At 63.1% G+C, this 110,568-nt stretch carries 112 protein-coding genes, 1 tRNA gene and 3 pseudogenes (2 of these 116 running past the window's edge); 33 read left to right on the forward strand and 83 right to left on the reverse strand.

What is annotated here, in order from left to right; all coding sequences use genetic code 11:
* The 26 genes and pseudogenes from L0F51_RS03965 to L0F51_RS04090 form a co-directional block, all read right to left on the reverse strand.
* Positions 1-374, reverse strand: partial view of a hypothetical protein gene (locus tag L0F51_RS03965; protein WP_234628040.1) — the 5' portion only. 610 nt of this gene lie to the left of the window's left edge; the window shows 374 of its 984 coding nt (coding positions 1-374); it begins with the start codon at positions 372-374; the stop codon falls past the left edge of the window.
* Positions 371-1,228 (reverse strand): hypothetical protein, encoded by an 858-nt coding sequence (locus tag L0F51_RS03970; protein WP_234628041.1) that lies wholly within the window; start codon positions 1,226-1,228, stop codon positions 371-373. The genes L0F51_RS03965 and L0F51_RS03970 overlap by 4 nt, the downstream gene beginning before the upstream one ends.
* A complete protein-coding gene (locus L0F51_RS03975; protein ID WP_234628042.1) occupies positions 1,225-2,568 on the reverse strand; it encodes a helix-turn-helix domain-containing protein in 1,344 nt (447 codons plus the stop codon). Before L0F51_RS03975 ends, L0F51_RS03970 begins: the two co-directional genes overlap by 4 nt.
* Positions 2,565-4,745 carry a DNA cytosine methyltransferase gene (locus L0F51_RS19900; RefSeq protein WP_370642368.1) on the reverse strand — a complete coding sequence of 727 codons (2,181 nt, stop codon included), beginning with the start codon at positions 4,743-4,745 and terminating at the stop codon, positions 2,565-2,567. The genes L0F51_RS03975 and L0F51_RS19900 overlap by 4 nt, the downstream gene beginning before the upstream one ends.
* 141 nt (positions 4,746-4,886) lie before the next feature.
* Positions 4,887-5,285, reverse strand: a pseudogene (locus tag L0F51_RS20105) (Hint domain-containing protein); the annotation flags it as partial.
* Positions 5,282-6,049: a hypothetical protein gene (locus L0F51_RS03990; protein WP_234628043.1), complete on the reverse strand. Its 768-nt coding sequence runs from the start codon at positions 6,047-6,049 to the stop codon at positions 5,282-5,284. The pseudogene L0F51_RS20105 and the gene L0F51_RS03990, both read right to left, overlap by 4 nt.
* A complete protein-coding gene (locus L0F51_RS03995; protein ID WP_234628044.1) occupies positions 6,046-7,404 on the reverse strand; it encodes a DNA methyltransferase in 1,359 nt (452 codons plus the stop codon). Before L0F51_RS03995 ends, L0F51_RS03990 begins: the two co-directional genes overlap by 4 nt.
* Entirely contained in the window at positions 7,401-7,547 is a 147-nt protein-coding gene (locus L0F51_RS04000) for a hypothetical protein (RefSeq protein ID WP_234628045.1), read from the reverse strand. The genes L0F51_RS03995 and L0F51_RS04000 overlap by 4 nt, the downstream gene beginning before the upstream one ends.
* A complete protein-coding gene (locus L0F51_RS04005; protein ID WP_234628046.1) occupies positions 7,544-7,969 on the reverse strand; it encodes a hypothetical protein in 426 nt (141 codons plus the stop codon). The genes L0F51_RS04000 and L0F51_RS04005 overlap by 4 nt, the downstream gene beginning before the upstream one ends.
* The gene (locus L0F51_RS04010; RefSeq protein ID WP_234628047.1) at positions 7,962-8,243 is read right to left on the reverse strand and encodes a hypothetical protein; all 282 of its coding nucleotides are present in this window, start codon (positions 8,241-8,243) and stop codon (positions 7,962-7,964) included. Before L0F51_RS04010 ends, L0F51_RS04005 begins: the two co-directional genes overlap by 8 nt.
* On the reverse strand, positions 8,233-8,625 hold the full coding sequence (locus tag L0F51_RS04015; protein WP_234628048.1) for a hypothetical protein: 393 nt from the start codon (positions 8,623-8,625) through the stop codon (positions 8,233-8,235). Before L0F51_RS04015 ends, L0F51_RS04010 begins: the two co-directional genes overlap by 11 nt.
* A 109-nt stretch (positions 8,626-8,734) precedes the next feature.
* Positions 8,735-9,037: pseudogene (locus tag L0F51_RS04020) on the reverse strand (DUF2312 domain-containing protein); the annotation flags it as partial.
* A complete protein-coding gene (locus L0F51_RS04025) occupies positions 9,034-9,612 on the reverse strand; it encodes a DUF4326 domain-containing protein (RefSeq protein WP_234628049.1) in 579 nt (192 codons plus the stop codon). The gene L0F51_RS04025 and the pseudogene L0F51_RS04020, both read right to left, overlap by 4 nt.
* Positions 9,609-10,001: an HNH endonuclease gene (locus tag L0F51_RS04030; RefSeq protein WP_234628050.1), complete on the reverse strand. Its 393-nt coding sequence runs from the start codon at positions 9,999-10,001 to the stop codon at positions 9,609-9,611. The genes L0F51_RS04025 and L0F51_RS04030 overlap by 4 nt, the downstream gene beginning before the upstream one ends.
* Complete coding sequence (locus L0F51_RS04035; protein ID WP_234628051.1) at positions 9,998-10,981, reverse strand: phage Gp37/Gp68 family protein; 984 nt, start codon at positions 10,979-10,981, stop codon at positions 9,998-10,000. Before L0F51_RS04035 ends, L0F51_RS04030 begins: the two co-directional genes overlap by 4 nt.
* The gene (locus L0F51_RS04040) at positions 10,981-11,382 is read right to left on the reverse strand and encodes a hypothetical protein (protein ID WP_234628052.1); all 402 of its coding nucleotides are present in this window, start codon (positions 11,380-11,382) and stop codon (positions 10,981-10,983) included. Before L0F51_RS04040 ends, L0F51_RS04035 begins: the two co-directional genes overlap by 1 nt.
* On the reverse strand, positions 11,379-11,693 hold the full coding sequence (locus L0F51_RS04045) for a hypothetical protein (RefSeq protein WP_234628053.1): 315 nt from the start codon (positions 11,691-11,693) through the stop codon (positions 11,379-11,381). Before L0F51_RS04045 ends, L0F51_RS04040 begins: the two co-directional genes overlap by 4 nt.
* Positions 11,694-11,728: 35 nt before the next feature.
* Positions 11,729-11,986: a hypothetical protein gene (locus L0F51_RS04050; RefSeq protein ID WP_234628054.1), complete on the reverse strand. Its 258-nt coding sequence runs from the start codon at positions 11,984-11,986 to the stop codon at positions 11,729-11,731.
* A complete protein-coding gene (locus L0F51_RS04055; protein ID WP_234628055.1) occupies positions 11,983-12,297 on the reverse strand; it encodes a hypothetical protein in 315 nt (104 codons plus the stop codon). Before L0F51_RS04055 ends, L0F51_RS04050 begins: the two co-directional genes overlap by 4 nt.
* Entirely contained in the window at positions 12,297-12,857 is a 561-nt protein-coding gene (locus L0F51_RS04060) for a hypothetical protein (protein ID WP_234628056.1), read from the reverse strand. The genes L0F51_RS04055 and L0F51_RS04060 overlap by 1 nt, the downstream gene beginning before the upstream one ends.
* Entirely contained in the window at positions 12,857-13,087 is a 231-nt protein-coding gene (locus L0F51_RS04065) for a hypothetical protein (protein WP_234628057.1), read from the reverse strand. Before L0F51_RS04065 ends, L0F51_RS04060 begins: the two co-directional genes overlap by 1 nt.
* 736 nt (positions 13,088-13,823) lie before the next feature.
* On the reverse strand, positions 13,824-14,300 hold the full coding sequence (locus L0F51_RS04070; RefSeq protein ID WP_234628058.1) for a hypothetical protein: 477 nt from the start codon (positions 14,298-14,300) through the stop codon (positions 13,824-13,826).
* A complete protein-coding gene (locus L0F51_RS04075; RefSeq protein WP_234628059.1) occupies positions 14,297-14,623 on the reverse strand; it encodes a hypothetical protein in 327 nt (108 codons plus the stop codon). The genes L0F51_RS04070 and L0F51_RS04075 overlap by 4 nt, the downstream gene beginning before the upstream one ends.
* 155 nt (positions 14,624-14,778) lie before the next feature.
* The gene (locus L0F51_RS04080) at positions 14,779-15,138 is read right to left on the reverse strand and encodes a hypothetical protein (RefSeq protein ID WP_234628060.1); all 360 of its coding nucleotides are present in this window, start codon (positions 15,136-15,138) and stop codon (positions 14,779-14,781) included.
* Complete coding sequence (locus L0F51_RS04085) at positions 15,135-15,311, reverse strand: hypothetical protein (protein WP_234628061.1); 177 nt, start codon at positions 15,309-15,311, stop codon at positions 15,135-15,137. Before L0F51_RS04085 ends, L0F51_RS04080 begins: the two co-directional genes overlap by 4 nt.
* Positions 15,308-15,565, reverse strand: a complete 258-nt coding sequence (locus tag L0F51_RS04090; RefSeq protein WP_234628062.1) for a DNA-binding transcriptional regulator — start codon at positions 15,563-15,565, stop codon at positions 15,308-15,310. Before L0F51_RS04090 ends, L0F51_RS04085 begins: the two co-directional genes overlap by 4 nt.
* Positions 15,566-15,614: 49 nt before the next feature.
* On the opposite strand from L0F51_RS04090, the gene L0F51_RS04095 reads away from it, so the two are divergent.
* Positions 15,615-16,223, forward strand: coding sequence for a LexA family transcriptional regulator (locus L0F51_RS04095; protein ID WP_234628063.1), 609 nt, complete (start codon positions 15,615-15,617; stop codon positions 16,221-16,223).
* A gap of 137 nt (positions 16,224-16,360) precedes the next feature.
* On the opposite strand, the gene L0F51_RS04100 is transcribed toward L0F51_RS04095, so the two are convergent.
* Complete coding sequence (locus L0F51_RS04100; RefSeq protein ID WP_234628064.1) at positions 16,361-16,873, reverse strand: hypothetical protein; 513 nt, start codon at positions 16,871-16,873, stop codon at positions 16,361-16,363.
* Positions 16,874-17,049: 176 nt separating this feature from the next.
* Here L0F51_RS04100 and L0F51_RS04105 point away from each other — a divergent pair, with 176 nt between their 5' ends.
* On the forward strand, positions 17,050-17,244 hold the full coding sequence (locus tag L0F51_RS04105; RefSeq protein WP_234628065.1) for a hypothetical protein: 195 nt from the start codon (positions 17,050-17,052) through the stop codon (positions 17,242-17,244).
* A gap of 288 nt (positions 17,245-17,532) precedes the next feature.
* Here the strand turns inward: L0F51_RS04105 and L0F51_RS04110 are convergent, their stop codons facing one another.
* Entirely contained in the window at positions 17,533-17,910 is a 378-nt protein-coding gene (locus L0F51_RS04110; protein ID WP_234628066.1) for a hypothetical protein, read from the reverse strand.
* An 80-nt stretch (positions 17,911-17,990) separates the two neighbouring features.
* Between L0F51_RS04110 and L0F51_RS04115 the strand changes: the two genes are divergently transcribed.
* The 8 genes and pseudogenes from L0F51_RS04115 (at position 17,991) to L0F51_RS04140 (ending at position 21,935) form a co-directional block, all read left to right on the forward strand.
* A complete protein-coding gene (locus L0F51_RS04115; protein WP_234628067.1) occupies positions 17,991-18,401 on the forward strand; it encodes a hypothetical protein in 411 nt (136 codons plus the stop codon).
* Positions 18,402-18,412: 11 nt separating this feature from the next.
* Positions 18,413-19,048 carry a hypothetical protein gene (locus tag L0F51_RS04120; RefSeq protein ID WP_234628068.1) on the forward strand — a complete coding sequence of 212 codons (636 nt, stop codon included), beginning with the start codon at positions 18,413-18,415 and terminating at the stop codon, positions 19,046-19,048.
* Entirely contained in the window at positions 19,045-19,173 is a 129-nt protein-coding gene (locus tag L0F51_RS19910; RefSeq protein WP_255701277.1) for a hypothetical protein, read from the forward strand. The genes L0F51_RS04120 and L0F51_RS19910 overlap by 4 nt, the downstream gene beginning before the upstream one ends.
* Positions 19,174-19,261: 88 nt before the next feature.
* Positions 19,262-19,420, forward strand: coding sequence for a hypothetical protein (locus L0F51_RS04125; protein ID WP_234628069.1), 159 nt, complete (start codon positions 19,262-19,264; stop codon positions 19,418-19,420).
* Entirely contained in the window at positions 19,413-19,748 is a 336-nt protein-coding gene (locus tag L0F51_RS04130) for a hypothetical protein (protein ID WP_234628070.1), read from the forward strand. Before L0F51_RS04125 ends, L0F51_RS04130 begins: the two co-directional genes overlap by 8 nt.
* Positions 19,741-20,340 carry a Lar family restriction alleviation protein gene (locus L0F51_RS04135; RefSeq protein ID WP_234628071.1) on the forward strand — a complete coding sequence of 200 codons (600 nt, stop codon included), beginning with the start codon at positions 19,741-19,743 and terminating at the stop codon, positions 20,338-20,340. Before L0F51_RS04130 ends, L0F51_RS04135 begins: the two co-directional genes overlap by 8 nt.
* Before the next feature lie 99 nt (positions 20,341-20,439).
* Positions 20,440-20,613: pseudogene (locus tag L0F51_RS20110) on the forward strand (helix-turn-helix domain-containing protein); the annotation flags it as partial.
* 29 nt (positions 20,614-20,642) lie between these two features.
* Positions 20,643-21,935: a tyrosine-type recombinase/integrase gene (locus tag L0F51_RS04140; protein ID WP_234628072.1), complete on the forward strand. Its 1,293-nt coding sequence runs from the start codon at positions 20,643-20,645 to the stop codon at positions 21,933-21,935.
* Positions 21,936-22,242: 307 nt separating this feature from the next.
* Here L0F51_RS04140 and L0F51_RS04145 read toward each other — a convergent pair whose 3' ends face one another.
* Positions 22,243-22,992 carry an SDR family oxidoreductase gene (locus tag L0F51_RS04145; RefSeq protein ID WP_234628073.1) on the reverse strand — a complete coding sequence of 250 codons (750 nt, stop codon included), beginning with the start codon at positions 22,990-22,992 and terminating at the stop codon, positions 22,243-22,245.
* A gap of 279 nt (positions 22,993-23,271) precedes the next feature.
* Between L0F51_RS04145 and ada the strand changes: the two genes are divergently transcribed.
* Positions 23,272-24,357, forward strand: a complete 1,086-nt coding sequence (gene ada, locus L0F51_RS04150; protein ID WP_234628074.1) for a bifunctional DNA-binding transcriptional regulator/O6-methylguanine-DNA methyltransferase Ada — start codon at positions 23,272-23,274, stop codon at positions 24,355-24,357.
* 380 nt (positions 24,358-24,737) lie between these two features.
* Here the strand turns inward: ada and L0F51_RS04155 are convergent, their stop codons facing one another.
* Entirely contained in the window at positions 24,738-25,298 is a 561-nt protein-coding gene (locus L0F51_RS04155; protein ID WP_234628075.1) for a DUF2269 family protein, read from the reverse strand.
* A 146-nt stretch (positions 25,299-25,444) separates the two neighbouring features.
* Positions 25,445-26,761, reverse strand: a complete 1,317-nt coding sequence (locus L0F51_RS04160) for an alanine/glycine:cation symporter family protein (RefSeq protein WP_370642304.1) — start codon at positions 26,759-26,761, stop codon at positions 25,445-25,447.
* 423 nt (positions 26,762-27,184) lie between these two features.
* Here L0F51_RS04160 and L0F51_RS04165 point away from each other — a divergent pair, with 423 nt between their 5' ends.
* The gene (locus L0F51_RS04165; protein ID WP_234628077.1) at positions 27,185-28,363 is read left to right on the forward strand and encodes an ATP-binding protein; all 1,179 of its coding nucleotides are present in this window, start codon (positions 27,185-27,187) and stop codon (positions 28,361-28,363) included.
* Here L0F51_RS04165 and L0F51_RS04170 read toward each other — a convergent pair.
* On the reverse strand, positions 28,338-29,309 hold the full coding sequence (locus L0F51_RS04170) for an NAD-dependent epimerase/dehydratase family protein (RefSeq protein ID WP_234628078.1): 972 nt from the start codon (positions 29,307-29,309) through the stop codon (positions 28,338-28,340). The genes L0F51_RS04165 and L0F51_RS04170 overlap by 26 nt on opposite strands.
* A gap of 277 nt (positions 29,310-29,586) precedes the next feature.
* Between L0F51_RS04170 and L0F51_RS04175 the strand changes: the two genes are divergently transcribed.
* The gene (locus L0F51_RS04175; protein WP_234628079.1) at positions 29,587-31,278 is read left to right on the forward strand and encodes an HAD-IIB family hydrolase; all 1,692 of its coding nucleotides are present in this window, start codon (positions 29,587-29,589) and stop codon (positions 31,276-31,278) included.
* Between the two features lie 67 nt (positions 31,279-31,345).
* Here L0F51_RS04175 and L0F51_RS04180 read toward each other — a convergent pair whose 3' ends face one another.
* The 7 genes from L0F51_RS04180 to L0F51_RS04215 all read right to left on the reverse strand — a co-directional run bounded on the left by L0F51_RS04180 (position 31,346) and on the right by L0F51_RS04215 (position 41,439).
* A complete protein-coding gene (locus L0F51_RS04180) occupies positions 31,346-32,293 on the reverse strand; it encodes a glycine betaine ABC transporter substrate-binding protein (RefSeq protein WP_234628080.1) in 948 nt (315 codons plus the stop codon).
* A gap of 53 nt (positions 32,294-32,346) precedes the next feature.
* Positions 32,347-34,956 (reverse strand): betaine/proline/choline family ABC transporter ATP-binding protein, encoded by a 2,610-nt coding sequence (locus tag L0F51_RS20115; protein WP_370642305.1) that lies wholly within the window; start codon positions 34,954-34,956, stop codon positions 32,347-32,349.
* Positions 34,957-35,060: 104 nt separating this feature from the next.
* Complete coding sequence (locus tag L0F51_RS04195) at positions 35,061-36,236, reverse strand: alpha/beta hydrolase (protein ID WP_234628081.1); 1,176 nt, start codon at positions 36,234-36,236, stop codon at positions 35,061-35,063.
* A gap of 126 nt (positions 36,237-36,362) precedes the next feature.
* Entirely contained in the window at positions 36,363-37,094 is a 732-nt protein-coding gene (locus L0F51_RS04200; RefSeq protein WP_234628082.1) for a TetR/AcrR family transcriptional regulator, read from the reverse strand.
* Positions 37,095-37,114: 20 nt separating this feature from the next.
* Positions 37,115-38,641 carry an efflux transporter outer membrane subunit gene (locus tag L0F51_RS04205; protein ID WP_234628083.1) on the reverse strand — a complete coding sequence of 509 codons (1,527 nt, stop codon included), beginning with the start codon at positions 38,639-38,641 and terminating at the stop codon, positions 37,115-37,117.
* A gap of 9 nt (positions 38,642-38,650) precedes the next feature.
* A complete protein-coding gene (locus L0F51_RS04210; protein ID WP_234628084.1) occupies positions 38,651-40,222 on the reverse strand; it encodes a DHA2 family efflux MFS transporter permease subunit in 1,572 nt (523 codons plus the stop codon).
* Positions 40,219-41,439, reverse strand: a complete 1,221-nt coding sequence (locus L0F51_RS04215; RefSeq protein WP_234628085.1) for an HlyD family secretion protein — start codon at positions 41,437-41,439, stop codon at positions 40,219-40,221. The genes L0F51_RS04210 and L0F51_RS04215 overlap by 4 nt, the downstream gene beginning before the upstream one ends.
* A gap of 285 nt (positions 41,440-41,724) precedes the next feature.
* On the opposite strand from L0F51_RS04215, the gene L0F51_RS04220 reads away from it, so the two are divergent.
* Complete coding sequence (locus L0F51_RS04220) at positions 41,725-42,222, forward strand: Hsp20/alpha crystallin family protein (protein WP_234628086.1); 498 nt, start codon at positions 41,725-41,727, stop codon at positions 42,220-42,222.
* A gap of 96 nt (positions 42,223-42,318) precedes the next feature.
* Here the strand turns inward: L0F51_RS04220 and L0F51_RS04225 are convergent, their stop codons facing one another.
* From L0F51_RS04225 to L0F51_RS04250, 6 genes are all read right to left on the reverse strand, one after another.
* Positions 42,319-43,170 (reverse strand): ABC transporter permease, encoded by an 852-nt coding sequence (locus L0F51_RS04225; protein WP_092812220.1) that lies wholly within the window; start codon positions 43,168-43,170, stop codon positions 42,319-42,321.
* 8 nt (positions 43,171-43,178) lie between these two features.
* Positions 43,179-44,465, reverse strand: a complete 1,287-nt coding sequence (locus tag L0F51_RS04230; protein WP_234628087.1) for an ABC transporter permease — start codon at positions 44,463-44,465, stop codon at positions 43,179-43,181.
* Positions 44,466-44,531: 66 nt separating this feature from the next.
* Entirely contained in the window at positions 44,532-45,626 is a 1,095-nt protein-coding gene (locus L0F51_RS04235) for an extracellular solute-binding protein (protein WP_234628088.1), read from the reverse strand.
* A 102-nt stretch (positions 45,627-45,728) separates the two neighbouring features.
* Positions 45,729-46,844, reverse strand: coding sequence for an ABC transporter ATP-binding protein (locus L0F51_RS04240; protein WP_234628089.1), 1,116 nt, complete (start codon positions 46,842-46,844; stop codon positions 45,729-45,731).
* A gap of 259 nt (positions 46,845-47,103) precedes the next feature.
* Entirely contained in the window at positions 47,104-48,300 is a 1,197-nt protein-coding gene (locus L0F51_RS04245) for a M24 family metallopeptidase (RefSeq protein ID WP_234628090.1), read from the reverse strand.
* Positions 48,301-48,433: 133 nt separating this feature from the next.
* Positions 48,434-49,819: an aminotransferase gene (locus L0F51_RS04250; RefSeq protein WP_234628091.1), complete on the reverse strand. Its 1,386-nt coding sequence runs from the start codon at positions 49,817-49,819 to the stop codon at positions 48,434-48,436.
* A 373-nt stretch (positions 49,820-50,192) separates the two neighbouring features.
* Between L0F51_RS04250 and doeB the strand changes: the two genes are divergently transcribed.
* Entirely contained in the window at positions 50,193-51,203 is a 1,011-nt protein-coding gene (gene doeB / locus L0F51_RS04255) for a N(2)-acetyl-L-2,4-diaminobutanoate deacetylase DoeB (RefSeq protein WP_234628092.1), read from the forward strand.
* 210 nt (positions 51,204-51,413) lie between these two features.
* Here the strand turns inward: doeB and L0F51_RS04260 are convergent, their stop codons facing one another.
* The 3 genes from L0F51_RS04260 to L0F51_RS04270 are packed head-to-tail and all read right to left on the reverse strand — an operon-like array spanning position 51,414 to position 53,872.
* Positions 51,414-52,391, reverse strand: coding sequence for a quinone oxidoreductase (locus L0F51_RS04260; RefSeq protein WP_234628093.1), 978 nt, complete (start codon positions 52,389-52,391; stop codon positions 51,414-51,416).
* The gene (locus L0F51_RS04265) at positions 52,388-53,116 is read right to left on the reverse strand and encodes a TerC family protein (protein WP_234628094.1); all 729 of its coding nucleotides are present in this window, start codon (positions 53,114-53,116) and stop codon (positions 52,388-52,390) included. The genes L0F51_RS04260 and L0F51_RS04265 overlap by 4 nt, the downstream gene beginning before the upstream one ends.
* Positions 53,117-53,134: 18 nt before the next feature.
* Positions 53,135-53,872: a phosphatidylcholine/phosphatidylserine synthase gene (locus L0F51_RS04270; protein WP_111328846.1), complete on the reverse strand. Its 738-nt coding sequence runs from the start codon at positions 53,870-53,872 to the stop codon at positions 53,135-53,137.
* A gap of 260 nt (positions 53,873-54,132) precedes the next feature.
* On the opposite strand from L0F51_RS04270, the gene L0F51_RS04275 reads away from it, so the two are divergent.
* Positions 54,133-55,305 carry an FAD-dependent monooxygenase gene (locus tag L0F51_RS04275; RefSeq protein WP_234628095.1) on the forward strand — a complete coding sequence of 391 codons (1,173 nt, stop codon included), beginning with the start codon at positions 54,133-54,135 and terminating at the stop codon, positions 55,303-55,305.
* 3 nt (positions 55,306-55,308) lie between these two features.
* On the opposite strand, the gene L0F51_RS04280 is transcribed toward L0F51_RS04275, so the two are convergent.
* A complete protein-coding gene (locus L0F51_RS04280; protein ID WP_234628096.1) occupies positions 55,309-56,274 on the reverse strand; it encodes an AEC family transporter in 966 nt (321 codons plus the stop codon).
* 152 nt (positions 56,275-56,426) lie between these two features.
* On the opposite strand from L0F51_RS04280, the gene L0F51_RS04285 reads away from it, so the two are divergent.
* Complete coding sequence (locus L0F51_RS04285; RefSeq protein ID WP_255701278.1) at positions 56,427-57,332, forward strand: lauroyl acyltransferase; 906 nt, start codon at positions 56,427-56,429, stop codon at positions 57,330-57,332.
* Positions 57,333-57,407: 75 nt separating this feature from the next.
* Entirely contained in the window at positions 57,408-57,728 is a 321-nt protein-coding gene (gene hspQ / locus L0F51_RS04290; protein ID WP_092812752.1) for a heat shock protein HspQ, read from the forward strand.
* A gap of 24 nt (positions 57,729-57,752) precedes the next feature.
* Here the strand turns inward: hspQ and L0F51_RS04295 are convergent, their stop codons facing one another.
* Both L0F51_RS04295 and L0F51_RS04300 read right to left on the reverse strand, forming a co-directional pair.
* The gene (locus tag L0F51_RS04295) at positions 57,753-59,063 is read right to left on the reverse strand and encodes an Nramp family divalent metal transporter (protein WP_234628097.1); all 1,311 of its coding nucleotides are present in this window, start codon (positions 59,061-59,063) and stop codon (positions 57,753-57,755) included.
* Positions 59,064-59,250: 187 nt separating this feature from the next.
* Positions 59,251-59,889: an invasion associated locus B family protein gene (locus L0F51_RS04300; RefSeq protein WP_234628098.1), complete on the reverse strand. Its 639-nt coding sequence runs from the start codon at positions 59,887-59,889 to the stop codon at positions 59,251-59,253.
* A gap of 194 nt (positions 59,890-60,083) precedes the next feature.
* On the opposite strand from L0F51_RS04300, the gene L0F51_RS04305 reads away from it, so the two are divergent.
* The gene (locus L0F51_RS04305; protein ID WP_370642306.1) at positions 60,084-61,913 is read left to right on the forward strand and encodes an extracellular solute-binding protein; all 1,830 of its coding nucleotides are present in this window, start codon (positions 60,084-60,086) and stop codon (positions 61,911-61,913) included.
* A gap of 37 nt (positions 61,914-61,950) precedes the next feature.
* Positions 61,951-62,634: a DsbA family protein gene (locus L0F51_RS04310; protein WP_234628100.1), complete on the forward strand. Its 684-nt coding sequence runs from the start codon at positions 61,951-61,953 to the stop codon at positions 62,632-62,634.
* A 35-nt stretch (positions 62,635-62,669) separates the two neighbouring features.
* Here L0F51_RS04310 and L0F51_RS04315 read toward each other — a convergent pair whose 3' ends face one another.
* Positions 62,670-63,311: a cation transporter gene (locus L0F51_RS04315; protein ID WP_234628101.1), complete on the reverse strand. Its 642-nt coding sequence runs from the start codon at positions 63,309-63,311 to the stop codon at positions 62,670-62,672.
* 84 nt (positions 63,312-63,395) lie between these two features.
* Here L0F51_RS04315 and L0F51_RS04320 point away from each other — a divergent pair, with 84 nt between their 5' ends.
* Positions 63,396-63,797, forward strand: coding sequence for a helix-turn-helix domain-containing protein (locus L0F51_RS04320; protein WP_234629330.1), 402 nt, complete (start codon positions 63,396-63,398; stop codon positions 63,795-63,797).
* Here the strand turns inward: L0F51_RS04320 and mfd are convergent.
* Complete coding sequence (gene mfd / locus L0F51_RS04325; RefSeq protein WP_234628102.1) at positions 63,794-67,303, reverse strand: transcription-repair coupling factor; 3,510 nt, start codon at positions 67,301-67,303, stop codon at positions 63,794-63,796. The two genes, L0F51_RS04320 and mfd, sit on opposite strands and share 4 nt — an antisense overlap.
* Positions 67,281-67,577: a succinate dehydrogenase assembly factor 2 gene (locus L0F51_RS04330; RefSeq protein WP_234628103.1), complete on the reverse strand. Its 297-nt coding sequence runs from the start codon at positions 67,575-67,577 to the stop codon at positions 67,281-67,283. The genes mfd and L0F51_RS04330 overlap by 23 nt, the downstream gene beginning before the upstream one ends.
* A 117-nt stretch (positions 67,578-67,694) precedes the next feature.
* Between L0F51_RS04330 and recG the strand changes: the two genes are divergently transcribed.
* Positions 67,695-69,788 carry an ATP-dependent DNA helicase RecG gene (gene recG / locus L0F51_RS04335; RefSeq protein ID WP_234628104.1) on the forward strand — a complete coding sequence of 698 codons (2,094 nt, stop codon included), beginning with the start codon at positions 67,695-67,697 and terminating at the stop codon, positions 69,786-69,788.
* Positions 69,789-69,827: 39 nt separating this feature from the next.
* Here the strand turns inward: recG and L0F51_RS04340 are convergent, their stop codons facing one another.
* The 3 genes from L0F51_RS04340 to glmU all read right to left on the reverse strand — a co-directional run bounded on the left by L0F51_RS04340 (position 69,828) and on the right by glmU (position 73,921).
* Positions 69,828-70,565 (reverse strand): DUF502 domain-containing protein, encoded by a 738-nt coding sequence (locus tag L0F51_RS04340; protein WP_234628105.1) that lies wholly within the window; start codon positions 70,563-70,565, stop codon positions 69,828-69,830.
* Positions 70,566-70,646: 81 nt separating this feature from the next.
* Positions 70,647-72,473: a glutamine--fructose-6-phosphate transaminase (isomerizing) gene (gene glmS / locus L0F51_RS04345; RefSeq protein ID WP_234628106.1), complete on the reverse strand. Its 1,827-nt coding sequence runs from the start codon at positions 72,471-72,473 to the stop codon at positions 70,647-70,649.
* Between the two features lie 113 nt (positions 72,474-72,586).
* Positions 72,587-73,921 carry a bifunctional UDP-N-acetylglucosamine diphosphorylase/glucosamine-1-phosphate N-acetyltransferase GlmU gene (gene glmU, locus L0F51_RS04350; protein ID WP_234628107.1) on the reverse strand — a complete coding sequence of 445 codons (1,335 nt, stop codon included), beginning with the start codon at positions 73,919-73,921 and terminating at the stop codon, positions 72,587-72,589.
* 103 nt (positions 73,922-74,024) lie between these two features.
* Between glmU and L0F51_RS04355 the strand changes: the two genes are divergently transcribed.
* The 4 genes from L0F51_RS04355 to L0F51_RS04370 all read left to right on the forward strand — a co-directional run bounded on the left by L0F51_RS04355 (position 74,025) and on the right by L0F51_RS04370 (position 79,779).
* Positions 74,025-74,984, forward strand: a complete 960-nt coding sequence (locus L0F51_RS04355) for a DMT family transporter (protein WP_234628108.1) — start codon at positions 74,025-74,027, stop codon at positions 74,982-74,984.
* A 53-nt stretch (positions 74,985-75,037) separates the two neighbouring features.
* Positions 75,038-75,113, forward strand: a tRNA-Lys gene (locus L0F51_RS04360).
* Positions 75,114-75,409: 296 nt separating this feature from the next.
* Complete coding sequence (locus L0F51_RS04365) at positions 75,410-76,588, forward strand: efflux RND transporter periplasmic adaptor subunit (RefSeq protein ID WP_234628109.1); 1,179 nt, start codon at positions 75,410-75,412, stop codon at positions 76,586-76,588.
* A 35-nt stretch (positions 76,589-76,623) separates the two neighbouring features.
* Positions 76,624-79,779: an efflux RND transporter permease subunit gene (locus L0F51_RS04370; RefSeq protein ID WP_234628110.1), complete on the forward strand. Its 3,156-nt coding sequence runs from the start codon at positions 76,624-76,626 to the stop codon at positions 79,777-79,779.
* 88 nt (positions 79,780-79,867) lie between these two features.
* Here the strand turns inward: L0F51_RS04370 and L0F51_RS04375 are convergent, their stop codons facing one another.
* Complete coding sequence (locus L0F51_RS04375; protein WP_234628111.1) at positions 79,868-80,089, reverse strand: hypothetical protein; 222 nt, start codon at positions 80,087-80,089, stop codon at positions 79,868-79,870.
* A gap of 347 nt (positions 80,090-80,436) precedes the next feature.
* Here L0F51_RS04375 and L0F51_RS04380 point away from each other — a divergent pair, with 347 nt between their 5' ends.
* Complete coding sequence (locus L0F51_RS04380; RefSeq protein WP_234628112.1) at positions 80,437-80,979, forward strand: hypothetical protein; 543 nt, start codon at positions 80,437-80,439, stop codon at positions 80,977-80,979.
* Complete coding sequence (locus tag L0F51_RS19915; protein WP_255701279.1) at positions 80,979-81,107, forward strand: hypothetical protein; 129 nt, start codon at positions 80,979-80,981, stop codon at positions 81,105-81,107. The genes L0F51_RS04380 and L0F51_RS19915 overlap by 1 nt, the downstream gene beginning before the upstream one ends.
* Positions 81,108-81,201: 94 nt before the next feature.
* Here the strand turns inward: L0F51_RS19915 and tgt are convergent, their stop codons facing one another.
* The 7 genes from tgt to gyrA form a co-directional block, all read right to left on the reverse strand.
* Entirely contained in the window at positions 81,202-82,320 is a 1,119-nt protein-coding gene (tgt, locus tag L0F51_RS04385; protein ID WP_234628113.1) for a tRNA guanosine(34) transglycosylase Tgt, read from the reverse strand.
* A complete protein-coding gene (gene queA / locus L0F51_RS04390; protein WP_234628114.1) occupies positions 82,317-83,417 on the reverse strand; it encodes a tRNA preQ1(34) S-adenosylmethionine ribosyltransferase-isomerase QueA in 1,101 nt (366 codons plus the stop codon). The genes tgt and queA overlap by 4 nt, the downstream gene beginning before the upstream one ends.
* A gap of 37 nt (positions 83,418-83,454) precedes the next feature.
* Complete coding sequence (locus L0F51_RS04395; protein ID WP_092812160.1) at positions 83,455-83,919, reverse strand: peptidylprolyl isomerase; 465 nt, start codon at positions 83,917-83,919, stop codon at positions 83,455-83,457.
* Positions 83,920-83,956: 37 nt separating this feature from the next.
* Entirely contained in the window at positions 83,957-84,505 is a 549-nt protein-coding gene (locus L0F51_RS04400; RefSeq protein WP_234628115.1) for a peptidylprolyl isomerase, read from the reverse strand.
* Positions 84,506-84,550: 45 nt separating this feature from the next.
* The gene (coaD, locus tag L0F51_RS04405) at positions 84,551-85,051 is read right to left on the reverse strand and encodes a pantetheine-phosphate adenylyltransferase (RefSeq protein WP_128294131.1); all 501 of its coding nucleotides are present in this window, start codon (positions 85,049-85,051) and stop codon (positions 84,551-84,553) included.
* A gap of 61 nt (positions 85,052-85,112) precedes the next feature.
* Positions 85,113-85,724 carry a LysE family translocator gene (locus L0F51_RS04410; RefSeq protein ID WP_128294132.1) on the reverse strand — a complete coding sequence of 204 codons (612 nt, stop codon included), beginning with the start codon at positions 85,722-85,724 and terminating at the stop codon, positions 85,113-85,115.
* A 16-nt stretch (positions 85,725-85,740) separates the two neighbouring features.
* Positions 85,741-88,554, reverse strand: a complete 2,814-nt coding sequence (gene gyrA / locus L0F51_RS04415; RefSeq protein ID WP_255701280.1) for a DNA gyrase subunit A — start codon at positions 88,552-88,554, stop codon at positions 85,741-85,743.
* Positions 88,555-88,819: 265 nt separating this feature from the next.
* On the opposite strand from gyrA, the gene L0F51_RS04420 reads away from it, so the two are divergent.
* Complete coding sequence (locus L0F51_RS04420) at positions 88,820-89,455, forward strand: MarC family protein (RefSeq protein WP_128294133.1); 636 nt, start codon at positions 88,820-88,822, stop codon at positions 89,453-89,455.
* Between the two features lie 75 nt (positions 89,456-89,530).
* On the opposite strand, the gene L0F51_RS04425 is transcribed toward L0F51_RS04420, so the two are convergent.
* Positions 89,531-90,094, reverse strand: coding sequence for a type 1 glutamine amidotransferase domain-containing protein (locus L0F51_RS04425; RefSeq protein ID WP_234628116.1), 564 nt, complete (start codon positions 90,092-90,094; stop codon positions 89,531-89,533).
* Between L0F51_RS04425 and L0F51_RS04430 the strand changes: the two genes are divergently transcribed.
* On the forward strand, positions 90,093-90,818 hold the full coding sequence (locus tag L0F51_RS04430; protein ID WP_234628117.1) for a hypothetical protein: 726 nt from the start codon (positions 90,093-90,095) through the stop codon (positions 90,816-90,818). The two genes, L0F51_RS04425 and L0F51_RS04430, sit on opposite strands and share 2 nt — an antisense overlap.
* A 103-nt stretch (positions 90,819-90,921) precedes the next feature.
* Here L0F51_RS04430 and L0F51_RS04435 read toward each other — a convergent pair whose 3' ends face one another.
* The 5 genes from L0F51_RS04435 to L0F51_RS04455 all read right to left on the reverse strand — a co-directional run bounded on the left by L0F51_RS04435 (position 90,922) and on the right by L0F51_RS04455 (position 96,185).
* A complete protein-coding gene (locus L0F51_RS04435; RefSeq protein ID WP_092816670.1) occupies positions 90,922-91,080 on the reverse strand; it encodes a DUF1127 domain-containing protein in 159 nt (52 codons plus the stop codon).
* Positions 91,081-91,256: 176 nt separating this feature from the next.
* Positions 91,257-92,018 (reverse strand): potassium channel family protein, encoded by a 762-nt coding sequence (locus L0F51_RS04440; protein WP_234628118.1) that lies wholly within the window; start codon positions 92,016-92,018, stop codon positions 91,257-91,259.
* A gap of 265 nt (positions 92,019-92,283) precedes the next feature.
* Positions 92,284-92,736 carry an NUDIX domain-containing protein gene (locus tag L0F51_RS04445; protein WP_370642369.1) on the reverse strand — a complete coding sequence of 151 codons (453 nt, stop codon included), beginning with the start codon at positions 92,734-92,736 and terminating at the stop codon, positions 92,284-92,286.
* Between the two features lie 23 nt (positions 92,737-92,759).
* Positions 92,760-95,642, reverse strand: coding sequence for an excinuclease ABC subunit UvrA (gene uvrA, locus L0F51_RS04450; protein WP_234628120.1), 2,883 nt, complete (start codon positions 95,640-95,642; stop codon positions 92,760-92,762).
* Between the two features lie 117 nt (positions 95,643-95,759).
* On the reverse strand, positions 95,760-96,185 hold the full coding sequence (locus L0F51_RS04455) for a VOC family protein (RefSeq protein ID WP_234628121.1): 426 nt from the start codon (positions 96,183-96,185) through the stop codon (positions 95,760-95,762).
* Positions 96,186-96,355: 170 nt separating this feature from the next.
* On the opposite strand from L0F51_RS04455, the gene L0F51_RS04460 reads away from it, so the two are divergent.
* Positions 96,356-96,841 carry a single-stranded DNA-binding protein gene (locus tag L0F51_RS04460; protein ID WP_234628122.1) on the forward strand — a complete coding sequence of 162 codons (486 nt, stop codon included), beginning with the start codon at positions 96,356-96,358 and terminating at the stop codon, positions 96,839-96,841.
* A 97-nt stretch (positions 96,842-96,938) separates the two neighbouring features.
* Here the strand turns inward: L0F51_RS04460 and L0F51_RS04465 are convergent, their stop codons facing one another.
* Both L0F51_RS04465 and L0F51_RS04470 read right to left on the reverse strand, forming a co-directional pair.
* Positions 96,939-98,003 (reverse strand): cytochrome-c peroxidase, encoded by a 1,065-nt coding sequence (locus tag L0F51_RS04465; protein WP_370642307.1) that lies wholly within the window; start codon positions 98,001-98,003, stop codon positions 96,939-96,941.
* 224 nt (positions 98,004-98,227) lie between these two features.
* Positions 98,228-99,187, reverse strand: coding sequence for a cation diffusion facilitator family transporter (locus L0F51_RS04470; protein WP_234628124.1), 960 nt, complete (start codon positions 99,185-99,187; stop codon positions 98,228-98,230).
* A 193-nt stretch (positions 99,188-99,380) separates the two neighbouring features.
* Between L0F51_RS04470 and trmFO the strand changes: the two genes are divergently transcribed.
* On the forward strand, positions 99,381-100,781 hold the full coding sequence (trmFO, locus tag L0F51_RS04475; RefSeq protein WP_234628125.1) for a methylenetetrahydrofolate--tRNA-(uracil(54)-C(5))-methyltransferase (FADH(2)-oxidizing) TrmFO: 1,401 nt from the start codon (positions 99,381-99,383) through the stop codon (positions 100,779-100,781).
* Between the two features lie 33 nt (positions 100,782-100,814).
* On the opposite strand, the gene L0F51_RS04480 is transcribed toward trmFO, so the two are convergent.
* From L0F51_RS04480 to yajC, 5 genes are read right to left on the reverse strand one after another with little or no spacing between them, the layout of a single operon-like run.
* Positions 100,815-101,654 (reverse strand): squalene/phytoene synthase family protein, encoded by an 840-nt coding sequence (locus tag L0F51_RS04480; protein WP_234628126.1) that lies wholly within the window; start codon positions 101,652-101,654, stop codon positions 100,815-100,817.
* A 17-nt stretch (positions 101,655-101,671) separates the two neighbouring features.
* On the reverse strand, positions 101,672-102,085 hold the full coding sequence (locus L0F51_RS04485) for an Mth938-like domain-containing protein (RefSeq protein ID WP_234628127.1): 414 nt from the start codon (positions 102,083-102,085) through the stop codon (positions 101,672-101,674).
* Positions 102,085-103,023, reverse strand: coding sequence for a protein translocase subunit SecF (gene secF / locus L0F51_RS04490; RefSeq protein ID WP_234628128.1), 939 nt, complete (start codon positions 103,021-103,023; stop codon positions 102,085-102,087). The genes L0F51_RS04485 and secF overlap by 1 nt, the downstream gene beginning before the upstream one ends.
* Positions 103,024-103,031: 8 nt before the next feature.
* Positions 103,032-104,636, reverse strand: a complete 1,605-nt coding sequence (gene secD, locus L0F51_RS04495) for a protein translocase subunit SecD (RefSeq protein WP_234628129.1) — start codon at positions 104,634-104,636, stop codon at positions 103,032-103,034.
* A gap of 19 nt (positions 104,637-104,655) precedes the next feature.
* Entirely contained in the window at positions 104,656-104,994 is a 339-nt protein-coding gene (yajC, locus tag L0F51_RS04500) for a preprotein translocase subunit YajC (protein WP_092816151.1), read from the reverse strand.
* Between the two features lie 155 nt (positions 104,995-105,149).
* Here yajC and L0F51_RS04505 point away from each other — a divergent pair, with 155 nt between their 5' ends.
* The gene (locus L0F51_RS04505) at positions 105,150-106,016 is read left to right on the forward strand and encodes an ATP-binding protein (RefSeq protein ID WP_234628130.1); all 867 of its coding nucleotides are present in this window, start codon (positions 105,150-105,152) and stop codon (positions 106,014-106,016) included.
* Between the two features lie 34 nt (positions 106,017-106,050).
* Here L0F51_RS04505 and L0F51_RS04510 read toward each other — a convergent pair whose 3' ends face one another.
* The 5 genes from L0F51_RS04510 to tatC all read right to left on the reverse strand — a co-directional run.
* The gene (locus L0F51_RS04510; RefSeq protein WP_234628131.1) at positions 106,051-107,253 is read right to left on the reverse strand and encodes a M23 family metallopeptidase; all 1,203 of its coding nucleotides are present in this window, start codon (positions 107,251-107,253) and stop codon (positions 106,051-106,053) included.
* 95 nt (positions 107,254-107,348) lie between these two features.
* Positions 107,349-108,020 carry a protein-L-isoaspartate(D-aspartate) O-methyltransferase gene (locus L0F51_RS04515; protein WP_234628132.1) on the reverse strand — a complete coding sequence of 224 codons (672 nt, stop codon included), beginning with the start codon at positions 108,018-108,020 and terminating at the stop codon, positions 107,349-107,351.
* Positions 108,017-108,805 carry a 5'/3'-nucleotidase SurE gene (gene surE / locus L0F51_RS04520; protein ID WP_234628133.1) on the reverse strand — a complete coding sequence of 263 codons (789 nt, stop codon included), beginning with the start codon at positions 108,803-108,805 and terminating at the stop codon, positions 108,017-108,019. The genes L0F51_RS04515 and surE overlap by 4 nt, the downstream gene beginning before the upstream one ends.
* Positions 108,802-110,103, reverse strand: coding sequence for a serine--tRNA ligase (gene serS, locus L0F51_RS04525; RefSeq protein WP_234628134.1), 1,302 nt, complete (start codon positions 110,101-110,103; stop codon positions 108,802-108,804). Before serS ends, surE begins: the two co-directional genes overlap by 4 nt.
* A 153-nt stretch (positions 110,104-110,256) precedes the next feature.
* Positions 110,257-110,568, reverse strand: partial view of a twin-arginine translocase subunit TatC gene (tatC, locus tag L0F51_RS04530; RefSeq protein WP_234628135.1) — the 3' portion only. Its footprint extends 474 nt past the window's final position; the window shows 312 of its 786 coding nt (coding positions 475-786); the start codon falls outside the window, past its right edge; the stop codon is at positions 110,257-110,259.

Here is a 110,568-nt window from a genome sequence, read left to right on the forward strand (position 1 = left end):
TTTTCGCCGGAGGCCGCCTTGCCATTGCCTTCGCCTGGCCGATCCGCCAGCGCGTCCGCTGCGTCGCGAACCTCCGCCGCCATGTCGGCGAGCAGCAGCGACGGCGCCTCGTGCAGCACCGGCTTCAGCCCGGACAGCCGCATCACCGCCGCCTCGACGAGAAGCGCATCCGGATCCGGCGTCTCGCCGAGATGGGCGGCATAGGCCTGCGGCCGCCCGTCCGACACCATCTCGCACCCGGTCTCGCCGTAGCGCGCGACGAGATCGAAAGAGCTCGCGAGCGCCACGTCGATCCCCGGCGCATTCCAGTCGCGCTTCGGCAATTCGTCCTGAAAGGCCCAGGCGAGCAACGCCTCGATCGAGATCGTCTTCATGGGCGATCGCCTTTCGCCTTAATCAGCTCCCGCGTCATGGCGTCGATCAGCCCGCGCACGCATTCCGGGCAATCTTCCGGCCTGCCCGATCCGCCCACTTCGACAAATGTGTGGCTGCACCCTTCCTCGAATTTGCTGATCTGCCAGAGCAGCCGCTTAGCCAGCCTGCGCACTCGCTTTCCACGGCGTTTCTTCGGTCCAGGCTCAGCCGGCTCAGACGGCTTGCGCACCCCGATTTCACCGAGCGAGAAAAACAAGCCATCGGCGGGCACCGGCTGCCATTCATCGCTCGCCGTCGACGAGTTAAATTTCCAGATCTCTTCCATCAGCTCGGGCGTGATCGGCTGCCCCAGCGGGATGGTGATCGACGCCTGGCTCGTATCTTCCGGCAGGATCGTGAGCTTCTCCGCGTTCGATGAGAGCTTGGCGATGACCGTAGGATCGTAACCGGCCGCCGGCTGGCGCGCCTTCACCCGCTCCGCCGCCATCTCCTCCGCAGTCAGCGGCCCGCAAGACGGGACCGCATCAGCGCGCGGCACACTGCGTTCATTGGCACTTGGCTCCTGCTTTCTGCCCCGCACACGATCAGCCACCAACGTCGCATAACCGGCGATGTCATCCCAATGATCAGCCTCAGACGGATCGCCTGCGAGAATGCGGCCGATCTTGTGCTGGATCATATCGATCGCCTCCTCCATCACCGGCGTAATCCCGCCCTGGCATCGCACAGACCGCAGCGTCAGCTCTCCTGCGACGATGCGCTTGAGATCCCGCGTGATCCGAGCGTGATCGCTGAAATCACCGTGCTTGGCCTTACGCTCGTCGAGCAACTTTCGAAGTTCCATCTCGCTCACCCTTTCCCGGCTCCCGCCGCGCTTTTCGCCCCACCCCCCGTCTCACCGCCCTTCGGCTGGCACCCCGGCGGCCATTCCGCCGGCACCCACAGAAATTTGCCGATCACCTCGCTGCCGGCCGAACTCAGCCGGCGGATGCCGACGCCCTGTTGCGCGCCGACCCACTCGCTCCAGGCCCGAAACTCCGCCGACCCCGCCTCGATTTTCGTCAGCCGGTCGCGTGCCGCCTGATCCGGCATTTCCGTGAGCCTCACCCAGGCCTTCTCGCCGGAAACGGACGCCGCCTGCAGCATCATCCCGGCGAGATCGCGGCCCGAGCGCCTGGCGACGGGATCGATCTCCGCCCCCGCCATCAGCCGGCGCCAGAACACGGCCCACCAATCCTGCGATCGCGGATGGAGCGCGATGCGCGGCGCCACCGTCTCCTCGTCGATGTCCGGCACCCGTTCAAAAACCCGCTTGGCGAGATAGCTCGACAGGCCGCAGATCGCGGTGCGCCCCTTGGCGGCGTGCTGCGTGGCGAGATAGGCCCTGCCGCGCCGTGCCGCCCGCTCCCGCTCGGCCTCCGACAGCGACAGCCAGGCCCGCCCCTCGCGCTGCGGATCGCCGACGGAGCGATCCTCCAGAGCCCAGATCTCCACGAGCTTTCGGAACCGCCCGTCCCGCTCCGCCTCTCGCCGAGCCTCCTCGCCACCCATCCTCGAAACCGATCTCGATGAAGGGCCGCTCTCGGCTGGCGAAGGCGGATCGTCTCGGAACTGATCCGGCGAGCCCGTCGCGCCCGCGCGCGCCTCACGCGCCTCTCTGGAGGGGTTATTGGAGGGGTCAGGAGGGGTTGGGTGACATCTGGTGTCACCCATAGAGGCCGGATTTGTCACCCATACCCCCCCTTCGGTGTCACCCATCGCCGCAGATGTCATGGGTGACATGGTGTCACCCATAGAAGCGGCGGACAGGTCGTCCCCCGCATTGCTTTCATCCGCAACTTCGTCGCTGGCGGCATTGGGGTTGCTGGCATTGGGGCGGCTTGCCCAGAACGCGTCCCAACCCTCCTGGTCGAGGAAGTAAAGCCGGCGCACATTGAGCGCATATTCCGTCGTGTCTCCGGGCCGCGCCCCGCCACGCCGGACGATGGAAACGAGCCCGCCTTCGACGAATTCGGAGAGAACGCGCTGCACCTGCCGCTCAGAGCACAGCGCTGCGCGAGCGATCGTGCCGACGGACGGATAGATGCGCGTCCCGTCCTCTTCGGCCGCATCGACAAGCTTGATGAGGACGAGCTTGCGGCATTGCGTCCCCGTATCGGCGCCGATCGCCGGCCCCAGAAGTCGTGCGCTCATGCTGCCACCTCGTTTTGCTCTTCCGCCCTGATCGCCATGTCGGCACAATTCGCATGGGCCAGCGCAGCCGCTAGCGGCGGACAGACGGAATTGCCGCACATGCGGATCGCTGCCGTCGCCGTCAGAGGCCGCTCGTCCTGCCGTCCGTCAGCATCCCGAAAGAGCCCGCGGTCGATCACGTAGCTGTCGGGAAATCCCTGAGCCTGGAACAGTTCGCGCGGCGTCAGCATGCGCATGCCGATATCGACGATCTCGAAAGGCTCGCCCTTGATCTCCACCAGCCCGAAGCGCGGCTTGGCGGTCGCGGTGTGCAGTGGTTCGGAGAGTCCCTGCCCCACAGCCGTGCCGAAGTATTTGACCAGGAAGGCGCGCACTTCGGCGTGATGCCACCCGCCCGCTGTCACCGTGCCGAGCGGCGCAGCAGCCGTCGACATGCGCCGGTCGGAACCCTTTAGATTGATCAGACCGGCCGAGACGACGGCCTGCGTCGAACCCGTCCGCACAAGCGTCGACATCGGCTCGCGTGCGTCGTGCCCGACCATGCCGCCATTGTGCTGGGCAAGGAAGGTGGCGATTACACCGAGCGGTGGCGCTCCTCCAGGGCGTTTCAGAAACGAGTTGGATGTCACCGTAGGAAGCGGCGCAGCAATCGCAGCACCTCCGGAATCGCCACGGAACTTGGCGAGATGCGCCGCGACCAACGCATACTCGCCACGTTGCGCGGTCGTGACGGTCCTGAGAGGCTCGCCGATAAAGTGGCAGCGCCGGTCACCAGCATGTGTCACCGGGATGACGAAGGGCGTCGCCGCCTCCATCACATAGCGCTGAATGCCCTTGGCGATGCGCGCCATGGTGTTCTCGGCGAGCGGCCGGTTCACTCGGATGCCAGTCGCCGCGTGAAAGGCGCGTGCCTCTTCGCGGTCCATAAAGATCGACGGACACGGCAGCGAGAAGTCGAGGATCTCGGCAGCGGTCCGCCAGGGTAGCTTCCGGCCGGCGATGACGTCCGGATCGTCCGGCGCGCCATGCATCGGCGCCGGCCAGACGATCTTCTGCCCGTCACGCCGTGCGATCAGGAAAAACCGCTTGCGGATTGTCGGCGCGCCGTAATCGCAGGCACGCAATTCGCGCCATTCGGCGCGGTATCCAAGGCGCTTCAGCTCGCCGAGCCAGTGCCGGAATGTTGCCCCACGGCGCTCCGGGCACGGCACCCATTTGCCCGGCTCGCGCTCCACCAGTGGGCCCCAATCTCGGAACTCCTCGACATTCTCCAGGATGATGACCCGCGGCCGGGCACGCTTCGCCCACAGGATCACCACCCAGGCAAGATCGCGGATCGAGCGCTTGACCGGCCGTCCGCCTTTGGCCTTCGAGAAGTGCTTGCAGTTATGGACGACGATCCCGTCCGCGATGTAGCTCTCGTCCTCTTCAACGGAGATATTGAAGACGGGGGCCGCCTCGCCGCGGTCCGTGACCTTCTGAACCCTCGTCCAGGTGTGCAGGCCGTCGCGGACGTGCTGCATCCGTACCGGGTCGAAACGCCACCTCACCATGTACGTGGGGTTCGCAGTCACTTTGCGGCCGTCAATCTCGGTGGTGTTCGCGCGCGGCCCATATACCTGCGCGGCAGCGCCAAGGCTTTCCGCCAGCGCCTTGGTCGAGAAAGCCAGCCGCCGCGAGATCGTATTCGTCTCGTTTACGATGACCGACTTGATGTTCATCTCGGCGCCGTCCGCGGACAGGTAACCGTCGAGAAGTGCTCTGCGCATGCGCGCCGACATTCCCAGCGCCCACGCCGGGAAGTGTTTCGCCGCGGCACCATGACCGAACTCGTGTCGGAGCCACTCGACGAGGCCATGATGCGAAGTCGAAAACTGGTAGGCAGTCGTGGTCTCTCGTTCGTGCCAGGCGAGTTCGTCGGCCCCAGCCCTGTTGCCGACGCGCGGCCAAGTCTGCAAGCGTTCGCGTAGGCTCTCGGCCTCGTCGCGGCCGCAGGTGATGACGAGCTCGGCCCGACCGCTGCCGATGCGCGACCACCCGTCGCCCACGTAGCGCCCGGCCAGCCACATCAGACGATCGTCGATTGACATGCCGCGCCCGCCGACCGGGGGTATCGGCAGTGCTGGAAACTCGGCCGGCGCAGCCCAGAAGGACAGGTCCCCGCCGGCTGCATTCATCGGCGCGCCAGCCGTTCGGAGGTCGGCGGCCTTCGTCCACGTCGGCTCGCCAAGAGTCCGACGGTACGTGCGCCGCTTGTTGTCCCACACGTTCGACGCCGCGCGCGTATAGAACGGATGCTCGGCGCTCACGCGGATCGGCGGCACGCCTTGTCCCGACACGGTGACGAGCGGCTTAACCGCCCGCATCGTCGCGTATACGCGGCGGTAGCGGCCATGGTGAGTGAGGACCATGTCGCCCTCTTGCACTTGCTCAATGGGTTTATAGCCGCGGTCGGTGACAATGAGCGTTCCGGCCGGGAAACAATCGGGGGAGAACCAGGCGAGCCCGACGGGCTGCCGTCCGACGAGATCGAGCGGATCGACCTTCCAGACGTTCTTCGAGACATGCCGGGTCGCCAGATGGTTTACCGCGTGCATAGCCAAAGCCTCGGCGTCGTGATTGATGGCGAAATCCGGCGACCGACCGAGCGCCATATCGATTCCGGTCGAGGCGCCGCCGCCGCCGGCGAAGCTGTCGACGATAAGCTCGCGAATCATGCCCCGCCCCCATCGCCCTCAGCGTTGGCCGTCTTGGTCCCCTCCCCCACCTGCGGGGGGAGGGACAGGGAGGGGGGCGTCTCGGATCGGCAATCATCCGCCTGCGGCACCCCTCCCCCAGCCCCCTCCCCGCAAGGGGGAGGGGGTCCGGCCATGCCGGCCGTCATCTCCGCCGCCGCCCCTTGCGCGGCTTCGCTATCCGCGCGCTGATCCGGCGCAGGCGCGCGCGGAACATCCGCTCGCTGGTCCGCGGCGCCGGAATGCGGCACGGCACCAGGCTCTTGTTGCTCACCGGCCGTCGAAACAAATGCTGGAGCGGGATCGACCCCACACGCCAGGCCACGCCAACACTCGGCCGAACCCCACCCAATCCCCGCTTCGCCATCGTTCTCTCCCGTCTCCACACACTCCGGCCCCCCGCCGGTCTCCCCACCGGGCCCGCCGCGCCCCACGGCGCAGAGAATGTCGGCGAGCGCGCCGAGCGGGCCTTCCGGCGTGCCGCTGGCATCGCGCGAGAACGCCCGGCGCATATCCTCCGGCCGCGCCCCGTGCTGCAGCGCGAAGGACAGCGCCATCGCCCCGTCATGCAGCGCGATCGCCCGGTCCGATCCGCTCTTGCCGCCAGCCAGAAACACCTCGCCGATGCGCCCGTCCGGGTAAAACCCGATCGTCGCCTCGTAGCGTTGCGGCGCCACGCCCTGGCGCTCGACGGAGAAGGAAATCTGTTCCGACGCCCGCCGCGCCGGCAGCCGCTCGCGGCTCATGATGCGCCTCCTGAAAAAAGCGGCAGGCCGTCATGCCCCGCCTGTTCCGTCAGCGCCGCGCGGCGCTCCTCCGGTCCCGCCAGCATCAGCGCCATGCGCCGCTCGATATCGGCGCGGTACGCCGCCTCGCGCTCAATCAGAACGGCCGACAGCCCCTCGCAGAAGGCCGCCGCGCCGGTCGTGCCCGTCCCGGCAAACGGGTCGAGGATCACAGCTCCCGGCGGCGCGACGAGACGCACCAGCCAGCGCATCAGCGCCAGGGGCTTGACAGTCGGATGCTTCGAGCCGAGCCGATCCTCAGCACCCGCCTTGGCCGTGTAGAAGAACCGCGCGGCCGAGCCGCTGTCACCATGGAACGCCCCGGCGACGCGCCCGCGTGCGCCATAGACATCCGATGTGACGGACGATTTTTCCTGGCCGCTGACGGGCCGCTGCGCTCCCGCCTCGCGCGGAAACGCGGCCACCACCTCGCCCGACCCGTCATGCACGACATTGGCCGGCCAGCGGCCCAAATCGGAACCGTTCCAGTCACTCCGCCTTCCGGTGCTGACTCCAGCGCCGCCAAGCTGTCCGCCATGCCGGGACGTACCCCCGACAAACGGCTTTGGCAGCCCCTCGACCCGGCACCCATCGATGTTCAGCCCGCCGGTCCCGTGCGCCAGCACGTTCGCCGCGATACTCCCCTCCGACAACGGCTTGCGCGCCAGCACGATCGGCTCATATGCGGGCTTCAGCGCCGTGCCGTAGCCGTCGAACTTTGCCGCGTCGCCGGACCCCGGCATATAATCGTGCGGCGTATAGGTCCGGTCGTCGAGCTTCTCCCAGCCGACCTTGTGCTGGTCCGCGCCGGGCCGGATGCGCCGCACCTCGGCGCCGCTCGCAATCCGCTCGCCATCGACGCCGAGATGCTTGTCGATTGCCTTCGCCACATTGAGCGATTTCGGAAAGCCGGAACCGAACAGCCACATCAGCGTGTCGCGAATTTCGAAACCGGCATCCTCGATCGCGCAAACCATCCGGTGCGCGTTCTTCGGCGCAGCGAAAGCGGCAAGATGTCCGCCGGGCTTCAAGACACGCGCAACGGCTTCCCAGGTCGCCACATCGAAGGCGACCGTGCCGCCGTCCCATTCCTGCCCCATGAAGCCGCGCGAAGCGCGCTCATAAATGCCCGTCGCCCCATTCGACCGGGCCGGCGCAGCCCCCGCCTTGCCAAAGCGCTTGACGATCGAGGCGAGATGATACGGCGGATCGGTCACCACAGCGTCGACACTGGCGTCAGGCAGCGCAGCGAGCACCTCGCGGCAATCGCCCGCGTGCAGGACGACGCGGCCCGACAGAAAGCTCTGCGCGCTCATGCCGAGTCCTCCACGCCGCCGGCCCAGGCCAGAACGGCAATGAGCACGACGTCAACGACCATATCGGCGTACTGTCCCGAGACTGAGATAAGGCACACGGTGGCCAGCATGCCGCCGGCAAAGGCAAGAGCACGATCTCTCATCCCGCGCCCCCCGCCCGTGCCGCGCCAAACTCCACAGGCCAGTCGCCCCGTCCGCTCTCCCAGGGCGCGCAGAGCTGCCGCCCATAGGCGATCGCCTCCAAAAGCGGCGGCATCGCCACGAGGCCGAGAACCTCGGGAAACGCCCGCCCCATCCACAAAGCGCGGCGCCAGCTGTCCCGCGCTTTGGCAAGCGCCTCGATCGCATCATGCGGCCGACCGCCGGCCTTGCAGCGGCGCGCATGGGCGAGCCACACGCAGGCCCATTTGCGGTCCGCCGCGATCGTCTCCGCCCGCTGCCGCGCATCCATCGGCCGCGGCGCGGCAAAAACCGGCGCGGCCACCCGCGCCCGCACCGAGGCGGGCGCATCGAAGAACGTGCGACGGTCCAGCATCTCCCGCGGCGGCGCCCAGGCCTCAGTCATGACCGACCGCATCGAGATACCCCGCCGACAGAATCGTGACAGGCAGCCGGGCTTCGCCTGCGCCGTCGAGCTGCACCATCAAAGATGCCTTGCCCTCCGGCCGCGGCGGCAGCGCCGGATCGACGGTCCTGGCAATCGCCTCGATCGTCGAAACGGGGACGACGAGAAGCTGCACCGGAAAGTCGCCGAGGCCGAGCTCGACCAGATGGTCGATCGCCTGCGACATGTCCTTCACGGTGGGGAATTCGTTTTCCGGGCGTGGATTAGCCTTCATCGCGCCCTCCCTGCGCCGCGAGCATCATGTCGACGCCATTCTCGAAAGCCGCCATCAACACGGTCTTGAGGCTGTCTTGGGGGAAGCCGTCGGCAAGTACGGAGATCATCGCGCCCGAAACGGCCGCGCCGGCGGCATAGGGGGCAAGGCGCAAGACGTTGTCAGCGCTCGCGCGTCGTACGGCCTCCTGATTTCCCGCCTCCACGATCGCGATCGACATCGGCCGCAGGAACGCCGCAAGAATCGCCTGACATTCGTCGCGCGGCTCATCGTCCAGCCATCGCGCAGTGGCCCGCTGGAATTCTTCGAACCCGTGACCGCGCATCCCATCGCCGAAATATTCCGCCAGGGTCGGCAGCTCTGTGCGCTTCGCCTTACCCATGATCGACATCGCTCGCCCGTTGTGCCGTCTTCGCCGAGCCCCGCGGCCAGACGGGCGCCTCGTCCGACGACGCATCTTCCGACGCCGCATCAGCCGCCGGCGCCACGTCCGCATCCTCGCCGTCATCGAACAGAGGCAGCATGCCGAGGGCGTGCATGTAGAGGTCGAGAATTGCCTCCTGTTCCTGCCGCTCCGCCGCATCCTGCTTGCGCAGCTTCACGACCTGGCGCATGACCTTGGCGTCGAAGCCGTTCGCCTTCGCCTCCGCATAGACCTCGCGAATGTCGTCGGAGACGGTCTTCTTCTCCTCCTCCAGCCGCTCAATGCGCTCGATGAAGGCGCGCAGCCGCCCCGCGGCGACGCCGCCTGATTGCGGCGCCCTGGGCGCGCCGGAATTGTGCCCGGAACTCATAGCCCGACCTCCCGTTCTGTGGTTTCGGAGTTCGCGATGTCGAGAAGCACGTCGGCGTGGCAGGCCTGATCGAGCCGGCACCAGCAGACGAGGTCGCGGCCAGAAAGCCGCTCGCGGATCTCCGCAAGGCCCGGCCGCGCCGGCAGAACCGGCGCATCGAAAAGATGCATCATCTCGGCCGCCGACCGGCGCACCGCATCCGGCAGAATATCCTCGTGCCCGCCCGGATATTCGAGACGCTCCTGAGCCGGCGTCTTGAGAACGCCGGTGACCTGTCGCAGAACGCCGGTCGCGAAGACAATGCCCTCGGCGGTATGGGCGTCGGCCCATTCGCCCGCCAGGCTGTGCCGCGCCAGCCACACCTCATAAAACGCCACCGCCGCGGCACGCCGCCCCTCGGCATCGCCGCGAAACCCCGCCGCGATCGCGGCCCAGGAGATCCACGGCCCCGACACCGGAAACGGATTGCCGAAGCGCGACGGCCGCCCGACATAGATAGCGCCGGCCGGCATCCGCCAGCCCTTGGCGCGCGAGCGCTGAATGCGGCGCGGCCCTGTCGAAATGGCGCCGGTCATGCCGCCGCCTCGATGGTTCTGAGATTGCGGGCCTTCTGCAGGCGCCGGCCCTCGGCGAACGCCACATGCGGATGTGAGCCACGGCGCAACCGCTTCTGCACGCGAGCGAACGCCGCTGCGGCCGGTTGATTGCCGCGATACTTGTTGCACCAGACGCAGGCCGCGACGAGATTGTCACGATCGTTTCCGCCGCCCATGCTTCGCGGGACGACATGGTCCTTCGTCGCCACCCTCAAAAGCCAGTTGGCCCGCGTCTCCCTCCAGCTCATGCCGGGCGCGCGCCGCTTCGGCTTCTTGTCGATCCCGCGCAAAACCATGCGCGTGCCGCAATAGGCACAACGATGGTTCTGCGCCTCACTGAGGGCGGCAAGGATCGGCGAGGCCCTCATGCCGAAACCTCCGGCATGCCGTTGTGCTCGACACCATCCAGAAGCCGGCCGGCATGTGCCTTGCCGAGGCGCGTCATCAGCCGGGCCCGGACATCCTCGGGAAGCGTCGCCGGAGAAAAGCGTCGACCGTCCAATGTCAGAAGCGTGTCCGTGCGCGCGTCCCACAGGCTCTCGCCCATATCGCTGTCGGGATCGACCTCCACATGGCCGCCGTCCAAATCGCGCCAGTCGTCGCAGGCTTCTCCCCACTCCCCCCATTGCTTGAAAAAAAACGGCACGCCAGCGTCCGCGCATTCATCGCGCAGGCTGCGCGCCCAATCGGGATGCATCGGCCGCGCATTCGGCCCACTCTCGCCACCGCAGATGACCCAGTCGATGGCCTGAACCCATCCGATGTCGTCGTTGACGAAGCCCGTCAGCGCGTTGAACGTCTCGCCGTGCGGGTTTTCGATCGCGGTGAGATCGATGGGCTCAAGAAGGGGCTCGGCCGACATAAAGCGCACGCGCGAACGCACCTGTGCCAGCTCCCACAGATTGCGGCCGGCGCGCTTGCGGTCCTCGACCGTCGTGCCGGGCCAGACATTCTCAGGCCAGGAATGGAGCCAATCGAGCGGCACCATGCGCAGAATGTTCTGCGGGCGCTTCGTCAGCAGCAGCCACAGAAGGTGCGGCGTCGCATCGATCAGATCGAAGAAATCGCGGCGCCATTCATTCGGCACCTGGTTGTCGAAGGGGTCGCAGAGCGACGGAAACACGCTTTTCCGCGCGCCGGCCCTTTCGGCCCCGCGGTTCCACTTCAAGGGGCGCTTCCAGTAATCCACGCTGGTGCGCCGGCGCTCGCCGTCCCAAAGCTTCGGCTGCCCGGTGCGCTTGGCCCAATCGGCGGCATAGCAATGGTCGCAGGCCGGCGCGATCTTCGTGCAGCCGAGCCACGGGCTCCAGGTCGCATCCGCCCATTCGATCTTGGTGTCCGCGCTCATCACAGCACCCGCACGGCGCGCTCGGCCGGATCGTGCGCGTCGATCGCCGCTAGAACGTCGGCTTTCGTCCGCCCGTCGTCAGCCGTTGTGCCATCCGGCAGCGCCTCGATGTCTTCCCGCAACTGGCCCCAGGTCGGCGCGTCATCTTCGCACCAATAGAGACCGGCCTCGGAATCGTAAAAGCCGCGGTCGCCGTCGAAGAGCGGTACCGCGCATGTCTCGCAATAGCCGAGGACCTCGGTGACGCCAGCCGCCTCCAGCATCTCGTCGCGCGCGTTGACGATCACTTTGATCGCCTCGTCGAACGGCTTCCGCGCATTCTCGATTTTCGCGATCGCCATTTCGAGCGACGCCACCCGCTCACCGAGCGCAATGCGCTCTTCCTTCGTCATGCCACTCATCGCATTCCCCCATCGTCCAGCACCGCATCGAAAAGCCGGTCCTGCGCACATGTTGCCAGAAGGCGGCGCGCGACGGTGCCGAGGCTGACATCGCGGCGCCGCGCCTCCCGCTCCAGCGCGCGCACCACGCGCCGGTCGTCGATCCGGAGGTTGAAGGGCCGGCCGAGCCGGTTGTCCGGCCGCACGGCGTCGGCCGCCGGCAGCTCGCCGCGTTCGCGCGCCGCGCGAATGATCGAGCCGACGGTGGTCCGCGGCAGGCGAAGCCGCAGAGCGATCTCTCCGAACGACAGCCCGTCGCGCCACAGCCGCAAAACGGCCGCGTGATCATGTGTCCGCCGCCGGCCCATCAGATCAGCCCTCGATCTTTGGCGATGAATTCCGAAACCCTGACGGTGATCACCGCCTCGTCGCGGACGCGACGCGGCAGCGCCTCGTTGGCGGCCTCCCAGGCCTCGACCTTGTCGCGATTGAGATCGTCGAAGCGGCATTGCGAGCGCGGCAGCCAGACGCCGCGCTCTGCGATCCCCGTCTCGGAGACGAAAAACGCCTTGTCGGAAAAATCGTGAAAGGCGAGCGTCAGCGTGACGCGACCGGACCCGCTCATGACGGCACCCCGCCATCGACGGAAAGCCCGCCGCGCGCCGCATCGGCCACGAGCGCGTAACGCACCAGCAGCAGCGCCGAATTCAGAAGGTCTTCGAATTGCACGGAATAGGCCCGCGCTTCGGCAAGCGCGATATAGGCCGCCCCCGCCGGATAATGGTTCTTCGCCCCCTCGCGCAAAGCGAGCCGCTCCGCCGGGCTCTCGCCCGCATCGATCAGCCCGGGCTCCGGCATCACCCAATAGCCGACGGGCTTTCCCAGAATGCCCGCGGCGAGCTCGGCCCGCCGCTGCGTGCGCGCATCGTCCACCATCACAGATCTCCTTCCCTCTCGGCCGCTTCGCCCACCCCCGAGCGACCCTTCCCTTCCTCTCCCCGCCCCTGCTTTTCGTTGCGGGGAGAGGTGGCCGAGCGCAGCGAGGTCGGTGAGGGGTGGCGCTTGCCGGCCGCGCCAGCCTCCGCCTTCGCCGCCTCGGCAATCCGCTGATTGTCTTCCGCCATCTCATGGCCGATGCGCATGAGCGTCGCGGCCAGCTGGCGATGCGCCCGCAACGGAGTCCCCATAGGGCGCCTCTCCGCATCCGCCTTCGCCCGCTTCGGCCCGTCGATCTTGTTCGCCAGATCGCGCGCCTCTTGCGGCGTCAGGGCGACGGCCGTCTGCGTGCCCGGCAGCGCCGCGAGAAGCCGCCAGCGCCCGGGCGCCCCATCCTCCCCGCGCGCGAAATGCCGCGTCAGAAGGATCTCGTGCGGCGCCTGACGCGCCCCGGCGAGAAGCTCCGCTCGCGCCGCCTCGTCCGTCAGGATCTCGCGCGACGACTGCCCGTCCGGCGGGCGGTAAGCCCAGGTGGACTTCTTTGAGGCGGCGGGAGACATCAGCCCATACGCTCCCGCGCCAAGGGCAGGCCACGCGCCTCATCGCGCGCCTTCATCATCGCCCGCGTGTCCGCGCACCCTTTCAGGTACGCTTCGCGCCGCTCGCGCTTCGCGGCATCGCGCGGATCATGCGGCCGCGGCGGCGTACCCCGGGGCGCATGCGGCGCTTTGTATTCGTGCGGGTCGCGCGCCAGGCTCTCCTGCATCACATCGACCATGACGCGCGCCATCGCGCTCACCTGAGCCATCATTCACCTCGTAAGGATTTGGAATTGAGCGGCAGACCCCGCACGCCGCGCGGATCGAGCCCCGGAAAAACGACCGGCACCGAGACAAGCCTCGGCGCCGGTCGAGTTGGGGAGGTCACGCCCCCGCGAGACACCACAGGGGCCCCGGATCGGCCGGAGCCGAAAGAGATGGACCGGCTCTCGCCGGAATCGCAGGAAACGGGCGCGGCCAGGTCGCGAGCATGAGGCTCGGCCGGCCCCTCAGGGCAGGTTGTGGGTTGACCGGAATTCCCGGCCGCGCCCATATCGCAGACGTCACTGTGGCGCGGCGGCCGATCGTCTGCGGCATTGTGAAAAATCGCCGGGGCTCTCTCCGCCGCACGCCCGGCCGGCGCGGGATCAGACGTTCGGGGGGACACAAGGTCCGATGCCGCCCCTCGAACGCGTGGAGCTCGTGATGTCTCTGCCGGCCTCGCACCGGCTCGGGGGTCGAAGCGCCCCTCGCGCATCGGCCTGGACACGCCGGCAGAGCCAGCCCCGTCGGCCGAGAAACCACCAGCGCGCGCCCGCCGCTCGCAGGCCTCGGCGCGCCGGCCCCAGATCGCGGCCCGGCGCTCGGCGCGACGCGCCTCCTCCACCAGCCGCCAGAAATGCGCCTGCCACCCGTCCTGCTGCGACAGGCAGAAAGACGCGGCCGAGCCCCAGGCCAGCCGGCGCCAGAGCGTTGCGAGCGGCCCACTCATCGCCGCGCCGCCTTTTCGAGCTCGAGCCGGGCGCGGTCGCGCCGCGCCTGATCGCGCGCCTTGATCACATAGCCCGGCAGATCGACGATCAGCGCCTTGTCGCGCGTCACCTCGTGCCGGCAGGCGATCGCCGGCACGGCCTCGTCCGGCAGCCAGTCGAAGATCGGCAAAACCAGGCGATAGACGCCCGGTCCGCCGCGCGACAGGCCGATATGGCTGGCGGCAAAGGCGCCGTGCTCGTTGGGCTGCACGCGCAATTGATGCGCATGCTCGCCCGTGCCGAGCGCCACGACGAAGCGCGGCTTGCCGCCCTCGCCTTTTGCGGCCTCCGGCAGCAGCTGCGCCATCACATCGACGGACAGCAACACGCCAAGCCGCACGCGCCCACCGCCAGGGCCGTACGCCACCATTCTCACCGGCGCCTGCCCCGACGCAGCCTTTTTCGCCGGAGCGCTCAGCTCTTCCCAGCTCATCGCGATCCCTCCCGCCCATCCGCGCCGATCCCATCTGCAGCCATCGCATCCAGGGCCCGCATTTCTGCGGCGATGCGCGCCTGCTGATCTTGCAGCCGCGCCCGCTTTTCCGCCTGCGCCGCCTCCGACAGCCAGTCCGGTGCGCGCTCGAAGGCGGCGGCCAGAAGCTCCGGCCCATAGGCGGCGATGAGCGCGCCGAAATGCGCAAAGCCCGGCGCCGAGCGCCCCGACAGCCATTTGTCGATTGTCGTCGCATTGATGCCGGTGAGAGACGCCACCCATTGCGCCGTCGACGCGGGATGCTGCGCCCTCAAGAAAGCCACCACGCCGTCCGCGTGCAGTCTTCCGGCCTGCAATTTCTGATTACGGAAACTTGTCCGTACTGAATGAGAAGACATTCCGCCCCCGCCGCGTCCATATTCGGAACGCGACGGGGGGGACTCCCCTGCAACCGGAAAGGCAAAATCCATCATGCAGCTCATGACACCGCTCCCGACAGCTTGGCCGCATCAGGAGAGCGGTGTGAAAAACACCCGGCTTGATCCGATTTCCCGTCACATGTCTCGGCGCTCGCTGCGCCACCCCGCCGATGCAGATTGGCGTCTGCATCTTTTTGCGCTGCTCGATCGGACCCGCCCTGACTGCCGGGCCCCGGAACTTCGAGATCCCAGGGCGGAAACGCGGGCGGGGCAGAAACAAAAACCTCATCGCCAGCCGCGCGCAGAGACGCGCCAAGCGCCACCAGCCGCGGCTCGCAATCCTGGATCTCATCCGAGATCATCCCGGCCGGCCTATCGCCAAGGTCGCGTGATGCGCTGCTGAAAAGGCGGGCGATCATGACCGGCCCTTCCAGCGTGCGAGAACGAGAAAAAACGGAATGAGAAGCCAGACGGCAAAGGTCACCCCGAAGGCGAGATCGGCGCCCATGCGCCCCGGCGCCGCAAACACCAGCGCGACGAAACACAGGATGGCGATCAGCGTGCCAATTTGGCCGATGCGGCGGATGATCATCGCGCGCCCTCCCCGCTTCCGGCCGGCTCGGTCGCCGCAGTGGCCGTCGACGCCCCGTCGACATTGGCCGCCAGCCGCTCCAAAAGCGCCTTTGCGGGCCCGCGTCTCGGAATGCCGCCATTTTCCCAACGGCACACCGTCGACACATCCACCCCGGCTTCGAGCGCAAGCTCGGCTCGGCTCCATCCAAGTGCGGCGCGCAACGCCGAAACGTCGATGTGCTTGTCCATGACCACATGGTATGCATAACGCATATCACGCGGTCAAGTCGAAATGCATATCGCTAAGGTGCATTTTGCACAGATGCTGATTGATGACCGTCCCGACTACGCAAAGCGCTTGCAGCAAGCGCGCGAAGCGCGCGGCCTGGCGACCGCAAAGGACGCCGCGCGCCGCTTCGGCTGGGTCTATGAAACTTACATTCAGCACGAACAGGGAATCCGCGGCATCACGCGCGCCGCGTCGAAATACGCCAAGGCCTTTCGCGTCAGCGAAGGATGGTTACTGACCGGCGAAGGCGGCCCGAGGCTGGATCAGACCGTCCCGCTGCTTTCATGGGTGAGCGCCGGCCAGATGATGCGAGATGACGTCGCCGACGACACGCTCGGGACCGTCGACGGCGCCGGCCTTCCCCGAGGCGATTGGATCGCCCTTCGCGTGGAGGGCGATTCCATGGATCGCATCTCACCGCCCGAGAGCATCATTTTCGTCAATCGCAACGACCATCAGCTGGTGCCGAACGCGCTCTACGTCATCGACGACGGTGAAGGAAACGCGACCTACAAGAGATATCGCCCGGGCCCGCCAAAGCGCTTCGAGGCCGTATCCGTCAACACCGAGCACGAGCCGATCTTTTTCGACAACGACCCGAAGGTCATCGGGCGGGTGCGCCGGTCCATGATCGACATGTGAAAAGCGATGAGAGAGTAAGCCATGAGCGAAAGTGACAAAGACAAAGCGCCCCCACCGCCGCCACTCCCACCGAAACCCATCCCCAGCCCGGGCGAGTGGCACGGCACCAAGGGCGAGGTTAAAAAGCCCACCGATAGCTAAAGGCAAGCCCCGCCGATCGCGGTCAGGACACCCGCGATAGCGCCACCAGCGAGCCCGATGAGCGCGCTTTGGCGGGCGCGCGTGAGCCGCTTGGCGCTCGTCCTTTGAAACTCCAAAAACTTTTGTTGCTTCTCGTTTGCTCGCTCGAGCGCGTCGAGAAGAGCACTCTCCATGTCCACCGCGCCATCGCGCAGCGCCCATAACCACCAATCGGCGCCACCTCCTGCAAACGGAACGTCCCGGCACGGCTTCATCGAAAGATGGCTCAAGACCGCACCAGAAAAAACAGCGACGGCGAAGACGCCCAGCCCCACCGTCGCAGGCCAGCCGAAAAGCCGCGACCCGTCATCCGCAGTCGCCAGGGCCCCGGCGAGAGCGGCGAGCCCCACGGTCACATACAATTGCAGCAGGCTCATCGCCTGCTGATCGTTGAACTTCGTCAGACCCACCAGCGATGACGTGCGCATATGCGTGTCGGTGACGGCGAACTTTGCGTTCTCGATATCCATGCACTGCCCTCGCTGCCCCAGGCATTCTCGCCGCCTGATCCTGCATCATTCCTTTGCATCCTAGATAGAGCGCTCCAAGCCGTCGAGGCAAAATATGCATTACGCACGTTTCTGTCTTGCCTGGCGGTATGCGTTATGCATATTATGTCCTCCTGCACACAACGCAGGAGAGAACGATGTTCGTCCCCGCCATCAGCCCCGATACCAGCCGCATCGAAGTCGTGCGCGCCGTCGTGCTCCAGGCGCCGCATGAGCGCCTCGCCGGCTACACCCGCCGCCTGATCGACGATCCCGCCGACAACGCCGCCCGCCTCCTGGCGCTGACGACGCTCGCCGAGATCGACGACCTCGACCGGGAGATGCGGTCATGAGCGCGCGCCAGGCGGCGCCCGCCGCCGCAGCATCAGAGCCGCCAGCCTCCTTCGAAGACGCGGCCTTCGAGGCGCTTGTGCGGTCCTGGGCCAAGCACGAGGACATCATGACCCCGTCCGTCCCGTCGCTCGTGCGCGAGGAATGGGACGGACTGACGGCCAAGGAAAAGGCCGCCGCGCTCCTCGGCTCGGCGCCGACGCTCGCCGCCTGCCGCAGGTCGCGGCATCTCGGCTATTTCACGCTGGCGCATTACCTGCGCAAGCGCCTGTGGTTGATGAAAGGCGCCGTCAGAGATCTTGCGACCGGCTCAGACGCCGACACAGAGCATCGAGATCCTCGCACAGAAGCGGCGGATCATCCGCCAGAACGCGCTCGGCCCGCACCGCCTCCGCAATCCGGTCCCTGTGGGCTCTGAGATGGCGCGCGACATCGTCATCGGAGGACCGGGCGGAGAGCCCGACAGCAAGCCGCAGGAGCCGCGCCGCGAGGTCGGCATGCGCCAGCTCCAGAACGCGCAGCCGCTCCGACATGTCGGGCAGATGCTCCTCGGCATTGCGCGCCAGGACGCGCAGATCCCGGTCGATCTCCGCAAGGCTGCGCGCCGGCGCATCCCCGGGCCTGTCATCGCCGGGCCCATGATCCCCGGTCTTGGCATCATCACGCACGAAACTCCCCCTTCGGTCCGTGGCTGGAGCGCGACGAGGCCGGACTTTAGCACAAAAGACACGAAAGCGAGATTTCAGCCATGAGCGAACTGGACACGTCTCTCGACATCAATCTGAACGATGGGACCGCCGCGGAACAGGACGTCGGGGATGCGGACGAGGCCGAGGGCTTCGACTGGGCGATCGTCGAAATTTTCGGCCACCGCCGCCATGCCGGCAAAATCCGCGAGGAAGAGCGCTTCGGCACCAAGATGCTGCGCATCGACGTCCCGAAGGTCAATGCGGTTTATGGCAAGGCCGACAGCGAAACCGTCACCGGCTGGACCACGCATTATTACGGCGGCGCCTCGATTTTCTCGCTGACCCTCTCCGACGAGGCCTCCGTTCTGCGCGCCAACCGGCCATACGTCTCCCCCTATCGCGCCGCGATCCCAGCCCCCGAGCCGGAGGATGACGCGTGCGACGAGGACGACGATGGAATCTGTTTCTGAGGGAGGGAGCAATGCCGCAATACCCCGACAAGCTGGCCCTCAAGGTGCATGTGCAGCGCGCTGGCGAGATCGACCCGGCGACGGAGACGCTCGTCGTGTCTTTCGTCGACAGACGCCGCGGCCTGACGAATCTTCGGCTGCATGTCGACACGGCCGCCGAGCTGGCCGGCATTCTCCAGACTCGCATCAAGCAGCATCTGAGGGAGCGCCCGTTTTCTTCGGACCTTGGCGACAAAGCGCTGATGCATCTCGAAAAGCTCTGGTCCCGCCGGGGTTTCCCGACCGGGATCTGGTTCGAGGTCTGCACCGCCTGGAACGCGCTCGAAATCGGCGATCAGGTCGCCGCCATTTCCGGCGCCGAGACCTGGATGCGTTCGATTGATGAGGCCGGCCACGACCGCACGACGCTCGCCGCCTATCTCAAGAGTTTCGGCCAGCCCGCCGATTACGCCGCGGCCCAGCTGCGCGCCTCCGAAATGCAGGCCGCGCTCGACCGCCGCAAAGCCGAGGCCGCCACGACGACACAAGCCGCGCCCGGCAGCTTCGTGCTTTCGATCACCCGCATGGCGGCGACGGCGCCGCTCATCCGCCAGCTCGGCCCGATTCTCGCGCGCGGGCTCACCCATCTGCGGAGGGCATGGCGATGACCCGGATTCTCTGGGTGCTGGAAGACGCACTCACCCTCGCCCTCATCGGCCTCTGCCTGACGGCGATGTTTCTTCTCATGCTCGGCTTTCTCGGCCCGGCCGATCTGTTCCAGGGAGGCGCGTGATGCCCACCTGTCCGCATTGCGGCGGCGAAGGCCGCGCGCAGCCGCTGCATCCAGCCCCAAAACACACCGTTCTGACGAGGGAAAAGTGATGTCCAAAATCATCTCCATCGACAGTCTCACCCGCCTCGCCGATCCGGTGACGCGGCTCTGCCTGCGCCGCGGCCTCGACCCGGCCGACCCGCTCGACCGCATGGAGGCAGAGATCATCCTGGAATTTCGCAAGAGCCTCGGAGGGAGCCATGGCTGAGAAGAATGTCAAGGGCGGAAAGACCGCCACCGAGGCGGACTGGCGCCCGATCGAAACCGCGCCGTGCGACGGCACGCCAATCCAGGCGCGGATCCCGGGCCATGGCGAGGACAACATCATCGCCTGGATGGATGGATTTCTCGACGAACACGAACGCCCCTGCTGCTCATGGGTGATGGTCGAGGACCAGGAGCCGCCCAAGAGCTGGACGGACGGTGTCTGCTGGGAGGCAAACGAGGACGAAACCGCCTCCGTCCAGCCGACCCATTGGAGGCCACGCCCGGAAAGCGCCGTCGCAAGCACGACGCAGGAGACATCCGATGCCTAAGATCATTCAGACCGACACGGATTGCGCCATCGGCGCGGCGCTCCGCGAGGCTCGCCGCCGCGCCGGCCTGTCGCAAAGCGCCATCGGCGAGGCCCTCGGCGTCTCCTTCCAGCAGATCCAGAAATACGAAAAGGGCACGAACCGCATCGCGGCGGCGCAGCTCGTCGCGCTCGCCGAGGCTCTCAACGTGCCGGCAGCGGCGCTCCTGCCGGGCGCTGCACCGGAAACGCAATCCGTCGATTGCTCAGCAGAAGACATGGCGCCGTGTCCATTCTGCGGTTCCCACGATCTCACATGCCATGACACTGAGGTGTTCTGGGTTCGCTGCGAAGCATGTGGCGCAGAAGGCCCGGGCGAGGAAGATAAGAAGGCATCAATCCGCAGATGGAATGTTGGGGCGCGACGCAACGCAGATGTAGCCGCCATTGCCGCGCTGACCGGCATTTTGACGGAGGAGAGCGGTGCCGCCTATGGCCTGATGGACGAGGACGAACGACGGGGCGTGCGCGCCTACAACCGTCTCGTCAGACATGCGATCGATGCCATCCAGCACGATAGCTCGCGCGTGCTGGCGGAGGCCGACAATGGCTGATCTCCGCCGTCTCCGCTGGCAGCTCGCTGCCGCCTGCGCGCTGACATCCCTCGCCGCGATCGAGCTCTGGTTCGATCCATCCCTCGGAGCCCCGACGCCATGAGGGACGATCTGAAACTTCTCTCCGCCGCGGAGGCCTGCGAAATCCTCGGCTGCGACGCCAAGACGTTGCGCGGCTACATCGCCGATGGCGAGCTGACGTACATTGAAAAAGGCCGGGGCTTGAAACGCCGGCACCGGCAGTTTCAGATGGCGGATCTGGAGCGCTTTATCGCGCGCCGCCGGCGCCGGCAGGAGGAGGCATGTCCGTCTATCGACCCAAGGACCGCGACGGGCAGCCGAAATCGCCCTACTGGCACTACGAATTCCGCCTCGGAGGTCGTCGCTTTTTCGGCTCTACGCGCCAGACGTCGCGGCGCGAAGCCGTAAAGGTCGAGGCCGAGGCGCGCCGCCGCGCCGCCCGCGACATCGCCGCCGGTCGCGAGACGGACACATCGGCCATCGATCTCGTCTTCGGTCGTTTCTGGCAGGAAAAGGGCCAGCACGACGCCTCGTCCGACGTCACGTTTTATCGCCTCGATGCGCTCGAACGCGGGCTCACATCGGTGTTGCGCGATCGCGGCCGGCCGCCGCTCGTCGGCGAGATCGACGACGAGGTTCTGGCCGCCTATGTCGCCCGCCGCCGCGGCGAGCCGGTGCGCCGCCCCCGCCGCAACGGCAGCGTCTTCGAGCGCCCCCGCTCCCCGTCGGACGTCAACCGCGATGTGCAGCTTCTGCGCCGCGTCCTGCGGCGGGCGAAGAACGTCTGGAAACTGGCGATCGACCTGCCGGCCTGGGGAGAGCATCTCTTCGTGGAGCCGGCAGAGCGCGTCGTCGACATGTCGGCGGCGCTCGAAGCGGAGATCCTCGCTGCCATGCGCCCGGATTTCCGCCCCGCCATGCGCTGGCTCGTCCTGTCGGGGCTGCGCCTGTCGAATGCCCTGCCGCTCGACCCGCGCGCCGTCGATTTCGGCGAGCGCATCGTCACCGCGCGATTAAAGAGCCGCCAGCCCGGCGGGCGCCTTTTGGTGTTGCCGCTGACGCAGCCGATGCTCGTTCTTCTCGCCAACGAGATCGGCCGGCACCCGGACGCGGTGTTCACCTATATCGCGCAATCGACCCGCGCCGCTTCTGGCGCCAGGCCCGCCATCATCCGCGGCATGCGCTATCCTTTGCGCCCGGAGACGTTCTACGACGAGTTCAAGCGGGCGGTGCGCCGATGCGGCCATCCCGAGCTCCGCCCGCACGATCTCCGCCATGTCGCCGGCACGCGCATCCTGCGCGCCACCGGCAATCTCCGAATGGCGGCCGGCCAGCTCGGCCACACCCGCGTCACCACCACCCAGCGCTATGCGCATTACCTCGTCGACGAGCTCCGCGCCGCCATGACGGCTGCCCACGTGCCGGGCGAAACCGCCGACATCCCATCGCCAGCCGCCACACCGCTAGCCGGGGAAGACGCCGGCAGATTTTCCGCAGAGACTCCCGGAAAAATCCCCGGAGAGGCAGCACCAGCAGCACCGAACCCATTGCCCCGCCGAAAGAAACCGGCCTGAGACGCCCGGTCTTGAAAACCGGCGTGCGCGAGAGCGTACCGTGGGTTCGAATCCCACCCCATCCGCCAAACACCCACCGCCAATTATCATCGAAAACAGCCTCTGGGCGCGCCTATCGCCGCAAAATGCCAAAGGGCGTCCTGTTGGCAGCACGCGCAGCGCATAGGTGCGCCGGAAGTGGGTATCCGGCGACGGCGAGCGTCTGGATCCGCAAGGCCATGGGAATGCGCCCGCCAGAATGCGCGGAGGGTTGCCTGTGATGCGCGTTGTTGAGCTGTCCCCTCCGCACTCGCGACCAATCGCTTGTCTACTTCACGGCAGCGTTGCCACCATCGGCGAACAGAGCTGATCCGGTGACGAAGCTGGCCATGGAACTGGCAAGGAAAAGTGCCGCAGACGCGAGCTCCTCGGGTTGAGCGATCCGCCTCATGGCATGGAGCCCGGCTGCCCAATCCTTCTGGCTTTGATCGCCTGCCATCTCGGTATCCACACCGCCCGGCAAAAGAGCGTTGGCCCTGATGCCCTGAGCGGCATAGTCGGCGGCGATGCCCTTCACCAACCCCATCAGTCCGGCCTTCGACGCACCGTAAGCGGCCATGCCGGGAATGCCGACGCTGGTTCCCACGAAGCTGGACGTGAACACGATGGAACCACCGCCGCGCTCAAGCATCGCGGGAATCTGGCTGCGCGCGCCCAGGTAGGCGGCCGTCAGGTTCACGGTCAGCGTGTGCTGCCAGTCTTCCGGCGCGATTTCGGCCAGCGGCTTCTCCGGACCCACAGTGCCGGCATTGTTGATGGCGATGTCGAGGCCGCCAAATTCGCGTCTCGCCTCCGCGACGATCCGCTCATGGGTTTCGGGAAGGCCGATGTCTCCCGCAGACGCATAGGCGCGTCCTCCCTTGCTGCGGATCTCGTTCGCAACCTCATCCAGCTGAGCCTGGCGTCGCGCCGTCAGGACGACTGCCGCGCCGTGCTCGGCAAACATCAGCGCAACGGCCCGCCCGATGCCGGAAGACGCGCCGGTGACAACGGCAACCTTGCCCTCAAGTAAAGTCATGTCTCGAACACCTTTTCTGCTTTGGTTCGTGGCAGCGACCTATTTGAGAGCGACCCGCCAGCCACTCCGCTTCTTGCTGTCAAAACATTCCTTGTCAGAGCCACAGGCCGGACCGCCGGCGGCAACACGCGGGTCATCGAAATTTGAAAGCAAGATGCGGGGTTTCAGAGGGGCTGCCGTCTGCCAAGGAAACTGACCAACCCGCGGAAATCGGGTTGCGAGCAGAGCTGGGCCATGTGCACTGGCCGACAAGGCAACGACTTTTCGAGGGGAGTGGACATGCGACCCGCCACGCAGAACGGCACCAGACACTCTGACCACGCTGATGAAAACCGGTATTGGGACGCGGTCGCTCGCCGGGATACGGCGTTTCAGGGGAAGTTCGTCTATGCCGTGACATCAACCGGCATCTATTGTCGGCCGGGCTGCCCGTCGCGCCTGCCGAAAAGAGAGAATGTCGCCTTCTTTTCAGACTGTCAGTCTGCCGAAGCAGCAGGGTTCCGCGGGTGCAGACGGTGCAATCCCGATGGCGTTTCCATTTCCGAAAAAAGCGCGGCAGCCATCAGCGAGGCGTGCCGTTTGATCGAGATTGCCGAGGAACTTCCAACGCTTGACGAGTTGGCTGCCGCTGCCGGGATCAGCCCCTTCCATTTTCATCGCCAGTTCAAGGCGATCACGGGTCTTACACCGAAAGGATATGGGGCTGCTCATCGAGCGAAGTCCGTTCGCCATGCGCTGGCTGAGACGCGCAACACGGTTACCCAGGCGATCTATGACGCCGGATACGGCTCGGGCAGCCGTTTTTACGAAAAGTCGTCCCAGATGCTCGGCATGACGCCCACCGCCTACAGGAACGGTGGTGTCGGCACGGATATAAAGTTCGCCGTCGCCGAGTGCTCGCTGGGCTCCATTCTCGTCGCTTGCAGCGCGAAAGGCGTATGCGCGATCCTGCTGGGCGATGACCCCGATAGGCTGGCGCGCGATCTTCAGGATCGCTTCCCGAAGGCGGCTCTGATCGGCGGCGATGCTGTATTTGAAAGGCTGGTCGCCCAGGTTGTGGGGTTTGTCGAAGCCCCCGGCATCGGGCTCGACTTGCCGCTCGACATTCGCGGAACCGCCTTTCAGCAAAGGGTCTGGCAGGCGTTGAGAGAAATTCCCGCTGGCCAGACTGCCAGCTATGCCGAAATCGCTGAGCGGATCGGAGACCCCAAGGCGGTGCGTGCCGTCGCCCAGGCCTGCGGTGCCAACAAGATTGCCGTCGCGATTCCCTGTCATCGTGTGGTCAGGACGGACGGCTCACTGTCGGGCTATCGCTGGGGGGTGGAGCGCAAGCGTGCCTTGCTAGAGAAAGAGGCTCACCTATGAACGCCACCTTCAACCAGCCGGTTGGCAATTCCCCGCCCGTTATGATCGAGGATCGCATCCGGTCTTTCCGTTGGGACGATCTCTGCTGAGAACTTGACGCACAGGGATGTGCTCTGATGGCCGGGCTGCTGACGCGGGACGAGTGCCGGGGCATTGCCGGGCTCTACCCGCAGGAAGAGCATTTCCGAAGCCATATCCACATGGCCTCCATTTTGTAGGTCTATAGCGTAGGTGTAGTTCTCTGTTTCGTCGGCTTTGGCCCGCCATAAACTCGAAAATACCCGGCAGCAGGTCGCCGGCCCGCTCCTCTTGCGGCTGGCACGTGTGAGGTTTCTCCCACACCGGATTGTCGCCCCGAAAGCAGGCTGTTCTCAGCCGGCCTAGGCCGCGGGCAGGCTCTGCTCACTCTCAGCCACAGGATCCTGGCCAACAGGTCCCGTCACCTGCTGCCTTTCTCCCGGTCTGGCCCATTTCGGACGCAGATGTTTTGGACGCCAGATGCCGAGGATGACGTTCGCGACCGACAACGCCATGACGACGATGAGGGCGCCCCACTCATGCCCGATCGCCTGCTGCAGAACATCGGCCGCAGGTTCACCGTCCGCGACCCGGCGTGAGACCGCGGCCACATAATCCGCCTTGCCACCCACGACGGTCAGCACGCCTTTGAACATGAGGATGCCCATGGCGAGCTTGAGCAATGCCCAGCCTTTGTCCTGGTAAGGCCGATGGACGGCCATTGAGAGAAGGCCGGACACGATGGCGACACCCATGGAGGGAATGAGGACGTAATCGGCGATGGCTGCGATTGCCTGGCGCATGTCGGCGTAATTGGCCGGCGTTTCCTGAGGCGCAAAGATGAGCAGGATCATGTAACAGGCGATCCCGCCGATCAGGCCGCAGGAAGCCAAGGTGTGCAGCACTTTGAGAAATTTGCGCATGCGCGAATTCTATATGGCTCACGTCCGTGATGGCAACCACAGGTCGTCGCCCCGGTGCGAGGGCTCGAAGGTCTCCAAATGAAAAGGCCGGCCGCAGACCCTGCAGCCGGCCTTCCGCTTGGAAAACCCCAGAGAGCCGCTGGCGCTCAGCTTTGCCCGTTCTTGAAGTAGGCCCTGCTGATGGCGAAGACCGTGCCACTGAGCGCGATCAGCGCGACGAGGTTCGGGATTGCCATCAACGCATTCATGATATCGGCCACCGTCCAGATGAGACCGAGGTCGGCGACAGCCCCGACGATGAGCGCGGCCACCCAGAGAAGGCGGAACGGCAGGATGATCTTCGAACCGAAGATGAACTCTGCGGCCCTTTCGCCATAATAGCTCCAGCCGAGAATGGTGGTGAAGGCGAAGACCACGAGCCCGAAGGTGACGATCCAGCTGCCGCCGGGCATTCCCGTGTCGAAGGCAAGCGCGGAGAGTTCGGCGCCCGTCTCGCCGCTCGTCCATGCACCCGTCGTGATGATGACGAGAGCTGTCATGGTGCAGACCACGATCGTGTCGATGAATGTGCCGAGCATCGCGATGCTGCCCTGCCGGACTGGGTCGCTCGTTTTCGCGGCGGCATGGGCGATCGGCGCGCTACCGAGACCGGCCTCGTTGGAGAAGACGCCACGCGCAACGCCGAAACGGATCGCGGCGAGCACCCCTGCCCCGGCAAAGCCGCCCGCGGCTGCCGTCCCGCTGAACGCATCGGAGAAGATCGTCGCAAGAGCCGCCGGCACGTCGGCGATGTTGAGTGCCAGAATGACGAGCGCGCCGCCGACATAAAGGATCGCCATCAGCGGCACGAGATGCTCCGCCACGCTGCCGATGCGCTTCACGCCGCCGATGATGACGAGGAACGTCAGAACGGCAAGGACGAGACCTGTGGCGACATATGGCACGCCGATCGTGCTCTCGAGCGCACGCGCCACGGAATTCGACTGCACCGTATTGCCGATACCGAAGGCGGCAATTGTCGCAAAAAGCGCGAAGAGCCAGCCGAGCCAGGCAAAGCGCGGCCCGAGCCCGTTGCGGATGTAATACATCGGCCCGCCGACATAGCGGCCGTTTTCGTCGCTCTCGCGATAGCGGACGGCCAGCACCGCCTCGGCATATTTGGTCGCCATGCCGACGAGGGCCGTCAGCCACATCCAGAAAACGGCGCCAGGACCGCCAAGGAAGATGGCGGTCGCAACACCTGCAATATTCCCTGTACCGATCGTGGCGGAAAGTGCCGTTGTCAGCGCCTGAAACGGCGTGATCTCGCCTTCGTCACCATGTTGAGCCTTGCGCCCGCCAAGCGCGAGCCGGAAGCCGTAACCTAGCTTTCTTTGCGGCAGAAAGCCGAGACCAAGCGTGAGGTAAAGGCCCGTTCCCAAAAGCAGGACGAGCATGACCGGGCCCCAGACAAAAGAGCTCACACTCGCCAAAAAAGACGACAAATCTTCCATTGTGTATGTTTATCCCGCTGACTTGCAGATGTCTCCTCAACCATCCTGTGAGGCCCGAAACGTCAGACAGCTTTCGTTCGGACATTTGCTCTTTTGAGCTCGCAAAGGATGATCTCCCAGCGTCGGTATAGGTCAGGGCCGCAGGGTGGGGGCAAGCCTTCCGGCGAAATTGTCGCAGGCAAGCTTACGGGCAGACGAGGACATGCTCTTTCTGTCGCCGCTCAGTCATGGAGTGCTCCGCCCATGGAAGAGCCGGGTTGGATGAGCCCTCCTCACATCATTTGCTCCCTTATCAAATAGTCAAACGCGGTGCGCGCCCGCGGCTTGACCTCAGAGAATGAACGCCGCTTATGGTAACCTCTAGGTATTTCGTCCTGGTGGGAGGCGCAGAAGATGCGGGCAGACGGCGGCCCATCGGCACACCAGCCGACGCTTTCGGATATCACGATCACCTCTGAACTATGGCAGCGCAGCGAACCCGGGGCGAGCAACCTCGACGAGACCACAGCGATGCGCCGGATTGCCGATATCGTGGGCGCGGCTCCCGAAGAGGTGTTTCGGGTTTGTGCCGAGGTGGTGCGAGATCTCTGCGACGCCGGCAGCAGCGGCATCACCCTCTGCAACGCCGGCGACGAAGCACCGACATGCTCTTGGGTCGGTCTTGCCGGAAAACTCGCGGAAACCCCTCCTCCCGACCTGCCGCGTGCAGTCTCCCCGTGCAAGAGCTGCGTGGAAAATCGCCAGCCCGTTCTGTTGCGCCAGCCTCACCGGGTCTTTCCGGACCTCACAACCAAAGTGCCTTTCTGTGAAACGCTGATCGTCCCCTTCGGATATGATGGAAAGGCGCTGGAGGGCGCAATCTGGGCAATCGCTCATGACGGGGAGACGCGCTTTACCGCAGAACATGCGAAAATCCTCGAGCGCGTCGCAATCTTTACCGCCACGACGCTGCATCTCCACAAGGGCACGCGGCAGGCGGACGCTGAGCGTCAGGAACTCGAACTGAACTACCGTGAGCTAGAGCATCGCACCAAGAACATCCTCGCGATCACGGTCGGTCTCCTGCGCCATCAGATGAGGAAAATGAACGAACCGGCAGCGCGAGAAGCCATCGAGACGGCGAGCGCACGCGTGGCCGCCCTGGGAAATCTGCATGGCCTTGAGAAAGACGGCGCGTCTGACAGGCTCGATACGGTCGTTGCCTCCGTCTGCCGCACTCTCGTCGATCCGGACCCGCGGTTTCAGCTGGATCTTGATCTCGACCCCGCCGTCATAAAGCCGCAGCGGGCCGCCACCGCTGCCCTCGTCGTCAGCGAGCTGGTGATCAATGCACTGAAGCATGGCCTCGCTCGGCGTAAGACAGGCACGATTGCGGTTCGACTGAAAGAGGCGGGCGACAACTGCCTGCAGCTTTCCGTTTCCGACGATGGCGCGCCGCTCAACCGAGACCCCGATCAGAAGGAAGGCGGTGCCGGTCTGAACTTACTGGATCAGCTTGCCAAGCAGATCGGAGGAAGCATGAGCGTCGAGGCGGAGCCGAAGCGCTTTACGCTGACGTTTCCGGCGCAATAGCGCTGTTATCGGCGTGCTCGGTCTCACCGCTTGAACGCGCAAGGCTGGCGAGCCCCTCGACGCTGGCAACACGGGGACGCCAACCGAGACGCTTGAGCGCACCGCAATCGACCACCAGATTGCCGGCAAGCCGCTCTAGGATCTCTGTCCGTCCGGCAAGCCGCGCCCCGGCCCCGAAAAGGAATTCAGGAACCGGCCAAAGCCTTGGCGGCCGGCCGAGACCGGAGCGCATCGCCCGGAGCATCTCTGGAAGTGTCAACGGCGTGTCGTCGGCGACGAGATAGGCGCCCGAGAGACGCATCGGATGGGAGAGGCTCCAGCGCACGGCGTCCGCCAAATTCTCGACCGCAAGCAACGAGCGTCGTGCCTTGAGACCCGCAAACGGCAAGGGATAAGGGCTCTTCGCCAGACGCAAGAGAGCGGCCATATTTCCCTTCACCCCGGGGCCGTAGACCAGGACCGGACGGAAGCTGACGCAATCGATACTGAGCCCCGCAAGCCTTTCTTCGGCCGCAAGCTTGGAGCGGCCGTAAGCATCCGTCGGTTCGGGCTGCCGGCTTTCATCGAGAACGCCTTCCGCCGAGGGACCGCTCTGAGCTCGCACCGATGACAGGAACACGAACCGTTTCGCCCCTGCCCGCGCTCCGGCTTCCGCCAACCTCAAGGTCGCGTCCGTGTTGATGGTGCGATAATCCACCTCCGGCAATCCGGACGCGGCATGCGCGATACCGGCCGAGTGAACGATCGCATCGACGCCTTCGAGTGCGCGCGACAGGTTTGAGGGCTGCGCAAGGTCGCCGATCAAGGCGGAATCGGCCGTTAGCATCTGATCGATGGGACGACGCAGGAGCACCCGCACACGAAACCCATGCGCACGAAGATCCTCGAGAAGGTGACGGCCGACAAAGCCGGAGGCTCCCGTCAAAGCTATAAGCGGAGCTTCCATCTCTGTCCCTCCTCAACGCCCTCGTGGCGCCCCTGTAGCGCCCTTGTCTTGAGATCGCGGTCGACCCACCGGACGAAGGGTTCCGCCGAACCGGCCATAGCACGAAGGAGGCCGGCAGAAGAAAGCCCATCCCGGATCAAAGCGGCGCCGAACAGAAATGGTTTGTGATGGGCCGCTCCGAGACAAGTCGCGGTCTGGCGAAATCCGCTCCGGGCCTTATGATGCACCACCGGCATTGGTTCCTTGGGCCAAGCGCCGACAGGCAGGGAGACGGTGCATGCACTTCCTGGCCCTTGCGACCGACTATGACGGCACGCTTGCCCATGACGGCTTCGTCGCTCCCGAGACGTGCGAGGCGCTTCGGCGGCTGAAGGAGAGCGGCCGCCGCCTCATCCTCGTGACGGGGCGCGAGCTGGTGCCGCTCAAAGCCGCGTTTGCCGAATTCGCACTCTTCGACCTGATCGTCGCCGAAAACGGTGCCGTTCTCTACGATCCCGGTGATGGAACGGAGACGACGCTGGCAGCGCCGCCCCCGCACGCTCTCGTCGAAAGGCTGCTCGACCGCCAGGTCGGACCGCTTTCCATCGGCCGTGCGGTCCTTGCAACCTGGGAGCCACACGAACGAGAGGTTCTTGCAGCCATCCACGAGCTGGGGCTGGAGCTCCAGATCACGTTCAACAAGGGTGCGGTGATGGTTTTGCCGCCCGGCGTGAACAAGGCTTCGGGGCTCAGGGCCGCCCTCCGACATCTCGACATCTCAGCACCCAACGTGGTCGCGGTGGGCGATGCGGAAAACGATCACGCCTTTCTCGGCGCCTGCGGCTGTTCGGCTGCCGTTGCGAACGCTTTGCCTGCGCTTCGGAACGCGGCCGATATTTGCCTGAGGCGCGATCACGGCGCAGGAGTGGTTGAACTCATCGACGCAATCCTTCGCGAGGATGCACGGATCCTGCCACCCGCCCGGCGCGGCCTCAAAATTGGCCATGACGAGGATGGCAACGACATCTACCTCGAACCCGATACGCGGGTTTTGATCGGCGGCGATTCCGGGATCGGGAAGTCACGCTTTGCGAAACTCCTGACCGAGCGGATGGTCGACAGAGGCCTGGAGTTTTGCGTCATCGATCCCGAGGGGGATTACGAGGATCTGGCCCATGCCGTCCAGATCGGCAGCCTCACAGAACCGCCTCTGCCTGGAGAAGCACTGCGCCTCTTGCACGCCGCCGACCTCAACGTCGTCGTTAACGCAGTCGCTCTGTCTCTTGCGGAACGCAGGCAGCTTTTTGCGGATTTGCTGCCGTCGATCACGGAGCTGCGTCGTCGGACGGGACGTCCACATTGGTTGATCATCGACGAAGCCCATCACATCCTGCCGGCGGGGCATGAGAATGTGCATAAGCTCCCGGAGAATATCCCGGCCGTCGTCATGATCACGGTCAGCCCGCGTTCGCTCGCGCGTCAGGCCGTGGCGACGGCGGAAACGATCCTCGCTTTCGGCAGGACCGCTCCTGAAGTGATCGAGGTCACCGCCTCCATCCAGGGCCACGATGTCTCCCCTCCCGGGGCCTGCGCCGAAAACGAAGCGCTTTGTTGGTTCGTCGGAGAGCCCACGCCACGGCGGGTAAAAATCGATCTGCCGCAGCAACTCCATCACCGCCATTCCGGAAAATACGCGGTCGGCGATGTCGGCCCGGAACACAGTTTCTATTTTCGCGGACCGAAGGGCAGCGTCTTCCTGCGCGCCCACAACCTGTCGAGCTTCCTGGAGCTTGCGGACCAGATCGACGACGAGACCTGGGAATATCATTTGCGGGCAGGCGATTATTCGGCCTGGTTCCGCCATGTCATCAAAGACGAGGCCTTGGCGAGAGAATGCGAGGCCATTTCATTCGAGCGCGCACTCACGCCCCGCGAGAGCCGCCAGCGCATTCGTGAAGCCGTCAGACAGCGCTATGTCGCCACCATCTAGGTCGAGCGCGAAGCACAAAGGCTGCCGCGCCCGGAAGCGCGGCAGTTCTCCATTCAGATCGAGCCCTCTACAGGCCCAGCCACTTGTCCACGACGTCCGGATGGTCGGCGATCCATTCCTGGGCGAGTTCGTTCTCGTCCCGGCCCTTCACCGCGATCTGGTATGTCCAGTCGGCGACCATGTCGCTCGTGGGGCTGTAATTCTCGAAGAGCGTGATCAGCTCGGGGGCGCGTTCTTCGAGCGACTTCGAGTAGGCAAGATGGATCTCGGCCGGCTTCCAGGCCGTCGACACGCTCGATTTCTCGTACCACTGCGGATCTTCGTCCGGCTGGATCATGTTCCATTTGGCATCGTCATGCGCCGGCTCCTCGAGCATCACGAGGTCGTACTGCGCGAAAATATGATGCGGCGTGTAGCAGTAGAAGACGTAAGGCTCGCCCTTCTTCTCCTTCTCCCCGATCCGCGCATAGGCGAGCGCTTCATCGATGGTCTCAGGCTCGTAGAGATCGGCCAGCCCATAGCCGCGCATCTTGACCTTTTCGGTGTTCGCGGAGGCCCAACCGGTCGCGCCCACCCAGAACTCGCCCTTTCCGTCCCCATCGGAATCGAACTGCTTTGCGATCTCCGGGTTGGCAAGATCGGTGATGGACGAAATGCCGAGCTTGTCGGCGGTCGCCTTCGTCACGCAATCGCCCTGCTCGCCTTGGAACATCGTTTTGCCGAGGACGACGTTGTCCTGGTACTCGTCGACGATGCCCTGAATGTTCGGCAGCCAGACTTCCGGATGCACGTCCATATCGCCCTTGCCGGACGCCATGGCGGCGAAGATGACGGGGTTCGTGCCGGGCGTCAGCGTGACACTGGCACCGAATTCCCGCTCCGCGAGGTTTTTCAGGATTGCGGCGCCGGCCTTGGCCGACGGCCAGCTCGGCACACCGATGGTGATATCGGCGGCCTGCGCGCTGCTGCCGATCAGCAAGGCTGCGGCAGCAGCGGAATAGATAAGCGGTTTCATACTGTGTCCTCTCATAGGTTCGTTTTTGGGCTGCGCCGCAGCGCAGCCGGCCCTCAGGCCGATTTTGCGGGCGCGCGTCCGGCGACGATCCGGTCAAGCGCCATCGCACAGAAAAGGATGGCGAGGCCCGCGAGCATCCCCTGTCCTTCAGCCGCATATTGCAGGGCTTCGAGAACGTCCTCCCCGAGACCCTTCGCGCCAATGAGCGAGGCGATGACCACCATCGACAGACACATCAGGATGGTCTGGTTGATGCCCGTCTTGATGGATGGCATGGCGAGCGGCAGCTCGACCTTCCAAAGCCTGAAGGTCCGCGTCGCGCCGAAGGCGGACGCCGCCTCGGTCACATCGTAGGGCACGCCTTTCATGCCGAGCGCGGTCAGCCGGATGACAGGTGGCATGCCGAAGACGAGTGTCGCCAGAATGCCGGGCGGCTTGCCGGTTCCGAAGAAGGCGATGACCGGGATCAGATAGACGAAGGCCGGCATGGTCTGCATGAAATCGAGCACCGGTCTGGCGGCCGTGTAGGCGCGGTCCGACTTTGCAAACCAAATGCCGAGCGGCACACCAATGACGACGCAGATGACCGCGGCAGCCCCGAGCAGCGCCACGGTCGCCATGGATTTTTCCCAGAAACCGAAGAGTGCGAGATAGGCCAGAGCAGCCGCGGTGAAAATGGCCACCCGCGCGCCGGCGAGAAGCCAGGCGATCGCGCAAATCGCCACCATGACCACAGGCCAGGGCGTCGCCACCAGCATCAGCTCGAGAGTGTCGAGGAGCGCACGCACGACGGCCGTGACGGAATCGAAAAACCCTTCTCCGGCGATCGCGAGCCAGTCGAAAGCGTGATCGATCCAGCGTGCCGCGCTGGCGCGGATCGCGTTGTCGGCGGGAAAGGTCGTCAGCCATGTCGGCGGTTCGGCGGCCGAGAAACGATAGATCGTGACGGGATAGATAAAGCCGACCAGCAGGGTCGCGATCGCCGCGCCCACCCAGGAGAGGCCGGAGCGGATCGAGCGGTCCGAACGCCAATGGGTGAAGCCCCATTCGAGCGCGCGATCTGCGGTCAGACCTTCGATGAGTTTGACGACGACAAAGAGGCCGAGCCCGATCAACGCGACCTGGGTGGACTGCGCCGAGAGAGCATCCGCTTCCGTCTGCGCCGAGGCCGCAATATCCCGCAGTCTGTCCGCGCTGGCGGCTAGCCGGGCGGCATTGTCCGCGCCGGAAGCGGCCGCCTCCGCAGCACGCTCCGCCCGCGCATCGGCACGCGCGAGAAGCGAGGCCGCACGCGCCGCCGCATCACTGCCAAGATCACCGAGAAAGCCACGCCCGATTTGGACAAGGCCGATCAGCTCTAGGATGACATAAGCCCAGAAAACCGACCAGAGCGATCGAGCGCCAGCCCATATCGGGCCGAAGACGACGGCACCAAAATTGAAGACGCCCCACCGCCCCTCCCCGATCCGGCGGAATGCGGGGATGTAATGGCCGGCCCCGCGACCGACGAACTCGGCGATCAGCGCGTTCTGTTCCTTGCGGGAGGTCGCCGCCCCGACCTCGAAGGCAGCGGCCGATTGGGTTTCGACCTCGACCGGTTGCTCTTTGCCGCCCTGGACCCCGCGCAGGAGATCCGTCTGCGTGACGAGACCGACCTCCGCGCCATTCTCGTCGACGATGACGATGTCTTCTTTTTGTGACAGCACGAGGTCGACAAGGCTATCGAGATCGGCACCGACCGGAGCGCGCGGCGCAGACCTCAAATCCATGCCCGTCTCGCCGGGCGTCGGCAACGGCCGCATGATTTTCGCGGCATGGACCAGCTTGAGCCGCGAGATGCCCGAGACGAAATCGGCCACATAATCATCGGCCGGGTCGGTCACGATCTCCTCGGGCGTCCCGGTTTGCACGATACGGCCGTCTTTCATGATGGCGATGCGATCGCCGATGCGGATCGCCTCGTCGAGATCGTGCGTGATGAAGACCGTCGTCTTGTGCAGCTCTTTCGACAGAGCCATGAACTCCGCCTGCAATTGCCGGCGGATCAAAGGGTCGAGCGCCGAAAAGGGCTCGTCCATGAGAAGGATGTCGGGATCGGCCGCGAGAGCGCGCGCCAGACCGACACGCTGCTGCATGCCCCCCGAAAGCTCATGAGCGAAACTGTCACCCCAATCGCCGAGATCCACGAGGTCGAGGCAACGTTCGGCCTGATCGAAACGGTCGAGCTTGGGGACGCTCTGGACCTCGAGCGGCAGCCCGACATTGTCGCGAACGGTTCGGTGCGGCAGGAGGCCAAAATTCTGGAAGACCATGCCGATCGTCTGGGCTCGCAGACGGCGCAGCGCATCATCGCCCATGGCCATCACATCCTGGCCCTCGACTTCGATCCGACCCGACGTCGGCTCGAGGAGGCGGTTGATGTGGCGCACGAGAGTGGACTTGCCTGAGCCAGACAATCCCATCACGCAGAAGATTTCGCCGCGCGCGACCTCTATGCTCGCATCGGCGACACCGACGATGCAGTTGAAGCGAGATTGGACCTCGGCTTTGTCGAGCTGCTCCTTTTCAATTGCCTCAAGAGCCTCTTCCGAGCGTTCGCCAAAAATCTTCCAGACATTCGACAAGACGATCGCAGGGTCGGTCGTGCCCCCCGGCATTGACATGGGCGCTCCTTTGTTTGGTGTGGCGCCATCCTCATGATCGAAGCCAGGATGTCAACGTAAACGGGTGCCGGGACGCCGAGGCATCTACAAGATGGGCAGTGCCCTCATTGGGAAAGCACGTCGCTCGCAATCCTGAACGGGCTTGCCACGGTGTTGCCGACGGCGTCGAAAACGAAGGCGCCGGCTTCGCCGAGCTGGCCGAAACCTCGCCGCCCGGTCGAACCCAGCCGGGCCGCAAGCGTCACGAACTGGTCGTGTCCGAGAAAGTCCGTTTTCGGGAGCTGCGAAATATCGATGATCCGCAGATTGTACTGCACCGCAAGCTGCTGGATCTCGGGGTCATCGACGTCCACACCGCCGAGCCGCGGCCGTCCGCCGCCAACACGCCTGGAAATCGCGAGTGCCCGGTCCTGCTTCGAGACGAGGATCGTCATCGGGGGATGATTGCGGCCGATGACCGCGATCTGGGTTCTGAAAACGTCGATATCGATATCCGGAGATGCAAGGATCACCTCCTCGATCCCAGAGATCACGTCACCATGCCCGGAAAGACGCAATTGCCTCAGCACCTCCATCACGAGCCAGCCGCCCATGCTGTGGCCGAAGACGGTGATATCTCCGACCTCCCGATCTCTGGCGAGATGCGTCAAAACACCGGCGAGATAATCGCGTGAATAGGTCACCGCATCCTTGTCTGCGACATATCCGGTGACAGCAGCTTCCGACGGCCAGGCAAATAGAACCGGCACGTCGTTAGGATCGGAATCGACCGTGATCTGGGCGAGGCGAAACAGCGATTCGGCAAAGCTTGTGTTGTAGCCGTGGACGAAAACGCCGACATCGTCTCGTCCGGGCGACAGCTCGCCTTTTCCATTCCGCGCTGTGATTTGCTGATAGAACTCGGCCTCTGTCAGACGCTCTTCCTTGACGGTTGCAAAGCTCCGCTTGGGATCCGCCTTGCCGTCCGGCCACTCGATTTCCGTCGGCTTATGCCCGGGCGGAACCGAGACCGTGTAACGGGCGAAATTGAGTTGAGCAGCCGGCTCGGAAGTGTAGAGCACGCTCTGCGGTCCCTTCCGCTCTCGCGTCGTGGCGGCATAGATGGTGACGAGCTGTGCGCCCGGCACGGTCGCCTGAACGGGTGTCAGAGCCGCTTCGTCGGGCAGCCCGGCGCAGGCCCCCAATAAGGAGACGACGCAGAAGACCAGAAATGCCGATAATGCTCCGGGTGTGAGCAGGACGCTACGTCCCGTCTCGTCCCCCCTGCCCCGATGCCGCATGCTCTCTTCCGAAATAAATGGAACGCGCCAGGTGCTTTTAGCGTCTAGTCCCGGCCTCCGCTATGACCTGAAGGCAACACTCTGGCGATGCGACCTTGCGCCAGTCTTATCCCGAATAGCACGATTTTATTGAGATGCGGACAGACCCCGGCTTCCTTTCAGGAATAGCTGCACCGACCGGTGCACGTCCGTGCGCATCTCGTCGGTCACCTCGGCCGGCTGAAGACCGAGCGTCGCGCGGCGGAAATACGGCTCCACCATCATCCCGAAGAACCGAGTCGCCAGCCATTCGCAATCTTCGAACGGCTCATTGTAGCGAACGCTCGCCTGCTGCAGGACATCGGCCACGAAAAGACGAAACTGCGTCCAGGCCTGCTCGTTGACCGTGCGTGCCAGCTCCGGAAAGTTCTCGCCTTCGCAGGCCATCAGGCGATGAAGACGGATGACCTCCGGCGTCATCGCACCTTCCAGGAGCCGCTCCCCAGCGCTGATCAGCGTTTCTTCGAGCCCGTCATCGCGCCGGATCGTCAACTGCATTTCCGTCAGCCGCTCACGGAGAAATTTCAGGATCACGGCCTCAAACAATGCGTCCTTGGAAGCGAAACGAGCGTAAAGCGTCCGTTTGGAACTGCCCGCGCGTGCAGCGACAGCATCCATATTGGTTTCGGCGAAGCCACGCTCGAGGAAGAGCTCGGTTGCGACCGCCACAATCCGCTCGGTGACGAGGCCGCTCGTGCCTTTGCGCGGCCGACCTCGGCGGGCAACAGCGCCTGCCTCCGCAAGTGCGCTCTCGCCACAGCCATCGACGACGCAGCAACTGCGCCTGCCATCCTCGGACTGATCTTGCTTCGGCGTCATGATCGGTTCTGCATGTTGTTTCAATTGGCCTTGGCGACAGTGGTTTCTGCCGGTTGCCGCGTCGTCGCCGGTTCCCATCCAAGCCCCAAGCTCTTCTCTAACGCAATGAACGCATTCGTTAGTTCCGCCTCGGCCTGAGCGAGGCTCTGTTCCGTCTGCAAGCGCTGGCGCTCGATATCGAGCGTATCGATCAGGCTGAGCGCGCCCGCTTCGTTCATATCTCGGGTGAGAGCCGCCGCCCGTGCCGCCGACGCGCTCGCCCGCGCCAGATAGGCAACGTTCTCCTTCCGCTTGCGGAATTGTGTGAGCGAGGATTCCGCATCCTGGAGAGCTGCAAGCACACTTTGCCGGTATTCGGCGAGCGCCGCCTCTGTCGCAGCTTCGGATTGTTGGACCTTGGCGTCGATGCGTCCGAAACTCAGAAGGTTCCACTGCAGCGTGGGGCCCCCGAGGAGACTGAGCGAGGCGGTGTCAGCGAGATCACCAGGCTGAGTTCCCCCTGCGACGGCAAGTCCGACGAGTTTGATCCGCGGGAAATACTGCGCCACGGCCTCGCCGATTGCAGCATTGGCTGAGGCGAGCTGTCGCTCCGCCTGCCGAACATCGGGCCTTCTTCGGAGCATCGATTCCGGATCGCCGACGGGCACGGACTTCGGCGGGGACGGAATCGGCCTGGGCTTCGACAGTCTTGCATCGAGCGCACCCGGCTCCAGTCCACACAGGACCGCAAGCTGGCCGAGCGCCTCCTCCACCTGCGCTTCAAGCAAGGGAATATCGGCCTGCGTGCTGGTGAGCTGCGTTTCGAGACGCGCCAGATCGAGCTTGGCAGACGTTCCCTGTTCCACCTGCTGCCTCGTCAGGTCGAACGTCTTTTGCTGCAACGAGACCGAATGGCGCACGATGCCGAGCTGCCTCTGTGCGGCGCGAAGACCGACATAGGCGCGCGCCACCTCGGCCGACAGCTGAACATAAGCGTCCGCCAGCGCAGCTTCCGCCGCCTGGGCTCTGGCCGCGGAGCGCTCGACGGCGCGTCTCCTGCCGCCGAAAATGTCGACCTCCCAGGACGCATCGAAAGCCGCGTTGTAGAGCCCAGTGCTCACATGTTCGGGAATAGTGGGCGCTGCGGCAGCGGCCTCCGGGCCGAGCGTGGCCGCTGCTGCAGCGAGTTTGTTGTTGAGACCGTCGGTGTCGCCGAGCCCCGCTCGCACCCCGCTTGCTGCTCCAAGACCAGCGGCTGTGGGCATCAGATCGGCGCGGGCACCGGCCACGCCGGCTCGTTCCTGCTTCAGCCGCGCGATCGCAAGGTCCACATTCGGGCTCTTCGACAAAGCGAGCACGATCAGCGCGTCGAGCTGTTTGTCCGACAAACTCTCCCACCAGGCGGCCGCAGGATAATAGGCCGGCGTCGTTCGGTCCGCATGCCGGAAGGAGCCGGCCAGACGCGCAAGCGGGGCCGCATCCGGCGGCCCCTGATAATCCGGGCCGACCATGCAGCCGGACAAGGCCAGCGTGCAGGCCAAAGGTGCGAACAGGCGCCAGTTCGACATGACGGCCCCTTAGTGCATCGCCACGCCCTGCCCGCGCGGCAAAGGCCGCAGGAGCAGGACGAGCGGGATGGAAACGAGAAGGATGATCCCGAAGACGAAAAACAGGTCGTTGTAGATCATCACGACGGCCTGCTGACGGATCGTCCCGAAGAGCATCTTCAAGGCCTGCAGCCGCTGATAGGCGTCATTGCCGCCAAGCTCCTGCAGGCGCTCTTGGACCTGGACGGAATTGGCGTTGACGGTCTCGCTGATCCGCTCGACGTGGAACGTAACGCGTCGGTCCTGAAGCGTGGAGATGAGAGCAAGCCCGAAAGAGCCGCCCAGGTTTCGTGCCGCATTGAAGAGCCCGGAGGCGTCGTCTGCCTTTTCGCGCACCACTGAACTCGTCGCCGCCTGATTGAGAAAGAGCAGCGCAAATCCCTGACCGACGCCGCGAAGCAGCTGCGAAAAGTAGAAATCGCCGCCGTCGGACTGGGCCGTCATCGCGGTGTCGGCGAAACAGCTCAACGCATAGATGAAAAGCCCGATCGCGATCGCCAGACGGAGGTCGAGCGTACGCACAAGGAAAGGAAAGAACGGCATGATCATCAGGGTCGGAATGCCGCTGATGAGCACGATGAGACCGGCCTGATAGGCGTTATAGTCCGGGATCTGGGCCAAAAACTGCGGGATGAGATAGAGGATGCCATAAAGTGCGGCACCCGTGACGAGGCTCATCAGAAAGACACTGCCGAAGCTCCGCTCAAACAGGATCGACAGGTCGATGACGGGCTCGGCCGCCCTTCTCTGCCCGATGATGAGCAGGACGAGCCCGACGAACGAAGCGAAGCTGAGGCCCACGATCAGCTCCGACTGGAACCAGAGCTCGCGCTGCCCCTCCTCCAAAACCGTGGTCAGACACCCAAGAAACAGCGCCAGCCCGAGAATACCGAACCAGTCGGCCTTGAAGAACGCCCGAAGATGCGCCTTCGCCGGCGGCATGCCGACGACAAGCAGAAGGACGAGCCCGAGCCCCACCGGCAGGTTGAGGAAAAAGGCATAGTGCCAACTGACATGCTCCGTCAGATAGCCGCCGATGAGCGGTCCGAGGATCGGCCCGAGCACGATCGTCAGACCAAAGAGTGCAATCCCGATCGGTTGCTTGTCCGGTGGCAGTCGCGTCGAGACGATGGTGAGCGCCGTCGGTATCATCGCACCGCCGGTAAATCCCTGCCCCACACGGCCGATGATCATCATCGTCAGCGACGAAGAGAGACCACAAAGGACCGAGAAAACGACGAAAAAGATCGTCATGAGCAGGAGAAACGTGCGCAGCGTCAGGACACGCACGAACCAGCCCGTCAGCGGGATCATGACGATCTCGGCGACGAGATAGGCGGTGGAGATCCAGGTGCCTTCGGTGCCGCTCGCACCGATCTCCCCCTGGATCACCGGCAAAGCCGCATTGACGATGGAAATATCGAGCGTCGCCATCAACGCGCCAATCGTGCCGGCAGCAACTGCCAGCCAGGCCGCAGCATCGGCTCGCGGCTCGCTTGAGGCGGGTGCGCCAGCGTCCGCTGTGGCCTCGGCCGAGCTCACTGCGCCGCCTCTTCCGAGCGCCGTCCCTCTTTCTGCATCTCTTCGTATTCGTCGCGAGCGCCGCGCGTATCGACTTCGACCGTGACCGAGAGGCCGGGAACGAGGACCTTGCTCGCGGCGGGTCCTGGATCGACCGCGATACGAACCGGCACACGCTGCACGATCTTGGTGAAATTGCCGGTGGCGTTCTCCGGTGGGATCAGAGCGAATTGCGCACCGGTCGCGGGCGAAAAGCTCTCCACATGCCCGTGCAGCTCTTCGGCGGTCAGTGCATCGACCGTGATCGTCGCTGGCTGGCCGACACGCATCAGCTCGATCTGTGTCTCTTTGAAATTCGCTTCCAGATAAAGCTGATCGACTGGCACGATCGTCATCAGCCGCGTTCCGGGCTGGACGAGCTGCCCGACATTCACCGTCTTGTCGCCGACCCGCCCCGAGATCGGGCTCTTGATCAGCGTATTCGCCAGCTGATTGTTGGCATCCGTCAGCTGAGCCTGAGCCTGGTGGACGGCGGCCCGCGCCTGGAGGATTTGGGCGTCGGCCGTATTGGTCGCTTCATGCGCAGAGGCGAGAGAGGCGGAAGCGACCTTCACCTGCGCTTCGGCCTGGTCGCGCTGGTTGATCAACTGCGACAACCGCTCTTCCGGCTGCGCCCCGGTCTTCACGAGAGGTGCGTAGCGCTCCACCTGGCTTTGCGCAAAAGCCTCGTTCACCTTCGCCTGAGCGAGCTGGGCTTCCGCCTGCTGGACAGCCACCCTGGATCGTCCCGCCTCGGCTTTCGCCTTCGCAAGATCCGCCCGAGCCGCCTGCAGGCCGGCACTGGCACGTGCCACGCCGGCAAGATAATCCTCGTCATTGATCTTCACGAGCACATCGCCAGCCTCGACGCTGGCATTGGCCTTGACCATGACGTCCTCGACATAGCCGCCGACCTTCGGCGCAATCGTGACCTGATCCGCCTGCAAATAGGCGTCGTTCGTGCTCTCGATGAAGCGGCCGACCGTCCAATAGTGCCACAGCCACCAGCCGCCGCCGACAAGCAACGCAATGCCAGAGACCACAAGGAAAACCCGCGTCCAGGGCTTCTTCAGGGGCGATCGTCCGGCATCTTCCTCCGAAGAAGCGTGCGCCCCCTCCGTATGCCCTTTCTCCTCGCCGTCTTGATGGTCCGCTAGAGACCGTTGGCCGTCGTCAGCGTTGGACGCTTGCTCGCTCATCAACACACCGAAAAAGAAAGGTACCTTCCGGTGCATTTATCTGTGCGTGTGGTGGGAGACAAGCCCGCTCTCCGCCCCTTACCCGAAAGACCAAGTCGCGAAGAGCGACGAGACCACGTCCGCGTGTGCAGAAACCCGGCAACCGGCCGATGCACAGGTGTCAACGGAGCTCGCGCGGAGGCTTGAACGGCAGGATTCGCAACGCCACATAATGGGCGTGATGACGTGGCCGACACTGGTCACCCAGTTGTCCGGCGTCGGCCTTTTTTATCAGGAGGTGACGTCATGGATTTCAGATCGATGATTCCATTTGGTCGCCAGACCGCGCTGACCCGCGGGCCTGAGACCGATCCTTTTCTCGCCATGCGGCGCGAAATGGACCGCCTCTTCGACGACTTCACGCGCGACTGGAGCGCTCCGGCCAATCCGGCCGCGGGCGGCTTTCTGTCGCCAAAGGTGGATGTTGCCGAAACCGAGACGGGCCTCGAGCTTACCGCCGAACTTCCAGGTATCGACGAGAAGGATATCGAACTCGACCTTACCGACGGCGTGCTGACGCTGAAGGCGGAAAACAAGGTCGAGCGAGAGGAAAAAGACGAGAAGAAACAGTATCATCTCGTCGAGCGCTCCTACGGCACGTTCATGCGCCGTTTCGCTCTTCCGTTTGAGCCGAAAGCCGACGAAGTGACGGCGAGCTTCGACAAGGGCGTTCTCAAGGTGACGGTCCCTCGCGCCAAGGAGCTGGAGGCCAAGGGACGCAAGATCACGGTCAACGGCCACTGACAAAGGTTGCGCGGCGGCAGATGAACAATCGCTGCCGGCAAACATCTGCGGAGGCGCTTCGGCGCCTCCTTTTTTGTGATCGGCTCAGCCGGATCCCTAACCCGGGCTCATGCCGCGCTGACGTTCGGAGCGCCGGCGCAGCAATTCCATCGATGAGAGAAGCAGGATCGAGATCGCGACCAGGATCGTCGCGAGCGCCAGGATCGTTGGCGAAATCTCTTCTCTGAGCCCCGAAAACATCCGCACCGTCATCGTCACCTGCTCCGGCCCGGCGAGGAACAGGACGACCACGACCTCGTCCAGTGAGGTGATGAAGGCGAAGAGCGCGCCCGCGACGACGCCCGGGAGAAGCAGCGGCAGAATCACCTTGAAGAAGGTGGTGACCTGGTTGGCGCCAAGGCTCTGTGCCGCTCGGATGAGCTGCTGATCGAAGCCCGAGAGAGACGCGGTCACCGTGATCACGACGAAGGGGGTGCCCAGGACCACATGCGCCATGATGATCGAGAAATACGAATTGGCGAGATCGAGCCGGGCATAGAAGGAAAACAGCGCCGCTGCCGTGATGATCAGCGGCACGATCATCGGAGAAATCAAAACGGCCGTGATGAAGCCCTTGGCCGGCATATTGGGGCGCGAAAGGCCGAGCGCGGCAAGCGTGCCGAGCGTTGTCGAGATGATCGTCGCCGATATCGCGATGAAGAAAGAATTGCCAATGGCGCGCATCCACTCACGGCTGGAGAGAAGCTCCTCGTACCAGCGCAGCGAATAGCCGTCAGGGTCGAAGGAGAGCATCTCCTTGGTGAAAGTGAAATAGGGCTGCGCGTTGAAGGACAGCGGCACGATCACCACGATCGGCACGATCAGAAAGATAAAGATCGCCGCACAGATGACGCGGTAGCTGTAATACCAGGTGCGCTCAAGCGGTCCGGCATAGGTAGGAAGGGCCATGGCTTACCTCACCCGAACTTCAGCCGGTCGACACCGACAAGCTTGTTGAAGAGCCAGTAGAAGAAGAGAACCAGCACGAGGAGGATCGTCGCGAGCGCCGAAGCCAGTTTCAGCTGCGCGCTCGTTCCCTGCATGTTGGAGGCGATCAAATTCGAGATGAAGATACCGCTTTCGCCGCCGACGAGCGCCGGGGTGATGTAGTAGCCGATCGCCAGGATGAAGACGAGGAGAACACCCGCCGCAAGCCCGGGAATGGTGAGCGGCATGTAGACCTTCACGAAGGCGGTAAACTGATTGGCGCCAAGCGAGCGCGCCGCCCGCATGTAGGACGGCGGGATCGTCTTCATCACCGAATAGAGCGGTAGGATCATGAACGGCAGCAGGATGTGCGTCATCGCGATGATCGTACCCAACTGGTTGTAGATCATGCGGATACGACCGTTGTCGTTGATGATTCCGGCCCATACGAGCAGGTCGTTGACCACCCCCTCCTGCTGCAGGAGCACCATCCAGGCCGAAGTCCGCACGAGAAGCGATGTCCAGAAGGGCAAAAGCACCAGGATCATCAAGAGGTTCGATGTTCTGAGCGGCAGCGTCGCCAGGAGATGTGCGACAGGGTAGCCGAGAAGCAGGCAGGCGCCGGTGATGACGATGCTCATCCAGGCGGTGCGGATGAAGAGCAGACGGTAGACCTGATAGATCTCAGGCCGCTCCACGATCTCGCCGCGCGGCGTGTATTCGAAATCGAGTGCCAGAAGATAATAGGCCGGCGTGATGAGGCGCGTCTCGCGCTTGATGAGTCGCCAGAATTCGAGATCGGACCAGTCCTCGTCTTCCTCCAGAAAGGCCTCGCGGTAGGGTGGCTGCATCTCGTCGACATGACGCGCCGTCCCCATCACCAGGCTGCGCGCGCCCGGAATCTCGCGATTGATCCGCCCCGCCGCGCGTCCGATCGTGCGATTTTCGAGACCGACTTCCATATCGGCCGCCATCGCCGCGAAAACCTCTTCGGGCGGAAGCTCTTCCCCATCCCAGGAGGAGATCGCAGACGACGTCTCAGGCAGGTAATTGGCGACTTCGGGATTGTAGACCGACCGCACGATCATCCCGACGATCGGGATCGTGAAGGTGATGAAGAGGAAGGCAAGGAGTGGAACGACAAGATAGAAGGCCCGCCGCTTGGCCCGTCTTTGCGACTTTCGCAACGAGATTTTAAGCGGTGTCCCGTCGACGGTCGTCAACGCTCCGCTGTCGTCTCGCTCCGGCACGTAGCCGTCTGCCGCTATATCCGCCATATCCTGCGCTCCACCTTCATGCCCGGCGCAGCGAACCGCGCCGGACGTTTTTCCGGCCAGGTCCGCTTACTGCGCGAGCCAGGCGTTGAAGCGCTCTTCGAGCTGGTCGCCGTAATCGGCCCAGAAGGAGGTGTCGAACTGCACCGCCGTCTCGAAGTTTTCCGGCGTCGTCGGCATATGCGGCTTCATGTCGATGTCGGTGCCGTCCATCTTCCCGACGAGTGGCACAGACGACTTCCGCGCCGGAGCGTAGGCAATGTATTTCGCCTGGTCCGCAAGCCGCTGCGTATCGGTGGCGAAATAGAGATAGTCCTTGATCAGCTTCAGATCATTTTCGCTCTGATCGACGGGAACGACCCAGCCGTCGACCTCGAACATCTGGTGGTCCCACATGATCTTGAAGGGCTGGTCCTCGTTCACCTGCGCATTGAAGATGCGGCCGTTATAGGCGGTGGCGATGACGGCTTCCTGGTCGGCGAGCATCTGCGGCGACTGCGCGCCTTCCGACCACCAGATCACGTTGTCCTTGATCTCGTCGAGCTTGGCGAAGGCGCGGTCCTGTCCTTCGCGCGTCGCGAGCACCTCGTAGACCTCGTCCGCAGGCACACCGTCGGCGATGAGAGCCCATTCAAGGTTTTTCTGAGGGATCTTCTGTAAGGACCGAGTACCTGGGAATTTTTCGAGATCCCAGACATCTGCCACCGTCTTGGGGCCGCCATCCGGAAACGCTTCCTCGTTATACGCGAACATGGTCGCGTAAAGGATCTGCGGGATGAAGCAGTCACCGAGCGTGCCGTCGATGAAATCCTCTGTAGGTTTGGCTCCATCGGGGCTTGGGGCAAGCCACTCGTCGTGCGGGACCTCCATGATGAGCCCCTCGTCGCAGGCGCGCTGCGCATCCGCCTGCAGCATGTCGACGAGATCCCAGGTGACGTTTCCGGCCTCGACCTGCGAGCGGATGCCCGCCAGTGCATTTGCCGATTTGTCCTCACGCAGGATCTGCGTGCCGGTCTTCTCGCTGTAGGGTTCGTGATAGGCCTTTTCCTGCGACATCGTATAGGCGCCGCCCCAGGATACGATCGTCAGGCTGTCACCTTCTGCGGCCAAGGCCATGCTTGGCACGATCGCCACTGCGGCCATAAGGGATAGGGTTCGCTTCATTCGGACTGACCTCCGTTGTTGTTGGTCCCCGTTTGGGAGCTTTATGCCGGCATTTTTCGTGTCCCGCCGGTCGGGAAATAGGCGCCGGCTACGGGCGCTTTGTCAGGCGTCGAGTGCCCGACAATCTTCAATCGTCCAGCCGAGTCGCGCGGCCTGGCCACGCTGAAGGCTCGGATGCCCGGCCGCATTCGGGATCTTGACGATGAAATCATCATGGCCTGCCACGGCAAGCCGGGTGCGGATGTGATCGCCAAGATAGATCACTTCCTGCACAGTGCCTTCCAGGACGTTGGGCGTTGCCCCTTCGTCCGGGTTGATGAGCACGCGCTCGGGACGCAGCGACAAGGTCGTGCGGTCCCCGCCATTGAGATTGACCGGAAGCGCGCGCACATCTTCGCCCGTATCGAGCTTCACCCGCACTTCCTGCTCGCTGACGCGCTCCACGATACGCCCCGAAAAGCGATTGTTCTCGCCGATAAACTGGGCGACGAAGGCGTTGTCGGGCGCCTCGTAGAGAACTTCAGGCGTCGACAATTGCTGGATGATGCCGTCGTTGAACACCGCAACGCGGTCCGACATGGTCAGCGCTTCCGTCTGATCATGCGTCACATAGACGACCGTCACCCCGAGATTGTCGTGGATGTGCTTGATCTCGAACTGCATCTGCTCGCGCAGCTGCTTGTCGAGAGCGCCGAGCGGTTCGTCCATCAGGACGAGATCCGGCTCGAAGACGAGCGCACGCGCCACGGCGACACGCTGCTGCTGTCCGCCCGAAAGCTGCGCCGGCCGCCTGTCGCCGAATTGCGGCAGCTCGACCATCTCCAGCGCCCGCTTCACGCGTTCTTCCGTGTCGCTTTTCGAGACACCGCGCACCTTCAGCGGAAACGCCAGATTTTCCGACACGGTCATGTGCGGAAACAGCGCGTAATTCTGGAACACCATCCCGATACCGCGCTTGTGCGGCGGCACGTTGTCGATGCGCTGATCGTGCAGATAGATCGCGCCGTGGGTGGTGGATTCGAAACCTGCCAGCATCATGAGGCAGGTGGTTTTCCCGGACCCGGACGGCCCAAGCATGGTCAGGAATTCGCCGCGCTCAATCTCGAGGTTCAGATTTTTGATGACGAGCGTTTCGCCATCATAGCTCTTCTGAACGTCCTCGAAGCGCACATAGGCGCGATCTTCGGCGCCTTCGGCGACGCCGTTCTCGTCCTGCATGAATGCCTTTCTGCCACACTGTCGAGGGCTCCCGAGCGAAGCCCCGACGCTGCTGCTGTTCAACCCATTGTCTTTTTTGGACGGCTTAAGCCGTCTTTGATCCACCACCGAGCGTCTGCCGCCGGCGAAGGACTTCGTCTCTATTTCGTCACTTTTCCAAGAAATGGCGCCAAAAGCAAGCCGCAGCGCACAGAACCGCCGCGACTTTGGGATAATTGCCGTTCTCGACGAGCGCCATAAACGGCGCCAAACCCTTGAACTACTTGACGACTAGCTCGCGCGAGAAAGTGCAGAACTGCTCCACACCCGATTGGGTGATCCGGATGGGTTCGGAAATCTCGATACCCCAATCGTCGAGCCAGAGCCCCGGCATGAAGTGAATCGTCATATTGGGTTGAAGCACCGTTTCGTCGCCCGCCCGCAACGACAACGTCCGCTCGCCCCAGTCCGGCGGATAGTTCAGACCAAACGAGTAGCCACACCGGGATTCCTTGAAGATACCGTGGCGCGCAATGACCCCGCTCCACGCGGCATAGACATCATGCGCCGTTGCACCCGGTCGCGCGGCCTCAAGCGCCGCCTCGATACCTTCGTCGACGATTTTTGCCGCATCGAGCATCTTCTGCGGCGGCGTTCCGAGATAGACGGTTCGGCTCATCGGGGCATGGTAGCGATGCCGGACGCCAGCGATCTCGACTGTCGTTCCGGTCTGGGCGAGAAACGGCTCGTCCCGCCAAGTGATATGAGGGCAGGATGTGCCAACCCCGCTCGGCATCAACGGCATGATGGCGGGATAATCGCCGCCATATCCCCCCTCGCCCGGTATGCCACGGACTCCCGTCTCGAGAATGGCGGCCGCCACCTCGCTTTGCGGAACACCGACATCGATCAGGTCGACGGCCTTCTGCATGATACGCTCGGTGATGCGAGCCGCCTGCCGGATCAGCGCGATTTCGGCATCCGACTTCACGCATCGCAACCAATTCACCAGAACGCCGGCATCGGCGAAGACCGCGTCGGGCAACTCCTGAACGAGCACGGACTGAGCCCGTGCCGTGAAATAGTAGGAATCAGCCTCGACACCGATTCTGCCCGAGCCGAGCCCCCGTTCGGCGATCGTACTGGCCAGCACCTGCATCGGATGCCGCGTCAGCGACTGCACATATTCGTCGGCATAACCGATGACGTTTTCTTCCGGGAGAATCGTCGTCAGATGCGCGCCGTTCACATCCTGATTGCGGCCCACCCACAAAGGCTGTTCGAGGGCCTGCGCGACGATCACAGCCTGATGCACATAAAACGACCAGCCATCATAGCCGGTCAGATAGTTCATGTTCGCCGGATCACAGACGATGAGAACGTCCAGGCCGGCCGCGTCCATCGCCCGTTTCGTGTTGACAAGCCTCTGGGCAAATTCGTCCTCGCTGAACGGAGTGTTGTTCTTGCCAAACTCCATACCGGCTCTCCCTCCGCGGCCCAGAATCTCCGCCGACGGCGGTCTTCCACCGCCGTGCAGTTTCCGGGCCAAGCCTCTGGCTTTATCCGCCCAGGCTGGGCGAATGCATCAACGCGGCCGCAAAAACGCGACCTCAAAGGCTTTCGGAAACGCGCTCGATGGCCCGTTTTGTTGCCGAGACAACCTGGTCGACCTCGTCGCGGGTGATCACGAGCGGAGGCGAGAAGCCAAGACATTCGCTGTGCGGCATCGCCCGGGCGATCACCCCCTCTTCCAGGAGCGCGGCCGACATTTTCATGCCGACTTTCAAGGACGGGTCCGGCGGGGCCTTCGTATCCTTGTCACCGACGAATTCGACCGCCGCCATCAGGCCGACACCACGGACCTCGCCGACGAGCCGGTGATCGCCGACCGCCTCCCGCAGGGATTTGAAAAAATAGCCGCCTGTGTCACGGGCATTTGCGGTGAGATCTTCGCGATCGATAATATCGAGGTTGGCGTTCGCCGCGGCCGCACAGGTCGGATGCGCGGAATAGGTCCAGCCATGACCGATGACGCCGAGATCGTCGGTCCCCTTTTCGAGCCCCTGCCAGACTTTTTCGCCGACGATGACGCCCGACAAAGGCAGATAGGCTGAGGTCACGCCTTTGGCGATGGTGATGAGATCCGGCTCGATGCCGTAGGTGTGCGAACCGAAATATTCGCCGGTGCGCCCAAATCCCGTGACGACCTCGTCGGCAATCAGGAGAATGTCGTACTTTTTCAGGACCGCCTGAATTTCCTGCCAATATCGCTCGGGCGGCGGAATGATCCCGCCGGTTCCCATGACGGGCTCACCGATGAAGGCCGCGACCGTCTCCGGTCCCTCGGCAAGGATCAGTTCTTCGAGCTCCGCCGCCATGCGTTTGGAGAAATCCGCCTCGCTTTCCCCTTCCCGGCCGTAGCGCCAGTAATGCGGGCACGACGTGTGCAGGATCGGCGAGCGTGGGAGATCGAATGCGTTGTGGAAGAGCGCAAGACCCGTCAGGCTCCCCGTCATGATGCCCGACCCGTGATAGCCGCGCTGCCTGGAGATAATCTTCTTCTTTTCCGGCCGCCCCATCACGTTGTTGTAGTACCAGACGAGCTTGATGTTGGTCTCGTTGGCATCCGATCCGGAAAGCCCCCAATAGATGCGCTGCATCCCGAGGCCGACTTTGTCGACGATCCGACTCGACAGCCGGATCACCTGCTCGTTGGAATGGCCCGCATAGGCATGGAAATAGGCAAGCTCCTTCGCCTGGGCGTAGATCGCATCTGCGATTTCCTGCCGTCCGTAGCCGACGTTCACGCAATAAAGGCCCGCAAAGGCATCGAGGCTTTTGCGTCCGTCCCGATCGACGATGGTGCAGCCTTTGCCCCCGGTCACGATTCGCGACGGCGCCTCGCCGCGCGCAAATTGCGCAAGATGCGTCGAAGGGTGGAAGACATGCGCCCGGTCGAGTGTTTCCAGGTCATTGGCGGTGACGTGTTCGTCCATGACGGGGTCCTTTTGGTTGGCGGGAAGAGACGATGCAGGGGATGACTGGGCAAGGCCGGGCCGGCGGGATTAGCAGCGCCCGGCAGAGAGAATGTCTGCCGACGGTCGACCATCATCATGTCTCAGGCGCGCGCGAGCCATTCCTTTTCCGCAACGGGCGGTCCGGCAGGCGGCGCGACGCCTGGCACGAACCGTGTGAAGACGGACAAAGGAAGCCTAGGCGCTGAAATCCGAAGGGGCAAGCAGCTGCCGGCCCGGCATAGTCGGCCGGAGGTTTCCGAAAGCAATTCTCCCAATAGACGCGTTGAAGCTTGCGAGGATCTCCAATCCTATGCTTTCGACCAGAAAGCATGGAAGCCCGAACGAGCCCGCGATGATTGACAGCCCCATCGTTCCGACCGTCGATTTTGAGCGCGAAGGCATCCAGCACGGTTATCTGAGACTGCCATGGAGCCGCGACGACAGCGCATGGGGCAATCTCATGATCCCGATCACGGTCGTGAGCAACGGCCCCGGCCCGACCGCCCTCGTCACCGGCGGCAGCCATGGCGACGAATATGAGGGACCTGTCGCACTCGCCGATTTTGCCCGGAAGATCACGCTCGATGACATCACCGGGCGCATCATCCTCGTTCCCTTCATGAACTACCCGGCGTTTCGTGCAGGAACCCGCCTCTCGCCCATCGACACGTTCAATCTCAACCGCACCTTCCCAGGACGCGCGGACGGCAGTGTGACGGAGAAGATCGCCGATTACATTCAGCGCGTTCTGCTGCCCATGGCGGATCTCGTGCTCGACTTCCATTCCGGCGGAAAGACACTCGATTTCCTGCCTTTTGCGGCCTGTCACGTGCTCGAAAACAAGGCGCAGGAGGCGCGTTGCCGGGAAGCCCGAGATGCGTTCTGCGCGCCCTATTCGATGACCATGTTGGAAATCGACGCCGTCGGCATGCTCGACACGGCCGCAGAGGCGCTCGGCAAAGTCTTCGTCACGACGGAAATCGGCGGGGGTGGAACCTCCACGGCGCGGACATTGGCGATCGCCCGGCGCGGCCTCGCAAACGTCCTCAAACATGCGGGCATTCTGGCAGGCCCGATCGACCACCAGCCATCCATATTTCTCGATATGCCCGGACCGGAGTGTTTTTCCTTCAGCCAGTCCGAAGGCTTCATCGAGCCCGCGATCGATCTTGGGGCGCAGGTCAGAAAGGGGGATCTCCTCCTTTCAGTGCATCCGATCGAACGTTTGGGCGGAAAGCCTCAAGAGTATCGAGCGGGTCTCGACGGGATCCTTGCCGCTCGTCATTTTCCTGGGCTCGTCGATCTTGGTGACTGTCTCGCGGTCGTCGCAACCACGGAGCCTGATAAGCCAGCCGAAGAATAGCTTGAGCCCGTCCAGCTCCGGCTATGATGCGGCGGATCGCCATAGGAGCCCGCAAGCCTTCGCCTGTTAAGGTCGAGGCCTTCTCACTCCAAATCCTGCCGGGCCCCGCGCCCGGCTTCTTTGTTGAGGAGGACAGAGCCACCCGAAATGGTGCGGCTCGCATTGCGATCGTGACAGACGAACTTAGATCACGGGCGTTGTTTCGGCTCCTCACGGAACGAGGACGGTCGCTCCCGTCGTCGCTCGGCCTTCAAGCGCACGATGGGCGTCTGCCACATCCTTCAACGCGAATTCCTGGTTGACTTCGATCTTCACAAACCCGCTCGCCACGACGTGAAACAGATCGTCCGCCATCGCCTGCAGGCTTTCGCGCTTGGCGATGTAGCTGAAAAGGGTCGGGCGACAGGCGTAAAGCGACCCCTTCTGGGCCAGCAGTGCGAGATTGAAATCCTTGATCGGCCCCGAGGATTGGCCAAAGGACACCCACATGCCCCGTGGCTTCAGGCAATCGAGCGACCCGGGATAGGTACTCTGACCGACTGAATCATAGACGACGTCGCACAGGCGGCCATCTGTGATGTCCTTGACGCGAGCGACGAAATCCTCCTCGCGATAATTGATCGTGTGCGTACAGCCGTGCGCTTTGGCGAGTTCGGCCTTGTCGGCCGATCCAACGGTCCCGATGACGGTCGCGCCGAGATGCTTCGCCCATTGGCAGGCGATCAACCCGACCCCGCCGGCAGCCGCATGAAAGAGGATCGTCTGCCCGCGCTCGACCCGAAACGTCTGGCGCAGGAGATACTGGGCCGTCAGTCCCTTCAGCATTATCGCTGCGCCGGTCTTGAAGTCGATCTCGTCGGGAAGCCGCACCAGACTATCGGCAGAAATCAGTCGCTCTGCCGCATAGGCTCCAAGTCCCCCGACATAAGCGACCCGATCGCCCGCCCGAAAACGCGAAACCCCGGCCCCGACGGAGACAACGGTACCAGCCCCTTCATTGCCGGGCGTGAGCGGCAAGCCGTTTGGCGCATTGTAGAGGCCGGTGCGGTAATAGGTGTCGAGGTAGTTGAGCCCGATCGCCTCGTGCCGGATCTTGACTTCGCCCTCCCCCGGCGCGCCGACCTCTTCGTCCTCGATCTGCAGCACCTCTGGCCCGCCATGTGCGTGAACTCGAACGACAATCGTCACTCTCCGCCTCCTGCAATCTTCTGCCGGCGGCGCCGCGCAAGGACGTTGAACACCTCGACCACCGCCGCAAATGCCATGGAAAAGTAGATATAGCCGCGCGGGATGTGGAAACCCAAACCGTCGGCGATGAGGGCCACGCCGATCAGAAGCAGAAAGGCGAGCGCCAGCATTTTGGTGGTCGGATTGTGCTTGATGAACTCGGCGATCGGTCCCGACGCGGCATACATGACTGCAATCGCCACAATGACGGCGGCGATCATCACCTCGACATGTTCGGCCATCCCGATCGCGGTGATGATGGAATCGACGGAAAAAACCATATCGATGATCAGCACTTGGGCGATGATCCCGCCAAAGGACGCGGTCTTGGCTTCCGCAAGCGTCGCCGTCTCATGCTCGATCTCGGCATGGATCTCGTGCGTCGCCTTGTAGATCAGGAAGAGCCCGCCACCGATCAAGATGAGATCGCGCCACGAGACGTCCTGCCCGAACGCTGTGAAGACCGGCGCCGTGAGCCCAATCAGCCACGACAGGACGAGCAGAAGCAGGATGCGGAAGACGAGCGCCAGAAGAAGCCCGATCTGGCGTGCTTTTTTGGCCTGCTCCTCCGGCAGCCGGCTGACGACGACCGAAATGAAGACGATGTTGTCGATGCCAAGCACGATCTCCATGACGCAGAGCGTCAGGAAACTCGCCCAGACCTGTGGATCCGACAGAAGCTCCATGGCCTCAGCTGGCCAAGGCTAAAAGCGTGCCAGAAGCTGCTGCACGCCAGCAACACCGAGAAGATAGAAGCTCGTGACGAGCAGCAGCATCTCGACCGTCGAATTCTGATCGAAACCGGTCGCGATCAAAATGCCGGCACAGATCATCCACAGCACCATCATCAACAGTGTGAGCCAGCGCCATTTGGTGACACGCACGGGATGCACGAAATTGACCGGAAGAAACGTGCCGACAGCGAGGAGCACCGTCACCATGAAGGTCACGAAAGGATGCGGCTGCAAAGCGAAGAGGACGAAGACGGCGAGATTCCAGGCGGCCGGGAAGCCTCTGAACGAATTGTCGGGCTCCTTCATCCGCGTGTCGGCGAAATAGAGCGCGCCGGTGATCGCCACGATCATCGCGGCGAGAATGCCGAAGAAGGTTCCGAGCCCGCAGCCGCTCGCCAGGATGATGGCCGGCACGAAGACATAGGTCGTGTAATCGATGACGAAATCGAGCGCGCTGCCATCCCAGCGCGGCAGGCGCGAGCCCACCTGGTAGCGGCGCGCAATCGGCCCGTCGAGCGCATCGACGATGAGCGCGATCCCAAGCCACACGAATGCGGCGCGCCATTCTCCGCGCGCGGCCGCAAGCGTCGCAAGCAATGCCAGCGCCGCCCCGCTTGCCGTCAACAAATGGATGGCGAAGAGCGACGCGGCGGCGCGCAGATGCTCCAGTTGCTGCCCGAGCTGCAAATCTCTAGACCCCGTCAACATAGTGGCTCCTCATGCCGCGTTCGGCGCCAAAACACCAGCCCTCCGGCAAGGGCAAAAAGATCCACCGGTTGTCTGCCGGCGAGGCATTGGCCCGGTTGCGGCAAACGATGCAAGCTTTTTGCGTCACGGAGAGATTCTTTTCCTCGTTGTGGTCTTTGCTTGCGCTCCCGCAAGAGGCCATATGCCTGGAAACGCAACCCATAGGGCAATAAATGCTCGGCAGACAATCTGGTTCGAGCGAAGATATGGCAGGATTGAGGATGAAGCCACGCGACGATTTCGAAATCTGCATCGTCGGAGGCGGTGCCACCGGCTGGGCGGCGGCTCTCGCGGCGGCAGAAGCCGGACGCACCACTGCCATCATCGCTCCACCTGCAAACTTCCCCATCGGGCGCACCGCCGCGCTTTTTGCTGGCTCGATCGAGCTTCTGGAACAGTTCGGCGCCATGCCCGATCTCGTCTCGGCCGCCGCACCTTTGCAGGCTATGCGGCTCATCGACGACACCGGGCGGCTCATTCGTGCGCCCGAGGTGACGTTCTACGCCGGCGAGATCGGTTTGAACGCCTTTGGCTACAACATTCCCAATCGCCGCCTCGTCGAAGCGCTCTCCGAGCGCGCACGCAACAGCCGCTACATCACCATTTTCGAGGATACGGCCAGCGAACTGAGCTTCCAGACCGACTGCGTTCACATCACCACCGGTCGCGGCGCCTCCTTGAAAAGCGACCTCGTTGTGGGTGCCGACGGCTCCCGCTCTCTCGTTCGAGCCAAAACCGGCATAGCGGTCAGACGTTGGCGCTATGCCCAATCGGCTCTGGTCACGACCTTATCCGTCACTCATCCCCACCATTCCGTCTCAACGGAGTTCCACACGGATCGGGGTCCGTTCACGCTCGTCCCGATGCAGGGCAACAATGTCAGCCTGGTCTGGGTCGAACGCCCGCGCGAAGCTGCCCTCCTCTGCGAGATTCCCGAGGAAGAATTCGCTCGGCGCGCAGAACGCTCCGCCCACTCGCTCCTGGGGGCCATGCAGGTCACCTCACCGCGCGTCAGCTATCCTCTTTCGGCTGGTCTCGCCGACCGCTTCGCCTACGGGCGCGCGCTTCTGATCGGCGAGGCCGCGCATATTTTTCCCCCGATCGGAGCTCAGGGCCTCAATCTCGGCTTGCGCGACGTCGAAGCCCTCAAAACGGTCCTGTCGCTCACTCGCAACCGGCTCGACGAAGGCACCGCCACCGAATTTCATCGGCTTCGCCAAGCCGATGTTCGCAGCCGTACGCTTGCGGTCGATCTTCTGAATCGATCGCTGCTGACCGGACTTCTGCCGGTCCAGGCGTTGCGCGCGGTCGCGCTCTCGGCAGCCGGCGGCTTTGCACCCTTCCGACGCTTTCTGATGCAGCAGGGTCTGGCGAAGACGTTCCGGGGTCTCTGAGGCCTAGGATCCGAACGGATCAAGCGGCAGAAGGCCCGTGGTGACGAGATAAAGAACGAGACTGAGAGTGATCACGGAGGCCGCGGTTCCGAGCAGGATCCCCGACGAGCCTTCCAGTACATAGGTGCGATACTGCGCCGCGATGACGTAGATCGTGGCGGCAGGCGGCAGTGCCGCCATCAAAACCCCGGTCTGGATCCAGACCGGGTCGAACCCTCCGATCCAGGTGAGGAGAAGATAAGCGATCAGCGGGTGCACGAGGAGCTTGATCGCGATCAGAAATGGCAGTTCGCCCGGCACCCGCCGCAGCGGCCACAGGCCAACCGTCACGCCGAGAGCGAAGAGCGCGCAGGGCGCGGCAGATCCCCCGAGGAGCGACAGAAATCGCTCGAGCGGCGCGGGAAGTCCAACATCGACGAAGGCGGCCAGCACGCCTGCAAGCGTCGCAAGGATAAAGGGATGCAGGAGCACTTTGCGGGGAATCGACTTCAAGATTGAGCCGATCGGCTGATGACTGGCCCCGCTCATCGCCATCATGAGGGGCGCCAGCGTGAAGACGAGGGTCACGTCGAAGCTGAAGATCAGCGCGGCCGGTGCGGCCGCCTGTGGCCCAAGCGCGACGATCGCCAGCGGCGCGCCCATATAGCCGACATTGCCGTAGCCCCCGACGAGGCCCTGAACGGTCGCCTCCGGAATGCGACCGTCGTTCTTGAGCACCGCAAAGGCAAAGGCGAAAGCAAACGCGGTATAGGTCGCAAAAGTGGTCGCGAATATGAAGCTGCCGTTCGTCAGCTCTTCGATCGGCGTCTTCGAGAGCACCTCGAAGAACAGTGCTGGAAGCGCGAAATAGATCACGTAGATGTTGAGCCAGGCGAGCGCCTTCTCGTCCTCGTGCCAGATGCGGCCGGCGACGAAACCGAGAAGGATCAGACCAAAGAACGGCAGGGCAAGGCCCACGACATCACTCATCCTGAACCGGCGCTTTCCTTCTTCATGGGTGACAGACGACGGGTCGGCTCGTGTTGCATCCGCGTGCGAGCTTCGCTAAGCGGTCCGCCGACCCTGCGGGCTAGATGGTTGGACCCATCTCGTCAATTGACGCAGGCTTCCGCGGGCAAGCCATGACCTCCGGCCGATCATTGTCACCGACACGCCGCGCACGCTACTTCGCCGAGTACGCTCTCATGCGTCTCGTCGCGGTACTCCTGCGATCATTACCAATCGATGTAGCGTCGAACATGATGGGCCGAGCCTGGAGTTTGGTCGGACCTCGGACGCATCGGCATCCGCGGGTGATGCAAAATCTTGCCATCGCCTTTCCCGAAAAGAGCGAATCGGAGCGCGAGGAGATCGCACGCCAGCAATGGGACAATTTGGGACGGACATTCGCCGAGAGCTTTCTCATCGACCTCATCTTGGCGAGCGACCGCGTGACGATCGACATCGACCCGAAGCTGCGTCAGAGCTTTGTCGACCGCGGTGCGGGCCTGCTGGTCGTCGGCCTCCATTCGGCCAATTGGGAGATCGCCTCGATCGCCATTCCCAAAGAGCTCAATGGGATCGGCCTCTACCAGAGGCTCAAGAACCCCTACTCGGACGCCTACGTCACGAGCTTGCGGTCAAACGTGTTTCCAGGTGGTCTCATCGCGAAAGCCAAGTCCACACCGAAGCGCGTGATGGCCCATGTGCGTGCGGGTGGTGCCGTCGCGCTTCTCGGCGATCAGCGTGAAGCGAAAGGCATCAAGGTCGTGGTCTTCGGCAAGGAGACCACCGCCAATCCCTTTCCTGCGATGGTGGCACGGCGTTTGCATAATCCTGTGGTTGCTGGCCGCGTCCTTCGAGGCAAAGGTGCACGCTTCATCGTTCAGGCGAAGGTGCTCGAATGCCCCCAAACTGGAAACCAGATGGAGGACGTGGCCGTATTTACTCAGACGATCCAGACACAATTCGAAGCCTGGATCCGAGAGAGGCCGGGAGAGTGGATGTGGGTTCACGACCGCTGGAAATCAGCCCGAGCGCGCAGTTGAGGAGCCCGCAGCCGCGCCTTGACTTTCCCTCACGATGCCCGATCTTCGAGTTGTTAGGTTGAACTTATGGACAACATGCGATCAGCCAAATTCAATATCGGTGACGTCGTCAAGCATCGCTTCCTGCCGTTCCGCGGGGTGATTTTCGACGTCGATCCTGTCTTCGACAACACGGACGAATGGTACGATGCCATTCCGGCCGAGATCCGGCCGTCGAAGGACCAGCCATTCTATCATTTGCTGGCGGAGAATGCGGAGACCGAATACGTGGCCTACGTCTCCGAACAGAACCTCGTCCCAGATGATTCGGGCGAACCCGTCCGTCATCCGCAGGTGACCGAGCTGTTCGCCTCGTTTGAGAACGGCCAATACCAAATGCGCGAGGCCATCAACTAGGGTTTCGCGGTCTCGTTCGCCCGATTAGAGAGGTGGCAGACCGGGTATGTCGATGCCGAAAATGTCGAGCAACAGCACCAGATTGAGTGCCAGAACGACAACCGTTCCCGTCACGGCGATGACGCTGATCGAGCGTCGCGCAACGAACTGCCCCATGATCTCCCGGCTGGCGCTGAAATAGACGAGCGCAATCATCGGCACAGGCAGTGCGATCGACAGAATCACCTGACTGATGACGAGCGCCTTCGTGGCGTTAATGCCGAGCGCGACGACGACAAAGGCCGGCAACATGGTGACGAGGCGCCGGACCCAGATCGGAATACTGAAGCCGACGAACCCTTGCATGATCATCTGTCCGGCCATCGTTCCGACGACGGAGCTCGACACGCCGGACGCGATCAGGGAGATCAGGAACACCTCGGCCGCCGCCACGCCGAGAAGCGGCGTCAGCGTGTGATAGGCGGTCTCGATCTCCGCAACCTCGCTGTGACCGGCATGGAAGGCGCTCGAGGCCATGACCACCATGGCCATGTTCACAAGCCCCGCCACCGCCAGGGCCAGCACCACTTCGCGATTGGAGAATCGAACGAGCGTGCGCCGCTCCTGATCGTTGGTCGCCGGGGCGCGGTTCTGCGTCAGACCCGAATGCAGATAGACCGCATGCGGCATGACGGTCGCGCCGATGATGCCGACAGAAATCAGCAGCGCCTCGCCATCCGGCATCTCCGGCACAAAGACATGCAGACCGGCCGCCGCCCAATCGACGGGCGCAATGAACATCTCGATCAGGTAACAAAGCCCGATAAGGCCGACGAGCGAGCCGATGATGAGTTCCATCGGCCGGAACCCTCCCCGCTCGAAAAGCAAGATCGCAAGCGTAACGACAGCCGTAATCGCCATGCCGACGAGGAGCGGCATGTCGAAGAGGAGCGCGAGCCCGATCGCTCCGCCGAGGAACTCGGCAAGGTCGGTCGCCATCGCGGCAATCTCGCTCACCACCCACATCACGAGAACGACCGGCAGCGGGAACCGGTCTCGGCAGAGTTCCGCAAGATTGCGTCCGGTGACGATGCCGAGCCGCGCGGAAAGCGCCTGAAACAACATGGCGATCAGGTTCGCCATCAAGACGACCCACAGGAGCGTGTAGCCGTACTTCGCGCCTGCCTGGATGTTTGTGGCGAAATTGCCTGGGTCCATATAGGCGATCGAGGCGATCACCGCCGGGCCGGCGAAGACCATTCCGGAGAAAGGTCCGCGGCGCCTGCCCGCGAGCGTCTCGCGGATGGCCGTCGTCGTGCGGTCGGACAAAGAGGAAGAGCGAGGGGACGCGGTCACGCGGGGCTTCTTTTGCTGTATGGCGAGAAATGTAGCCCCGGCTAAATCGTTGTCAACTGCTGGTCACCGAACGCATTTCGATCTTTTGCGGTGAACGACGTCTCTCAAAAAGACAGAAGCCGAGGCCAAACAAAAAAGGCCCCGGCGATGATGCCGGGGCCTTGAGACGCCTCGTCAAGAGCCGGACTTACTGGCCGGAGCTCTGCTGCTGCTTTTCGATGAGCTGCTTGCGGGCCTGCTCGGCCTTGCGCTTCAACTCGTCCTGCAGCTTCTGCTGCTCTGCCTGCAGCTCTTTCGGGTCGATCGCTTCGCCCTCATAGGAGGCCGTGAAGCCAGACAGGCTCACGTCGAAATTGATCGGCTTGGCCTGCTGGTTAAGCGTGGTGATGACGAGCTTGCTGCCGCGCTTCATGGAAGCGAGGAAATCGTCGTTCACTTCCGCTTCGGCGAAGCACAGATTCGGGAAGCAGATCGAGTACTGAACCTTGGTGGGCTTGCCGCCGTCGATCTGAACCTGCAGCCCCGGCCGCAAGAGCATTCCCGGCGGCACGGCCGAAACCAGGAACTTCTTGCCTTCCGTCTCGCGCAACGAGACCGCTGCAAGCAGCTGCCCCGTGGCGGCACGACGCTCGCGTGTGACCACGCAGACCTGCTTTTTGTTCTGCGGGTTTTCGCTGCACAGCTTGACCCATTCCGGCTGCTGCTGATCCTGGTTCGGCTGCTGGTCCTGCGCCCAGGCGGGCGAGACTGCAAGAACCAGGAGCAAGGGCGCCGCGACCTGCGCAATGGAACGCGACCGCCGCATCGCGGCCTGAAGAAATTGCATGGATGATCCTCGCACTGACTCGGCGCCCGTGGCGCCCTTTCATTCTGTCCGGGTTGGAAGACCTCAGAATGCGGCGACACCATGTCGGAGCCCCGCGGCCAACTCCATAGTCCGCAATTGCACGCTATGCCAGATTGGCGCAAGGTCCGATTCTCGCCCTTAAATGACAGACGATAACTGGAGAGCCATCCCAAATGGTGCCTTGCCCTCGCCTCACGAGCGCGCTCGCGGCGCTGCTCTTGGGGTTTGTCGCGTCGATCCTCCCAGCCAGCGCTCAAGAACCCCAGCACGGGATTGCCATGCATGGCGACCCGCAGCTGCCGGCGGACTTCGATCACCTCCCCTATGCCAATCCAGAGGCCCCGCAGGGAGGGCGCATCGCCTACGCGATGGTGGGCAGTTTCGACAGCCTTAATCCGTTCATCCTCAAGGGGACGGCGCCGCGGGCTCTTTGGGACGACGAATGGGGCAACAATCTCTGGGAAAGCCTGATGGTGCGAAACCGCGACGAGCCGTTTTCGCTCTATGGGCTGCTCGCCGAAAACGTCACCGTCCCCGATGATCGCTCGTGGATTTCGTTTTCCATACGGCCGGAAGCGAAATGGGCAGATGGCGCGCCGGTGACGGCGGAGGACGTCGTCTATTCTTTCAACCTCCTGAAAGACCATGGGCGCCCGAAAGGTTGGTATGCCATGGTGGCTGACGTCACGGCCGAGAGCGAACGCACGGTGCGCTTCACTTTCGATGACGGCGCCAGCCGCGAATTGCCGCTTCTCGTCGCGCTGCAGCCGATCTTCCCCAAACACGCCGTGTCGGAGGACGCGTTTTCGAGGAGCAACCTCACGCCGCTTATGGGCTCCGGCCCCTACGAGGTCGCCAAAACCCGCCCTGGCACCTCTATCATCCTGAAAAAACGGGATGATTATTGGGGCGAGGATCTGCCGGTGAAGCGCGGCTTCGACAATTTCGACGAGATTCGGTTAGAGTATTTCCGCGACACCAACACCTATTTCGAAGCCTTCAAGAAGGGCCTCTTCGACTATCATCGGGAAAAAGATCCGAGCCGCTGGCAGACCGGCTATCGCTTCCCGGCAGTGAAAGAGGGCCTGGTCAAGCTTGAGAAGTTCGACACCGGCATCCCGAAGGGGATGAACGGCTTCTTCATGAACACCCGGAAGCCGGTTTTCGCCGACAAGCGCGTGCGCCAGGCGCTCGGCTATTTTCTCGACTTCAAATGGCTCAACGAAAACCTCTTCCTCGGCGCCTACGACCGCACCGCGAGCTATTTCGAGGGCTCCGAACTCTCGGCAATCGGTCGGCCCGCCTCCGAAGAGGAGAAAAAGCTCCTCGCGCCCTACCCCGATGCGGTTCTCCCATCTGTGATGGACGGCAGCTATCGTCCGCCCGAAGGCGACGGCAGCGGCCGCGATCGCGACAATTTCCGCAAGGGCCTCGCCTTGCTGAAAGAGGCCGGCTGGGTCCGCCGGGGCGGCAAGATCGTCAACGAGAAGACGGGTGAGCCCTTCGCCTTCGAAATTCTGGTGATGACGCGCGAGGACGAGCGGCTGGCTCTCGCGTACCAGAATGCGCTGGCGCTCGTCGGCATCAGCGCAAATGTCCGGCAGGTCGATGCAAGCCAGTATTGGGAGCGCCTGAAATCGTTCGACTTCGATATGATCAGGTACAATCTGGCCTTCGCGTCTCTCTCCCCCGGAAGCGAGCAATCCTTCCGCTGGTCCTCCGCAGCTGCAGAAAGCCCGGGAAGCTTCAATTTCTCAGGCGCGTCCGATCCCGCCATCGACGCGATGATCCAAAGCCTCTTGTCCGTCAGAGACCGGGAGACCTTCGTCGCCGCGGTCCGCGCGCTCGATCGGGTCCTCATTTCCGGCTTTTACGTCGTGCCGCTCTTTCATGCCCCCGCCGAGTGGGTCGCCTATTGGAACAGGCTTTCGCATCCCTCGGACGGGTCGCTTTATGGACCGGAGCCGACCACCTGGTGGTCGGCCGATGCCGAGCAGAATTGACGCTGGCCAGGCACCGGCCCCGCGCTAAGTTCCCCGTATGAGCGATGAACTCCCAGCGACCGACCGCCTTTCCGTAGATGTCATCTCAGACGTCATGTGCCCGTGGTGCTTCATCGGGAAAAGGCGCCTGGAAAAGGCCGCGAGCCAGAGCGAGATTCCGCTCGACATCCGCTGGCGTCCCTATCAGCTCGACCCGACCTTGCCGCCGGAAGGCAAGGATCGCAGCCTCTACCTTGCGGAGAAATTCGGCTCAGCTGAAAGAGCGCGCTCTCTCTATGTCGACGTGCGCGCCGCCGGAGCGCAGGAAGCGATTCCCTTCGATTTCGATGCGATCGAGGTGTCACCCAACACGCTCGACGCCCACCGCCTCATCCGCTGGTCGGCAAGCGCCGGCGTGCAGGACGTGATCGTCGAGGCGCTGTTCAATGCCTATTTCATCGAGGGCCGGCGTCTCAACGAGCCGGAGACGCTGACGGAGATCGCCGCCAAAGCTGGGATGGATCCCGACGTCATTGCCGAGCTCCTGGCCAGTGGTGCCGACCGCGATCTGGTCGAGGAGGAAATCGCCCTCGCCCGCCAAATGGGTGTGAGCGGCGTCCCAACCTTCATCGTCGGAAACCGCTATGTCGTCGTCGGCGCTCAGACCCCTGACGTCCTCGTCGAGGCCTTCAACGCCGCGTTGGCGGCTTCGCACAACGCCAACGACAACGGGCCGGCTTAGGGGCGGGCCCAGGTCCGTTCCAGTCGGAATGGCTTCTAGGCGGGCTTTTGCTCGCGTGCTTCGTCTTGAAGCTCGAGAAGCGCATGGCGCACGATCATCGTCGCAGCCTGGAGCGCGAGCGAAGCCATGATGGCTGCGACGATGAGATCCGGCCAGGCCGTCTGCGTTCCGAAGACACCGGCAGCAGCAACGAGCACGACGAGGTTGCCGATCGCGTCGTTGCGCGAACAAAGCCAGACGGAGCGCATATTGGCGTCGCCCCCGCGATAGGCCCACAGAAGGCCGGCTACACCGAGATTGGCGATGAGCGCGAGGAGCCCGACCCAGGACATCGTCAAGGGATCCGGCGGCACCGCATTGAAGGCACGCCAGACGGTTGCGGCCACGATCCAAAGACCAAAGAGCCCCATCGTGGCGCCTTTCAAAAGCGCGGCCTTGGCTCGCACGGCCGGTGCCGAGGCGACGACCATCAGACTGACGGCATAATTTCCCGCGTCTCCGAGGAAATCGAGGGAATCGGCCTGCAGCGACAGAGAGCCCGCGGCCATTCCCGCTCCTGCCTCCACCACGAACATCCCGGCATTGACGACAAGCGCGATCCAGAGAAGTCGGGCAAAACGTCCGTTGTCACCACGGATCGCACGCCCGCAGCATCCGTCCTCGCAGCAACCGCTCATCTCGGCCTCACATCCGATCCAATAGGCTGCTAGGCTGCACTCTCTAGCCGCTATAGGGTCAAGAGCGTGACAGAGCCGTCGCTTCTGCGAATTGGCGATCTTGCTGCCGCAACAGGCACGAAGATCGTCACTATCCGCTATTACGAGAAAATCGGGCTTCTGCCCGCTCCGCCACGCACGGGCGGGAATTATCGCGCTTATTCAAAGATGCATCAGGAGCGGCTGAGCTTTATCAGGCGCTCCCGCGCTCTCGGCTTCACCCTCGACGAGATCCGGGAACTCCTTGAACTGTCAGCAGATACCGAGCGCGACTGCGCCGCCGTCGACCGGCTGGTCACCTCGCACCTTGTCGAGGTGGAGGACAAAATCGCAGACCTTCAGCGTCTCGCGAGCGAGCTCCGAAGGATGAAGGAGAGCTGCCGGGGCGGCACGATCGACGACTGCCGCATCATCGAGGCGCTCTCCTCGCAACCGTCCTTGCCCTAAGCGGCTTTCTGCGCCCCTTCCTCGGCAATCTTGGCAAGACGCGTCAGCAGGGACGCCGTACCTTTCAGGCGGTCTTCAGGCCGCGGCCAATCGCGGGACAGAACGATACGCTGGTCGGGGCGGATTTTCGCCATCGAGCCCTGCTCGCCGATATAGCGCACGAGGCCACCGGGATTTGCGAACTCGTTGTTGCGGAAGGCGATCACGACGCCCTTCGGCCCGGCATCGACCTTTTCGACGTTGGCTCTACGGCACAACGATTTCACGTAGACGACCTTCAGAAGATGATCGACCTCATCCGGCAACGGCCCGAAGCGATCGATCATTTCCGCCCCAAAAGCATCGATGTCGCCTGCGTCTTCGAGATCTGCAAGGCGCCGATAAAGGCTCATGCGAAGCGTCAGGTCCGGGACGTAAGTCTCTGGAATCATGACCGCCATGCCGATCGTGATTTGCGGCGACCACTTGCCCTCGGCAAGCTCCTCGTCGCCGGCCTTGAGACTTGCCACCGCCTCCTCGAGCATCTGCTGATAAAGCTCGAAACCGACCTCCTTGATATGGCCGGACTGCTCTTCGCCGAGAAGATTGCCGGCGCCACGGATATCGAGATCGTGGCTGGCGAGCTGGAAGCCAGCGCCGAGCGAATCGAGGGACTGCAGGACCTTGAGACGCCGCTCGGCCGTCGTCGTCATCGTCTTCTTCGCCGGCACGGTGAAGTAGGCGTAGGCGCGGTTCTTGGACCGGCCGATGCGTCCGCGCAGCTGATAGAGCTGCGCCAGACCGAACATGTCGGCGCGATGGATGATGAGCGTGTTCGCGGTCGGAATGTCGAGGCCCGATTCAACGATCGTCGTCGACAGGAGGACGTCGTACTGGCCGTCGTAGAAGGCGTTCATCACCTGATCGAGCTCGCTCGCAGGCATTTGGCCATGCGCGACGGCAACCCGCGCCTCCGGCAGATTCTGGTCCAAAAACTCCTTCACTTCGGCAAGATCGGAAATCCGCGGCACAACGTAGAAGGACTGGCCGCCACGGAGGCGTTCGCGCAACAGAGCCTCGCGCACGATCAGGGGATCGAACGGCGAGATGAAAGTCCGCACCGCCAGCCGGTCGACCGGCGGCGTCGCGATGATAGAGAGGTCGCGCACACCCGTCAGTGCGAGCTGCAGCGTGCGCGGGATGGGTGTCGCCGTCAGCGTCAGGACGTGCACGGCCGAGCGCAGCTCCTTCAGGCGTTCCTTGTGCTTGACGCCGAAATGCTGCTCCTCGTCGACGATGACGAGGCCGAGATCGCGGAAATTGACAGATTTCGCGAGAAGCGCGTGCGTGCCGACGACGATATCGATCGTGCCGTCGGTGATCCCCGCCTTGACCCGTGCTTTCTCCGCCGTGCCGACGAGTCTGGAAAGGCTGCCGATGTGCAGCGGCAATCCGCGAAAACGCTCGACGAACGTTTTGTAGTGCTGTCGGGCGAGCAAGGTCGTCGGCACGACCACGGCCACCTGTTTGCCGCTGATCGCGGCGACGAACGCGGCCCTGAGCGCAACTTCGGTCTTGCCGAAACCGACATCGCCACAGACCAGCCGATCCATCGGCCGGCCGGAACCGAGATCGCCGATCGCGGCCTCGATCGCAGCATCCTGATCATCCGTTTCCTCATAGGGAAAACGGGCCGCGAATTCTCCGTAGAGGCCGTCTGGCGCAATGAGCTTCTCACCCTGACGGAGAAGCCGCGCCGCGGCCGTCTTGATGAGAGCGTCGGCAATTTCGCGGATGCGCTTCTTGAGCCGCGCCTTGCGGTTCTGCCAGGCGACGCCGCCGAGCTTGTCGAGCGCAGTCTCCGAACCTTCCGCGCCATAACGCGTCAGAAGATCGATATTTTCGACCGGCAGAAAGAGCTTGTCGCCACCCGCATAGACGAGCTGCAGGCAGTCATGCGGCGCACCCGCCGCCTCGATCGTAACGAGACCATCGAAACGCCCGATGCCGTGATCGACGTGGACGACGAGATCGCCTTCCGAGAGGCTCGCTGCCTCGGTCAGAGCATCGGCGGCGCGTTTGCGCTTGCGTGCCGGGCGCACGAGACGGTCACCGAGCACATCCTGATCGCCAATGAAGACGCTGTCGGGCGTCTCGAAACCGGTTTCGAGCGGCATCACGGCCATGCCGGTGATGCCTTTGGCGAGCGCCTCTGTCTCAGCCCAGGTTTCGACCGGCTGCAACCGCTCCATGCCGTGGTCGCTCAGGACCTGGATGAGACGGTCTCGCGCGCCCACGCTCCAGGTCGCAAGCACGATACGTTTGCCGGCCTTGCGGCGATCGGCGACATGCGCGACGAGCGCATCGAAGACATTGACGTCACCGGCTGCCCGTTCGGCGGCAAAGGTGCGGCCCGCCCTGCCCTCGACATCGTAGACGGAACCCGCATCGCCCGGTGATGCGAAAGGCGTCAGCCGGGCGGACGCATGATCGTCCACTTTGGCCTGCCATTCCTCGGGCGTCAGATAGAGGCTGTCGGGAGCCGCGGGCTTATAGGGCGCGGCGCCGGCGAGCTTCTGATCGGCGTTTTCCTTGCGCGCTTCGTAATGGTCGCCGATCTGCTCCCAGCGATCCTTGAGCGTATCTGCTGCCAGATGATCGACCGCCACCAGCGTGTCGCCGGCGTAATCGAGAACCGTCTCCAGCCGTTCATGGAAGAAGGCGAGCCAGTGCTCCATGCCCGCAAAGCGTCGCCCGGCGCTCACCGCCTCGTAAAGCGGATCGTCGCTCGTCACGGCGCCGAAGGCTTCGCGATAGTTCTGGCGAAAACGCGCGACGACCTCGTCATCGAGGATGATCTCGCTCGCTGGTAGGAGGTCGAGGCGCGAGACCTGTCCGGTCGTGCGTTGATTCTCCGGATCGAAGGGACGGATCGTCTCCAGCGTGTCGCCGAAGAAATCGCAGCGGATTGCCCCCGTATCCCCTGGAGCGAACAGGTCGACGATGCCGCCACGCACGGCATATTCGCCAACCGCCCGGACCGTCGGTACGCGCTCAAAACCGTCGGCCGCCAGACGCGCGACCAACCCTTCCATGGGCGTCACGTCACCAGCGCGGGCACTCCACACATGCCGCGCCACCCACTCATGCGGCGGCACCCGTTGAATGATCGCATTGGCTGTCGTCAGAAGGATGAGCGGCGCCTGCGGACCTGCATCGACGAGCGCCTTCAGCGTCGCCATCCGGCGCGCCACGACGTCGGCGTTGGGCGAGACACGGTCATACGGCAGACAGTCCCAGGCGGGAAACGTCAGGCGCCGGATATCCGGAGCAAAGAAACGCAGGCTCTCTTTCGCCATCTCCAGATGACGCGCGTCCCGCGCAACGAACGTGACCGGGAGGCGACGCAAACGCACGAGATCGGCAAGGACGCGCCCCTCAAGCCCGTCCGGCACACCGGACAGGGTGAGATGGCGGTTTTCCGCCAGAAGATCGCTCAGCCGCTCAGCGCTGGAGGATTTCGACATCCGAATTTCGTTCTCTTTTGTGGAAGGCAATCAATCCTGCAATCATCGCGCTCTGATGCTCGGCCGGCACCTCTTCACGCCCGACGATCCAGCTGTAGAGAGCGAGATCCGGGAGTTCGAGAAGCCGCTCGAATTCCGCAAGTTGCCGCTCGTCGGCAGATGGCAAAACGCTGTCGCCGAAGCGCCCGACGAGAAGGTCCAGCTCGCGCGTACCGCGGCGCCAGGCGCGAAAATGGGCGCGTCGGCGCCGCTCTTCAAATTTTTCGTCTGCCATATCGGGTGTCACATTCCTTATGGGCGGGAGCTCACGCCCTGCCAAGATTTATCCACTCAGACCAAGCGGGCAAGAGATGCATCTTGCCGCCGCGCGCAGCGCAAGGCAGGAAGAGGTATGCGCCCCGCCCTTCTTGATCCGCTTTTTGCAGAGGCCGCCTCGCTGCCTGGGGTGGGACCGAAAGTGGAGAAGCTTCTCGCACGGGTGACCGGCGTGGCCGAGGGGCCACCTCTTGTGCGCGACCTGCTCTTCCATCTGCCGGTTTCAGCGATTGCGCGACAGCAGATCGCTAGCCTGGACGAGCTTCCACAGCAAGGCCATGTCGTCGTAACCGGCAAAGTGGAGCATCATGAAGCGCCACGCCGGCATTCGCGCGCGCCGTATCGCGTCATTCTCGACGACGGCCGCGGCACCGTCGAGCTCATCTTTTTCAACATTCGCAACCAGTGGATCGAAAAAATCCTGCCTCTCGGCGCGACCCGCACGGTTTCGGGACGCCTCGACTGGTTCGATTATCGCGCCCAAATCGTGCATCCAGAAGTGATGGAGCCGGGCGCGGCCGACAAGATCCAGATGGTCGAGCCGATCTACCCACTGACGGAGGGTCTGTCCTCCCGGGTCCTCGGCAAAATCATACGGGCGGCGCTCGAAAGGGCGCCGACATTGCCGGAATGGATTACGTCGGACCTGATGGCGCGAGAGAAATGGCCCTCACTCACCGAGGCTCTCGCGACGATGCACCGACCGCAGGAGGCCGCAGCCCTCCTGCCCGAAGCGCCTGCCTGGCGGCGCCTCGCCTTCGACGAATTGCTGGCAAGCCAGCTCGCCCTCGGGCTGGTGCGCCGAAGCGCTCGCAAGACCGCCGGCAAAGCGCGCCAATTCTCTGGCGACCGCGCCGCAAAGCTGCACGAGCTCTTGCCCTTTGCGCTCACGCAAGCCCAGCAGGATGCCGTCGCCCACATCCGCAAGAATCTGCGTTCGCCGGAGCGGATGCTGCGTCTCCTCCAAGGCGACGTCGGGTCCGGCAAGACGCTGGTCGCACTGACCGCGATGCTCGATGTCAGCGAAGATGGCGGACAAGCCGCCTTGATGGCACCGACCGAGATCCTGGCACGGCAACATTTTGCGACGATCGCACCGCTTGCCGAATCGATCGGGCTGACGACTGCCCTTTTCACCGGCAAGGACATCGCCGGCCGCGGCGAGAAACTTGCAGCGCTCGCAGCCGGTGACATCGATATCGCGATCGGCACACACGCCCTCTTTCAGGAGAGCGTGGCTTTCAAAGATCTCGGTCTCGTCATCGTCGACGAGCAGCATCGCTTCGGCGTCCACCAGCGCATGCTCCTGTCGGCCAAAGGGAGCGCGCCGGATCTGCTCGTCATGACGGCAACTCCGATCCCGCGCACGCTCGTCCTCACCTATTTCGGCGACATGGAGATTTCCGAGCTGCGTGAAAAGCCGGCAGGACGGCGTCCCATCGACACGCGTGTCGCCTCCTCCGAACGGCTCTTAGAAGTGAAAGAGCGAATCCGTTCCGCCGTCGACAAAGGGGAAAAGGTCTATTGGGTCTGCCCGCTCGTCGAAGAATCGGAATCGCTCGACGTGGCGGCGGCGGAAGAGCGCTTTCGCGACCTCGAAAAGATGTTCGGATCGCGGGCCCTGCTCCTCCACGGGCGCATGAAGGCTGCCGAAAAGGCCGCAGCGATGCAGCGTTTCCGAGAGGCGGGCGGCGCCGTTCTCGTGGCGACCACGGTGATCGAGGTCGGCGTCGATGTCCCCGATGCGTCCATCATCGTCATCGAACATGCCGAACGTTTCGGCCTTGCCCAGCTTCATCAGCTGCGCGGCCGGGTCGGGCGCGGCGACAAGCCCTCGAGCTGTCTCCTGCTCTACAAGCCGCCCTTGAGCGAAACGGCCCGCGAACGGCTCAAAGTCATGCGGGAAACGAATGACGGCTTCGTCATCGCCGAAGCGGATCTGAAGCTACGCGGCGAAGGCGACCTTCTCGGCACGCGCCAGTCCGGCATGCCCGGTTTCCGGCTCGCCCGGCCGGAATTCCATGGTGACCTCCTGGCGCTCGCGAGAGACGAGGCAAAGCTCATCCTCGCCCGTGAAGAAAAGGGCGGATATGCGGGTCGCGAGGCCGTCCGATGTCTTCTCTATCTTTTCGGGAGAGACGAAGCGATCCGGCTTATGCGCTCGGGCTGAGCGCATAAGCGCAGGAAACGTGCGGAAATGCCCTCTCGTCTATTCCGCCGCCTCTCTCTCATCATCTGCCGCTTCCTTGGCCTCGCGGGCGAGAGCCTTGGTCTTGCGCTGATATTCCGGAGCGACGAGCCCTGCAGAAATGACGAGCTTGGCGCCCTCCTCGACGGTCATATCGAGCAGAATGACATCCTGGCGCGGCACGATGAGCAGAAAGCCCGAGGTCGGATTTGGTGTGGTCGGCAGAAAGACGGCCATCGTATCCGTATCGCTTTCCTGGAGACGCTCGGCGATCTCCCCCTTCGTGTCGGTCGCGATGAAGACCAGCGCCCACAGCCCGCGCCTCGGATATTCGATCAGCCCGACCTGCTGAAACGAGCGGCTCGATTGTGAAAGGGCCGTCTCGAAGATCTGCTTCAGCGCCCGGTAAAGATTCCGCACGAGCGGCATACGATCGAGGAGGAGCTCCCCGTACGCGACAATCGTGCGCCCGACCAGGTTGGCTGTCAGAAAGCCCAGCATGGTCAGAAGGAAGATGGCGACGATGAGCCCGAAACCCGGAACCGAGAAGGGCAGATAATTGTCGGGATTGTAAGCGTGGGGGATGAGCGGCTTCACCCATCCGTCCACCCACGCCACGAAAGCCCAGGTGAGATAAAACGTGATGCCGATCGGCGCGGCAACGACGATACCGGTCAGGAAATAGTTGCGAAGCCTGAGCCCCGCTTTCGAGTGCCGCCGCTGCGGCTTTGCCCCCCGCTCTGCGTCCTCGGTTTCCATCCACAAAACCCCACTGGCGAAGGTGCCAGGTCACCCATCATAACGCCCGTCGCGCCGGACCGCGCGCGAAAATTTTGGACTCTATTCGACCGTTACGGACTTGGCGAGATTGCGGGGCTGGTCGACGTCGGTGCCCATAAAAACCGCGGTATGGTAGGCCAACAGCTGCACCGGCACGGCATACACGATGGGTGCGATCGCGGCCGGCATGCTCGGCAGGATCAGAGTCTTCATCGTATCGACAGCAGCGCTCCGCGCGCCCTCTTCGTCCGTCAGCAGAATGATACGTCCGCCGCGCGCCGCGACTTCCTGCATGTTGGAGACGGTCTTGTCGAAGACCTTGTCGTAAGGCGCCACTACGATGACTGGCATCGTCTCATCGATGAGCGCGATCGGCCCGTGCTTCAGTTCGCCCGCCGCATAGCCCTCGGCATGAATATAGGAGATTTCCTTGAGCTTCAGAGCGCCTTCGAGCGCCAGGGGAAAGCTCTTGCCGCGACCGAGGTAGAGCACGTGTTTGACGCGCGACAGCTCTTTCGCCAGCCCCTCGATCTCGTCCTCGAGCTTGAGAGCCTGCGAAAGATGCCGCGGCATCTCGATTGCAGCCTGAACGAGCTGTTCCTCGTCTTCGCGCGAGAGATGTCCGCGTTGACGTCCGGCGCCGATTGCAAGCGCGAGGAGTGTCGTGAGCTGGCAGGTGAACGCTTTCGTCGAGGCGACGCCGATCTCGGGTCCGGCGAGTGTCGGCAGAATGTAATCGGCCTCGCGCGCGATCGTGGATGTCGGCACGTTGACGATCGCACCGATCTTCTGCCCATGCTCCCGGCAGTAGCGGAGCGAGGCGAGCGTGTCGGCCGTCTCCCCCGATTGCGAGATGAAGAGCGACAGCCCCTTGTCGCCGAGGGGAACCTCCCGATAGCGGAACTCCGAAGCGATATCGAGATCGACCGGCAGGCGAGCCAACTGCTCAAACCAATATTGGCCCACAAGCGCCGCGTAAAACGCCGTTCCGCAGGCCGACATGGCGAGACGGTCGAGCCCCGCAAAATCGATCTCGGCCCCCTCCGGCAGCGCCACGCGGCGTTCAGCGAAATCCACGTAATGGCCGAGCGTATGCGCCACGACCTCGGGCTGCTCATAAATCTCCTTGAGCATGAAGTGCCGATGATTGCCCTTGTCGACCATCAAGTTCGAGGCGACGAAATGCTGGACCGGTCGCCGCACTTCGACGCCGTTCTCATCATAGATGGTGACGCTCTTACGCCGTACGACTGCCCAATCGCCGTCTTCCAGATAGGTGATCCGGTTGGTGAACGGGGCCAGCGCGATGGCGTCGGAGCCGAGATACATCTCGCCGTCGCCATAGCCGATGGCGAGCGGACTGCCCCGGCGTGCCGCAATGAGAAGGTCGTCCTCATGCGCAAAAAGGATGGCGAGAGCGAAAGCACCTTCGAGTTTTGCCAGCGTCTCCGCCGCGGCCGCCACGGGATCGAGCCCGCGGGCGAGCGCCAGAGTGATGAGATGCGCGACGACTTCCGTGTCGGTGTCGGTCTGAAGCGCCCGTCCGGCGGCCCGGATCTCGGCCCGCAATTCCTGAAAATTCTCGATGATGCCGTTGTGGACGACGGCAACGCTTTCCGTTGCATGCGGATGCGCGTTGACTTCCGTCGGCGCCCCGTGCGTCGCCCAGCGCGTATGGCCGATGCCGATCAAACCGGAAAGCGGGTGCTCGTGCAGGCGGTTTTCGAGATTGACGAGTTTCCCCTTGGCGCGCTCGCGCGTGAGCTCCTTGTTCTCCAGCGTCGCAACACCTGCCGAATCGTATCCTCGGTATTCAAGCCGCTTGAGCGCATCCAAAAGCCGCGGTGCGACCGGGGTCGTTCCGACGATTCCGACAATGCCACACATATTTAGAAATACTCCCCTTCCAGCGGCGCGATCATGCCGAAGCCGAGCGCACCGAGGAAATCAATTGCCATGACACAGTGTGACGAAGACGCCCTGCACCCTGGTGAGCGGCGTCACTTCTTTTCGTGACGCGCCCGAAAGGATTTCGCCCAGTCCGGCTTCTCCACCTGTCGGCCGCGCGCAATCGCCAGCGCATCGGAGGCAACGTCATCGGTAATGACACTGCCGGAACCGACATAAGCGCCGTCTCCGATAGAGACCGGTGCGACCAGAGATGAATTGGAACCGATAAAGGCCCCCTCTCCGATCTGCGTGCGAGATTTGCTGAAGCCGTCGTAATTGCAGGTGATGGTGCCGGCCCCGATATTGGTTCCTGCGCCGACGGAAGCATCCCCGAGATAGGTCAGATGGTTGACCTTCGCGCCATCGCCCAGCGTGGTTGCCTTCACCTCGCAGAAATTCCCGACCTTCGCTCTCGCGCCGACATCGGCTCCCGGCCGCAGGCGGGCAAACGGCCCGATCTCCGCATCGGCCTTCACGACGCAGCCTTCAAGATGCGAAAAGCCATGGATCCTGACCCCGTCTTCAACGCGAACCCCAGGGCCGAAGAAGACGTTCGGCTCGACGGTCACGTCGCGACCAAGCACGGTATCGTGCGAAAAGAAGACCGTCTCCGGCGCAACGAGGCTGACGCCCTCCATCATCGCCTGTCGGCGACGGGCGCTTTGGAAACGCGCTTCGGCCTCGGCAAGCTGCGCCCTGTCGTTGACGCCGAAGACCTCGTCGAAGGCGATCTCAGCGGCCTTGACCGAAAGACCTTTCTGATTGGCGATCGCAACCGCATCCGTCAGATAGAACTCACCCTGCGCGTTGTCGCTATCGATCGCCTCGAGCAAGGACAGCATGTCAGCCGCACGGAACGCCATCAGGCCCGCGTTACAGAGGCCGATCTTCTTCTCTTCCGGTGAAGCATCCTTGTCTTCGCGGATCGCGAGAAGGCGGCCCGCTTCGGTGATGAGCCTGCCGTAACCTGCAGGGGACGGCGGACGCATGCCTGCGACGGCGAGCGCAGCACCGTCATCTATGAGACCGGCGAGGCACGATACCGTCTCAGCCGTCACGAAAGGCGTGTCTCCGAAAAGAACGAGCACCACGCCTTCGGCACGCTCCAGAAGCGGCCGCGCCTGCATGACGGCATGCCCCGTGCCGCGTCTCTCCTCCTGCACGAAAACTTCAGCCTGCGGCATTTCTTGGGTGACCAGGGCCCGAACAGAATCGTGTCCCGGACCGACGACGACGCCGAGATGCGCCGCACCAGCCGCCTGGGCCGCGCGCATCGCAAAGGCCAGCATGGGAAGCCCGCCGATCGGGTGCAGAACTTTCGGATAGGCCGAGCGCATACGGGTGCCCTCGCCCGCAGCCAGAATGATGGTCGTAAGCTGAGACATATGTCCCTTTCCTGATGCAGCGCCGCTTGAGGAGCCGCAGCTTGCGCAAATTCTGCCAGCCCGTTAGCGCAGGTATGTCGAAGCCGAAAGCCCCTCCGAAACGATGCAAGCTTCCTCAAACCGCCTGCGTGACATCACTCTTCTGGCGCTCATGCCGCTGTTCTTCTCGTCCAATCTCGTGATCGGGCGCGCAGCGGTGAGCACGGTCGAGCCGTTCACCCTGGCCTTCTTGCGCTGGACGGTGGCCCTTCTTCTGCTCCTCCCGCTCGCCGCCGCGGGATTGAGACAACACCGCAAGACGCTCATGGAAAACTGGCGTCTGCTTCTTGTTCTGGGCTTCCTCGGCATGGGTGTGTGCGGGGCGATCGTCTATCTCGCTCTCCGCCACACCAACGCCACCAACGCCACACTGATCTACACCTCGTCCGGTGTGATGATCCTGGTGCTGGAATGGCTGTTTCGCGGCAAGCGCATTGCGCTGCGCCAGGCACTCGGCGTGGCCCTCGCATTCATCGGCGTTGCCGTCATCGTGCTGCAGGGAGATCTCAGCCGGCTCATCGCGCTCGAATTGAATGCCGGTGATCTGTTGATCGCGCTCTGCGCCTTCTCGTGGGCCGTCTACTCGGTCCTGTTGCGCCGCGGCTCTCTTCACACCGTCCCGACCCTGCCGCTGTTTACAGCCATCATCGCCGCCGGCGCGGTCGTTTTGCTGCCGTTCTTTGCGGTGGAAGCGGTCGTACGAGAGGCCTTTCCTTCAACCTTCGCCGCATGGCTGTCGATCGCGGGTCTCGCCTTCATCTCCTCGGTGCTCGCCTTTCTCGCCTACCAGCACGGCGTCAAAGTGTTTGGACCGGGCGTCACCGGCATGTTCCTCTATCTGCTGCCACCCTATGGCGTCCTGCTCGCGATGATCTTCCTCGGAGAGGAATTTCACACCTATCACGCGCTCGGACTGGCCCTGGTTCTGCCCGGCTTGATGCTCGCGACCCTGCCGTCCACATGGCCGCGGCCGTGGCACGGCATCCGACGATGGGCAAAAGCCCGGCATACGGGGCACTCCTGAACCAAAACGGCTTGACCCGCACGGGCCGCTTCCATAGGGTCCGCCCGCGCTGAGAGCCCTTAGCTCAGCCGGTAGAGCAACTGACTTTTAATCAGTAGGTCGTGGGTTCGAGTCCCACAGGGCTCACCATTGCCTATTTGTCCGATGTGACGACATGGGTAAGAGATCGCACCCGAGACACGGATGACGAACCTCGACCCACTCGTCTCCTGCGAGCAGAGAGCCAGGAGAGCGTCGTCGCCGTCGGATCACATACTTGTGTAGATGCGTCAGGCCCACGGCCTTCAAGGTCACCGTACGTCTATTTGGTAACCCCTACACTGGAATCGGTACTCGACTGTTTGCTTTTCTGATGGCAGGAATTATGTCATCGCCGGAAGTGAGCGCACCGAAGTGGCGCCTGCATTCGAACTGGTAGCTCCTAGATGATCGATCTTCGCCTTCCCTCCCCGGCAACGGGGCGTCGCACCTTTCCTATGCGCGCCGCACTCGCATTGGCGCTGGCGCTCGCACCTGCCCCGCTCTTGGCTCAGGGGGCGCCGGGGGCCGGCGCTCCACCCGCAGTCAGTGTCGAGCAGGTTCGCCTCGGTGACGTGACCGAGCAGCAGGTCTTCACCGGCCGGATTGAAGCCGCAGAAAGCGTCGAAATCCGCGCCCGCGTGCAGGGATATCTCGGAGAGCGTCAATTTGAAGAAGGCGCCGAGGTCGAAAAAGGCCAGGTACTCTTCACCATCGATGCAGCACCTTATGAAGCAGCAGTCTCTCAAGCCGAGGCAGCGGTGCAGAATGCGCGTGCCGCCCTCGAGCTCAACAATCTGAGCTACGAACGGCAGCAGACGCTGCGCGAGCGCAATACCGGCTCGCAGGCCTCGCTCGACGAAGCGCGCGCCAACCGAGATCAGGCGGAGGCAACTCTTCGTCAGAACGAAGCAGCTCTCAAACTGGCGCAGCTCGATCTGGGTTACACGAAGATCACGGCCCCGATCAGCGGGCGCATCGGCGTCGCGGCCTTTTCCGAAGGTGCTTTCATCGGTCCCGATAGCGGCGCCCTTGCACGTATCGTGCAGCAAGACCCGATGCGCGTGGCCTTTCCGGTGCCGCAGCGCCGCCTCATGAATATCGGTCAGACGGAGACCCAAAGGAACGAGGTCGTCATCAAACTGCGCCTCGCCGATGGCAGCATCTACGATCAAGAGGGCGAGATTCTCTTCACCAACATTGAGGCGAACGAGGGGACCGATTCAGTGATGGTGCGTGCCCGCGTCCCAAACCCTGACCGAGTGTTGTACGACAAGCAGCTCGTCGATGTGATCGTCGCCGCGCGCAAGCCCGAAGAAAAGCTCCTGATGCCGCAATCGGCCATGCTCATCGATCAGCAGGGCACCTACACCCTCATCGTCAATGACGAGAACAAGGTCGAGCAGCGTCGCATCGAAACAGGCGAGCAGCGTGGTCCGGCAATCGTCGTCACCGAAGGCCTGGAGGCCGGTGACCGGGTGATCGTCGCAGGTCAGCAGAAAGCGCAGCCAGGCATGCAGGTCGCACCGCAGGACGTTACCCCGAAGGAGCAGGCGTCGGCCGCAGCTCCCTCGACGAACCAGTAAGCCGCAGCGCGTGACATTTTGAAGGCCCACACGGCATGATTTTTGACGTCTTCATCCGCCGGCCGCGACTGGCCTTCGTCATCTCGATCCTGATCACTCTGGTCGGGCTCATTTCGATCGCCGTGATTCCGGTTGCCCAATATCCGGACATCGCGCCTCCGACGATCAGCGTGTCCACGCAATATATCGGCGCAAGTGCCGAAACCGTCGAACAGGCCATCGCGCAGCCACTCGAAAGTGCCATCAACGGCGTCGAGGACATGCGCTACATGAAATCGACGTCGAGCTCGGACGGTTCCTATGAGCTCAACGTCACATTCGAGCTCGGCACGGATCCGGATGTTGCCGCCATTAACGTGCAAAACCGCGTGGCCCAGGTCGAAAGCCAGCTGCCGGCGGAAGTGCGTTCGGTCGGCATCAACGTGGCCCGCGCCTCGCGTGACCAGCTCCAGGTCTTTCTGTTCTATTCGCCGGACGATCGCTTCGATGAATTGTTCATCGCGAACTTCGTTGCCCTCAACGTCATCGACGAGCTGAAACGCGTCAACGGCGTCGGCAACGTTCAGGTCTTCGGTGAACGCGATTACGCCATGCGGATCTGGCTCGATCCGCAGAAGCTCAGCAATCTCAAGCTGACGCCCGCCGATATTGCCGCTGCGGTCGAATCGCAGAACCTGCAGGCGGCCGCCGGCAAGCTCGGTGCAGCTCCCCTCGTCGACGCACAGCGGCTCGAGCTGACGATCAACACCAAAGGTCGCCTGAGCGACGCGGAAGAATTTCGCAACATCATCCTGCGCTCCAATCCGGACGGCTCCGTCGTCCGCCTGGGCGATGTTGCACGGGTCGAGCTGGCGTCTGAGAGTTACGGCGTCATTGCCCGCTACAACGGTAAGCCGATGGCGGCCGTCGCCACCTATCTTTCCCCGGGCGCCAATGCGGTGACGGTCGCAACCAACGTTACGAAGCGGCTCGAAGAGCTGTCGGAGCGCTTCCCCGAGGGGCTCGAGTACAGATACATCTACAATGCATCCGATTTCGTCGGAACGATGATCGAGAAGGTCGTGTCGACCCTGATCGAGGCGTTCGTTCTGGTCGCGATCGTCGTGTTTATCTTCATCGGACGTTTCCGAGCGACCCTCATTCCGATGATCGCCGTACCGGTCGCCATCATCGGTGCGCTCGCGATCATGTATGCCTTCGGGTACAGCGCGAACACGATCTCACTTCTCGCTTTGGTGCTCGCCATCGGTATCGTCGTCGACGACGCGATCATCGTCGTCGAGAACGTCGAACGCGTGATGGAGGAGGATCCGCATCTCACGCCGAATGAGGCCACTCATAAGGCGATGAGCGAGATCGTCGGGCCGATCATCGCCATCACCCTGGTGCTTCTCTCGGTTTTCGTGCCGGTTGCCTTCCTGCCCGGCTCCTCCGGTGCGCTGTTCCGCCAGTTTGCTGTCGCGATTTCGGCCGCAATGGTGATTTCGGCCATCAACGCGCTGACCTTGTCACCGGCGCTGTGCGCCCTCTTCCTTCGCTCCGGCGAACCGATGCGGATCATGCGCGGCATCACCCATGCCGTCGACAAAATCGGGCACGGATATGCGTGGATCATCAGCAAGCTGATGAACGTGGCCGTCATCTCGCTCGTGGTTCTCGTCGCCCTCGGTGCGGCCACTGGCTACATGTTCTTGCGTACGCCCGCGGGCTTCCTCCCGAACGAAGACAAGGGCTTCGTCATCGTCATCATGAACCTGCCGCCGGGCGCTTCCCTGAATCGCACCGATATCGCTGCGAAGAAGGCGGAAGCGATCATCCGTCAGGATCCGGGCGTGGAGAGCATCGGCACCGTCCTGGGCTTCGATCTCCTTGGCGGTGGCGCAGCCTCGAATGCAGGCCTGATGTTCCTGGGATTGAAGCCGTACGACGAGCGTCAATCGCCCGACCTTGCGATCGGCTCTGTCATCGGTCGGCTCTATGGTGGCCTATCGACCATTCCGGATGCCCAGTTCATTCCGCTGCAGCCGCCAGCAATTTCTGGCGTCGGCTCTTTCGGCGGCTTTGAGTTTGTGCTCGAGGCTCTGCAGGGACAGGAGCCGTCAGAGCTTGCCGCCGTCATGCGTGGTTTGCTGGTGCAGGCCAACCAGCAGCCGCAACTGACGCGGGTCTACGCCAACTTCGAGGCCGAGACGCCACAGATCCGTCTGGATATCGACCGCACGAAGGCGCAGACGCTCGGCGTGCCGATCAACGAGATCTTCGCCGCCCTGCAATCCACCTTCGGCGGGTACTATATCAACGATTTCAATCTGTTCGGCCGCACCTGGACAGTCCGTATGCAGGCGGAGAAGGAATACCGCACGTCGATCGATGACATTTATGACATCGAAGTGCGCAACAATTCCGGCGAGATGGTGCCACTTTCCACCTTCGCACGCGCCGAACTGACCGTCGGCCCACGCAGCCTGACGCGCTACAACAACTATCGCTCGGTCTCTATCCAGGGCTCTCCCGCGCCAGGCTTTGGCGACGGTGATGCAACCGACGCCATGGAGCAGGTGGCGAAATCCCTTCCGAGTGGCTACGGCTATGAATGGACGGGCCAGGCGCTCGAACAGAAACAATCGGCAGGACAGACGCCGATCGTCCTTGGCGCGGCCGTCGTGTTTGCCTTCCTGTTCCTGGTTGCGCTCTACGAGAGCTGGAACGTGCCGATCCCGGTGCTTCTGTCGACGATCAGCGCCATGTTCGGCGCCATGTTGGCGATCTGGTGGGTCGGGGCGAACTTCAGCCTCTATGCGCAGATCGGTGTTGTCGTGCTGATCGCACTGTCAGCGAAGAACGCAATCCTGATCAACGCCTTCGCGCTCGAACAACGCGAGTTCGGTATGGATCTGCACGACGCTGCAGTCGAAGGCGCCCGGTTGCGTTTCCGCCCGGTGATGATGACGAGCTTCGCCTTTATCGCCGGTCTCGTCCCGCTGGTCCGGGCGACCGGTCCTGGCGCGGGCTCCATGCAGGCCGTGGGTATTCCAGTCTTCGCCGGCATGATCGGTGCGGCGACGATCGGCATCTTCCTCATCCCGCTCCTCTTCGGCGTCTTCCAGTGGATGCGCGAAAAGACCGGTTGGAAGCCGCATCATCCGCCGGCGTCCGAACGGGGCGAAGAAAGCACGGCGCCTGCCGAATAAAGCCGAAAGATCAGATCGCGGGCTCGTTCAGCCCGCGATCTCAATTTTGAAAACACGTCGCTTTTGAAGACAAGGCTCAGGCCTCAAGCTAGCCAGCGGCGTCAGCAGCCTGCAACTCGGCCGACCGAACCTCTCTCTTGCGGATCTGGAAGGTCTGAAACGGGCCGTTGAGCACCAGACCCTCCGCGTCGTCGCGATGCGCGAGACCTTCCTCGACCAGCCCGTCCATCACCCAGTTGGGGAGCGCGCTCCGGGGCGTGTGCGCGTAGAGTTCGAGCAGGATTGTCTGGTAGAGGGACGTTTCGGTCATTGCGCCAAGGCCTCCGCTATTTCGTGGGAACGCAGAACAACGCAACTGACTGCGTCCAAGATAGCTGAGTCGGCTTCAAGATCGTATCCGCGCCCGAACGTCTGCCTGAGGCTGCATCCAACCCCACAGGGGGACCTCTCATTCCGTGCCGGCGCGAGACCGTTTCACACGGAAGTGAAGAGGCGCAGAGGCAAGCTCAAGGTCGTCGAGACCCAGCCAAAGCCGGGGCGTCGGAGGCTTTCGCAACACGGCGAGCAATCAACTTCTTAACGACAACCACATCTTCACGGAACTGAACGGCGGGTTAACGAATTGTCCTGTCGAAGTTCTTGAAGAGGTGCAATCCCATGTTCAGTCTGAAAGCAGGCTGGGGGCGAAACCTGGCAGTTGCTGCAACAGGCATTCTGGCGACGGTGCTGATCGGCACGGTCCAAGTGAACTCGTTGAACGCACCTCTTCCAAAAGCCCTTCCTCAGGCAGCACCGAAAGCCGACCGCCTGGATCTCGTCGCCTACCACCCCGAGCCCCGTGCGCTCACCAAGGGTCAGGAAGATGCCGTGCGCGGCGCAGTCGAAACCTTCGTCTGGGGTCTCTCGAACAAACAGCCGAAGGCCGTCTGGCGCTTTGCGACGGAGTACGAGCAGGATCGCTTCGGAACCGAGGAAGCGGCCTACACATTCTTTTCCAAGATCCACCCACCGCTCGTCTATGCGAAGCGGCTGACGGTGGACAGTGTCACCCAGGATGGCGAGGCAACCATGGTGAAGACCTATGTGCGTGACCGCATTGGCTTGCAATGGTCCGCCGATTTTGCTCTCCTGCAGGATGACGCAGGCGACTGGAAAATCGTTGACTGCAAATTGAGGCCGGCTCCGGGAGAATTGATCTGATGCCGAAAGCACGTGCAAAAGCCATCGCCGTTCAGGCCGACAAGGAGGCCCGAAGCGCACAGCTCTTCTGGTGGAGCTCTTTGGGCGCTGTAGCGGCAATCGCTCTCGCCGCCGCCATCAGCCGCTAATTTCTGGAACGTTGAAGCCCCGGTACCGCCGGGGCTTTTTCATATCGGCCGTGCAATCGCCTCTGCCGCGCGCCCGAGCGAATGGAGCTGGCCGTTACGGCGCTCCCCTCTCCCAGTTCTCCCGCACCTCTGCGACATAATCCGTATAGCGTCCTTCGCTGATCGCCTGCCGGGCTTCTTTCATGAGCGTCTGGTAATAGGCGAGGTTCGACCAGGTCAGCAGCATCGCCCCGAGCGTTTCCTGCGTACGGAAGAGATGATGAAGATAGGCGCGGGAATAATCGCGCGCCGCCGGGCAATCGCTCGAAGGGTCGAGCGGACTTAAATCCTCCGCGTGCTTGGCATTGCGCATATTGAGGCGTCCGTAGCGCGTAAACGCCTGACCGTGCCGTCCCGCGCGGGTCGGCATCACGCAATCGAACATATCGATGCCGCGCGCGATCGACAGCAAGATATCCTCAGGTGTCCCGACGCCCATCAGGTAGCGAGGCGCCTCGTCTGGCAGTGCGGGCACCGTCTCCTGGAGAATTGCCAGCATGACCGACTGAGGTTCGCCGACGGCGAGGCCCCCGACTGCATACCCGTGGAAACCGATCTGGCGCAGCCCCTCGGCTGATCGCAATCGCAAATCGGCCTGGTCTCCGCCCTGCACGATCCCAAAAAGCGCCCTTCCCGGTTCGCCACCAAACGCCGCCTTCGAGCGCTCACCCCAACGCAGCGACAATTCCATCGCCCGCTCGACCTCGGAATAGTCCGCCGGCAATTTCAGGCATTCGTCGAGCTGCATGGTGATATCGGCGCCGAGGAGCCCCTGAATCTCCACGGAGCGTTCCGGCGTCAGACGATGTGTCGATCCGTCGACATGCGATTTGAACGTGACGCCGTCCTCGTCGAGCTTCGTCAGCTGGGCGAGCGACATGACCTGAAAGCCGCCGGAATCCGTCAGGATCGGATGCGGCCACCGCATGAAGGAATGCAGCCCACCCAATTGTGCCACGCGCTCCGCGCCCGGCCGCAGCATCAGGTGATAGGTGTTGCCGAGGACGATATCGGCCCCAAGCTCCCTCACCTGCTCGGGATACATGGCTTTCACAGTGGCCTGCGTCCCGACCGGCATGAACGCGGGTGTGCGGATGAGACCGCGCGGCATGGAGATCGTGCCGCGACGGGCATTCACGTCGCGCGCCTGAAGAGTGAACGAGAATTCGGTCATTTGGGCCTGATGGAGGGCGTCGCCGGTTCGAGGAGCGAGGCATCGCCGTAGGAGTAGAAGCGATATTTTTCCTCGATCGCATGGGCATAAGCGGCCTTCATACGGTCGAGGCCCGAAAACGCAGACACGAGCATGAACAGCGTCGAGCGCGGCAGGTGAAAATTCGTGAAAAGCCGGTCGATGATGCGGAAGCGATAGCCGGGCGTGATGAAAATCCCGGTCTTGCCGGAAAAAGGCTGCAGAAGACCATTCTCGTCGCCAGCGCTTTCGAGGATACGCAGGGCCGTGGTCCCGATCGCGACAACGCGCCCGCCACGTCGGCGTGTCTCGTTGACGGCTTCCGCCGTCTCCTCGCTCACCTCGCCCCACTCTTCGTGCATGACGTGGTCGTCCGTCTCTTCGCTTTTCACCGGCAGAAACGTGCCAGCCCCCACATGCAGCGTCACCAGACGGCGCTCGATGCCCTTGTCAGCGAGAGCGGCCAGAAGATCGTCCGTGAAATGCAGCCCTGCCGTCGGCGCAGCGACAGCGCCCTCCTTCGCCGCATAGACCGTCTGATAATCTTCCAGATCGGCCGCATCGGCCTTGCGGCGCGAGGCGATATAAGGCGGAAGCGGCATAGCCCCCTGGCCGTGGATGGCTTCGTCGAGCACCGGCCCGGCAAGCGAAAAGCCGAGTGTGATGGTGCCGGCCTCGCCTTTCTCGATAACGCGCGCGTCGAGCGTTCCCGCAAGACAGGTCTCATCCACCCCGCCGAAACGAAGCATATCGCCGGGCTTCAGTTTGCGGCCCGGCTTGGCGAGTGCCATCCAATGGGATTGATCCAGCCGCTCGATGAGGGTCGCTTCCACGCGGATCGCCTGACCGTCCGGCGTGCGCGGGAGACGGCGTCCGGCGAGCCGCGCCGGAATGACGGCCGTGTCGTTCAAGACGAGGAGATCACCGGGCTCCAAAAGTGCGGGTAGATCGAAGACCCGGAGATCGCGGAAAGGCCCTTCAGAGGGCACGACGAGGAGCCGCGCGGAATCTCGCGGCCGCGCCGGACGAAGCGCGATCCGCTCTTCCGGCAACTCGAAATCGAAAGCATCGATACGCATTGGAAAAAGGCGGCGGCGAGAGGCCGCCGCCAAATCATCAGGCGTCTGCGGCGACCTTGATCGACTGAACGGTGTCAGGCTGCCGCGGCGGCTCGCCCTTGTTGATCTGATCGACGACATCCATGCCGTCCACCACTTCGCCCCAGACGGTGTACTGGCGATCGAGCCACGGAGCCTCGGCAAAGCAGATGAAGAACTGGCTGTCGCCGGAATTGGGATCCATGGCGCGCGCCATCGAAACGGTGCCGCGCGTGTGCTTCTCCGACGAGAATTCCGCTTTGAGCTTCTTGCCGGATCCGCCCGTGCCGTTGCCCTGGGGGCAGCCGGTCTGGGCCATGAAACCGTCGATGACGCGGTGGAACTTCACACCGTCATAGAAGCCGTCGCGCACGAGCTCCTTGATCCGCGCGACATGGTTGGGTGCGAGGTCCGGGCGCATGGCGATGGTCACCTGCCCCTTGCTGGTTTCCATGATGAGTGTGTCTTCGGGCTGGGCGGCCATTCGAATCTCCCTGAGTTGGAGGTCTCGGGTAAGGTGCCTATTGGTCTGCGGCAACCTTCATGCTGATGATCTTATCGGGGTTGTCCACTTTGCCATTGGCACTGGAACTTCCCTTTTTGATATTGTCGACGAGGTCCATGCCGTCGGTGACTTCGCCCACGACGGTGTACTTGCCGTCAAGGCTCGGAGCCGGGGCGAACATGATGAAGAATTGCGAGTTGGCGCTGTCAGGATTGCTCGAGCGCGCCATGCCGACGACGCCCCGAACGAAAGGCTCATCGGAAAACTCCGCCTTGAGGTCCGGCAGATCCGATCCCCCCATGCCGGTGCCGGTCGGATCGCCGGTCTGCGCCATGAAGCCGTCGATCACGCGATGAAACGGCACACCGTCGTAGAAACCCTGGCGTGTCAACGTCTTCAGGCGTTCCGCATGGTTCGGCGCAAGATCCGGGCGCAGGTGAATGCTGACAGTGCCCTCCTTCAGCTGCATCAGAAGCGTGTTTTCGGCGTCCGCAGATTGCGCCAGCACGGGCTGTGACAGCGTGCAGGTGACGGCAAAGGCGACCGTGGCCAGCCATTTCAGCATGAGATATCCTTCCTTGAGATCTGAACCCCCGGGCGGCGCAATCGTTCAGCGGCTGGCGAGCGCCACACGTACGGCGTCGGCCGCTGAAGCCGGCACGAAAGGCCCGATATCACCGCCCATGGCTGCGATCTGACGCACGAGCGTGGCCGTGATGTGACGGTGATGCGGGCTCGCCGGCACGAAAACCGTCTGCAGCCAATGTGCCATGGTGCGGTTCATGCCGACCATCTGCATCTCGTAATCGAGATCCGTCCCATCGCGCAGCCCGCGGATCAGAATGGTCGCGCCAACCTCCTGCGCGAGGTCGACGACGAGATTGTCGAAGCTCAGAACCTCGAGCGTCACTTCACTGCTTTCCGCCAGAGGACCCGCGACTTCCTCGATGAGGGCGATACGCTTGTCGATGTCGAGCAGACCCGACTTCGTCGGATGGCGCCCGACGGCCACGATAACCCGATCGACCAGCCCAAAGGCCGCCTGGAGGATATCGATATGCCCGTTCGTCAGCGGGTCGAATGAGCCCGGGTAGAGTGCAGTGCGAATCATTGGGTCCGCTTAGCGTCACCTGCGGCGAACCGCAATGTGGGGGATGTCGGTTCGAAACGCGTCAGCGGCGGCTCAGCGCCATCCAAAGGCCGCCTCCGACGAGACATGTCCCGCCGAAGATCTCCACGAGCCGCACGTTGCGCCTCGACAGAAGCAGACCCGTCCGTCCTGCAGCAAGCGCGTACATGCTATCGAGGCATGTCGCCACCACCATGAAGGTGCCGCCAAGCAGAAGCGTCTGCATCACCGCCGAGCCCGTCGGATCGATGAACTGCGGAATGAGAGCGCCGAAGAAGAACAAAGCCTTCGGATTCGACCAGATGACGATAAAGCCCTGCCAGAACCAGTTGCGCGTGGCCTTGGCGGCATCGGCATTCCCGAGCGTACCGTCGGCACGCCAGAGCTTGATCCCAAGCCAGATGAGGTAGGCGGCGCCGACAAGCTTCAGCCAGAAGAACGCCTCACCCAGGAGCGCAACGACCGCCGAAAACCCGAAGGCGAGGATCGCGACCATTATGGCGATGCCGGCCTGTGTGCCAGCGACGTTCATCAAACCGGCCCGTGCACCGTGGCGCATGGAATTGGCGATGATGACCGTCACCGTCGGTCCAGGGACGATCACGACGGCGATGCACGCCGCAAGATATGTCAGCCAGCTTGCAAGATCGATCATAGGCCCCCCTCGAGCTTTACTCCGTTGGCGGTTCTCCCGCGTCTCCGCCGTTATCGCCGTCCTGCGGATCGGAGTCGGGGGCACTCTCTTCGCCACCCTCTCCGTTTCCGTTGAGCTCGTCCTGCGCGCTCGCCTCCGTGATCCGCTCGACGGACACTACTTTTTCGTCTTTCGCGGTGGAAAAGACAATAACGCCCTGCGCCGCGCGCCCAGTGATGCGAATGCCGGCAACCGGCACACGAATGAGCTGACCGCGATCGGTAACGAGCATGATCTGGTCGCCTTCCTCCACCGGGAAAGACGCGACCAGCGGCCCGTTTCGCTCATTCACCACCATGCCAATGATGCCTTTGCCGCCACGTCCGGAGATCCGGTATTCGTGCGACGACGTCTGCTTGCCGTAGCCGTGTTCGGAAACGGTGAGGATGAACTCTTCCGCAGCGCTCATCTCGGCGTAGCGCTCCGACGACAATGCGCCGGCCTCTGCCTCGACCTCGTCGCCCTCCTCGATGACGTCTCCGGCATCGCCGTTATCGGCCTCACCGGCGACAGCACGCCGCATCTTCAGATAGGCGCTGCGCTCCTCCGGAGTTGCCTCGAAATGCCGGAGGATCGACATGGAGATGACGCGGTCACCCTTGCCGAGACGGATCCCGCGCACGCCGACGGACGAGCGTCCGGCAAAGACGCGCACGTCCGTCACCGGGAAGCGAACCGATTGCCCGAAAGCGGTGGTCAGCATCACGTCGTCGTCCTCGGAGCACGTCCAGACGCCAGCGATCGCATCGCCGTCATCGAGCTTCATCGCAATCTTGCCATTGCGATTGATGTTGACGAAGTCGGCAAGCGAATTTCGCCGCACTGTTCCGCCTGTCGTGGCGAACATCAGATCGAGCCGCTCGAACTCTTTGTCGTCATCGGGAAGCGGAAGGATCGTCGTGATCGTCTCGCCTTCCTCCAGCGGCAGGATATTGACGAGTGCCTTGCCGCGCGCCTGCGGCGCAGCTAGCGGCAGACGCCAGACCTTGAGCTTGTAGACGATGCCGCGGGAGGAGAAGAACAGGACCGCCGTATGCGTGTTGGCGACGAAGAGGCGGTTGACAAAATCCTCCTCCCGGAAGGACATGCCCGACCGTCCCTTTCCGCCGCGACGCTGAGCCCGATAGGTCGCAAGCGGAACGCGCTTGATGTAGCCGGCGTGGGACACGGTGACGACCATGTCTTCGCGCTGGATCAGATCCTCGTCCTCGAGGTCGCCACCGCCCTCTTCGATCACCGTGCGTCGGGGCGTGGCGAATTCCGCCTTCACCGCCGACAGCTCGTCTTTGACGATGCCGAGGATCCGCGCCCGCGAAGCCAGGATTTCGAGGTACTCTTTGATCTCGACCGCGAGCTTGTTCAATTCGTCGGCGATCTCGTCTCGGCCGAGAGCCGTCAGGCGCTGCAGACGCAGATCCAGGATGGCGCGCGCCTGTTCTTCCGAAAGGCGCACGGTCCCGTCTTCCAGAACCATATGCCGCGGATCGGCGATCAACCGCACGAGAGGCGCAACATCCTTGGCAGGCCAGGCCTTTGCCATCAATTGCTCACGCGCCGTCTGAGGGTCCGGTGCAGCCCGGATCAGAGCAATCACCTCGTCGATATTGGCCACCGCGATGGCCAGACCGACGAGGACATGCGCGCGATCACGGGCCTTGCCGAGCAGGAATTTCGTACGACGACCGACCACTTCCTCGCGGAACGAGATGAAGCTCGTCAGGATGTCTCTCAGGCCGAGCTGCTCCGGGCGTCCGCCGTTGAGCGCCACGAAATTCGCCCCGAACGTCGTCTGAAGAGGCGTGAAGCGATAAAGCTGATTGAGCACGACATCGGCGACGGCGTCGCGCTTCACCTCGATGACGACGCGCACACCCTGCCGATCGGATTCGTCGCGGATGTCCGAGATGCCCTCGAGCCGCTTCTCTCGCACGAGCTCGGCGATCTTCTCGATCATCGCCGCCTTATTTACCTGATAAGGCACTTCGGAGATGATGATCGCTTCGCGATCGCGAGCCCCCGTTTCGATCGCCACCTTGCCACGCATGACGATCGAGCCACGGCCGGTTTCGTAGGCAGAGCGAATGCCCGCCCGCCCAAGGATGACACCACCTGTCGGAAAGTCCGGACCAGGGATGAGATCCATGAGATCGAGATCGGAAACCGTGGGGTCATCGATGAGAGCGACGCAGCCGTCGATCACTTCGCCGAGATTGTGCGGCGGAATATTCGTCGCCATACCGACGGCGATGCCGCCGGCACCATTGACGAGGATGTTGGGGAAGCGCGCAGGGAGAACGACGGGCTCCTGCTTGCGCCCATCGTAGTTCTCCTGGAAATCGACGGTGTTCTTGTCGATGTCCTGCAGCATCGATTCCGCCGGCTTCGCCAGGCGGCATTCCGTGTACCGCATCGCCGCGGCAGGGTCGCCATCGAGCGAACCGAAATTGCCCTGCCCGTCGACGAGCGGCAGGCGCATCGAAAAATCCTGCGCCATGCGCACGAGCGCATCGTAAATCGCCTGGTCGCCATGCGGGTGATAGTTACCCATCACCTCACCGACAACGCCCGCGCATTTGCGGTACGCTCGGTTTGAGGCGATCCCCATTTCGTTCATCGAATGGAGAATGCGGCGGTGAACGGGCTTCAGGCCGTCGCGAACGTCAGGCAGCGCACGGCTCACGATCACGCTCATGGCGTAATCGAGATACGAGGTGCGCATCTCATCTGTGATGGAGATGGAACGGATGTCGCCGCCGCGGCGTCCGTCGGAAGGAGTCTTGGCGTCAGTCAAGGAAAGAATCGAGTGCTGTGATGTGTGGCCCTCTTTCTAGCCGGAATCGACCGATAAGCCAAGTCGAGAGCAAGCGTAATACATTAAACAAATCAATGTCTTATAAAGGTGTCTGACAGTTTCGTTTCGTCAGAGCCCGACGAAGCCGCGATTCCGTTCGCAAAAGCCGCCTGAAACGGCGAGGACGGGCGCGAAGCCGCGGCTTTTCGGGGGATCTCCGCCGCAGGCATTTCTCCCTTATCGCGGGAGTGATAGGAGCTCGCGCATGGAACAGCTCGTTACCGCTTTCGTCACGCTCTTCGTCACCATTGATCCCGCCGGATTGGCGCCTCTCTTCCTGGCTCTGACGGCGGGGATGAACCGTGACCAGCGTCAGCAAGTGGCTCTGCGGGCGACGTTGATCGCACTTCCGATTCTGGTGATCTTTGCGCTCGCCGGATCGGCAATCCTGACGGTCTTCGGCATCACGCTGCCAGCCTTCCGCATCGCAGGCGGCATTCTTCTCTTCGTCATCGCCTTCGAGATGATCTTCGAAAAACGCCAGGAACGCCACGAGCGCAGCGCAACGCGCGTCCTTACCTCTGAAGATATCGGCCACATCGCCGTCTTCCCCCTGGCGATTCCGCTCATAGCCGGCCCCGGCGCCATCTCCGCGACGATCCTCGTTGCCAGCAAGAATCCGGGATTTGTCGGCATGGCCGAGCTCATCCTGGTGATCTTCGCCATTCTGGGGCTCACCTTCTTCGTCCTCGCGCTCGCAGAACGCATCGAGAAACTGATCGGCGAGACCGGGCGCATCGTGATCACGCGACTTCTCGGCGTCATTCTGGCGGCGCTCGCCGTCCAATATGTGGCCGACGGCGTGCTCGCATTCCTGGATGCGCACCAGAGCCCGCTGTGACCCCAAAAGAAAAGGCCGGCGTAATGCCGGCCTTCCCATCACTCCTGACGAGAGCATCCTCGTCGAGAACTCCTCTTACGCAGCCTGGCGCTGCGTATGCCGGCCCTCGGCGATTTCCTCGGCCACTTTCGCACAGAACGCGTCGAGATCGCCCGGATTGCGGCTCGTGACGATGCCTTGATCCACGACGACTTCCTTGTCGTGCCAGTTGGCACCGGCGTTCATCACGTCGGTCTTGATCGACTTGTAACTCGTCATGTCGCGGCCCTTGGCGACACCTGTCTCGATGAGCAGCCACGGCGCATGACAGATGGCACCAATCGGCTTCTTCTGCTCGTAGAACGCGCGAATGAGGGACAGAGCCTTCTCTTCCACACGCAACAAGTCGGGATTGATCTGGCCGCCCGGAAGTACGAGAGCATCGTAATCGTCCGCACTGACGGTATCGAGTTTGCGGTCGACGGGGATTTCTCTGCCCCAATCGCTCTTGTCCCAGCCCTTGATGGAGCCTTCCTGCGGCGAAACGACATGGACTTCCGCGCCCGCGTCGCGCAACTGCTTCAGCGGCACCTCGAGCTCCGACTGCTCAAATCCGTTGGTGGCAAGAATTGCGACTTTCTTTCCGGTGATATCGTGCATGTTTGAACTCCTCGAATTCATCAAAAAGCCCGCCCGTCCCTTTGGTGAATCAACGACATACCCGAATACGAGTTCCGCCATTTCTCGTTACGCCGGCTCACCGAGACGGGCCAACACCTGGCGGTGGACGACCCTGGTTCTTGCGCTCGCCGGTCTCACCGTCGCCGGCTGCACGAGCGATTCCGAAACCATGCGGATGCGATGGTACGAGGCCCGCAAGGCGCAGCCGCCAAAGGGCGACAAGATCTATGTCTGCCACGCCTTCAGCTGTCTCCTGACGACACCGGTGCGGTTTTCGCCGAAGGAGATCAAAATGCTCTCAGGGCCTTTCCGCGGCGTCGCCAATGCGCAGGAAGAGCGCCGCGCCATCTCCAAAGCCGTGCAGATTTTCGAGCACAACGTCGGACGGAAAATCGGCACCTCATCAGATCTGGGCGGCTTTGAGAAAGTCGGCGGCGGAGATCCGACCCAAATGGACTGCATCGACGAGGCCACCAACACAACGAGCCTGCTCGTCTTTTTGCAGGAGCACGGAGTGCTCAAATATCACACGGTCGCCGAGCCGGTCGCCAGAGGCTTCTTCCTCGACGGGCGCTATCCCCACGCGACCGCCGTCGTGATCGACACCCGGTCCAAGCAACGCTGGTCGATCGATTCCTGGCCCAACGCCAATGCCGAGCCACCCGTGATCATGACGCTCAAGGATTGGTTCGCCGAGCGGTAAGGCGGGGCGAACACCTCTCCACAAACGAAGCGCACAAACGAAAACCGCCGGCGAAGTCTCGCCGGCGGTCTTCAACCCAAAACCTGACCTCAGAGGCCGTAAATCAGAACGTGGCTTCCCGCGCCACGCGGCGGATTTCGCCCGGAGTGATGCCGATGTCGTGCAGCTCACGAACGGAGAGCCCCTGCAACTCCTTCAGAGTGCGCTGATAGCGGCGCCAGCGGCGGAAACGACCAAGCAGGCCCTTGGAGGACGTGCCCATAATGAACCTCGGAATGTTTTATCTAGCGTTTGACGAGGCGGATATAGCGATACCTGCTCCGCTTTTGCAGTGCACAAATCGCATGGCTGGAATGCCGAAAAGGGAGGCAGTTGCCGCAATTTTGTAACGTTATCCGCCTGCGTAAGAGGCAGTTTCCGTTTGCGGGGATTTTGGGTTCAGAAACGGCCCTCATCCGGGATGTTGAGGAGCTCGCCGCAGGCCTTGCAGTGAACCGCATCGGCCTCGTGGCGTTGCAGACCGCAGCTCGGGCACGTGAAGCGGATCTTGCGGGGGCGTAGGAGGACCTGCACGAGGCGCAGGAACAGCGTGACCCCAAAAATCATGATCACGACGGCAACCAGCCGCCCGCTCGTGCCGCCGAGCGTGATGTCGCCAAAACCCGTGGTCGTCAATGCGGTGACGGTGAAATAGAGCGCATCGACGTAGTTGCCGATTTCCGGATTCTGCCGGTGCTGCGTCTCATAGACGATGCCCGTCATGATGAAGAGAAACACGGCCAGATTGGCGAGTGCGATGACCGCGTCCTCATTGTGCCGGAAGAAACGGCTGCGTTTTCGGAAGCGGACGAGCAAATGATATGTGCGCAAAAGCCGCAGGGTTCTGAGGACCCGCAGGAAGCCCGCCCCTTCGTCGGCAAGCGGCAGCAAAAACGAGACGATCGCGGCGACATCCGCCCAGGTCGTGGGATAGGTGAGATCCGAAAGGCGATGCCGGCTGATGAAGAGCCGGGCCAGAAAGTCTGCCAGGATGACGAGGCCCAGTCCGAAATCGAACCAGATGAGCGGGCGCGAATACGGGACGAAAGACGTGACGACGACGAACAGGAGGGTCGCGCAGTCGAAGATCAAAAGCCCTGCGCGAAAATGATGCGCACGCCGGCTATCGCCCTCGTAAAGCCGCGTCAGGAAACTGCGCAACCCCGGCGGGCTACGCCCTGAGGATGAGCCTCGTCGTCTCTTTTCTGGCAACCGCCGCTCTCGTCTTTCTGTCACAGCGATTCCCCCTCACCCCCCTGCGGCCAACGCGCTTGCCCATCATGGGTTCGCCGTCACGGCGACGCAACGCGCCGAGGCGACTGCAGAGCCTCTTCCGCAAAAGAGCCACGGGTGCGCGGCAAGAGGACCGCAATGGCTGAAACGCTGCGAAGACGACGCACACCCCGCAGGGGCGCATGCAAGCCGCTCACATCACGTCTTCCAACGCAGCGAGGATTGGCTGCTGGCTTTTGAGGATCTTGCTTCGCGCCGTCTCGAGGGAAAACCACCCAGCGCGATCGACCTCGGGAAAAGCCCGTCTTCGTCCCGAATGCGGCGGCCATTCCATTTCAAAGACATTGCTCTTGAACGCGCCGAGGTCGAAATCTCCCTCAAGCGCGAAGACTTCGACACGCTTGCCACCTGCCTGCCTGAACTCGCCGAGGCGGATGAGATCGCCATCCGGCACGCATCCCGTTTCCTCGTAGAACTCGCGCCGGGCGGCCACCTCCGCAGCCTCCCCGTCTTCTCGCAGCCCTTTGGGGATCGACCAGGCGCCGTCATCCTTCTTCGCCCAGAACGGGCCACCTGGATGAACGAGCAGCACTTCGAGGCCGAAGGGTTTCCGGCGGAACATCAGAATGCCTGCGGAGCGGAGAATCGTGCGCCTCGTCGCCGGACGCGCTATTCCGCGGCTTCCGAGCGCCGCATGCCACGTTCCAGAATTGGCTTCAGAAACTGACCTGTGTAGCTCCGCGGCTCCGCCACCACCTCTTCCGGCGTCCCGGCCACCACGATCTCGCCGCCGCCGTCGCCGCCTTCGGGCCCGAGATCGATGATGTAATCGGCCGTCTTGATGACATCGAGATTGTGCTCGATCACCGCCACCGTATTGCCCTGCTCCACCAGCTCGTGCAGCACTTCCAGAAGCTTCGCCACATCGTGGAAATGCAGACCCGTGGTCGGCTCGTCGAGGATGTAGAGGGTGCGTCCGGTCGCGCGTTTCGACAGTTCTTTCGCAAGCTTCACGCGCTGCGCTTCGCCGCCGGAAAGCGTCGTCGCCTGCTGGCCGATGCGCACATAGCCAAGCCCCACGCGCGCCAGCGTCTTCAGTTTGTCGCGCACGGCGGGGATCGCCTGGAAGAAGCCGACGCCTTCCTCGACCGTCATGTCGAGGACGTCCGCGATAGACTTCTCCTTGAATGTGACTTCCAAAGTCTCGCGATTGTAGCGTTTGCCGTGGCAGACATCGCAGGTGACATAGACGTCCGGCAGGAAGTGCATCTCGATCTTGACGACGCCGTCGCCCTGGCAGGCCTCGCAGCGTCCACCCTTGACGTTGAACGAAAAACGGCCCGGCTGGTAGCCGCGCGCCTTCGCCTCCGGAAGCCCCGCAAACCATTCGCGGATCGGGGTGAACGCCCCCGTATAAGTCGCGGGATTGGAACGCGGCGTGCGCCCGATCGGCGATTGATCGATGTCGATCACCTTGTCGAGATGCTCGAGCCCGGCAAGCTCCGCATGCGGCGCGGCCTGTTCGCGCGCACCGTTGAGGCGTCGCGCGACCGCCTTATAGAGCGTGTCGATGAGAAGCGTCGACTTGCCCCCGCCCGAGACGCCGGTCACGCAGGTGAAGGTGCCGAGCGGAATTTTCGCCGTAACATCCTTGAGATTGTTGCCCGTCGCGCCGACGAGCTTCAGCCAGCGCTTCTTGGCAGCCTTGCGGCGCGTCTCCGGGACCTCGATCGCCCGCGCGCCGGACAGGTACTGGCCCGTGAGCGAGGCCGGACTTGCCATGATATCGCCGGGCGTGCCCTCCGCCACCACCTCGCCGCCATGGATGCCCGCGCCGGGCCCCACATCGACGACATGGTCGGCGGCCATGATCGCATCCTCGTCGTGCTCGACGACAATGACGGTATTGCCGAGGTCACGCAGATGCTTGAGGGTCTCCAGGAGCCGGGCATTGTCGCGCTGATGCAGACCGATCGACGGCTCGTCCAGCACATAGAGAACGCCGGTCAGGCCCGAGCCGATCTGGGAAGCGAGCCGGATGCGCTGGCTCTCGCCACCCGACAACGACCCAGAATTGCGCGACAAGGTCAGATAATCGAGCCCGACATCGTCGAGAAAGCGAAGCCGCTCGCGAATTTCCTTGAGAATGCGCAGCGCGATCTCATTCTGCTTTCCGCTCAGCTTTTCCGGCAATTCCGTGAACCAGCGGTTCGCCTCGCGGATCGAAAAATGCGACACTTCGCCGATGTTGAGGCTTGCGATCTTCACCGCGAGCGCTTCCGGCTTCAGCCGCAGGCCGTTGCAGGACGCGCATGGCGTCGAAGACATGTACTTGCCGATCTCCTCGCGCATCCAGGCGGAATCGGTTTCCTTCCAGCGCCGCTCCAGGTTCGGGATGATGCCCTCGAAGGTCTTCTTCGCCTGATATTTTCTGAGCCCGTCGTCGTAGACGAGAGCAACCTTATCCTTGCCGGTGCCATACAGGATGGCCTGGTGGGCATTTTCCGGCAGCTCCTCGAACGGAACCGTCAGGCTGAAGCCGTAATGCTGGGCGAGCCCCTCGAGCGTCTGCAGATAATAAGGCGAGCTCGATTTCGCCCAAGGGTGGATCGCCCCCTTGCGCAGGCTCAAGCGCGGATCGGGAACCACGAGATCGGGATCGATGCGCAGTTCCGATCCGAGACCGTCGCAGGTCGGACAGGCGCCGAAGGGATTGTTGAATGAAAACAGCCGCGGCTCGATCTCGGGGATCGTGAAGCCGGAGACGGGACAGGCGAACTTTTCCGAAAACACGATCGGTGCCGGCGGCTTGCCACCTTCGCCCATATCCGCGAACTCGGCGACGGCGATGCCATCGGCTAGTCGCAGAGCCGTCTCCAGAGAATCGGCAAGCCGGCTTCCGGCATCCGCTCGCACGACGACACGATCGACGACGATATCGACGTCGTGCTTCAGCTTCTTGTCGAGCGCCGGCGCCTCGGCGATCTCATAGAAGGTTCCGTCGATCCGCGCGCGCTGAAAACCACGTTTCATATATTCGGCGAGATCCTTGCGGAATTCGCCCTTGCGGCCACGCACCACCGGCGCGAGCAGATAAAGCCGCGTTCCCTCCGGCAAAGCCAGAATGCGATCGACCATCTGGCTGACCGTCTGGCTTTCGATCGGCAAACCCGTCGCCGGCGAATAAGGAACACCGACGCGCGCAAACAAGAGCCGCATATAATCGTAGATTTCCGTCACCGTGCCGACGGTGGAACGGGGGTTGCGCGACGTCGTCTTCTGCTCGATCGAAATTGCCGGTGACAGGCCATCGATCTGGTCGACGTCCGGCTTTTGCATCATCTCCAGAAACTGGCGCGCATAAGCCGACAGCGACTCGACATAGCGCCGCTGTCCCTCGGCATAGATGGTATCGAAGGCGAGCGAGGATTTGCCCGAGCCAGAAAGGCCCGTCATCACGATCAGACTGTCTCGCGGCAGATCGAGATCGACGTTTTTGAGATTGTGTTCGCGCGCGCCCCGCACGGAGAGCGTCTTTTGCGGATCCGTCATGGCCGTTCCGGAGGATGGTGATGCGGGCTGGCTCGCCCGATGCTTATTTAGTGCAGCCGGAGTGATGGAAAAACCCCGTCTTTCCCGCTTCGCGATATGTGCGCTCTCAGACGCCGATCATGCGCCAAGAAGGACACGCCCATCTGCGTCGATTGCCCAAAACGGGTTGTGCGCAACCTCCCACAAATGCCCGTCGGGATCGGCAAAATAGCCCGAATATCCGCCCCAGAAGACTTCCTCGGCCGTTTTGACGACCTCGGCTCCCGCCGCCTCCGCCTCCTTCAAGACGACGTCGACCTCTTCGCGACTTCTCGCATTGAAGGCCAGCGTGATGCCCGAAAATCCGGACCCGTCCGGGTCGACTTTGGCATCGGCCGCCAGCGACGTCCGCGGATAGAGCGCCAGAACAAAACCGTTCAGATCATAGAACACCACTTCCTCGTGGGCATTCGCACGTTGCCAGCCGAGCCCATCTTCATAAAACTGCCGCGCGCGTGACAGGTCGACAACGCCCAGCGTCACGACACTCAGTCTCTGTTCCATAGGCTCGCCCCTCGTCCGATGATCTTGCGTGATACCGGCAAGGAACATACAGTGAACGACATTCCGCGGCAAGCGTCTTTGCAGGGGCCCGTTTACAGTTCGGCGGCGCTTGAGTGAAAAGGGGCAACCTTTGGCCGCTCTCGGCGGCTCCAGAAACCAGGGAGAATTTCATGGCCGGCAGCGTCAACAAAGTCATCTTGATCGGCAATCTCGGGGCCGATCCCGAAATCCGGCGCCTGAACGATGGCCGTCCGGTGGTCAATCTGCGGATCGCGACGTCTGAGAGCTGGCGCGACCGCAATTCCGGAGAACGGCGCGAGCGCACCGAATGGCACCGCGTGGTGATCTTCAACGAAGGTCTGGCAAAGATCGCCGAGCAATATCTGCGGAAGGGCTCGAAGGTCTATCTCGAAGGCCAGCTGCAGACGCGCGAATGGGAAGACCAGTCGGGCCAGAAACGCTTCACGACCGAGGTCGTGTTGCAGGGCTTCAATTCGGCCCTCACCATGCTCGACACGCGTGCCGGCGGCGGCGGTGGCAGCTATGACGCCCCCCCGTCAGACCGGGGCGGACGTTCGGATTTCGGCTCCTCCGGTCCGATGGAAGGTGGCCGCGGCTCCTTCAAGGACGACCTCGACGACGAAATCCCGTTCTGATTTCGGGTCGGCAGAGAAACAGCAGACAAAATGAAGGGCCGCTCACGCGGCCCTTCGCTCATGTGCCCAGGGTTGGGCCTTTCGGAAAACGTTTGGCTCAGTTGTTTTCCTGTCCCGGAACGGTCAGCACCGGACGCGGGGTCTCGTCCGTGCTCGCCGGCAGGATCGGATAATCGACCTGCGGCTGCTCGCCCGTCAGCGTGTGCAGGAACGCCACCATCGAATCGACCTCATCCTCGGTGAGCTCCGTGCCAAGCTGGGCCGTCGCCATCACCTGCACCGCCTGACGCAGGCTCCAGACCTGGCCACTGTGGAAATAAGGCGCGGTCAGCGCGATATTCCGCAATGTGCCGGCACGGAAGACATATTCATCCGTTGCCGTATGCGTCACCGCAAAGCGGCCCTTGTCGTCCGGCGGAAGGATGTCCGCACCCGGCTTTTCCACGACGCCGAACGGGAAATAATCCTGACCACCGACATTCACGCCGGAATGGCAGGACACGCAGCCCTTATCCATGAACAAGGAGAGACCGTGCTTCTCCTTGTCGTTCAGGGCATTCGCGTTGCCGTCGAGGAATTGATCGAAGCGGGAAGCCGGCGTCACCAGCGTCACCTCAAAGGCCTCGATCGCCTTTGCGACATTGTCGAGAGTGATCGGATCCTCGTCGCCCGAAAACACGACGTCGAAGCGATCCTTGTACTCAGGCATGCTGTTCAGAACCGCAACCACCTCATCAGGGGTGGAGTTCATCTCCACCGCCGCCTGCATCGGCCCGACGGCTTGCGCTTTCAGATCTTCCGCCCGTCCGTCCCAGAACTGGGCGATGTTGAAGACGGAATTGAGAACCGTCGGCGCATTGCGGGGCCCGCGCTGCCAGCCGTGTCCGACAGAAGTCGGCTGCAGGTCCGTCCCGGCCAGGCCGAGATTGTGGCAGGTGTTGCAGCTCAGAAGGTGAGAAGAAGACAACCGCGGATCGAAATACAGCATCTTGCCGAGTTCGACCTTCTCGCGGGTGATGGCGTTGTTTTCGGGGGCCTGCACCATCGTCGGAATCGGATCGAAGAAGCCGTTGGCGTCTTCCATCAATTTCTGGTCGTCCGCAGCATAGGCCGCAGTGCCTAGCCCGGCCGTAAGTAGGAGCGAGACCAGCAAACGTGTCATCGCGCTCTCCATTCATTTGCGAGAGAGCCACGGGATATGAGACGTCAAGGCGAGCACGACCGGCGACCGTCGGGTCGGCTCGTGGCTTTTGGCGTTCAAGGCCCGCGACCCAGATCGCTGCCTCAGGTCGCGGGCCAACTCTAGCAGCGGGGGATGGGCTACTTTTGACTTAGATCAATTCTAAGGTAAGCTCGCTATTCTGTCGCATCTGGCCGCTTCTCGCCTCAGTGGGACGCAGCGCCGCTCCGGCGTTCTTCTTCCACCGCGATTTTGTGATCCCCTGCAGATTGCACCTCGATGAAGAGACGGCGGATCGTCGGAATGCGTGCCTTGATGGCCTTTTCCAGACGCGTGATGGCGGCTTCGACGCGCCCGGCCGGCATATCGTCCTCAAAGTCGACCGAGAGCGCCAGCAGGATGTCATTGGGCCCGCGGTGCAATGTCCTGAGTTCGTTCAGCGCACGCACGCCCTCCTCTCCCTCGACGATCTCGCGCACCGCAGCGACCGTTTCCGGTGCCGCCGATTCCCCGATCAAGAGGCCTTTGGTCTCGATCGCGAGAAGGATTGCGGTGGTGCCAAGAATGATGCCGATCCCGATCGAGGCGGCCCCATCGAGCCACGGAAGATCGAGATAGCTGGCGAGGAACACGCCGATCAACGCGACGACGAGACCGAGGAGGGCGGCAGTATCTTCGTAAAGCACCGTGAAGACGGTGGGATCCTTGGAATGCCGAACGGCCTCGAAGAAATTGTGCCCTTCGTTCCTCTGGTTGCGAAATTCACGGTAGGCAACGGTCCACGACGCACCTTCGAACACGATCGCCAGCGACAGAACGATGTAATTGACGAACGGAGACGTGATCTCATTGGCGTCGGCGATCTTGTGCACGCCCTCATAGACGGAGACGCCAGCGCCAACCGCAAAGATCAGGATCGCCACCACGAAGGCCCAGAAATAGATCTCCGCGCTGTAGCCGAAGGGATGCGCGCGATCCGCCGGACGAGACGCCCGCTTCATCCCATAGAGAAGAAGCCCCTGGTTGCCGGTATCGACAACCGAATGGATGCCTTCAGACAGCATCGCCGAGGAGCCCGTATAGGCGGCGGCGCCGAACTTCGTGATGGCGATCGCCAGGTTTCCGACAAGCGCCGCATAAATTGCCTTCTTCGAGCTTCCGGCCATCTCAATCCCCGTTTTGTCGCCTTGGACGGCTATTGTTGCGCTGCCTGACAAGCATCATATGGATTCGCGCAGACACCCTGCCTCTCCCCTTGCGATCTCGTTGGCAAGCGTCAACATGCACGGGCGTGAAGCGTTGCATTCGACATATTTCCCCCCAGCGACGAACGAAGCAGCAGAAGCTGAGAGACACGAAATGACGAGACCCATCCATGTTATCGGCGGCGGCCTCGCCGGCTGCGAAGCCGCCTGGCAGATCGCCGAAGCCGGCATCGCCGTCGTGCTGCACGAAATGCGGCCCGAGGTCGAGACGCCGGCCCACAAAAGCGACGGTCTCGCCGAACTCGTCTGTTCGAACTCGTTCCGCTCCGACGATTCCACGAGCAACGCCGTCGGTGTCCTGCATGCGGAGATGCGAGCCGCGGGTTCGCTCATCATGCGCGCCGCCGACCGCCATCAATTGCCTGCGGGCTCGGCGCTTGCTGTCGATCGCGACGGTTTCTCCGAAGCTGTGACACAGGCCATTGCCGATCACCCCTTGATCCGGATTGAACGCGGCGAGATCTCCGGCCTGCCCAATCCCGACCAGCCGACCATCATCGCCACAGGCCCTTTGACGAGCGGCGCGCTCGCGACCGCAATCCGCGAAGCGACGGGCGAAGACCAGCTTGCCTTTTTCGACGCAATCGCACCGATCATCCATCGCGACAGCATCAACATGGATATCGCCTGGATGCAGTCCCGCTACGACAAACCCGGGCCCGGCGGTGACACGGCCGCCTACCTGAACTGTCCGATGGACCGCGCCCAGTACGAGGCCTTCATCGAGGCGCTGCTTCAGGCGGAGACCGCCGATTTCCGCGAATGGGAAAAGGATACGGCCTATTTCGAAGGTTGTCTTCCGATCGAGGTGATGGCGGCGCGCGGAGCCGAAACCCTGCGCTGGGGCCCGATGAAGCCGGTTGGCCTCACCAATCGGCACAAACCGGAGGAGAAGCCGTGGGCTGTGGTGCAACTCCGCCAGGACAACAAGCAGGGCACGTTGTTCAATATGGTCGGCTTCCAGACCAAAATGAAATATGGCGAACAGACCCGTATTTTCCGAATGATTCCGGCTTTGGAGAATGCGGAATTCGCGCGTCTCGGCGGCATTCACCGCAATACGTTTCTGCGCTCACCAAAAATCCTCGACGAGACGATGCGCCTGAAGGTGCAACCCCACATTCGTTTCGCCGGCCAGATCACCGGCTGCGAAGGCTATGTCGAATCGGCCTCCATCGGGCTTCTCGCCGGCCGCTTCGCGGCCGCTGAGGCACTTGGCGATCAACCGGCTCTGCCTCCGGATACGACAGCCCACGGAGCGCTCCTCGCCCACATTACCGGCCGCAATCTCGTGGATAAGGAGAACGGCGACTTTCAGCCGATGAACGTCAATTTCGGCCTTTTCCCGGACATCGAGGCGCCCACAAAAGACGAGGACGGACGCAGAATGAAGGGCAAGGAGCGCGGCGTGGCACGCAAGCGCACGCTCGCTGCACGCGCACTCGCCGATTTTACGAGATGGCTTGCGGCCAACGAGTTGCGGAAGGCCGCCTGAGACGCGAAGCGTCTTCCGTGAAGCTCAGGTGGATCAGCGGCCCTTGCCGAAACCGGCAAACACCATCCGGCTCAGGACGCTGAGTGCAGGCATCCGCTGAGGAGACGTGACAAATCTGGCTGGATCCCGCCCGATTCGGGCAAGCAGGACATCCGCGGCTTTCAATGGCAGAAAGGCCGTTCGGGCCTCCCTGCGAACCTGCTTCAGCGCTGCGGCCGCGCGGCTTCGGTGCATGCGCCCGAAGGCGACGAGTTCGTCGATTGGCGCGACGAGCTGTTTCACTTCGGCGGAATAGACCTCCTCCGGAGAGAGCCCCACCCTCTGGAGAAGCTCGGCGGGAATGACGAGACGCCCCCTCGCCCGCGCGCGTGCGCTGTCCCAAAGGCTCATGGCGACCCCATAGGCAATGCCCGCATGCCCCGCCGCCTCGGCAAGCTCACTGGTCTCTCCGCCCAGAAACAATCCCCCCAGCTGAAAGAGGCTCGACTGCGTCTCCCCCATTCTCCCTTCGAGATCGGCAAGTGTCGCAGGAGGATCGGCGTAAAGGTCTCCGTGCCGCGCTTCCGTAAGTGCGGCAAGGGCGTCGGCTGAAAGTCCTTTTTCGCGCAGCGCCAAAGCCAGCCGATCGACGATCGGCGACCCGCTCGCCTGCCCCGCCACCGCGAGATCGAGAGAATCGCGCCACCAGGTCAGACGGATCTCACCGAGCGTCGCCTCTTGCACGATATCGGCGACCTTTTCCGCCTCGACTGCGTAGGCGTAGAGCGAAAAAAGTTCTTCGCGCACATTTTGCGGCGCGAACAACACCGAGTAGTAGCGCGGAAGATCGCGCTCGCGCACAGGCTCAACAAGGGTGGGATCGGGCTCGGCCATGAGCCGGAGCTAGGGCTTCATTCCGGATCGTCGACAGCAATCAGCGCCGCAGCAACCGCCCGCTCTTCCGCAAGCAGGATGTTGTAGGTTCGCGAGGCCGCGCCCGTCGCCATCACTTCCGGCCACAGACCGGCAGCTTCGAGATCCGATTTCACCTTCGGATCGAGGGGAACGAGATTGCGCCCCGTCCCGATCAGAAGCACTTCGATCGAAGAGACTTCGGCTATTGCCGGTTGAAGCGCCTCGAGGCTGATTTCCTCCGGCCTGGTGACACCCCAGCCGAGGATCGCCGAAGGCAGCATCAGGATCGATCCACGATGCGACATGCCGGCAAAACGGAAACCGCCATTCCCGTATGCATCGACAGGCGCGCGTCCCGGGAAACGGCCGCCCTCGGGCGGCCCAGCTTGTCTGCCTTCGCCGGCCGCCATCAGCTTGTCGCGGGCTTCTTTGCGGTTTCCGGCGGGGCCACCTTCTCAGGCCGCAGATTGAAGAAGATCAGCATCGGCGCGGCAATGAAGACCGTGGAGTACGTGCCGATGAAAACGCCCCAGATCATCGCCGCCGTGAACGAACGGATGACCGCTCCGCCGAAGAAGAACAAAGCCGCCAACGCGATCAGCGTGGTCAGAGACGTCAGCAACGTCCGAGACAAGGTCTGATTGACCGACAGATCGATGATGCCCCGGATCGGCGTCTGCTTGAACTTCCGCAACATTTCACGCACGCGGTCGAAGATCACCACGGTATCGTTCAACGAATAGCCGACGATCGTCAAAATCGCGGCGATCGAAGACAGGTTGAACTCGATCTGCGTGATCGTGAAGAACCCGATGGTCAAGATGACGTCGTGAAGAAGCGAGGCGATGGCACCGATGGCGAACTGCCATTCGAACCGGAACCAGATGTAAAACAGCACGCCCACGAGCGTCACGAGGACCGCGATCGTCCCGGTCTCGGCGAGCTCTCCGGACACGCGCGGCCCCACGACTTCGACGCGACGATAATTGTAATCGTCGAAGCCAAGTGCGTTCTGCACCTTCTGCACGGCCGCCTGCTGCGCCTCGTCTCCGCCGGGCTGCGTCGCGATCCGAATGACGGCTTCGTTGCCGGAGCCGAAGCCCTGAACCTCGAAATCGCCCAGTTCGAGCGGTTGCAGCGTCTGCCGCACCGCGCCGATATCGACGGCTCCGCTCTGGCTCTGCACCTCGATCAGGGTTCCTCCCCTGAAATCGATGCCGAGATTGAGGCCGACGACGAAGAACAAGACGAGCGACGCCACCATCGCGACCACCGAGGCAGGAAAGCCCCAGCGCGCAAAGCGCATGAACGGGATCGTGGTTTCGTCGGGAACGATGCGAAATGGCATAGCGATACTCAGATCGGCACGGTCTTGGGACGCTGGGAGCGTACCCAGATCGCGACGATGAAGCGGGTCAGAACAAAGGCGGTGAAGACGGTCGTCAGAATGCCGAGAGCGAGCGTGACCGCAAAACCACGGATCGGACCGGATCCCAGGGCGAAAAGCGCAAAGGCCGCGATCAGGGTCGTGATGTTGGCATCAAGGATCGTACCGAGCGCCCGACTGAAACCGGCTTCGATCGCATTGATCGCGGACCGCCCAAGCTTCGATTCCTCGCGTATTCGCTCGAAGATCAGCACATTCGCATCGACGGCCATACCGACCGTCAGCACGATGCCGGCAATGCCCGGAAGCGTCAGCGTCGCCTGCAACAGCGTCAAGAGCGCGAGCAGGAGCACGATGTTGCAGATCAAGGCGACGTTCGCGAAGACGCCAAAGAGACCGTAGACGAGCACCATAAACACGACGACACCGGCCGTTCCGATCAAAGCGGCGATCTCACCGGCTGCGATCGAATCCCGGCCGAGGCTGGGCCCGACAGTCCGTTCCTCGACGATCGTGAGGTCGGCAGGAAGCGCGCCGGCCCGCAGCAGAACGGCGAGGTTCTGCGCGCTTTCGACCGTGAAATTGCCCTCGATCTGTCCCGAACCACCGAGGATGGGGGAGCGGATGACGGGGGCCGTGATGTATTTGTTGTCGAGGACGACCGCGAAGCGACGTCCGACATTCTGCTGCGTCAGCTGCCCGAAAATCGACCCGCCGCGGGAATTGAAGCGGAAGGTGACGATCGGCGTATTCGTCTGCTGATCGAATGCCGGCTGGGCGTCGACGAGATCATCGCCCGAAAGCCGGGCCCGCGATTCGACCAGAACCGGACCATCATTGGGATCGGCCGGCTCGACGATCTCACATCCGGCGGGAGGACGCCCCTGCTGTGCGGAGACGACATCACCCTCCGGGCATTCCAGATGGAACGTCATCTTCGCCGTCTGACCGAGGATTTCCTTCAGGCGGCTCGTATCCTCAAGGCCCGGAACCTGAACGAGAATGCGATCGTCGCCCTCGCGCTGGATCGTCGGCTCGGTCGTCCCGAGCGCGTTGATACGACGCCCGAGAACGGACAGGCTCTGCTCGACCGCCGAGCGGGTGCGCTCTTCAAGCCCCGCCTCGGTCAGGTTCAGCGTCACCTGCGCGCCGTCGCGAGAGACTTCCACCTCGCTCACAGAACCCTGTCCAAAGAGCCCCGATTGCACAGGATTGGTCAGCGGACGCAGGAGCTGCATCACACGATCTGCTTCGCTCGGCTCACGCAACGTGAACGTCACGCTTTCTCCGCGGCTGCGCAGATTGCGGTAGCCGATGCGTTCGTCACGCAAAGTCTGGCGCACATCGCCGACCAGCGTCTGAAGCCGGTCTTTGACCAGCGAATCGCGCTCCACCTGCAAAAGCAGATGGGCGCCGCCTCGCAGATCGAGGCCGAGGACGATCTGGCGCTTTGGCATGAAAGACGGCCATGCCTGCACCGTCGCGGCGGAAAAAAGATTGGGAAGCGTCACGATGACCCCCGCCACAAGGACGAGGACGATGAGAACGATCTTCCAACGAGCGAAATAGAGCATGAAAAGGCGGGTCCTGGGCTCAGGCGGCGGAGCCGCTCACCGGCTCGGCCTTTGCTCGAACCTCATAAATGAGGCCTCTTTGCGCCCGCACCTTCACGCCTTCGGCAATTTGCACTTCGAGCTCGTTGTCGTCGATCACCTTGGTGACCTTGCCGATGAGCCCGCCGCCGGTCACCACCGTGTCGCCACGACGGATCGCCTTCAGCATCTCTTCCCGCTTCTTCGCCTGCTGGCGCTGCGGACGGATGATGAGAAAATACATGATCACGAAGATCAGGATGAAAGGCAGAAGCGAAATCAACATCTCACCGCCGCCACCTGCGCCTGCGCCTTGCGCATAGGCCGGAGTCACGAACATAAAGGCCTCGGAATTTGCTTGCGGACCCGTCGGTCCAAACCGGCGCGGACTATAGCTGTGGCGCGCCCCTTTGCAACCGGTCCCGGCACGAGCGGTCTGTCGACCCCTCGATCCTTATGTTACCGAGACGCCCCGCCTGTAGGACGTGAACCCAAGTGACTCAAGACCAAACGCAAAACCTCATTCCGCTCCTGGAACGGATTGCCGGTGCTTTGGAGCGGCTTGCTCCGCCCGCGGCACCGCCGCTCGATCTCTCGGCCGATGCCTATGTGTGGGATCCGCAGCCCCCTCGTCTCATCCCGGTGAAGAACGTGAACCGCCTGGAAATCGAGCTTTTGCAGGGCATAGACCGGTCCCGCGACACGCTGCTTGAGAACACGCGGCACTTCGCCAAAGGCTATGCGGCCAACAACGCTTTGCTTTGGGGCGCGCGCGGGATGGGAAAATCCTCGCTGGTGAAATCGGTCCACGCACAGGTCGCAGCCGAAGCGCCAGAGACGCCTCTCAAGCTCGTCGAAATCCATCGCGAGGATATCAACACACTGCCCGATTTGATGAACACCATCCGCGATCGGCCGGAGCGATTCATCTTTTTCTGCGACGACTTGTCCTTCGACGCGGGCGACACGTCCTACAAATCGCTGAAAGCCGCACTCGAAGGTGGCGTCGAGGGGCGGCCGCGCAACGTGATCTTCTACGCGACCTCCAACCGCCGCCACCTGCTCCCCCGCGACATGATCGAGAACGAGCATTCGACAGCGATCAATCCGTCGGAGGCGGTGCAGGAAAAGGTGTCGCTTTCAGACCGCTTCGGCCTATGGCTCGGCTTTCATCACTGCGATCAGACACAGTATCTCGCGATGGTGCGCGCCTATGTGGAGCACTTCGGCATCGCGATGCCGGAAGAGGAATGGCGTCCTCAGGCCCTGGAATGGGCAACGACGCGGGGAAGTCGCTCCGGCCGCGTCGCCTGGCAGTTCATTCAGGATCTCGCCGGGCGGACGGGTCAGTCGCTCGGCTGACTGACCCCCGCCCGAAAATCCGGAAGGCGCCCGCTCAAGCGGACGCCATATGTCCGACCGGATTGACCGGGGTCGCTCCCTTGCGGAGCTCGAAATGCACCTGCGGCGAGGTCACGTTGCCGCTCATTCCGGACTTGGCGATGATTTGACCGCGCCGGATCTTCTCGCCGCGTTTCACCAGCAACTCGCTGTTGTGGGCATAGGCCGAAACCCAGCCGCCCTCGTGGCGCACCAGTATCAGGTTGCCGTAGCTCTTCAGTTCGTTGCCTGAATAGATCACGGTCCCGTCTTCCGCGGCCTTCACGGCTGTCCCTTCCGGCACGGCGAGATTGATGCCGTCGTTGCGTTCACCGTTCGGCTTGCTGCCAAACTCCGCGATGATGCGTCCGTGCACCGGCCAGCGGAAGCCTGCGCCTCCAGACTTGGCCGTGGTATCGGCTGCAGGCGCCGCGCTTTCTGGCTTGGGCTCAGCGGACGGCGGCGTGTAGCTCACAGGCGTCTTTTCGGGCCGCACCTCAGGCGTGGCTTCCGGCTGTGCATCCGACATCGTTCCGTCTTTTGGATCGACACGCGCAACCTGCGTTCCGCCGCCGGACGGAATCGTCAGCGTCTGACCGGGGCGAATATTGCCGCCTTGAATGTTGTTGGCCGCTGCAAGCTCGCTCGTCGTCACACCATGGGCATGGGCGATGCTCCACAGCGAATCACCTGAACGGACGGTATAGCCTCCGCTTGAGGCCACGTTGTTTTGCTGGCGCGGCTGCGGGGCTTCGGTCCGCGCAACCGCAGGCTCCGCCCGGCGGGGCTGAGGCGTGCCCTGCGAATCGACGTTCAGCTTTCCGAGAGGCTTCGGCATGCCGCTCGGCGCATAAGGCTCCGGCGGCGTATAGGGCTTCGGAGCGGCTGCCTGCTGTTGCGGGGAGCTCGTCGGCGCGCGCGAGTAACTCTGCTGCGCCCCAGCGGAACCCGGATAATTGTAGGCGGTCTGGTAACCGCCAGAGGGTGGCGGCAACTGCCGCGACTGGACCGCGGGCGATGGCGCCGCGAACTGTTGCGGTGCCTGATAGGCAGTCGCCTGGGCAGTAATTGTCTGCTGCTGATTCGCCGTTGAGCCGGTGTAGATGGGCTCAGTCAGACGTATGGCATCGGCGCTGCACCCGGCACCGAGCCCGGTAATCAGGGCGAGCGCGCTAATGCGGGTGAACCAGAAGCTGGCAGACTGACGGTATGACCTCATCGAACAAACTCACGCAGGCATTGGGGATGCTGACGTGATGTAAAAGCATTAACATTGAAAAGGCGTTAAGGGACGCCGGCAAAACGAACCGAAAATCAAAGATTGCGGGCAATTCCTTCGATCAGCGGCACGAAACGGACGGCGCCGAGATCGCGGGTGTCCACCCGTGTCCCCTCTTTGCGAAAAAGCGTCAGCCGCTGCACGGCATCGACCGGTCCGACCGGCGCAACGAGAATGCCGCCATCGACCAGTTGCGCGACGAGTTTGGCGGGTGCGACGGCCGCCGCGGCCGTGACCAGGATCCGATCGAAGGGCGCCTGTGTCGGCCATCCCTTCGAACCGTCGGCGACAATGCCGGCGATATTGGTGATGCCGAGAAGATCCCAGCGCGTCTGCGCCAGCTCCAAAAGTGTCCGATAGCGCTCGAGCGTCGTGACCCGGCGTGAAAGCCTGGCGAGAATGGCGGCCTGATAGCCGGACCCGGTACCGATCTCCAGGACATGGTGACGCGGTTCCAGTTCGAGAGCTGCCGTCATCATCGCGACCACCGAAGGCGCACTGATGGTCTGCCCGCATTCGATCGGCAAGGCGCGATCGAGATAGGCATCGTCTCGATAGAGATCCGGGACGAAAGCCTCGCGCGGCACCGTCTCGATCGCCCCGAGCACCTTTCGGTCGGAAATACCGAGTTCACGCAGCCTCAAAATGAGGCTGGCCAGCCGAACCCGCGCCTCCGGATCTGGCTCGATGGCAGGATCCTCGTTCACGAAGAAGCCCGTTTTGCCCCGCTTGGAGCCGTGAAATGGCGTGTGAGCTCCTGGCGGGCAGGCTCATCGGTCATGTCCAGAGACAAGGGCGTGACGGAAATATAGCCCTGCGCGAGCGCCGCCAGATCGGTCTCAGGGGGCGGCTCCATCTTCGAGTGCTTGAAGGCGATCCAGAAATACGGCCGCCCGCGCCCATCGCGACGTTCGTCGATATGCATCCAGTCGGCGGCGCGCTTGCCCTGGCGCGTGAGGAGAACGCCCGAAACCTCGTCAGCTGTTCGATTGGGAAAGTTGACGTTGATGAGAACGCCCGGAGTCAGCGGCAAATCGAGCACGCGCTGGATGATCCCAGGGGCATGCGCTCGGGCGCAATCCCATCTCGGATCGTCGATCGTGTCCGCCCCGAACGCCTGCGACAGAGCGAAGGACCGGATCCCGAGGATCGTTCCTTCGATCGCACCTGCAACCGTGCCGGAATAGCTCACATCGTCGGCGATGTTCTGTCCCCGATTGACGCCAGAGATCACCAGATCTGGCTTTTCGCCGATGACGACCTTCGAGGCCATGATCACGCAATCCGTCGGCGTTCCGCGCACGGCGAAATGGCGCTCGTCCACCTCTCGCAAGCGCAGAGGATCGCTCAGGGTCAACGCATGCGCCACGCCGGATTGATCCGTCTCAGGCGCGACCACCCAGACCTCGTCCGAAAGCGCGCGAGCGATCTCCTCCGCGACTTTCAGGCCCGGAGCATGGATTCCATCATCGTTGGTGACGAGAATCTTCATGCGCCGATCCGCTCCATGCCACCCATATAGCGCCGCAGCACCTCCGGCACCGTGATCGAGCCGTCGTCATTGCGGTAATTCTCCATGACGGCGATCAGGGCACGCCCGACGGCCACGCCGGAACCGTTCAACGTATGCACGAACTTCGGCTGCTTTTCGCCTTCGGCCCGGTAGCGGGCATTCATCCGACGCGCCTGGAAATCTCCGCACACGGAACACGACGAGATTTCCCGGTAGGCGCCCTGCCCTGGCAGCCAGACTTCGATGTCATAGGTCCGCCGCGCGGCAAAACCCATGTCACCCGTCGAGAGGACAACGACGCGATAAGGCAGTTCGAGCTTCTTGAGCACCGTTTCGGCACACGCCGTCATGCGCTCATGCTCTTCGAGGCTCGCCTGCTGACTGGTGATGGAGACGAGCTCGACCTTGTTGAACTGATGCTGTCGCAGCATGCCGCGCGTATCGCGCCCGGCCGAACCCGCTTCCGACCTGAAACAGGGCGTCAACGCCGTGAAGCGGAGCGGCAGCTCCGCTTCTTCGAGGATCGTCTCACGCACGAGATTGGTGAGCGGCACTTCCGCCGTTGGAATGAGCCAAAGACGCGCGGCCGAGGCTTCATCGTCATCGACGGCTGCTGTCGCATAGAGATCTTCGGCAAATTTCGGCAGCTGCGCAGTGCCAAAAAGCGCATCATCCCGCACCAGGGTCGGCGGCGCGACCTCCGTGTAGCCGTGCTCGCTCGTGTGAAGATCGAGCATGAACTGGCCGAGCGCCCGCTCCAGACGCGCAAGCTGGCCCTTCAGCACCACGAAACGCGAGCCGGAGAGTTTCGCCGCACTTTCGAAATCCATCAGGCCCAGGGCCTCGCCGATCTCGAAATGCTCCGGCGCGCTATCGCTCAACATTGGATCGCCGAAGAGGCGCAGCTCGACATTGGCCGTTTCGTCGGGGCCCACGGGCACGTCGGGCAAGGGAACGTTCGGGATTTCGGCGAGCGCCGTTCGCAGCGCTTCCCCGAGCGCCCGCTCCTGGGCTTCGCCCTCCTGAATGGCGCTCTTCAGCTTGGCAACCTCGTCGATGAGGTTTTGGGCCGCGGCTTCGTCGCCGGACGCCTTCGCCTTACCGATTTGTTTCGAGGCCTGGTTGCGCGCGTTCTGCGCCTCCTGCAACTGCCGGATATGGGCGCGCCGCTCATCATCGAGATCGATCAGGCGTTGAGCGGCCGGGGCCGCCCCTCGATCAGCGAGAGCGCGGTCGAGCGCCTGCGGATCTTGGCGAATCCATGTGATGTCGAGCATCTTTCGCGAACCTCTGCTGGACGCCTTGCGGCGACTCCGCGTGCTTGTCTATGGCCGCAGGGCGTAACGCAACGACGGCCGCGGTCAAGTCTCGCTTTGCAGAAGATCCGACGATGCGGATGCCATCAGCCGCCCAAGACCGGGTTCGCCCGACTATGTCGCAGCTTCCTCGGCCCTTGCAGCGTTTTTCAGCTCGACTCGCCGAACAGCGTAGATGGAGATCTCGTAGAGAAGAATTGTCGGCACGGCGAGACCGATCTGGCTGATCGGATCGGGCGGCGTGAGGACCGCTGCCAGGATGAAGGCGATCATGATGGCGTATTTGCGCTTGGACTTGAGCATCGCCGCATCGACGATCCCGACGCGGCCGAGGAGCGTCAGGATGACCGGAAGCTGAAACACAAGGCCAAAGGCGAAGATCAGCGTCATGATGAGGCTGAGATACTCGTTCACCTTCGGCAAAAG

This window comes from Afifella sp. H1R, from assembly GCF_021462425.1.
GTDB lineage: Bacteria > Pseudomonadota > Alphaproteobacteria > Rhizobiales > Afifellaceae > Afifella > Afifella aestuarii.

What these genes read in the sequence shown, in the direction of transcription:
- L0F51_RS04165 (WP_234628077.1), top strand. Translation starts at nt 27,185, where the DNA reads ATGCGGGCAGACGGCGGCCCATCGGCACACCAGCCGACGCTTTCGGAT.
- L0F51_RS04310 (WP_234628100.1), top strand. Translation starts at nt 61,951, where the DNA reads ATGAGCGATGAACTCCCAGCGACCGACCGCCTTTCCGTAGATGTCATC.
- L0F51_RS04480 (WP_234628126.1), bottom strand. Translation starts at nt 101,654, where the DNA reads ATGGCCGAGCCCGATCCCACCCTTGTTGAGCCTGTGCGCGAGCGCGAT.
- L0F51_RS04065 (WP_234628057.1), bottom strand. Translation starts at nt 13,087, where the DNA reads ATGGCGCGCGTCATGGTCGATGTGATGCAGGAGAGCCTGGCGCGCGAC.
- L0F51_RS04250 (WP_234628091.1), bottom strand. Translation starts at nt 49,819, where the DNA reads ATGGACGAACACGTCACCGCCAATGACCTGGAAACACTCGACCGGGCG.
- L0F51_RS04465 (WP_370642307.1), bottom strand. Translation starts at nt 98,003, where the DNA reads ATGACACGTTTGCTGGTCTCGCTCCTACTTACGGCCGGGCTAGGCACT.
- L0F51_RS04510 (WP_234628131.1), bottom strand. Translation starts at nt 107,253, where the DNA reads ATGAGGTCATACCGTCAGTCTGCCAGCTTCTGGTTCACCCGCATTAGC.
- L0F51_RS04015 (WP_234628048.1), bottom strand. Translation starts at nt 8,625, where the DNA reads ATGGGTAAGGCGAAGCGCACAGAGCTGCCGACCCTGGCGGAATATTTC.
- L0F51_RS04410 (WP_128294132.1), bottom strand. Translation starts at nt 85,724, where the DNA reads ATGATCGATCTTGCAAGCTGGCTGACATATCTTGCGGCGTGCATCGCC.
- L0F51_RS04035 (WP_234628051.1), bottom strand. Translation starts at nt 10,981, where the DNA reads ATGAGCGCGGACACCAAGATCGAATGGGCGGATGCGACCTGGAGCCCG.
- L0F51_RS04060 (WP_234628056.1), bottom strand. Translation starts at nt 12,857, where the DNA reads ATGTCTCCCGCCGCCTCAAAGAAGTCCACCTGGGCTTACCGCCCGCCG.
- L0F51_RS04485 (WP_234628127.1), bottom strand. Translation starts at nt 102,085, where the DNA reads ATGGCGGCCGGCGAAGGCAGACAAGCTGGGCCGCCCGAGGGCGGCCGT.
- L0F51_RS04455 (WP_234628121.1), bottom strand. Translation starts at nt 96,185, where the DNA reads ATGGAACAGAGACTGAGTGTCGTGACGCTGGGCGTTGTCGACCTGTCA.
- trmFO (WP_234628125.1), top strand. Translation starts at nt 99,381, where the DNA reads ATGACGAGACCCATCCATGTTATCGGCGGCGGCCTCGCCGGCTGCGAA.
- tgt (WP_234628113.1), bottom strand. Translation starts at nt 82,320, where the DNA reads ATGACCGAATTCTCGTTCACTCTTCAGGCGCGCGACGTGAATGCCCGT.
- queA (WP_234628114.1), bottom strand. Translation starts at nt 83,417, where the DNA reads ATGCGTATCGATGCTTTCGATTTCGAGTTGCCGGAAGAGCGGATCGCG.
- L0F51_RS04330 (WP_234628103.1), bottom strand. Translation starts at nt 67,577, where the DNA reads ATGGCAGACGAAAAATTTGAAGAGCGGCGCCGACGCGCCCATTTTCGC.
- L0F51_RS03975 (WP_234628042.1), bottom strand. Translation starts at nt 2,568, where the DNA reads ATGAGCGCACGACTTCTGGGGCCGGCGATCGGCGCCGATACGGGGACG.
- L0F51_RS04275 (WP_234628095.1), top strand. Translation starts at nt 54,133, where the DNA reads ATGAAGCCACGCGACGATTTCGAAATCTGCATCGTCGGAGGCGGTGCC.
- L0F51_RS04375 (WP_234628111.1), bottom strand. Translation starts at nt 80,089, where the DNA reads ATGACCGAAACGTCCCTCTACCAGACAATCCTGCTCGAACTCTACGCG.
- L0F51_RS04175 (WP_234628079.1), top strand. Translation starts at nt 29,587, where the DNA reads ATGCACTTCCTGGCCCTTGCGACCGACTATGACGGCACGCTTGCCCAT.
- L0F51_RS04315 (WP_234628101.1), bottom strand. Translation starts at nt 63,311, where the DNA reads ATGAGCGGTTGCTGCGAGGACGGATGCTGCGGGCGTGCGATCCGTGGT.
- hspQ (WP_092812752.1), top strand. Translation starts at nt 57,408, where the DNA reads ATGCGATCAGCCAAATTCAATATCGGTGACGTCGTCAAGCATCGCTTC.
- L0F51_RS04140 (WP_234628072.1), top strand. Translation starts at nt 20,643, where the DNA reads ATGTCCGTCTATCGACCCAAGGACCGCGACGGGCAGCCGAAATCGCCC.
- L0F51_RS04380 (WP_234628112.1), top strand. Translation starts at nt 80,437, where the DNA reads ATGTTCAGTCTGAAAGCAGGCTGGGGGCGAAACCTGGCAGTTGCTGCA.
- L0F51_RS04000 (WP_234628045.1), bottom strand. Translation starts at nt 7,547, where the DNA reads ATGAGAGATCGTGCTCTTGCCTTTGCCGGCGGCATGCTGGCCACCGTG.
- uvrA (WP_234628120.1), bottom strand. Translation starts at nt 95,642, where the DNA reads ATGACGGATCCGCAAAAGACGCTCTCCGTGCGGGGCGCGCGCGAACAC.
- L0F51_RS04230 (WP_234628087.1), bottom strand. Translation starts at nt 44,465, where the DNA reads ATGGCGGATATAGCGGCAGACGGCTACGTGCCGGAGCGAGACGACAGC.
- L0F51_RS04155 (WP_234628075.1), bottom strand. Translation starts at nt 25,298, where the DNA reads ATGCGCAAATTTCTCAAAGTGCTGCACACCTTGGCTTCCTGCGGCCTG.
- L0F51_RS04435 (WP_092816670.1), bottom strand. Translation starts at nt 91,080, where the DNA reads ATGGGCACGTCCTCCAAGGGCCTGCTTGGTCGTTTCCGCCGCTGGCGC.
- glmS (WP_234628106.1), bottom strand. Translation starts at nt 72,473, where the DNA reads ATGTGTGGCATTGTCGGAATCGTCGGAACGACCCCGGTCGCACCGCGG.
- L0F51_RS04430 (WP_234628117.1), top strand. Translation starts at nt 90,093, where the DNA reads ATGTTTGAACTCCTCGAATTCATCAAAAAGCCCGCCCGTCCCTTTGGT.
- L0F51_RS04235 (WP_234628088.1), bottom strand. Translation starts at nt 45,626, where the DNA reads ATGAAGCGAACCCTATCCCTTATGGCCGCAGTGGCGATCGTGCCAAGC.
- L0F51_RS04365 (WP_234628109.1), top strand. Translation starts at nt 75,410, where the DNA reads ATGATCGATCTTCGCCTTCCCTCCCCGGCAACGGGGCGTCGCACCTTT.
- L0F51_RS19915 (WP_255701279.1), top strand. Translation starts at nt 80,979, where the DNA reads ATGCCGAAAGCACGTGCAAAAGCCATCGCCGTTCAGGCCGACAAGGAG.
- L0F51_RS04420 (WP_128294133.1), top strand. Translation starts at nt 88,820, where the DNA reads ATGGAACAGCTCGTTACCGCTTTCGTCACGCTCTTCGTCACCATTGAT.
- L0F51_RS04400 (WP_234628115.1), bottom strand. Translation starts at nt 84,505, where the DNA reads ATGCTGAAATGGCTGGCCACGGTCGCCTTTGCCGTCACCTGCACGCTG.
- ada (WP_234628074.1), top strand. Translation starts at nt 23,272, where the DNA reads ATGCGACCCGCCACGCAGAACGGCACCAGACACTCTGACCACGCTGAT.
- L0F51_RS04240 (WP_234628089.1), bottom strand. Translation starts at nt 46,844, where the DNA reads ATGCAGGACGAGAACGGCGTCGCCGAAGGCGCCGAAGATCGCGCCTAT.
- L0F51_RS04215 (WP_234628085.1), bottom strand. Translation starts at nt 41,439, where the DNA reads ATGAGCGAGCAAGCGTCCAACGCTGACGACGGCCAACGGTCTCTAGCG.
- L0F51_RS04340 (WP_234628105.1), bottom strand. Translation starts at nt 70,565, where the DNA reads ATGGAAACCGAGGACGCAGAGCGGGGGGCAAAGCCGCAGCGGCGGCAC.
- L0F51_RS04050 (WP_234628054.1), bottom strand. Translation starts at nt 11,986, where the DNA reads ATGAGCGGGTCCGGTCGCGTCACGCTGACGCTCGCCTTTCACGATTTT.
- L0F51_RS04070 (WP_234628058.1), bottom strand. Translation starts at nt 14,300, where the DNA reads ATGAGCTGGGAAGAGCTGAGCGCTCCGGCGAAAAAGGCTGCGTCGGGG.
- L0F51_RS04195 (WP_234628081.1), bottom strand. Translation starts at nt 36,236, where the DNA reads ATGCGGCATCGGGGCAGGGGGGACGAGACGGGACGTAGCGTCCTGCTC.
- L0F51_RS04090 (WP_234628062.1), bottom strand. Translation starts at nt 15,565, where the DNA reads ATGCGTTATGCATACCATGTGGTCATGGACAAGCACATCGACGTTTCG.
- L0F51_RS04100 (WP_234628064.1), bottom strand. Translation starts at nt 16,873, where the DNA reads ATGGATATCGAGAACGCAAAGTTCGCCGTCACCGACACGCATATGCGC.
- L0F51_RS04220 (WP_234628086.1), top strand. Translation starts at nt 41,725, where the DNA reads ATGGATTTCAGATCGATGATTCCATTTGGTCGCCAGACCGCGCTGACC.
- L0F51_RS04025 (WP_234628049.1), bottom strand. Translation starts at nt 9,612, where the DNA reads ATGACCGGCGCCATTTCGACAGGGCCGCGCCGCATTCAGCGCTCGCGC.
- serS (WP_234628134.1), bottom strand. Translation starts at nt 110,103, where the DNA reads ATGCTCGACATCACATGGATTCGCCAAGATCCGCAGGCGCTCGACCGC.
- L0F51_RS04460 (WP_234628122.1), top strand. Translation starts at nt 96,356, where the DNA reads ATGGCCGGCAGCGTCAACAAAGTCATCTTGATCGGCAATCTCGGGGCC.
- secD (WP_234628129.1), bottom strand. Translation starts at nt 104,636, where the DNA reads ATGCTCTATTTCGCTCGTTGGAAGATCGTTCTCATCGTCCTCGTCCTT.
- L0F51_RS04285 (WP_255701278.1), top strand. Translation starts at nt 56,427, where the DNA reads ATGACCTCCGGCCGATCATTGTCACCGACACGCCGCGCACGCTACTTC.
- doeB (WP_234628092.1), top strand. Translation starts at nt 50,193, where the DNA reads ATGATTGACAGCCCCATCGTTCCGACCGTCGATTTTGAGCGCGAAGGC.
- L0F51_RS04125 (WP_234628069.1), top strand. Translation starts at nt 19,262, where the DNA reads ATGTCCAAAATCATCTCCATCGACAGTCTCACCCGCCTCGCCGATCCG.
- L0F51_RS04105 (WP_234628065.1), top strand. Translation starts at nt 17,050, where the DNA reads ATGTTCGTCCCCGCCATCAGCCCCGATACCAGCCGCATCGAAGTCGTG.
- L0F51_RS04245 (WP_234628090.1), bottom strand. Translation starts at nt 48,300, where the DNA reads ATGGAGTTTGGCAAGAACAACACTCCGTTCAGCGAGGACGAATTTGCC.
- L0F51_RS04145 (WP_234628073.1), bottom strand. Translation starts at nt 22,992, where the DNA reads ATGACTTTACTTGAGGGCAAGGTTGCCGTTGTCACCGGCGCGTCTTCC.
- L0F51_RS04300 (WP_234628098.1), bottom strand. Translation starts at nt 59,889, where the DNA reads ATGCAATTTCTTCAGGCCGCGATGCGGCGGTCGCGTTCCATTGCGCAG.
- L0F51_RS04085 (WP_234628061.1), bottom strand. Translation starts at nt 15,311, where the DNA reads ATGATCATCCGCCGCATCGGCCAAATTGGCACGCTGATCGCCATCCTG.
- L0F51_RS20115 (WP_370642305.1), bottom strand. Translation starts at nt 34,956, where the DNA reads ATGTCAATGCCGGGGGGCACGACCGACCCTGCGATCGTCTTGTCGAAT.
- L0F51_RS04305 (WP_370642306.1), top strand. Translation starts at nt 60,084, where the DNA reads ATGGTGCCTTGCCCTCGCCTCACGAGCGCGCTCGCGGCGCTGCTCTTG.
- L0F51_RS04130 (WP_234628070.1), top strand. Translation starts at nt 19,413, where the DNA reads ATGGCTGAGAAGAATGTCAAGGGCGGAAAGACCGCCACCGAGGCGGAC.
- L0F51_RS04115 (WP_234628067.1), top strand. Translation starts at nt 17,991, where the DNA reads ATGAGCGAACTGGACACGTCTCTCGACATCAATCTGAACGATGGGACC.
- L0F51_RS04055 (WP_234628055.1), bottom strand. Translation starts at nt 12,297, where the DNA reads ATGGTGGACGATGCGCGCACGCAGCGGCGGGCCGAGCTCGCCGCGGGC.
- L0F51_RS04120 (WP_234628068.1), top strand. Translation starts at nt 18,413, where the DNA reads ATGCCGCAATACCCCGACAAGCTGGCCCTCAAGGTGCATGTGCAGCGC.
- L0F51_RS04265 (WP_234628094.1), bottom strand. Translation starts at nt 53,116, where the DNA reads ATGGAGCTTCTGTCGGATCCACAGGTCTGGGCGAGTTTCCTGACGCTC.
- L0F51_RS04080 (WP_234628060.1), bottom strand. Translation starts at nt 15,138, where the DNA reads ATGATCGCCCGCCTTTTCAGCAGCGCATCACGCGACCTTGGCGATAGG.
- L0F51_RS04395 (WP_092812160.1), bottom strand. Translation starts at nt 83,919, where the DNA reads ATGGCCGCCCAGCCCGAAGACACACTCATCATGGAAACCAGCAAGGGG.
- mfd (WP_234628102.1), bottom strand. Translation starts at nt 67,303, where the DNA reads ATGTCGAAATCCTCCAGCGCTGAGCGGCTGAGCGATCTTCTGGCGGAA.
- L0F51_RS04200 (WP_234628082.1), bottom strand. Translation starts at nt 37,094, where the DNA reads ATGACGCCGAAGCAAGATCAGTCCGAGGATGGCAGGCGCAGTTGCTGC.
- L0F51_RS03995 (WP_234628044.1), bottom strand. Translation starts at nt 7,404, where the DNA reads ATGAGCGCGCAGAGCTTTCTGTCGGGCCGCGTCGTCCTGCACGCGGGC.
- L0F51_RS04135 (WP_234628071.1), top strand. Translation starts at nt 19,741, where the DNA reads ATGCCTAAGATCATTCAGACCGACACGGATTGCGCCATCGGCGCGGCG.
- secF (WP_234628128.1), bottom strand. Translation starts at nt 103,023, where the DNA reads ATGCCATTTCGCATCGTTCCCGACGAAACCACGATCCCGTTCATGCGC.
- L0F51_RS19910 (WP_255701277.1), top strand. Translation starts at nt 19,045, where the DNA reads ATGACCCGGATTCTCTGGGTGCTGGAAGACGCACTCACCCTCGCCCTC.
- coaD (WP_128294131.1), bottom strand. Translation starts at nt 85,051, where the DNA reads ATGATTCGCACTGCACTCTACCCGGGCTCATTCGACCCGCTGACGAAC.
- L0F51_RS04370 (WP_234628110.1), top strand. Translation starts at nt 76,624, where the DNA reads ATGATTTTTGACGTCTTCATCCGCCGGCCGCGACTGGCCTTCGTCATC.
- L0F51_RS04170 (WP_234628078.1), bottom strand. Translation starts at nt 29,309, where the DNA reads ATGGAAGCTCCGCTTATAGCTTTGACGGGAGCCTCCGGCTTTGTCGGC.
- L0F51_RS04425 (WP_234628116.1), bottom strand. Translation starts at nt 90,094, where the DNA reads ATGCACGATATCACCGGAAAGAAAGTCGCAATTCTTGCCACCAACGGA.
- L0F51_RS04005 (WP_234628046.1), bottom strand. Translation starts at nt 7,969, where the DNA reads ATGACTGAGGCCTGGGCGCCGCCGCGGGAGATGCTGGACCGTCGCACG.
- L0F51_RS04270 (WP_111328846.1), bottom strand. Translation starts at nt 53,872, where the DNA reads ATGTTGACGGGGTCTAGAGATTTGCAGCTCGGGCAGCAACTGGAGCAT.
- yajC (WP_092816151.1), bottom strand. Translation starts at nt 104,994, where the DNA reads ATGTTCGTGACTCCGGCCTATGCGCAAGGCGCAGGCGCAGGTGGCGGC.
- L0F51_RS04225 (WP_092812220.1), bottom strand. Translation starts at nt 43,170, where the DNA reads ATGGCCCTTCCTACCTATGCCGGACCGCTTGAGCGCACCTGGTATTAC.
- recG (WP_234628104.1), top strand. Translation starts at nt 67,695, where the DNA reads ATGCGCCCCGCCCTTCTTGATCCGCTTTTTGCAGAGGCCGCCTCGCTG.
- L0F51_RS04280 (WP_234628096.1), bottom strand. Translation starts at nt 56,274, where the DNA reads ATGAGTGATGTCGTGGGCCTTGCCCTGCCGTTCTTTGGTCTGATCCTT.
- L0F51_RS04095 (WP_234628063.1), top strand. Translation starts at nt 15,615, where the DNA reads ATGCTGATTGATGACCGTCCCGACTACGCAAAGCGCTTGCAGCAAGCG.
- L0F51_RS04180 (WP_234628080.1), bottom strand. Translation starts at nt 32,293, where the DNA reads ATGAAACCGCTTATCTATTCCGCTGCTGCCGCAGCCTTGCTGATCGGC.
- L0F51_RS19900 (WP_370642368.1), bottom strand. Translation starts at nt 4,745, where the DNA reads ATGAATGCAGCCGGCGGGGACCTGTCCTTCTGGGCTGCGCCGGCCGAG.
- L0F51_RS04040 (WP_234628052.1), bottom strand. Translation starts at nt 11,382, where the DNA reads ATGAGTGGCATGACGAAGGAAGAGCGCATTGCGCTCGGTGAGCGGGTG.
- L0F51_RS04010 (WP_234628047.1), bottom strand. Translation starts at nt 8,243, where the DNA reads ATGAAGGCTAATCCACGCCCGGAAAACGAATTCCCCACCGTGAAGGAC.
- glmU (WP_234628107.1), bottom strand. Translation starts at nt 73,921, where the DNA reads ATGTCTCAGCTTACGACCATCATTCTGGCTGCGGGCGAGGGCACCCGT.
- L0F51_RS04205 (WP_234628083.1), bottom strand. Translation starts at nt 38,641, where the DNA reads ATGTCGAACTGGCGCCTGTTCGCACCTTTGGCCTGCACGCTGGCCTTG.
- L0F51_RS03990 (WP_234628043.1), bottom strand. Translation starts at nt 6,049, where the DNA reads ATGAGCCGCGAGCGGCTGCCGGCGCGGCGGGCGTCGGAACAGATTTCC.
- surE (WP_234628133.1), bottom strand. Translation starts at nt 108,805, where the DNA reads ATGAAGATTCTCGTCACCAACGATGATGGAATCCATGCTCCGGGCCTG.
- L0F51_RS04355 (WP_234628108.1), top strand. Translation starts at nt 74,025, where the DNA reads ATGCAAGCTTCCTCAAACCGCCTGCGTGACATCACTCTTCTGGCGCTC.
- L0F51_RS04030 (WP_234628050.1), bottom strand. Translation starts at nt 10,001, where the DNA reads ATGAGGGCCTCGCCGATCCTTGCCGCCCTCAGTGAGGCGCAGAACCAT.
- L0F51_RS04470 (WP_234628124.1), bottom strand. Translation starts at nt 99,187, where the DNA reads ATGGCCGGAAGCTCGAAGAAGGCAATTTATGCGGCGCTTGTCGGAAAC.